The sequence below is a fragment of the Stenotrophomonas sp. CFBP 13725 genome, assembly GCF_014841935.1.
Lineage (GTDB): Bacteria > Pseudomonadota > Gammaproteobacteria > Xanthomonadales > Xanthomonadaceae > Stenotrophomonas.
This window is the reverse complement of record NZ_JACYUV010000001.1, coordinates 286,852-402,194: the sequence shown is the minus strand read 5'-3', so window position 1 is coordinate 402,194 and position 115,343 is coordinate 286,852. Positions and strand designations below refer to the sequence as shown.

The following is a 115,343-nucleotide window of genomic DNA, read 5'->3' as shown; positions in this document are numbered from 1 at the left end:
AGCTGCCGTCGGTGAAACTCAACGCGGTGCTGCTGCGCGGCCTCAACGATGACGAGCTGCCGCAGTGGATGGACTTCCTGCGCGAGCGCCCGGTCAGCATCCGCTTCATCGAGCTGATGCGCACCGGCGACAACGAAGCCTATTTCGAACGCCATCACCTGCGCGCCGATGTGATCATCGCGCAGCTGCTGGCGGCAGGCTGGAGCGAACGGCCGCGTGGAGCCGATGCCGGCCCGGCGCGCGAATTCGGCCATCCTGGACATCGCGGAACGGTCGGCATCATCGCCCCGTACGCACGTGATTTCTGCGCCGGCTGCAATCGCCTGCGGGTCACCGCGCGTGGCGACCTGCGGCTGTGCCTGTTCGGCGAGTTCGGTGTGCCGCTACGCCCGCTGCTGCAGTCCGACGACGATTTCGATGCCCTGCTGGCCCGCATCACCACCCAGCTCGGGTTGAAGGCGGCCGGGCACGGATTGCACCAGGGCCAGACGGGTCTGATCCCGCACCTGGCCTCCATTGGAGGATGAGAAAGACAATGAGTGAGGACATGAGCGCGGCCTTCCACATGGCGGACGTGCGCGACAAGCGCGTCACCCGTCGTCGCGCGGTTGCCGTGGGTGAACTGCTTGCCGGGCCGGTGGCGTATCCGCTGATCGTCGAGCGCCGCCTGCCCAAGGGCGATGCGCTGGTGATGGCCGAGATAGCCGGTCTGCAGGGCGCGAAGATGGCCTCGGCGTTGATGCCGCTGTGCCACCCGCTGCCGCTGGAACTGGTACGTGTGCACTGCGCCGCCGTGCCCGAGCGCAACGCGATCCGGGTCTGGTGTGAGTGTGCCAGCGAGGCGCGTACCGGCGTCGAGATGGAAGCGTTGGCGGGCGTCAACGCAGCGCTGCTGACCCTGTATGACCTGAGCAAGCCGGTCGAGCCTGCGCTGGAGATCAGCGGCATCCGCCTGTTGTTCAAGGAAGGCGGCAAACGCGGCCTGTGGGTCCACCCGCAGGGCATGGATGAGCGGGAAACCCAGCGCTATGCGCCGCGTGCGGCGTACCGGCTGGACGGTGCGCGCAGTGCGGTGCTGACCCTCAGCGACCGCGCCAGCGAGGGTCAGTACGAAGACCGGTCCGGCCCGATCCTGGTGGCGGGCCTGCAGGCGCTGGGCGCCGACGTGGTGGCCAGTGAGGTGCTGCCGGATGGGATCGAACCGCTTGCCGCGCAGGTGAGGGCGCTGGCCGACGCCGGTGTGCAGTTGTGTCTGTGCACGGGCGGTACCGGGCTGGGTCCGCGCGATCTTTCGCCCGAAGCGCTGCAGTCGCTCGGCGGACGGCCGGTTACCGGCTTGGCGCAGATGCTGCGCGCACTCAGTGCGCAGCACACGCCGACCGCGTGGCTGAGCCGTGCCGAGGTGGTGCAGGTGGGCGGCATGCTGGTCTTCGCCTTGCCCGGAAGCCCGCGCGCCGCGGCGCAATGCCTGGACATACTGGCGCCGTTGCTCGGCCACGCGCTGGCGATGGTGCAGGGCGGGCAGCACCGATGATCCCCTATGACCACGCCGTGCGGCTGGTACGCGACGCCGCCGGGCTGCAGCCGGCCGAAACGGTGTCGGTGGCAGCGTCCACCGGCCGGGTGCTGGCAGACGCCGTCCGCAGTGGGCAATGTCTGCCCCCGTTCGACAACTCGGCCATGGACGGTTTCGCGCTTCGATTGGCCGGCGAAGCCGCCGATCAGGGCGCCGAGTTCGATATCCGAGGCTGGCAGGCGGCGGGCGATGACGGTGCGGTCGCCGACGCGGGGGCCTGGGAGATCATGACCGGTGCCCGGCTGCCGGAGGGGCTGGACAGCGTGGTGCCGATCGAAGACGTAGAGGTACTGCAGACAGCGGACGGTCGCCCCACGCGGATCCGCCTGCGCGCGGTCGTGACGCCCGGCCAGTTCGTGCGCCGCCGTGGCCAGGACGTGGCGACCGGCGAGCAGATACTGGCGGGCGGCACACTGCTCGATACCAACGCCGTGACGCTGCTGCACGCGATCGGCATCGGTACGGTGAGCGTGCGGGCACGGCCCCGTGTGGCCATCATCGCCACCGGTAAAGAGCTGGTCAGCGATGCCACACAGGCCCTCCAGTCCGGCCAGATCCGCGACAGCAACCGGCCGTATCTGGTTGCCCGGCTCGCTGCGGCGGGTGCCGAGGTGGTTGCCGACGTCGTGGTGGGTGATGAGGTGGAACGCTTCAACCGAGCCTTGGACGAAGCGCTGGCCGCGGGGGCGCAGATCGTGTTGAGCACCGGTGCGGTATCGGCCGGCCGCTACGATTTCATCCCCGATGCCCTGCGTGCGCGCGGCGCCCGGATCGTGTTCCACAAGGTGGCGATCAGGCCCGGCAAACCGCTGCTGTTCGCCGTGCTGGCGGACGGCACGGCGTACTTCGGCCTGCCCGGCAATCCGGCGTCGACCGCCGTCGGCCAGCGCTTCTTCGTCGAGCCGATGCTGCGCCGCATGCTGGGCCTGGTGGATGAGCAGGGCGTGCAGGTGGCACTGGCCACCGACACGGCCACGCCGCCCGGGCTGCGCTTCCACACGCGTGCGGTCATCCAGGCAGATGCCAGTGGGCGGCTGACGGCGCGGCCGTTGGCAGGCCAGGAATCGTTCCGGCTGCAGGCGACGGTACAGGCAACGGGCTGGGCAGTGCTGGACGGGGCGGGCGAGCAGGCCGCGGCGGGCAGCGCGGTGCAGGTATTCAGTTGGGGGCATGCCGACGCGCTGCGGTTTGCAGCGCACGTGCCCGCCCCGCAGGAGATCACATGAGAGAAATGACCGTGCAGTTGTTTGGCGCATTTTCGGAACTGGATGCGGCGCGGGAGATCCGGCTGCAGGTCAGCGGGGACCGTGTGGCGGACCTGCGCAGCGCGCTGCGCGATCTGTTGCCCACGCGCTGGCCAGCGTTCCGTGCGGGGCTGCTGGAGTATTCGGCCTTCGCCGATCAGCAGCGCGTGCTGCGTGACCAGGATGCGCTGCCCGAGGATGGCCGCGTGGCGATCCTGCCACCGGTCAGTGGAGGCTGAGCATGCAGCGACAGGACACCTGGAAGATCGTCGAGCGCGAACGCGACGCCATTGATCCGGCAGAGGGTATCGGCTTCGTCTCCGATCCCGGTTTTGGTGGCATCGATGTCTTCATCGGCAAGGTGCGCGATCTGAATCAGGGGCGCGCGGTGCTGGGCATCAGCTATGACCTGTTCGATCCGCTGGTGCTGGCGGAGTTCGAGCGCCTGGTGGCCGAGGTGCGCGCTGCCCACGGGCCGCTGCTGAAGCTGTATGTCGCCCATGCCAAGGGCCGCCTTGCGGTGGGTGACGTCGCGGTCGTGGTGGCCGCAGGAAGCCCACATCGCGACGAGGCCTTCAAGGCATGCCGTGCGCTGATCGAAGCGGTGAAGCACCGCAGCCCGATCTGGAAACAGGAGCACTACGAGGGAGGCGACAGCGTCTGGAGCGAAGGCTGCTCGCTGTGCGAACTTGGTCATGGACCGGCGACGCCCGGTGCCCTCACCGCAGACGCCGCCGCAGCAACCGCTGCGCGCGGGCCTTGATACCCGCATGCTGCAGGAGCCCCGTATGAAAACCTTGATCGCAACGTTGCTGCTGATGGCCAGTGCGCCGTTGGCGGCGGCCGACCTCACTGTATCGGCTGCCTCCAGCCTGACCGAAAGCTTCCGCGAGATCGCCGGCGCGTATGAGAAGACGCATCCCGGCAGCAAGGTGGACCTGAACTTCGCCGCGTCCGGCGTGCTGCTGCAGCAGATCGTGCGCGGGGCGCCGGTGGATGTATTCGCCTCCGCCGATGAAGCCACGATGGACAAGGCCGTGCGGGGGGGCGAGGTGGACGCCGATACGCGCCAGGTGTTCGCGCGCAACGCCTTGTGGGTGATCGTGCCGACCCGCAGCACGGCGCGCCTGACCGGCCTGCCATCGCTGGCGCAGCCCGCGGTGAAGCGTATCGCGGTCGGCAATCCGGACAGCGTGCCGGTAGGCAGCTATGCGCGGGGCGCGCTGCAGGCAGCGGGGCTGTGGACCGCGGTGCAGGCCAAGGCGATCACCACGCAGAACGTGCGGCAGTCTCTGGATTACGTGTCGCGCGGCGAAGTGGATGCCGGGTTCGTCTATGCCACCGATGCGCAGGCCATGCCCGACCGGGTGAAACGCGCCTTCGAGGTGCCGGTCAAGGGCGGGATCACCTATCCGCTGGCGGTGGTGAAGGCCAGTGGCAAGCGTGACGAGGCACTGCGGTTCATTGCCTTCGTGCGTTCGCCCCAGGGCGTGGATATCCTGCGCCGGCACGGCTTCAGCACGCCCTGAATGATCGACCTGGACTGGAGTGCGCTGGGCCTGTCGCTGAAGGTGGCAGGCTGGGCAACCGCGATCAACCTCTTCCTCGGCGTGGGCCTGGGGTGGCTGCTGGCGCGCCGCCGTTTCTTTGGCCGCGAACTGCTGGACACCGTGCTCACCCTGCCCATGGTGCTGCCACCCACCGTGCTCGGCTATTACCTGCTGGTGCTGATCGGCCGCAACGGGCCGCTGGGTGGCTGGCTGCAATCGAGCTTCGGCATCAACCTCGTGTTCACCTGGCAGGCGGCAGTGATCGCCGCGGCCGTTGCCGCGCTGCCGCTGGTGTTCAAGCCAGCGCGGGCGGCCTTTGAGGGGGTCGACGGGCAGCTGGAGCAGGCCGCACGCACGCTGGGCGCAAGCGAGGCAGCCGTGTTCTTCCGGATCACCCTGCCACTGGCGTGGCGCGGCATCCTCGCCGGGTTGCTGCTGGCGTTCGCCCGTGCGATGGGGGAATTCGGCGCCACCATCATGATCGCCGGCAGCATTCCGGGTCGCACCCAGACCCTGTCCATTTCTATCTACGAAGCCGTGCAGGCCGGACAGGATGGCCGTGCGAACGCACTGGTGCTGTTGACGTCGGTGGTGTGCATTGTCGTGCTGCTGCTGGCAGCGCGACTGGTGGGCAGCCGCCGGCAGGAGATGCGTGATGTGGCTTGAGGCGGACATCCAGCGCCACCTGCAGTCGGCCGGGCAGCATTTCCACCTGCAGGTGCAGGTGCAGGCCAGCGAGCGGCAGCTGGTGCTGTTCGGACCGTCCGGTGCGGGCAAGAGCCTGACGCTGAAGGCGATCGCCGGCCTGCTGCGGCCCGACACCGGACGCATCGTGCTCGATGGGCAGGTGGTGTTCGATGCGGCCGCATCGATCTGCCTGCCGGCCCGCGAGCGCCGCCTGGGCTACGTGTTCCAGGACTATGCGCTGTTTCCCCATCTCACCGTGCGCCAGAACGTCGCCTTCGGGCTCCAGCGTGGCTGGTTGAACCCGCGCCGCCATACCCGCGATGCCGACGTTGCGCATTGGTTGCGCCTGCTGCGGATAGATCGCCTGGGGGATCTGTATCCGGCGCAGGTGTCCGGCGGGCAGCGGCAGCGGATCGCGCTGGCGCGCGCACTGGTCACCCGGCCACGCGCCTTGTTGCTGGACGAACCGTTCGCGGCCCTGGACCACGACCTGAGAGACCACCTGCGCAGTGAGCTGAAGAGCGTACTGGCACAGACGGGCATTCCGCTCCTGCTGATCAGCCACGATCCCCAGGATGTGGCGATGTTCGGGCAGCAGGTCGTGCACCTGGCAGACGGCTCGGTCACCGCTGACTGAGCCCGGCGCGTGCACGGCGCACGCACATCGGTTGCTCTAGAACACCTGCATCACCAAGGTGCGGGAGCGATACACGTGGACGATCTGTGGCACCTGACGATGCCCTGGTGGGAGTTCATCCTGCGTGCCGTGGCGGTCTACGTGGTGGTGCTGCTGATGACCCGGTTCAGCGGCAAACGCTCGCTCGGCCAGTCGACCGCGTTCGATGTACTGGTGATCGTGCTGCTCGGCAACGCCGTGCAGAACTCGCTGATCGGCGAAGACAGCTCACTGCTGGGGGGATTGATCCTCGCGGCCACGTTGTTGTCGCTGAACTGGCTGGTCGGCTTCGCGACCGCACGCAGCCGCGGGCTGGACCGGCTGGTCGAGGGCGCCCCCGTGGTGCTGGTACGCAACGGCCAGGTGTTCTGGAATCAGCTCAAGCACAGCAACCTGTCACCGGCCGACCTGGATGTGGCGATGCGCGCGCAGGGGTGTCGCGCGCATGCCGACATCGAACTGGCGATGTTGGAAACATCGGGCAAGATCAGCATCACCACCTATCGCGACGAACCGTGACCGGCGCCTCCGCATGAACGGTTAAGTGATCCGCGCCACGGCACGGCGGAGGGTCGCGATCGCACGGAATCCACTTGAAAAGCGCGCTGTGACAGCGCGCCATTCAGGGCGGTGTGGCGTGCTCATGCGTCCCGCTTCGGCGCACATCACACAATGTCACAAAGACAACTCTTTGTTTTCACGGAGGGTTGATTGATAGGGGGTATAGATTCAACCCACGAGCTTCGCCAGCGTCCCCCACGCCCGCGCCGATTCCGATAACCACCACGCAGCTCCCCCGGGCTGCAGGGTGCACCCACCTGCACGCCCCATCGAGCACGCCCCATGAGCAGCATTCCCCCGTTCAAACGCCCGCAATCCCTCTCCAGCGCGCGCAAGGCGAGCCAGCGCTCGCGCCAGCGCGACCTGCGTGGACGCTTCACCCCGGCCATGACGGTCGTGGAATGCGGTGAGCCGGTCCTGTTCGTTGTCTCGGAGATGGCCGATTTCATCAAGGCCGGCGGATTGGGCGATGTCGCCGCCTCGCTGCCGCGCGCGTTGCGGGGTGCGTGTGATGTGCGCGTCCTGATTCCGGGCTACCCGGACGTGCTGGCGCGGCTGCCGACGATCGAGGTGGTCGGCAGTGTGGCACCGCGTGGCCATCTGCCGGCCAGTCGGATTGGTCGTGCCCTGCAGTCCGATGGGCTGCCGATCTACGTGCTGCTGAACGGGCCGCTGTTCGATCGCAAAGGCTCGCCTTACGTGGATGAAGCCGGCAAGGAGTGGAAAGACAATGCGATCCGCTTCGCGACCCTGTCGCACGCCGCCGCGGAGATCGCGGCCGGCCGCACCGGCATGGACTGGACGCCGGGCCTGCTGCATCTCAACGATTGGCCGACGGCGCTTGCAGCGGCGTATGTGCGCTGGGATGCCACGCCGGTGGCAACCCTGCTGACCATCCACAATCTCGCTTACCAGGGACTGTTCCCGTATGCGCTGGCCGAGGCCATCGGCGTGCCGGCGGAACATCTGGAAGAAATGCATTTCTTCGGCCACATGTCCTACCTGCAAGCGGGCATCGTCAATGCCACGCGCCTGAACACCGTCAGCCTGCGCTACGCCGAGCAGATCACCGCGCCGGCCGATGGCTGCGGGCTGGACGAACTTCTGGCACGCCGCGCGGCAGGCGGGCACCTCAGTGGCATCGTCAACGGCATCGACGCCAGCTGGGATCCGCGCTCGGATCGGCACCTGTCCGCGCATTTCAGCGTGCAGGCCTGCGACGGCCGGGCGGAGAACGCGGCCAGCGTGCGTCGGGCCTTCGGCCTGCGTGACAGTGACGGTCCGCTGTTCGCGGTGGTCAGTCGCCTCGTGCATCAGAAGGGCCTGGACATCACTTGCGACGTCGCACCGCAGATCGTCGCGGCCGGTGGCCAGTTGGTCGTCATCGGCGGCGGCGAGCCGCAGGTCGAGGACGAAGTGCGCGCGCTGGCCCAGCGTTTTCCCGGCCAGGTCGGCGCCTGGATCGGCTTCGATGAACAACTGGCGCGGCAGATGTTCGCGGGCGCGGACTTCCTGTTGATGCCTTCCCGCTTCGAGCCCTGCGGCCTCAGCCAGATGTACGCCCAGCGCTTCGGCTGCCTGCCGATCGCCCACGCTACCGGCGGCCTGGTGGATACCGTCGATGACGGGGTGACCGGCTTCCTGTTCCACGAGCCGACGGCCAACGTGATGCGCCGCTGCGTCGAGCGCGCACTGCGTACGTTCCGCATGCCCGCTTTGCTGCAGTCCATGCAGCGCGCCGCGATGCTGCGGCCCAGCGGCTGGGACATCGCCGGGCGCCAATACCTGGATCTGTACCGTCAGGCCCGGCAGGTGGCTGCATGATGGCGCTGGACGCGACTCTGCATCCTGCCAACCCGCAGCCCGATGAACCGAACGAGCCCGCGGCGCACCTGCCGGCCGAGCTGACCGCGCTGTTGCGGGGCGAGCCGGCGGACCCGTTTGCCTGGCTCGGCGTGCATGGTGACGGGCGCGGCGGCCATGTACTGCGCGTGCTGCTGCCGGGCGCACGCGCTGTGCATGCGCGCATCGCCGGCCAGGCGAACGAGGTCCGCCTGTCCGCGGTGCAGGGCGACGGCTTGTTCCAGGCAGAGGTGCCCAATGCGGGGTTGGCCCTGCTGCGCATCCAGTGGCCCGATGGCGAGCAGATCGTGCATGACCCGTATGGCTTCTGGCCGCTGCTCAGTGATGCCGCGCTGCGCGGCGTCGCGGCCGGTGACGGCGAGGCGATGCGCGCGCTCGGTGCGCTGCCGCAGCAGGTCGATGCCATCGATGGCGTGCGGTTCGCGGTGTGGGCCCCGAATGCGCGGCGTGTCGCCGTGGTCGGGGAATTCAACAGTTGGGACGGACGTCGCCATCCCATGCGCCTGCGCCATGAGGCCGGCGTCTGGGAGATCTTCATCCCGGGTGTGCAGGTCGGCGCGCGCTACAAATTCCGCATCACCGGCGCGGACGGCCATGTGCTGGCGGACAAGGCGGACCCGATGGCGCGCTGGGCCGAACTGCCACCCGCGACAGCCTCACGCGTCGCCCCGATGGAGCCGCACGGCTGGCACGACGATGCGTGGATGCAGCAGCGCAGCCGCAACGAACATCGCCCGTTGTCCATCTATGAAGTGCATGCAGCCTCCTGGCAGCACGACACCGACGGCGGTTCGTACGACTGGAATGCGCTGGGCGACCGCCTGATTCCGCACGTACACGATCTCGGCTTCACCCATATCGAGCTGTTGCCGGTCAGCGAGCATCCCTTCGGTGGCTCGTGGGGCTACCAGCCATTGGGCATCTATGCGCCGACCGCGCGCCATGGCAGCCCCGCCGACTTCGCCCGCTTCGTCGACCGCTGCCACCAGGCCGGGATCGGCGTGATCGTGGACTGGGTGAGTGCCCACTTCCCGACTGATGCGCACGGACTGGAACGCTTCGACGGTACGGCGCTGTACGAGCACGCCGACCCGCGCGAAGGCTTCCATCAGGACTGGCACACGCTGATCTACAACTACGGCCGCAATGAAGTGGCCGGCTACCTGCTGGGCAGTGCCCTGGAGTGGATCGAACGTTTCCACATCGATGGCCTGCGCGTGGATGCAGTGGCCTCGATGCTGTACCGCGATTACAGCCGCAACGAGGGCGAGTGGGTCGCCAACGAGTACGGCGGGCGCGAGAACCTGCAGGCGAAGGCCTTCCTGCAGCGGATGAATGCCACGCTGCTGGAGCGCCATCCGCAGGTGATGGTGATCGCCGAAGAATCCACTGCGTGGCCAGGCGTGACCGCGCCGGTAGCGCAGGACGGATTGGGCTTCAGCCACAAGTGGAACATGGGCTGGATGCACGATTCGCTGAACTACATGCAGCACGATCCGATCCACCGGTGCCATCACCACAGTGAAATGACCTTCGGCCTGGTCTATGCGTTTTCCGAGCGCTATGTGCTGCCGTTGTCGCATGATGAAGTGGTGCACGGCAAAGGCTCGTTGCTGCTGCGGATGCCAGGCGACGAATGGCAGCGCTTCGCCAACCTGCGTGCGTATTACGCGCTCATGTGGGCGCACCCCGGCAGCAAACTGCTGTTCATGGGGGGCGAGTTCGGCCAGAGCCACGAGTGGAACCACGACGCATCGCTGGACTGGGAACAGGCCGGCAGGCCGCTGAACCAAGGCGTCGCGCGCCTGGTCGGCGATCTCAACCGGGTGCTGCAGTCGCAGGCCGCGCTGCACCGCGACGAGCAGGACGAGCGCGGCTTCGCGTGGAGCGTGGGGGATGATCACCGCAACAGCGTGCTGGCCTTCATCCGTCATGATCCACACGGTCTGGCACCGCCCTTGCTGGTGGTCAGCAACATGACCCCGGTGCCGCGCCACGGGTATCGGGTCGGCGTGCCGCAGGGCGGTCGCTGGCGCGAGATCCTCAACAGCGACAGCATGTTCTACGGCGGCAGCAATCTCGGCAACAGCGGGGTGCTGCAGTCGCAGGCCCAGCCGATGCACGGCCAACCCCACTCGCTGCAGTTGACACTGCCGCCCCTGTCCACGCTGTATCTGCAGGTCGACGCATGAGCGTAGCGGTCGCGGGGCGCCTCGGCGCATGGCCGATCGGCGACGGGTGTTATCAGTTCCGCGTGTGGGCACCGGATGCACGCGAGGTCGCGCTGGTGCTGGACGGCGATCTGCTGCAGATGCACGGGGAGGGGGACGGGTGCTTCAGCGTGGACGCCGCCGGCAGCGCCGGTGCGCCGTACCGGTACCGGATCGATGGCGACGAGCAGGTGCCCGACCCAGCGTCGCGCTGGCAGCCGCACGGGGTAGAGGGCGCCAGTGCGCTGCTGCCCGTCGACGGGCATGCGTGGAAAAACGAGTGGACAGGTCGCGCGTGGCACGAGCTGGTGATCTACGAGGTGCATCTCGGCTGCAGTGGGGGCATCGAGGGACTGCGCGCCCAACTGCCTGCGCTGGCCGCGATGGGCATCACGGCGCTGGAGCTGATGCCCGTCGCGCAGTTCCCGGGACGCCGCAACTGGGGCTACGACGGGGTGTTCCCGTACGCTCCGGCCGAAGTGTACGGCCATCCCGATGCGCTCAAGGCGCTGGTCGATGAGGCGCACGCGCAGGGAATGGCCGTGCTGCTGGATGTGGTCTACAACCACTTCGGTCCGCAAGGCAATCTGCTGTCGCGCTACGCGTCCGCTTTTTTCCGCACCGATGCGCCCACGCCCTGGGGCGAAGCGATCGACTTCCGGCAACCGCAGGTGCGCCGTTTCTTCATCGACAATGCGCTGATGTGGCTGCAGGAGTATCGCTTCGATGGCCTGCGCCTGGATGCGGTGCACACCATCGTACCCAACGATTTCCTTGCCGATCTGCAGCACAGCGTGCGCACGCACTGCGGCGCGGACCGGCCGATCCACCTGGTGCTGGAGAACGAGCGCAACCAGGCGCACTGGCTGCGCGCGGGCTTCCAGGCGCAGTGGAATGACGATTATCACAACGCCCTGCATGTGATGGTGACCGGGGAACGCGAGGGGTATTACGCGGACTATGCGGATCGCGCGGCCGAGCTGCTGACACGCTCGCTCGCCGAAGGGTTTGGCTGGCAGGGTGAGCGCAATCACAAGGGCGAGATGCGTGGCGAGCCGAGTGCGGATGTGTCGGCCGATCATTTCGTGATCTTCGCGCAGAACCACGACCAGATCGGCAACCGTGCTTTCGGTGATCGCCTGTGCACGCAGGTGACGCCGGCGGTCGCCTCCGCTGTCCAGGCGCTGACCCTCCTGACCCCGATGGTGCCGCTGGTCTTCATGGGGGAGCCGTGGCACGCGCGGCAGCCGTTCCAGTTCTTCACCGACTTCGCGCCGCCGCTGGACGAGGCCGTGCGCGAGGGCAGGCGTCGCGAGTTCGCCGGATTCGCGGCATTTTCTTCGCAGTCCGAGCGGGACCGCATACCGGATCCCAACGCGATCGCCACGTTTGAACGCTCGCGGGTCGCGCTGCCGCCGGCGGACGATGCCCTGGCCGCTGCGCATATCGAAGATTTCGCGGCGCTGCTGGCCGTGCGCAGGCGCTACCTGCAACCCGCGCTGGCGCATGCGCGCTCGCTGGGCGCCAGGGTACTGGGCCCGCAGGCCGTCCAGGCCGGCTGGCAGCTGCCCGAAGGACAGTGGTGGGTCGCATTCAATGCCGGCCCAGCCGACGTTGCGCATAGCCTGCCCGACGGCCAGGTGGTGCGTGCGCAGGGTGATTCGCAGGCGGCGCACCTCGCGGCCGGCGGCGGCATCCGCGTGCACTGGGTGGCGTCATGAGCCGCCCGGCACCCGGCGACGCTGACCTCCAGCGCCGCGCGGTGGACGCTGGCCTGCATCCGCACTGGACCGACGTCAGTGGCATCGAACGGACCGTCTCGCCGGAGGTGCTGGGCGCTGTGCTGGCCACCTTGCGAGGGGGAGCCGAGCAGTGCGCAGCGGACGCACCGCTGCTGACCACCGTATGCGGTCAGCCGCTCATCATTCCGGGTGCAGGCGACGCTGCGGCCCTCTGGCGCGCCGAGAGCGGTGAAGAGCAGCCGGCGCTGCGTGACAGCAGGGGCCGCTGGGGTGCGCCGCTGCAGCCCGGCTACTACGCGTGGCTGCAGGGCGGACGGCAGCAACGCGTTGCCGTATCGCCGGCACAGGCGTGGTTCCCGCACGCCGGTGCGTCCGTGCGACCGTGGGGCGCTGCGCTGCAGGTGCAGGGTCTGCGTGGCCAGGACGATGGCGGGATAGGCGACAGCACCGGTGCGCTTGCGTGGGGCAGGGCGCTGCGCCTGCACGGCGCTACGTCCATGGCACTGTCGCCGATCCACGCCAGCATGCCGATCACCGATGCCTACAGCCCATATTCGCCCAGTGACCGCCGCTGGCTCGAGCCCGTGCACGCCTCACCGGTCCAGGTGCTTGCCGAGGCCGCCGCCGCAGTCCGGCATGCCGACCCCGTTCTCGATCAGACGCTGGCACGACATGAAGCGGCGACGCTGATCGACTGGCCAGCCGCCGCTGCAGCCAAATGGCAGTGGATCGGCCGGTTGCCTGCGTGGCTGCAGACGCAGCAGCCCGCGCAATGGCAGTCCATCGCAGCCGGAATGCAGGCGCTCGGTGACGATCTGCTGCACTGGAGCCAGCAGACGGCAGCGTTGTCGCGCACGCCGGCTTCGCTGCTCGCTTTCGGGCAATGGCTGGCGCAGGCAAGCTGGCGCCAGGCGCAGCAGCAGGTACGCAGCGAGGGCATGCAGATCGGCCTGATCGCAGACCTCGCCGTGGGATTCGACCCGTCCGGCATCGAGGCACTGGCCAATGCCGATGCGGTGCTGCGGGGCCTGGAACTGGGTGCACCACCTGACGCCTTCAATCCGCACGGACAGGCGTGGGGCATCACCGGCTATTCGCCGCTGGCCCTGCGCGCGCAGGGCTACGCGCCGTTCATCAGCCTGCTGCGCGCCGTCATGGCGGAGCGGGGCGGGGTCCGCATCGACCACATCCTGGGACTGCGACGCTTGTGGGTCGTGCCGCGGGGGGCGGGCGCCGGCCAAGGCGTCTACCTCGATCAGCCGTTCGACGACCTGCTCAACCTGCTGGTGCTTGAATCCTGGCGTCACCGTTGCCTGGTGATCGGCGAAGACCTGGGCGTGGTGCCGCCTGGCATCCGCGACGCACTCGCATCGCGGGGCGTGCTGGGTCTGGACGTGCTGGCCTTCAGCCGTGACGAGAAGGGCGTGTGGCCGCCAGCGCGCTGGCGCGAAACGGCCGTGGCGATGACCTCGACCCATGATCTGCCACCGCTCTCCGGCTGGTTGCGCGGTACCGACCTGGCGTGGCGACAGCGGCTTGGCTGGAACGACGAATCCGCCACCCGCACGGCACGGCAGCAACGCCAACGCGACGTGCAGCAGCTGGCCGAGCGGGTCGCTGACGAAGGTCTGGACAGCGGCGACCTGCAACGCGACGCCCTTGCGCTGACGGCGCGCTCGCCGGCGCGCCTCGCCCTGTTGCCGCTGGAAGATGCGCTGGGGCTGGAAGAACAACCGAACCTGCCGGGCACCACCAGCGAACACCCGAACTGGCGCCGACGGGTTCCCTTGCACCTTGATGAAAGCGCGGTCAGCGCGCGCCTCGCCGCCTTTGCGGGCCAGCGGGGTAAAGAGAGCACCCCATGAACACCTTACGCGCTACGGTCCGCCTGCAACTGCATGCGGGTTTCGACTTCGACGCGGCAGCGGCACAGGTCGACTATTACGCCCGTCTTGGCATCAGTCATCTGTATCTTTCGCCGGTGGCGCAGGCTGCCGCCGGCTCGACCCACGGCTATGACAACACGGACCCCACCCGCATCAGCGCCGAGCTGGGCGGGGAAGCGGGGTTCGCCCGTTTGTCCCAGGCCGCGCAGGCGCACGGCATGGGCATCGTGCTCGACATCGTGCCCAACCACATGGCGGCCAGCCCGGCGAATCCGTGGTGGCACGAGGTGCTTCGGCACGGTCGTCGCAGCGCGTACGCCGACTGGTTCGACATCGAGTGGGACGCGCCCGGCTGCGAAGGCAAGGTGTGGTTGCCGGTGCTGGACCGTCCGCTGGAGGCCGCTCTGGCAGAAGGTGCGGTGACCCTGGAGGTGGGCAGCGAAGGCCCCGAACTGCGGCACCATGACCTGCGGTTGCCGCTGTCGCCGCTCAGCCATCCCGCACCGGCGGACAGCTGGGAGACGTGGACCGAACGCTGCAGGCGATCGCCGGCGCGGCTGCATGACCTGCTGCAGCGACAGGCGTATCGGCTGGCGTGGTGGCGCACGGGCGCGGACGTGGTGAACTATCGCCGCTTCTTTGATATCAGCGGGCTGGTAGCGCTGCGCGTGGAGCGCGATGAGGTCTTCGATGCAGTGCATGCCTTGCCGCTCCGGCTGGTGCGCGAGGGCCGCGTGCAGGGCCTGCGCATCGACCATGTCGATGGCTTGGCCGACCCCGCCGGCTACCTGCGCCGGCTGCGCTTCGCACTGGACGCTGCAGGCGCGGCCGCAGGCCAGGCGCCGGGCACCTTGACCCTGCACGTGGAAAAGATCCTCGCCGATGGTGAGGCCCTGCCGGAAGACTGGTGCTGTGACGGCAGCACCGGTTATGACTTCATGGACCAGGTGGGTGCGGTGCTGCATGCCGAGGGCAGTGAACCCGCCCTGCAGGCGCTGTGGCAGTCCGCCAGCCAGGATGCGCGCCACTTCGATGCGGTGCAGCGGCAGGCACGCCAGCAGGTCCTGGACGGCTCGTTGCGGCCTGACCTGGATCGGTTCCTGCGCCAACTACAGGCCCTGACAGGGGACGATGCAGCCACTGCCGACCTCACCCCCGGCATGTTCGCCCGGGCAACATCCGCGCTGCTCGTGCACTTCCCGGTTTACCGCACACACGGCTTGCGCTCGCAGGCCGACCACGGGTGGATGCAACGCGCCCGCGAGGCAGCAGCGGGCAGCCTGGATGAAGCCGAGCGCAGTGCGCTGCACCGCATCGTCAGCCTGCTCGCGGCGGACACGCCGGAGAGTGCCGCCCTGCGGACCCGCTTCGAACAGGTGGCCGCACCGCTCAACGCAAAGGCCGTGGAGGACACGGCCTTCTATCGACATGCGCGCATGCTGTCACGCAATGAGGTGGGCAGCGATCCCGCGCGCATCGCGCTGCCGCCCGCCGCCTTCGTAGCCCTGGCGCAGGAACGCGGCACGCACTGGCCGCAGGCCCTGCTGGCCGTCGCCACGCACGATCACAAACGGGGCCCGGATGCGCGCTGTCGGCTGGCCGCGCTCAGCTGGAATGTGGCGGTGTGGCAGGAACAGGTGGCGCACTGGAACACGCTCGCCGAACAGGCGGGACACCCGTGTCCCTTGCCAGGCGCCGAGACGCTGATGCTGTGGCAGACGCTGCTGGGCAGCTGGCCGCTGCGGGCCGAGGCCGTACAGTCCGCTTACTTCGAGCGGGTCGGTGACTGGCTGCGCAAGGCGTTACGGGAGGGCAAACGGGTCAGTCGTTGGTCTGCGCCGGACGAAGTGGCCGAACAGGCCGCGCTGCAGTGGATCGAGTGGCTGGGCAGCCACCCCGCGGCGGGCGAACTGCGTTCGGCGATGGACGCCTTCGTGCGCAGTATCGCGCCGATGGGCGCGCGGCTGGGTCTGGCGCAGCTCGCCCTGCAGCTGGGCTGCCCCGGCGTGCCCGATCTGTATCAGGGCAACGAAGGATGGGATTTCAGCCTGGTCGATCCAGACAACCGACGCGCCGTGGACCACGAGCAGCGCAGGGAGTGGCTGACCGACACGACACCGTGGGCCGCTGGCCTGCAGGAATGGACTGACGGGGCGCCCAAGGCGCTGATGCTGGCGGCGATGCTGCAGCATCGCGCGCGCCATCCCGACCTTTACCGCCATGCACCGCTTCGCCAGCTGGCAGTGAAGGGCGATGACGCGGTCATGGCGCTGCTCCGGGAGCACGACGGCGAGGCCGTGCTGCTGCTGGTGGACCGATGCGGTGCGCTGGAGCGCGCGGAGGGAATGGACGGCCTGCGCTGCGCCCGACCGTCCCACGCGGTACTGCAGGACATGGACGACCGGTTGCGCGCACGGCCGTGGCGCAATCTGCTGGATGGGCGACGCCTGGCGTCGACGGACATTGACCGACCGGGTGCACTGCTGGATGGCGGCCCGGTCGCGGTATGGGTAACTGAAACGGGAGAAGAACGTGGACGATAAGGAACGGGACGAACGCACGGCGGCGCTGGCCCACCAGATATGGGAAGCCGAAGGGCGTCCTGATGGGCAGCAGCTGCGCCACTGGCACATGGCCCAGCGCCTGGTCCAGGCCGACATGACCGTCATGAAGGGTGTCCGCGACAGCGAGCCCGATCCGGCTGCGTCGCCCGCCGATGTCACGGCGGAGGCGGGAGATGGCCACGCGTAAGTGGACGCAGACATCGCGTGTACGCGAAGGCCGACCCTACCCGCTGGGCGCGACGTGGGACGGACTCGGTGTCAATTTCGCCCTGTATTCGCGGCATGCCACCCGGGTCGAGCTGTGCCTGTTCGATGCGCGCGGCCGCGAGCGCGAACGCATCGCGCTGCCCGAGTACACCGACGAGATCTGGCACGGCTACCTGCCCGATGCGCGGCCGGGGCAACGCTACGGGTACCGGGTGCACGGCCCGTATGCGCCGGAAGCGGGGCACCGCTTCAACCCCAACAAATTGCTGCTGGACCCCTATGCCAAGCAGATCGTCGGCGAGCTGAAGTGGGCACCCCATCTGTTCGGCTACACGATCGGCCACCGCGACCGTGACCTCAGCTTCGACCGGCGCGACAGCGCCGCCTACATGCCGCGCTGCGCGGTGGTCGACCCGGCCTTCAGCTGGGGCAATGAACGCGCGCCTGCCACCGCGTGGGACCACACGGTGATCTACGAGGCCCACGTGCGCGGGCTGACCATGCGTCATCCTGCGATCCCCGTTGAAGACCGCGGCACGTTCTCCGCCCTGCGCCACGACGCGATGGTCGATCACCTGAAACACCTGGGTGTCACTGCCATCGAGCTGCTGCCGGTCCATGCCTTCATCGATGACCAGCATCTGCTTGAGCAGGGGCTGCGCAATTACTGGGGCTACAACTCCATCGGCTTCTTTGCCCCACACCCGCGCTATCTGTCGCTGGGTACGGTGGCCGAGTTCAAGCAGATGGTCGCCCGCATGCACCACGCCGGGCTGGAAGTCATCCTGGACGTGGTCTACAACCACACCGCCGAAGGCAACGAGCTCGGGCCCACGCTGTCGTTCAAGGGCATCGACAACGCCAGCTACTACCGGCTGGCCGACGACCGACGGTTCTACATCAACGATACCGGTACCGGCAACACGTTCGATCTGACCAATGCCGGCGCCTTGCGGATGGTGATGGATTCCCTGCGCTACTGGGTCACCGAAATGCGGGTGGACGGATTCCGCTTCGACCTGGCGACCATCCTCGGCCGGGAAAAGCACGGCTTCGATCCGTCATGCAGCTTCCTCGACGCCGTGCGACAGGACCCGCTGCTCAGCCAGGTCAAACTGATCGCCGAACCCTGGGACATCGGCCCGGGGGGTTACCAGCTGGGGGCGTTCGCGCCCGGCTGGGCAGAGTGGAACGACCGCTTCCGTGATACGGCGCGTGCCCTGTGGCGTGGCGACGGCGGACAGCTGCCCGGCTTCGCCGCGCGCTTCACCGGCTCGGCCGATCTGTTCGACCACCACGGCCGACGACCGTCGGCCAGCATCAACTTCATCACCGCGCATGACGGGTTCACGCTGCATGACCTGGTCAGCTATGCGCACAAGCACAACGATGCCAACGGTGAGCAGGGCCGTGATGGCCACGGCCACAACCTGTCCAGCAACCACGGCGTGGAAGGCGAAACCGACGACCCGGTGATCCGCAGCGTGCGTGCACGGCAGATGCGCAACCTGCTGGCCACCCTGCTGCTTTCGCAGGGCACGCCGATGCTGTTGGCAGGCGATGAGTTCGGTCACTCGCAACGCGGCAACAACAATGTCTATTGCCAGGACAACGAACTGGCGTGGATAGACTGGGAACGCGCAGGCCAGCCACCGGCACAGGCACAGGCAGCGTTCGTGCGTCGCCTGCTTGCCCTGCGTCGTCGCTATGGCCTGCTGCGCAGGAATCGCTTCCTGCGCGAAGGCGACCTTGCGGGTGATATCCACTGGCTGCGCCCCGACGGCGCGCCCATGCAGCCGGCTGACTGGCACGACAGCGAGGGCAGGGGGCTGGTGATCGTGCTCGACGGGCGCAGCGTGGACAACGCTGCGAGCGATACCGGTCGCCATCTCAGCCTGGCCCTGCTGATCAATGCAGAGGCCGAGCCGCAGCCGTTCCGCGCAACCCTGCACGACGCCGAATTCCGCAAGGTGCTGCTGCAGACGCCGGAGGTGGCGCTGCAGCCGGACGAATCCGGTGTGTGGTTGATGCCCGCATACAGCCTCTGCCTGCTCGCAGCCAGCAGCAGCTGAACCAGCGACATCGGCACGCCGGCCGATCACTGCGCTTGCCCGCGGGTCGTGATCGGCTCGGCGGCCGCTCAGCGATGGCGGAGCGGGCGGCGCAGGTGGGCGAGGTGGGCGACCAGTTCAGCGTGCACAGCACCATAGCGGTCGTCGGTGAGGGCCGCAGCCAGCGGCGAGGTCGCCAGCTGGCGGGCTTCGTCGGCACGTGCTGCGTCCAGTGCGCTGCTGCGTGAAGCGAGGTCGGCCAGCACGATGACCTGGTCAGGCTGCACCTCCAGGTAGCCGCCGGTCACATGGATGTCCACGGGCGTTTCGCCTTGCTCGGGAAACAGGCGGACCAGACCTTCGCGCAACGGCACCAGCAGGGGCAGGTGGCCTGCCATGATCCCCAACCGCCCCTCTGCACCGGGGACGCTGGCTTCGCGCACCCGCCCTTCCCAGCATGCGCCCGTCAGGCTGATGACCTGCAAGGGGAAGCTTGTCGTTGACTGGGCGACGGCGGCGGGCACGAGCGGAGCGGCGGCAGTCATGGATATCGCCTTTCGACAGAGGTGACGTACAGCGTCCTCGTTTCGAGCCCACGGCGCTGTGATCTGACGCAAATCGCGCAATCACCGCTGCCGAACCCATCCCTCACGTTGCGTTGCCCTGCATCTGCAGCATCATCCACCCCATACCCATGGCAGCACCGCGCAGCGCATTCAACGAGCGCGCGCACAAGCAGGAGGAACGCGTGACGGGAACGATGAAGGACACAGGCGGGCTGGACGGCAAGCGGGTGCTGGTTGCCGAGGACGAGTACAACATCGCCATGTTCCTCGTGGAATACCTGCAGATGCAGGGTGTGGAAGTAGTAGGCCCGGCTGGAAACCTGAAAAAACTGGGCGAGCTGGTGGACGAGCAGGAGATCGACGGTGCCCTGCTGGACATCAACCTGGGCGGTGAGTTGGTGTACCCGCTCGCGGACCGGCTTGCTGAACGCAATATTCCTTTCGTGCTCACGTCCGGCTACGACGACAACGTGCCGGAGCGCTTCTCCGACACCCCGCGCTGCGGCAAGCCCTACCGGCTGGAAGCGCTGACGCGCATCCTGCAGACCGCGATGGGTCCGCCGACTGCGATCCCGGGTGGGTGACACCCCCATGGCGAGCCAGACGGACCCCTCCCTGTACCGCACCGACGGCCAGCGACGAGCGCCCGGCACGCGGGTGAAGGACCGCAGCGGTATTGGCATGGCCGACCGCATCAGACAGCACGATTGGACCGCCTGCCCATTGGGTCCTCAGGCCGTATGGCCGCCCCACCTGCAGGCCACGGTGGATCTCATGGCGGCCCATGGCTTCCCGATGATCGTGCTGTGGGGCACTGATCTGCTGCAGATCTACAACGACGGGTATGCCGAGATCATGGCGGAAAAGCATCCGGCCGGCCTGGGGCAGCCTACCGCCGAGTGCTGGCCCGAGGTGTGGCACATCAACGGGCCGATCTACGACCGGGTGTGGCAGGGCGAAACCCTCGTATTCTCCGACAAATGCTATCCGTTGCACCGGCGTGGCGCGCTGCAGGATGTCTGGTTCACCATCACCTACAGCCCGCTGCGCGACGGTCACGGTGACATCGAGGGCGTGCTGGTCACCATGTTCGACACCACCGCCGAGCATGTCGCGCGCGTGGAGCGCGAACGGTCAGAGGCCGAGCTGCGTCTGAGCAACGAGCGCCTGCGTCTCAATGAAGAGCGCTTCCGGCAGTTTGCTGCGGCCTCGTCCGATGTGCTGTGGATACGCGACGCCGATACGCTGGCTGCCGAGCTGCAGAGCACCGCCTTCGATGCGGTGTACGGCATCGCCGCTGACGAGGCGGCCTGCGAGCTGCGGGAGTGGGCGGCACGCGTGGTGCCCGACGACCGGGACGCCGCGATCGGCACGCTGCGCGACGTCCGCGACGGCACCCGGCGCGTACATGAATTCCGCGTGTTACGGCCGTCCGATGGCCAGTTCCGTTGGATCCGCGACACCGTTTTTCCGCTGTTCGATGCGCAGGGGCGGGTGACCCGCATCGCGGGAATATCCAGTGACGTGACCGACGAACGCCGCTGGACCGAGCACCAGAGCGTGCTGGTGGCCGAACTGCAGCACCGTGTCCGCAACATCATGGCCACCATCGGATCGATCACGCTGCGGACGCGCGAGTCGGCGACCAGCGTGGAGGACTATGCGCAGCGGTTGTCGGGCCGGGTGATGTCCCTTGCGCGCACGCAGGCGCTGCTGACGCGTGCAGCGAACGTGGGCATCGATCTGCGCACCTTGCTGACCGACGAACTGGGCTCGCACGCGGCGACCGGGTCGCGGGTGGTGCTGCGTGGGCCATCGACCGTGGTGCCACCGAAGGCCGCCGAAGTGCTGTCGCTGGCGATCCATGAGTTGGCCAGCAATGCGGTACGCCACGGTGCATTGCGCGAGCCGAGCGGGCGGGTCGACGTGACCTGGTCGCTGCGCGAAGGGGGGCCGGAACGGTGGCTGGACGTGCGCTGGCGGGAGACCCATGCGCCGCGCGACGACTGGCAGCAGCCACGTCGCCGTGGTTTCGGGACGGCGCTGGTGGAAGAGCGCATTCCGTACGAGCTGGACGGAGAGGGCCACCTGCGCATGAGCCCGGACGGCACCGAGGCGCATATTTCGTTCCCCCTGCGCCAGCGTGACAGCATCCTGCAGACCGACGCGCCGAGCAGTGCCGGCGTGGGCGGTGGATCGGTCGACCTGGGCGATGCGGCGCTGCTGGCCGGCTGCCGGGTGCTGGTGGTCGAGGACGATTTCTATCTGGCGCACGACACCGCCGCGGCCCTGCGCAGCGCCGGTGCCGAGGTTGATGGCCCCCATTCGTCGGCCGCCACCGCGCTGCATGCATTGTGCACGGGCCACGTGGATGCTGCGGTGGTCGATCTCAACCTCGGACGGGGAGCAGAGGCGTCCTTGGTGAAGGCGCTGCAGGCGGCGGGTCTGCCTTATGTGGTGGTCACCGGCTATGACGACACCGTCGAAAGCGGGATGCAGGCCGCCTGCGTGCGCCTGCAGAAGCCGGCCGCTGCGGCGAGCACCGCCCGCGCCCTGGCCGGGTTGGTCCGGCAGCGGCGCCACTGAGCCCCATGCGCGATTCCTGAAAGCTGCGTGCGTCCGCGCCTGTTTCAATAGCCCTGCGTCGCCGGTATCGGGACGCACCCTCACGCAGTCGTTGGCAACGGGGTTATGGCTGTATGAAGCAAAGAGGAGGCGTTGCGGACGCGGGTTCGAGTCCCGCCAGCTCCACCACGTGAGTATTGGGGGGCCAATGCTCAGCTGAAGGGGCTGTATTGGTTTCGACGTGGCGAGTAATCAGCGTGGACAGCTCGGGAGGCGACCGACGTTACCGGCGCAAAAACCATAATCGCCAGTAACGACGATTATCGTCAGGTCCTTAAAGCGGCCTGATCCACGCAAGCGCACGTGGTCATCGAACGCGCAGGCACCCCGTCGGCAACGACGGGGTGTTTTTTTTGTCCAATCAGATGCAGCTGCGTCAGCCCTCGCGGAGCGGTTCTCGTCCAGCAAGGGGCAAATCTGACAGCGTCGGCGGCATCCCGGTGGTAGGTGTTGCCCTGTGCACCCCACGCATCGGGGTGCTAGCCTGCAGCTCCCACGACCCACGCTGCACCGCATGAAATACCGCCTGTTCCTGCTCGATCTGGATGACACGCTGCTGGATTTCAGGGCCTCGGAGCGGCTTTCTTTCAAGCGCATGCTCGCCAGTCTTGGGGTGCCCGATACGGCAGAGGCGGTGTTCGCGGACTACCAGGGGATAAACCGGGGTCTGTGGACCGCGCTGGAACAAGGTGAGATCAGCAAGGATGTGCTGAAGGTCGAGCGCTTCCGCCGGCTGTTTGCGTTGCATGGCATCGATGCCGATCCGCGCAGGGCAAGTAATTCCTATCTGGACTGGCTGCCGCAGACGGTGGTCCTGATCGACGGCGCACGTGCGCTGTGCGATGCCTTGGCCGCGCAGGGCGAGATCGGCATCATCACCAACGGCATCGAGCACGTGCAGTCACGGCGCATCGCCGTATCCGGCCTCGCAGATCGCATCAGCTTCGTTGCCACGTCCGAGGCCTGTGGACATGCGAAGCCGGATGAACGCTTCTTCGCTTTCAGCACCGCGATGGCGCGCCGGTTCGTCAAGTCGCAGACGGTCATCATCGGTGACCGCCTGGAGGCGGATGTGCTGGGCGCGAACCGTTACGGGATCGACAGCTGCTGGTTCAATCCCGCACGGCTGCCGAACGACGGCAGTGCGACGCCCACGCTTGAAGTGCACGCGCTGCGCGACATCCCGACACGTTTCGCCGCCTGCTGAGGTTGGGAAATGCACGGTACGCACACACCGGGCACGCAGGATGCTTACATCCGTGTCACTACGGTGGTAACTACTTTCCTGATCACCTCAAGCGGAGCACACGCCATGACCGAGCACACCCCCATTCCCGAAGGTACCCTGATTGTCGTGGCTGACGGCGGTTCTGCGCGCGTGTTCACCAACGTCGGCAGCAAGACGGAGTTGAAGCTCAAGCAGCAGGATGAGCTGGTGCTGCGTGATGTCAGTGATGCCGGTGTGTCCGGGCAAGGCCCGTCGGGCGCGGTGCCGAAAGACATGACCATTTCACAGCTCAACGAAGCGACCTTTGCCAAGCAGTTGGCCGAGCAGCTCAACGATGATGCGTTGAACAACCGCTATGCGCACCTGGTGCTGATCGCCGACCCGCAGACGCTGGGACGTATCCGTCCGCAACTGCACAAAGAAGTGCAGTCGCGACTCGTACGCGACCTGGCGAAGGACTTCACCAACGCACCGCTGGAAGACATCCAGCGCGCACTGAGCTGACAGCATGCAGACCGCACCTGACACCGCGATGGCCAGCGAACCGACCCGCGCGCAGATTGATGCGGGCAGCGGCTGGCTGCTGCTGGAGTTTGGCGCGACCTGGTGCGGGCACTGCCAACTGGCCAAGCCGCTGGTCGCAGCGTTTGTGCAGCAGCGCGGCGTGCCGCATCAGTGGGTTGAAGATGGGAAGGGGCGGCCACTGGGTCGCTCCTTCAGCGTAAAACTGTGGCCGACGTTGATCCTGCTGCGCGACGGGCAGGAGGTAGGCCGGGTAGTGCGTCCCGCTGTCGCAGACGATCTCGACGCCTTGGCGGCAACGTTGGGGCGTTGAGGTTGGCATGTCGCGCGCAGGCGCGGCAGTGCAACATGCTGGCGTGCTTTCGTGATGCTAGGATCGACTCTCCTGAATCGATCTAAATGCCGACCATGGGAATCAGCGTGACGCGTCACTGGGTGGCCTGGGCTGCGGGCATCTGCCTGGCCACCGGCTCAAGCCTCACCAGCGCAGCCACGATCGGGGAGCGCGCGTTCGCCTCGGTGGACCCGTTCATCGGCACGGCCGGTGAGGGTCACACCTACCCCGGCGCCACGGTGCCGTTCGGCATGGTGCAATTGAGTCCGGATACCCGCATCCAGCCCCGCGAGAAAGCCTATGACTGGGCTGCTGGCTACCGCCATGACGACACCAGCATCGTCGGCTTCTCGCACACGCATTTCTCGGGCTCCGGGCATTCCGATCTGGGCGACGTGCTGTTGATGCCGTACACCGGCGATCCGGGCCTGGAGCGGGGCGATCCGGAGAAACCGCGTAGTGGCTATGCCTCCCGCTTCACGCACGACGACGAAAAAGCCGAGCCCGGCTACTACGCGGTCACCCTGGACGACTATCGCGTACGCGCCGAACTGACCACCAGCGAGCGCGTCGGTGTGCACCGGTATGCGTTCGCCAAGGGCGATGAAGCGAAGGTGCTGTTGGACCTTCGCACCAGCCTGTACGACTACCCCGGCAAGATCCTGTGGTCGCGCCTGCGGGTACGCGACGACGGCACCGTGACCGGATTCCGCGAAACGCGGGGCTGGGCGCCGGGTCGGCAGCTGTACTTCGCCCTGCGTTTCTCGCGGCCCCTGCAGGCGCATGCGCTGCACAATACGGAAACGGACATCGCCTACAAGGGGTTTCCGCCGCCGGGCCACGGGTCGCCGTTGCAGCGGGCGCAGATCGAAGGACGGCAGCTGGTGGCCACCTTCGACTTCGGCACGCTTCAGGGCCCGCTGGTGGTGAAGGTCGCGATTTCTTCGGTCAGTGAGGCCGGCGCGATCGCCAACCTGGATGCGGAGGTACCGGATTACGACTTCGACCGCGTGCGCGCCGAGGCCAAAAAGAAGTGGACCGACGCGCTGGGCGTCCTGGACATCGACGCACCGCGCGCCGACCAGCGCAGTGCCTACACGGCGCTGTACCACTCGCTGCTGGGCCCGACATTGTCGATGGATGTGGATGGGCAGTACCGCGGCCCCGACAATGCCGTGCATCGCGCGGAAGGCTTCCGCCACCATTCGACGTTCTCGTTGTGGGATACCTACCGCGCCCTGCATCCGCTGCTGACCCTGGTGCAGCCGGAGCAGCGCAACAGCGACTTCATCAATTCGCTGCTGGCCCACCAGCAGCACAGCCCCTACAGCATGCTGCCGGTGTGGTCGTTCCATGGCCAGGAAACGTGGTGCATGATCGGCTACCACGCGGTACCGGTAATCGCCGACGCGTACCTCAAGGGCATCCGCGGCTTCGATGCGGACAAGGCGCTGGATGCGATGGTCGCGACCGCGAACCACGGTCCCTACGATGGCATCGCGCAGTATCGTGAGCTGGGGTGGGTGCCGATCGACGAAGAAGGCGAGGCGGCCAGCAAGACGCTGGAATATGCCTACGACGACTGGACCATCGCCCGCATGGCCGAGGCGATGGGCCGCAGCGACGTGGCCGCGACCTTCAACAAGCGCGCCGGCAACTGGAAACATGCGTTCGATGCGGAGACGGGTTTCATGCGGGCGCGCAAGCGCGACGGCAGCTTCCGTACGCCGTTTGATCCATCGGCGAGCGGTTACGGCACCGACTACACGGAGGGCAATGCATGGCAGTACTCCTGGTATGTGCCGCAGGACGTGCGGGGTCTGGCCGACGCACACGGCGGGGCCGACGCCCTGCTGGCCCGGCTGGACCAGGTGTTCGAGGCGAAGGTGGATCCGTCGGTGTTCGAGCACATGGAGGACATCACCGGTCTCATCGGCTGGTATGCACACGGCAACGAACCCAGCCATCACGTGGCTTATCTGTACGCCCACGCGGGGCAGCCCTGGCGCACGCAGGCACGCCTGAAGCAGATCATGGACACGCAGTACGCCGACCGTCCTGACGGGCTGGCCGGCAACGATGACCTGGGACAGATGTCGGCGTGGTACCTGTTCACGGCGTTGGGGTTCTATCCGGTGGCACCGGGCAGTGGCGAGTACACCATCGGCCGGCCGTTCCTGCCGAAGGCGGCGTTGCATCTGCCGAACGGCAAGACGTTCCGCATCGTCGCCGATGGGCTGAAGGCCGGACACGCCTACGTCGGGTCCGTCACGCTCAACGGCACGCCGCTGCAGCGAGCGTTCCTGCGCCACGATGAGATCCTGGCAGGCGGCGAGCTGCATTTCGTGATGCAGGCCGAGCCCAACACCGCATGGCCAGGACAGGGCGCCGACGCCCCGTATTCGATGACCCGGGCAGAGTAAGGTCCCGGACGAAGGCGCCGCTGCGCTCGCCGAGCGTGGCTCGGCGCTACCGTTCTCATAACGCCCCGCGGCCCCGGCAACGCCGACCACCGGCGGAATCGATCACCGTGCGACACCGGGTAGCGCCGAGCCGTGCTCGGCGGAATGCCGGCCAGGTGCGGGAGGACGAAAGGCGCCGCTGCGCTCGCCGAGCGTGGCTCGGCGCCACCGTTCCCACAACGCCCCGCGGCCCCGGCAACGCCGGCCATCGGCGGAATCCATCACCGTGCGACACCGGGTAGCGCCGAGCCGTGCTCGGCGGAATGCCGGCCACGTGCGGGGTGACGAAAGGCGCCGCTGCGCTCGCCGAGCGCGGCTCGGCGCTACCGTTCCCATAACGCCCCGCAGCCCCGGCTACGCCGGCCACCGATGGATCCATCACCGTGCGACACCGGGTAGCGCCGAGCCATGCTCGGCGGAATGCCGGCTACGTGCGGGGTGACGAAAGGCGCCGCTGCGCTCGCCGAGCGTGGCTCGGCGCCACCGTTCCCACAACGCCCCGCGGCCCCGGCAACGCCGGCCACCGGCGGAATCCATCACCGTGCGACACCGGGTAGCGCCGAGCCATGCTCGGCGGAATGCCGGCTACGTGCGGGAGGACGGAAGGCGCCGCTGCGCTCGCCGAGCGTGGCTCGGCGCTACCGAATCGGTGTCGTGCGTGATGCCGGGTACGCCTCAACCTTCGGCGTCGATCAGCCCTTGCTGGCGCGCGGCGCGCAGGTCGTCCGGTGTGTCGATATCCAGCTCCAGTTCCGTGCTGGGCAGCAGAAACACCGTCTCGCGCGGGAGCGCACGCAGCCGCTGGCGGAACCCGCCGCCGACCGTGCCCGGAGACACCGCGTCGAACCAGTGTCCCGGCACCACGGCGGGGACGGCCGCCAGTCCGTGCAGCAACGTCGCAGCGCAGCCAGAGGCGGACCCGCGCGCACCGTCCAGCAATGCCCGCAGGTGTCCCCGCGTCAGCGCCGGCTGATCGCAGAGCATCACCAGCACCTGCGGAACTGCCCGCACCGCATCCGCTGCCCTACGCAGGCTGTCGGCCATGTCCGCAGTGGGACTCGTGTTGACCAGTTGCGTGCAGCGGAGATCCGCCAGCGCCTGCGATGTGGCCTCGTTCGCCTCGGCGACCACGACCCACACCGCCTCCGGCGCCGTCTCAGTCGCGAGGCGCACCGCGCGGTGCAACAGGGTTTCTCCATCGCGGCACAGCCACTGCTTGGGCTGGCCGAGACGCGTGCTGCCGCCGGCCGCCAACACCACGACCGCGTGCGCAGGTGCACCCGTCGTCATGAAACGGGCAACGCGGACGCGTGGCGCCATGCCTGGAGCTGGGCGGCAATACTCAACGCGATCGCATGGGGTCCGCGACCGCCCAGATCCAGACCAATCGGCGAACGCAGGCGGTCCGCCAAGGCCTCGAGGGCAGCTGGCGGAAGCAGCGTGAACAGGTCATCGCGACGCCGTGCAGGACCCAGCAGACCGACGAAGGGTACCTGCGTTGCAGCAAGGGCGTTCAAGGCCTGCAGGTCCAGTTCGAAGTTGTGGTGCATGACCAGCACCGCATCGAACGGACCGCCTTCGGCCAGCGCCGCCTCGACTCCGTCCGAGGCCACCGCCAGCGCGCAGCGCTCACGCCATGCGATACGTGGGTCGTTGACGGTTACCCGCCATCCTAGACCGCGCAGTGCAGGAACCAGAGGCGTTGCCTCGGGCCCTGCACCCAGCAGCAGAACACGCGGCGGGGGCGCCCACTGCAGACTCCAACGGGTCTGCTCGGCACGCCACGGCACCGCCTGCACTGGCAGACGTGCCTCGCTGCACTGCGTGTCGCAGGCCAGCCTGACACCCCCAGACGCATCGAGTGCCAGCCGCAGGGCGCCGGCCCCGTCCAACCAGGCCTGGAGCACGGGCGTGCACCCCGGCAACGCACCCAGCGGGATCAGCGCGATGCGCTGGCAGCCCCGGCAACCGACGGCGTTGCCGCTGAACAGCGCAGCGTCATCGCGGGTATCGATCTCCATCCAGTCGATGCACCCCTGGGACGCGGCCTGCAGCGCGCAGCGTTCGATCTCCGGCTCCAGGCAGCCACCGCTCAACCAACCCACGTGCTGATCCTGGGCGAACAACACGACCGTGCCGGCACGCGCGTAAGTCGAGCCCAGCGTTTCCAGCACCACCGCGATGGCCGCCGGTTCGCCGGTACCGAGCGCGCCGATGCACGCCTCCAGTACCTGCGGCAGCCCGGCGTCGTGCACCTCCATCACCGTTTCATTGAAGGGCAGGGTCACGCGATATCCGGCAGGCCCGGCAGCAGCTTGTCCAAGGTGACCGGGTAGTCACGGACACGCACCCCTGTCGCGTTGTAGATCGCATTGGCGACCGCCGCGCTCACCCCGCACAGGCCCAGCTCGCCCACGCCCTTTGCTTTCATCGGCGAGGACACGGCGTCTGCCTCGTCCAGGAACACGACCTCCTGGTGTGGCACGTCGGCGTGCACCGGCACTTCGTAGCCGGCCAGGTCGTGGTTGACGAAGAAGCCCAGGCGCGTATCCACGGCAAGCTCCTCTGAGAGCGCCGCGCCGATGCCCATCGTCATCGCACCGATGACCTGGCTGCGCGCCGTTTTCGGGTTGAGGATGCGGCCGGCCGCGCACACGGCCAGCATGCGACGGATGCGACTTTCACCGGTGGCCATGTCAACGCCCACCTCGACGAAGTGGGCGGCGAACGTCGACTGCTGGTACTGCTCCTGCAGCTTGTCGAACTCGATGAAGTCCTCCACCACCAGTTCACCGTCGGCTGCGGCCTTGCCCAGCGGTGCCGAACGCGTGCCATCGCGTACCGTGCCATCGGCGAAGGTGGCGGTATCGGCGGAGAAGCCCAATCGCGCCGCCACGGTTTCGCGCAGCTTGGTGCAGGCGGCGAATACGCCTGCCGTCGCACTGTTCGCACCCCACTGGCCACCCGACCCGGCGGAGGCAGGGAAGCTGGAGTCGCCGAGTTTCACCGTCACCTGATCGAGCGACACGCCGAGCATTTCAGCGGCCGTCTGGCCCAGGATCGTATAGCTGCCGGTACCGATATCCGTCATGTCCGTTTCGACGGTGACGTGGCCTTTGCCATCCAGGCGGATGCGGGCACCGGATTTCATCACCAGATTGTTGCGGAAGCCCGCAGCGACCCCCATGCCGACCAGCCAGCGCCCATCGCGCTGCTGCGCGGGAACGGCGGACCGCTTGTCCCAGCCGAAGCGCTGAGCACCATCACGCAGGCACTGCACCAGTTGGCGCTGGGAGAACGGACGCTTCGGATCGGAGGGATCCACCTGCGTATCGTTGCGGATGCGGAACTCCACCGGGTCCAGCTTGAGCTTCTCCGCCATCTCATCCATGGCGATTTCCAGCGCCATCAGGCCAGGCGTTTCGCCGGGCGCGCGCATCGCGTTGCCTTCCGGCAAGTCAATCGTGTGCAATCGCAGGCCGGCCAAGCGGTTCGCACCGGCGTACAGGAACTTGGTCTGCTGGATCGCCTCTTCCGGCGAGCCACCCGGCAGGTTACCCGACCAGGATTCATGCCCGATCGCGGTGAGCGTGCCCTCTGCCGTAGCCCCCAGGCGGATGCGCTGGATGGTGGCGGGGCGGTGGGTCGTGTTGTTGGCGATCAGCGGCCGCGACAGCGCCAGTTTCACCGGTCGCTTGGCCGCCCGTGCACCCAGCGCGGCGAGCACCACGTCGGAGCGGATGAACAGCTTTCCGCCGAAGCCGCCGCCGATGTACGGCGAAATCAACCGGACCTTGTCCTCGGGCACGCCGAGCGTCTTGGCCAGGTCCTTCTTGCCCCACTCGATCATCTGGTTGGACGTCCACACCGTCAGCTGGTCACCCTCCCACGCGGCCAGCGATGCATGCGGCTCCATCATGGCGTGGGACTGATCCGGCGTGTGGTACGTGGCATCCAACGTCACCGGCGCCTCGCCGAAGGCTTTTTCGAAACTGCCCACGCGCGCATCCGGATCGGTGTCCTGCAGCGGTCCACCGGCCGCCTTCGCGGCATCGAGGTCGAACACGCCCTTCGCGGGTGCGTAGCGGATACGCACCAGGTCAGCGGCCGCGCGTGCCTGCTCGAAGGTTTCCGCCACGACCAGCGCCAGCGCCTGATGGTAGTGCGCCACCTCAGGGCCGCCGAGCAGCGCAGCCGCATTGCGTCCCGCCTTGTGCAGGGTGCCGGCATTGTCGGCGGTGACGATGGCCAGCACGCCCGGCGAGCGACGCGCCGCGTCAAGCTCCATCGAGGTCACGCGGCCTTTGGCGATGCCAGCACCGACCACGTAGCCGTAAGCGGGCGAGGGCACGGCGTCATGCCACTCGTAGGCATATTTCGCGTGACCGGTGGTCTTCAGCGGACCGTCGATACGGTCCAGCGGCTTGCCGACCACCTTCATCTGGTCGATGGGATTGCGTCCCGCAGGGGTGTCGAATTTCATGGATCAGCTCCTCGCCTGCATCAATACCGACGCCAGCGTGCGCTGCGCCAACTGGACCTTGAACTGGTTCTCCGGTGTCGGCGCCGCACCCTGGAGCAGCGCACCGATCACGGCCTGCGCGCCCTGCGGCAGCAGGGCGTCGGCTGCATCACTGCGCCACGGCTTGTAGGCGACACCGCCCAGCGCGACACGGCCACTCCCGTCGGCCTGGATCACCGCCGCGACCGACACCAGTGCGAAGGCATACGACGCGCGGTCGCGTACCTTGCGATACAGATGCGTGCCGCCCAGCGGCGCAGGCAGCCTGACGGCGGCAATCAGTTCGCCCTTCTCAAGCAGGGTTTCGATATGCGGGGTACTGCCCGGTGCGCGATAGAACGTGTCCAAGGCAATCTGCCGCGTGCTGCCGTCCGGCCGCACGGTCTCCACCACGGCCGCCAGCAGCATCATCGCCACCGCCATGTCACTGGGATGGGTGGCGATGCAGGCCGTGCTGGTGCCGATGACCGCCAACTGCCGACTGACACCGCCGATGGCCGCACAGCCGCTGCCGGGAAGGCGCTTGTTGCAGGGCTGGGCGGTGTCATAGAAATACGGGCAACGGGTCCGTTGCAGCAGGTTGCCTGCGGTCGTTGCCTTGTTGCGCAGCTGGCCGGACGCACCGGCAACGAGTGCGCGTGTCAACAGCGCATAGTCACGACGGATGCGCGCATCGGCCGCCAGGTCGGTATTGCGGACAAGGGCGCCGATGCGTACGCCGCCGTCGTCGGTTGCCTCGATGGTGTCCAGCTTCAGGCCATTTACATCGATCAGATGGGTCGGGATCTCGATTTCGAGCTTCATGAGATCCAGCAGGTTGGTGCCACCGGCGATGAAGCGCGCGCCGTGGGTACGTGCAGCGGCCGCCGCCGCTTCGGCCGGCGTGCGGGCGCGTTCGTAGGTAAAGGCTCTCATGCGCGCTTGCCTCCCACGTCTTCGATCGCGTCCACGATGTTGGAATAGGCGCCACAGCGGCAGATGTTGCCGCTCATGCGTTCGCGGATTTCTTCGGCGCTGAGCGTTGCGCCCGCCTGCAGGTCGCCGGTCACGTGGCTGGGAATGCCGTCCTTGATTTCCTGCAGCACCGACACGGCCGAACAGATCTGGCCGGGGGTGCAATAGCCGCACTGGTAGCCATCATGCTTGACGAAGGCCGCCTGCATGGGGTGCAGGTCATCCGGTGACCCCAGCCCTTCGATGGTGGTGATCTCGGCCCCTTCGTGCATCACGGCCAGCGTCAGGCAGGCGTTGATCCGGCGGCCATCCACGATGACGGTGCAGGCACCGCATTGTCCGTGGTCGCAGCCCTTCTTGGTGCCGGTCAGCTGAAGGTGCTCGCGTAGCGCGTCAAGCAGGGTCACGCGCGTGTCCAGCTGCAGCGACTGCTTCTTGCCATTGACGCGAAAGTTCACTTTTTCGACGACCGGAGCGCGGGCCGGCTCACGTGCACCGGGGACGTCAGCCATGGCCGTGGGTATCGCGATCACGGACGCCGAGCCCGCGCCCAGTTTCAGCAGGTCGCGCCGGCTGAGCGCGAATTCGGAAGGGGTATTCATGCAGGACAGTTCCTCTTTGGCTGATGCAGACTTGGCTCAGGGGAGCAGGGTCGGACACCGCCGACGCCCCCAGCATGGCGCGCACGGGGTGGTCATCGGGTGAACCGGCCGCGCGATTCACGAGCGCGGCTCGTGAATGGGGCAGCGGTTGAACTCACTGCGGAAGCGCCGTGAGCCGGCCATCACCACGCGCCGCGCACGGTTGATGCTGCCCAGTGGCTTGTGCGCGGCGAGGGCATGCCACGGCGCGAAGGCGAGCGCATCCTCTGCGGCCTGTGATTCGCCCTCCTGCCAGGCGGCCTGGCGCGGCATGATGAGGTGCGCGACCTCCTGCCAGGGACTTTCTTCTTCCGGCCACGCCACTGACGCGTCCTCTACGGGCATGCGTTCCAGATCGCGGCACAGCTGGACCCGCAGTGCCCACACCGCGGGCTCCTGCAGGGTGGCGAAGAACGCCACGACGGCGTCGCGCTGTGCATCTTCACTGCCCGTGAGCGACTGATCCTTCAACGCAAGCAGCGAGTCCGACAGCGGCGCCAGTGAGAATTTGGCAATGTAGGCGCCGTAGCGATACGGCACCTGGCTGAAGAAGGTTTCGCCCAACGGATGATGCTGGGGTTCGCCGCCCATCGACTTGAGGGTGGCACTCTCCGTGCCGACGGCTTCCAACGCCGCCTCCGCCGCGCGCAGCGTCGCCGAGATCACCCGTTTGGTGCGCGGCATGCGCTCTGTGGTCGACGCCAGCAGACGCGCCGCACGCAGGAAGCCGGCAACGCCCGGCGTGCTGAATGCAGGCCCGTTGACCATCAGGAAATCCTGGGTGTGCTGCTCTTCGTCGCCCGGTAGACGCTCGCCTGCGACCTCCAGCACCTTCACCGCGACGGCACGCGGGGTGGAGACGGTATCCGGAAGCTGTTCGGCGGGAGGGGACGAGAGGCGCATCAGCGCGCGATGCCGCCCAGGGGAAGCGAACAGGCCCTGCGCGAGCTCGGGAGGCAAGCCCTCGAAGACCTGCAGTTCACCTTTCAACAGGCCCTGACCCTTGGCATGCACGGCCCGGTGGGCGTGGCCCTCTTCATCGGCGACGGTGCGCGCCATGCCGGAGAACACCTCGGACAGCGCGGCGATATGCTCGGCTTCGTCCTTCTCAGGCTGTTCAACGGATGGATCGAAGGCAACAGGGGGCGCAATGGAATTCATGGGGTGTCCTGCATCAGCATGGAAGGAGCTGTCGGTGGATGGCGTTCCAGCCGACACCTTCCCGCACCGCCGGTGGAGGCCGCGTGCCCGCACCCCGACCTCCGCTTCACATCATCCCTGTCGGTAGCATCCACTGGACGTACCTGGACAACGCGCGTGGAAACAACGCTTGGTAACCCCCGTGGTAAACCCGCGTGGCAACAACGCTTGGTAGAGCCGACTTCAGTCGGCTGCCGCTGAACCCGCCGTGGTCCCTCCAACCACGCCTGGTAGAGCCGACTTCAGTCGGCTGCCGTTGAACCCCCCGCGGTCCCCTCCGCACCGGCGCGCAGCAACGGCAACGGATCGTAAGCGCCGTCGGCCCCGTAGATACCCCAGTGCAGATGAGGAGGCGTCCCCTTGGCGTTGCCGGTATCGCCCACGTAGCCCAGGACCGTACCCGGCTCGATCACCTCGCCCCGCGCCAGCCCATCGCGCCAGCCCTCCAGATGGGCGTAGTAATACCGTTCGCGCGCCGGCCCCTGCACCCAGACCTGGCGTCCGCCCAGGCCGCTTTCGCGCACATCGGTAACGATCCCGCGCGTGGCACTGCGCACGGCCGTGCCGCGCGACGCAAAAATATCGATGCCTGCATGGGTGCGGTCCGCGCCGCGCGGTGCACCGAAGGTGTCGGCTATGCGCCGCGCGGCGACACCTTCCACGGGTACCGGAAGTGCCGTGGGCGGCGGCATCCGTGATATCTCCCACATCGCACGTGGCACCTCGGCCCAGCGGCTGTTCCAGAACATCCCACCCAGCACGACCAGCGCGATGAGCCAGAACAGGCGCAGCAGCCACCGGCGAAGTGTGCGGGCGGCCGTGCGCTGCACGGGAGGAGCGGAATCGGGAGCCAAGCGGTGTGCCTGTCAGGAGGAAAGGGGCTTCAGCATGGCAGGCGTTGCATCAACGGCACGTTGTCGTCGGCCCCGTGCAGGGGGCGAAGAGGGCGGCGACGGGTGGGTAAACGCGGAGCGTCGGCGGGTTTGATCGTCGACGCGTCCGTCAGCCGATGCGTCCGTCAGCCGATGCGTCCGTCAGCCGATGCGTCTGCAGCCGACTGAAGTCGGCTCTACCGGGGGCGGGCATCGTCCGGGGCAGGTGCCATCCGGGGGGCGGGCACCGTCCGAGAGGCAGGTGCCGTCGGGGTCAGGTGCCGTCCGACGGGCAGCGGCACGACCCGTCAGCGGGGCGCGTGCTCGTCCAGGGTGCCGCGGACCGCGCGGGCCAGATCAATGCGGGTGAACGGCTTGGGCAGGATGGCGATGGGCCGCCCGAGCTGGTTGTTGGCTTGATGGTCGCGCGGATAGCCAGAGGTAAACAGGATGCGCAGCTCCGGCTTTCGCTCGCGCGACTCCCTGGCCAGCTCCCAACCGGTCATGCCGGGCATCACGATGTCTGAAAACAGCAGGTCGATTTCCACGTCCGGCCGCTCCAACAGACGAATCGCGGACGGCCCATCGTGCGCTTCCAGTACGCGGTAGCCCAGTTGACGCAGTGCATCCACGGTGTAGGCACGCACATCATCGTTGTCTTCGGCGACCAGGATCGTCTCATCCTGCGATTCGTATTCGGCGTAGCCACTGTCTTCCGCTGGACGGGGGCCCGGGAGCGGCAGGCTGGAACGCGGGAACAGCAGGGTGATCACCGTCCCCTCGCCAGGCACCGACTCCAACTGCACATGCCCGCCGGACTGCTTGACGAAGCCGTACACCATCGACAGCCCCAAGCCCGTGCCGCGACCGACTTCCTTGGTGGTGAAGAACGGCTCGAACACACGCGCCATGGTGTCCGGCCCCATGCCGTGTCCACTGTCACGCACCCGCAGCACCGCATATTGTCCGGGCGGTACGTCCGGGTTCTGTTCGACGAAATCGTCGTCCAGCACGCCGGTACCGGTCTCCAGCACCAGGGTGCCCCCGTCGGGCATCGCATCACGCGCATTCACCGCCAGATTGAGGATCGATGCTTCCAACTGGCTCGGATCCACTTCGACGCACCACATGTCCGGGGCGGCGTCGATCTGCAGGCGGACCAGTTCGCCCAAGGCGCGCTGCAGCATGTCCTGCATGCCGAGCACCTGCTCGTTGAGGTTGACTGCCTGGTTCATCAGCGGCTGCCGGCGTGCGAACGCGAGCAGACGCTGGGTCAGGCTGGCCGCACGCATCACGCCCTTTAGCGCATTGTCGAGTGGACGCGCTACCGGGCTGCTGGCCTCGGACTGACGGTCCACCAGCAGCTTGGCGTGTTCCACGTTGCCGGCGATCACCGTCAGGATGTTGTTGAAGTCGTGCGCGATGCCACCGGTCAGCTGGCCTACCGCTTCGATCTTCTGGCTCTGGCGCAGGGCTTCTTCAGCCTGGCGGCGTGCCGTGGTTTCCACCGCTTCGGACACCACGGCGGTGATCCGCCCCTGATGGTCCAGCAGCGGCCGGAACGAAAAATCAAACGACCGCCTGCCGGTCGGCAACTGCAGGTCGAGCTCATGCCGCGATTCATTGCCGCTCGCCGCTGCAACCACCGCAGCGCAGACCACGTCGCCGGCTCCCGGGGATGCCGCGAACCACGCCGAATCGCAGAACAGCTCGCCGCTCACCGCGTCCTTGCTGGACAGGATGGCGGCCAGCGAGGCGCGGTTCGCGTCCACCACACGTCCGTCGGTGTCGAGCAGGTTCTGCAGCTGGAAACTTGATTCGAACAAGGCCTGCAGCCTGCTTTCACTCTGCTGCAGGTCGGCGGTACGCTGCTGCACCTGCTGTTCCAGCGATTCGTTCGCGTCGCGCAGCAGCAGCTCGGCCTGCTTCAGGTCGCTGATGTCGCGACCCAGCGTGTAGTACCCCGCAACGTGGCCATCCGCGCTGATCTCCGGCACGCCGTCCAGCAACACGTGCCGTGGTGTCCCGTCGGCGCGCGGCACTTCGAGCTCAAACCGGACCCGCTGGCCTTCCAGCACCTGTTGCAGGTGGGGCAGGGCGGCATCGAACAGCGCCGAGCCGACCACTTCCTTCACCTGCAGGCCAATCAATTCGGCTGGCGGACGTCCGTGCCAGGCTTCGTACGCGGTATTGGCGAACTGGTAGCGATGGTCCGGATCCAGGTGCGCGATCAGCGCCGGCATGGAGTCCGTGATCAGCTGCAGCCGGTCGCGGCTCTGCTTGAGCTCATGCTCTGCGCTGAGCAGCTTGAAGCGCGCATGGCCCTCTTCGATGGCGCGGATGATGGCGTCGGGCAGCCGCTGCAGGCGCTGCTTGACCACGTAGTCGCGCGCACCGCGGGTCAATGCCTGCACCGCCAGCTCTTCGGTCAACGTACCCGAGACGAAGATGAAGGGAATGCGCGGCATCAGCTCCTGGGTAAGCTGCAGTGCGCTGTCCCCGTCGAAGCCGGGCAGCACATGATCGGCAAGGATGATGTCGTAGCGCTGGTCATCCAGCTCCGCCAGGAACGCGGCGCGGGTCCAGACACGCTGCACCGTGAAGTTCAGGCGCGCGCGCGAAAGCTGCGCCGTGATCAGTTCGGCATCGAGCGCGCTGTCTTCCAGCATGAGGATGCGGATCGGCGCATCCCGGCGGGGTTCAGTCATTCGTTCGGCCTTGCCCGGATGCGGTCAGCGGATGCGGCGGGGGATTGTTGGTGATGCCCCAGAACATGCCCAGTCCCTGGATGGCATCGAAGAACTCCTTGAAGTCGACCGGCTTCACCACGAAGGCGTTGACGCCCAACTCGTAGCTTCGCACCAGGTCCTGCTCCTCGCGCGACGAGGTCAGCATGACGATCGGCGTGCGGCTCAGGTGCGGGTCACCGCGGACGGCGGCCAGCACTTCCAGTCCGTCCACCTTCGGCAGCTTCAGGTCCAGCAGTACCACCACCGGGCCGCCATGGTTGGCATCCTGGTAATCACCTTCGCGGCGCAGGTAATCCAGCGCCTCCGCCCCGTCACGCACATGCGTGACCTGGTTCAGCAGCTGGCAGCGCTCCAGCGCGTTCAAGGTCAGCTCGGCGTCCTTCGCGTTGTCTTCCACGAGCAGGATCGGTCGCAGGTCCCTCATGCTTGGCCTCTTTGGGAATGGGGAATGGAGAAATAGAACGTTGCGCCCTTGTCGAGCTCGCCTTCGGCCCAGACACGCCCGCCATGGCGAGTGATGATGCGGTTCACGTTGGCCAGCCCGATGCCCGTGCCTTCGTATTCATCGGCGTGGTGCAGGCGCTGGAACACGCCGAACAGTTTGTCCACGTAGCGCATGTCGAAACCGCAGCCGTTGTCACGCACGAAGAAGACATCTTCCCCACTACCGCGCTCACTGCCGACCTGGATGACGGCGGTCTCGCGGTCGCGGGTGAATTTGATCGCATTGCCCAGCAGGTTCTGCCACACCAGGCGCAGCATGGTTGAATCGGCCTTGACCCGGGGCAGCGTGCCGATCTCCCAGTCCAGGCTGCGGCCTTCGTAGTCCATGGCCAAGCTGCGGCGCACGTCGTTCACCAGCGAGGCCACGTCCACATCGACCAAGCCCATGCTGGAGCGGCCCATCTGCGAGAAGCTGAGCAGGTCATCCACCAGGGTGCCGGCGGATTTGGCCGACTCGATGATGGTGTCCAGGTAACGCCGCTCGGTGTCGTCGAGCTTGTCCGTCGCCGAACTGCCGAGCAGCTCGGAATACCCCACGATATGCCGGAACGGCGCGCGCAGGTCGTGGCTGACCGAATAGGAGAAGGCTTCGAGTTCCTTGTTGCTGCGGACCAGCTGCTCGTTGAGCTCGGCCATTTCTTCCGCTTTGCGGAGCACGATGTCGACGATGGCGGTGCGCAGCTCCAGCGCCGCATCGCGATCGACATCCTGCCAAGGCAACGACTGCTCGCGCACGGTTTCCTTCCACGCCTCGAAGGACAGGCGGGGCGTCAACGAGTCACCGACCTGCTGCTTCTTCGGCTCACCGCCCCAGCGCACGGTGCGCACGACTTCCGGGCGGAACCACAGCACGAAGCTGTCATGCAGCTGCGAGATGGAGATGGCCATGACGCCGCTGGCGACGGCAGCGAACCCGCGCGCCGGCTCCCACAGGGCCGGCAGCATATCCGTCTGGAAGACATCGTCGCCCGCGTGTTCGGCGGTGAGCCACGCCACCAGTGCGGTGACGTGCTCCTCTGCCGGGCAGTCGCCCAGCCGCACGCACTGCCCCCGGTGGATGATGGCCGCACCCTGCGCGTGGGTCAGCGCAAGCAGGCTGTGTTCGTCGCGGCCAAGCGCCGCCATGAAGTCTTCATCGCCGGCCATGCGGCCCAGCAGACGCATCTGGATCGCCCGACGCGCGATGCGCTCTTCCACCACCGCACCACGCTCTTTCAGTGCGATCTGCATCGACAGGATCTGGCCGATGAACTCGCACGCCGTACGCACGTGGTACGGCACGCGCTTGGCGACGTGGTTGTGGCACGACACCAGGCCCCACAGGGTGCCTTCGCTCAACAGCGACACCGACATCGACGCGCCGGTGCCCATGTTGCGCATGTACTGCAGGTGCACCGGTGACACACTGCGCAGCATCGCCAGGCTGAGGTCGGTCGGTGCCGCATCGGCATGCGCGGGGCTGCGCAGCAGCGGCACCGGCTGATAGTCACTGTCGGCGATCAGTCGCACGCGGTTGCGACGGTACAGCTCGCGGGCCTGCGCGGGGATATCCGATTCGGGGAAGCGCAGGTCCAGGTAGGACGGCAGCTGTTCGTTGCGGTCCTCGGCCACTACCGCACCGTTCCAGTCCGTGTCGAACTGGTAGATCAAGGTGCGATCGAAGCGGGTGAGTTCCCGCACGTGTCGCGCGCCGATCCCGCACAGCTCGACGACGCTGGCCGCAGTCTCGATTTCGCTCATGAAGCGGCTGATCTGCGGGTAGAGGTCTTCCAGCGACCCCGGCTCGCCGGCCACCGGCTCTTCAAGTTCGATGATGAAATGCGTATCACTGCGGTGCGCCAGTGCATGGTGGCGACCAAAGCGGCCCAGCTGGATGGAGCCCAGGAACACCGATCCACCCGGCGCCATATGTTCAAGATGGCGTCGATACGGCGCCAGCGCGCCGCCCAGCACGGCATCGACCGGCTGGTCCAGCGGATCGCCGAAAAATTCCAGCACCGCCGGCTGGGTCATCGCGCGCTCGACCACGTGCATCGACACCGGGTCAACGATCAGCAGCAGACCATACGGCTGGATCGCACCGGGGGTATGGATCGGCTCGCGGGCGCAGCTCGACAGGTCCAGTGCAGCAGGGGGTACGTCGTTCATGCAAATTCCTCTGCAACGGCGAACTCGTGGAGGACAAATCCCGTGACCGCGGCGAACGCGGTGATGGCTCCGTCTTCCACGCACTGCTCTTCTTCGGCCGTCAGGCGGATGGCGTTCAGGGCCAGCGTGAAGTGCCGCCACTGCGCGGCGACGCCCTCTGCGGCAGGTGCCAGATGGCGGGCGCCGAAGTCGGAATCCAGGCCCAGGCGCGCGGCCATCTTGTACAGCACCGCGCCACCCAGTGCAGAGCCCTCCACCACGTACAGCCACCCCAGTGCTGCAGCGAACGGCACATCGCGCAACGGCGGATGCAGCGGGGCGGGGGCGGGCACGCCGAGATCGGCCAGATCCTGCTCGATGGCAGCAAGGCGTTGGCGCGCAGGCAGGTCAGGCAGCACCGCGTGCAGGGACGCGTGCGCATAGATCCCGGCGACATGCCGGTGCAGGCGATGCTGGACCCGCAGGAACGCAGCAAACCGCTCGCGGCTGTCGAAGATCCGTTCCGCCATGATGCGCTGGTCCAGCCGCTCGTGCGTTTGATGGGTAGCGCGTTTGAGGCGCTCGGCACGGGAGGGCGGCAGGGCCGGGTCAGGTACTGGCATCGACGACGACGGGCAGGAGCGTTTGGGCGGGACGGAGCAGAATACCAGAGAGGTTGAACGCGTCATGTCAACGGAATTTCATGCAGAAACAGCCCCGTGGATCGGCTGGATCTGGGTGGTAGAGCCGGCTTCAGCCGGCTGCTTCGGCTCTTTGCGGTACGTCAGCCGGCCCGTTGCGTTACGTCCAGCCGGCCCGGTAGAGCCGGCTTCAGCCGGCTGCGTCGATCCGTTGCGATACGTCCAGCCGACTGAAGTCGGCTCTACAATGGCGTGCTCAGCCTCATCCGGAAAGGACACCCGATGCACGACTCTGCCGCCCGATTCGCCGCTGCCTCCTTGTTCCTGCTTGGCCTGCTGGCATCGCCCCTGCATGCCGATGAAGGGACGCGCAGGGTGCAATCCTTCGACCTGCCCGTGTCGCCGTATCTCAGCGAACCCGCGCAAGCGGCCGTCCGCGGCTCGGTCACGCATCCGGACCCCACGGCGAAAATGGACAATGCGGCGGTCCTTGCCGGTCTGGCCAGCCTGCGCAAGGGCGCCGACGAGTGGGCGCGCGGTGAGATCATCGGCCTGCGCCAGCGCTATCCGGTGGATCTCTTCGAGGAGACCTGGAACGGCGTGCCGGTGGTGCGGGTACAGCCGCGCAACGCGCCGAGGGATCCGGCACGGCAGCGTCTGCTGATCGAACTGCATGGCGGCGCCTTCGTGTTCGGCCGGGCGGACACCCTGGGGCTGCTGGAAGCCATCCCGCTTGCGGCGATGACCGGGGCTACCGTCGTCGCCGTCGAGTACCGCAAAGGACCGGAGCATCGCTTTCCCGCCGCCAGCGAAGATGTCGCCGCGGTCTACCGCGCTGCACTGGAACGTCATTCACCCGCACACATCGGCGTGTTCGGCTGTTCGGCCGGCGGCGTGTTGACCGGCGAGTCGCTGGCCTGGTTCGCGAAGGAAGGCCTGCCGATGCCGAGCGCGGCGGGCCTGTTCTGTGCGGCCGGAGATGCGCGCTACGGCGGCGACTCCCGGTATGTCGCCGCCGCACTGAACGATGCGCTGTTGCCGCATGCCGACGGCAGCCTGCCGATCATGGAAGACCTCTACTACGGTGACGTCGATTTCCGTGATCCGCTGGTGTCACCGGTCTTCTCCGATGCGGTGCTGGCGCAGTTTCCGCCGACCCTGTTCATCACCGCGACCCGCGCAGCCGAGCTGAGCGCGGCCTCCTACACCCACTCCCGCCTGATCGACCTGGGTCGCGAGTCGGACCTGCACGTGTGGGACGGACTGGGACATGCCTTCCATCTGGATGCGCGCCTGCCAGAGAGCCAGCAGGCGTACCGCGTGATGGCGCGATTTTTCGCCCGCCACCTGGACATGACCGCGCCAACGCCGTGACCGTTCGCCAGCTGCGATGCGGCGCTACATCAGTCCGAGCGTTACCAGCGCGAGCACCGTGTAGCGGCCGCCCTTGGCCAGGATCACCAGCGGCAGGAACACCCGCAGGGGCTCGCGCATCATCCCGGCCACCAGAGTGATGGGGTCTCCGATCACCGGCGCCCACGCGAGCAGCAGCGACCAGCGACCGTAACGGCGATACCACGCCTGTGCACGTTCCCGCTTAGCCCCCGAAAGCGGGTACCACCGACGGTTCTCCAGACGCTGTGCCTGCCGGCCAAGCCACCAGTTGACCAGCGCACCGAGCACATTGCCGACGGTCGCCACGAACACCAGCAGCAGCGCCGGGTGGCTGCGATCCAGCAGCAACGCCACCAGCACGGCCTCGGATTGGGCGGGGATCAGGGTGGCGGCGACCAGCGCCGCAAGGAACAGGCCAAGGAGAGCAAGCATCCGCACATTCTAAGCGCGTGGGTCATCGCGTGACCTTCAGGCGGATTGGGTCAGGCTGCCATCGCCGCTTACCGCACAGGCCCGCCATGCCACGCTCGCGCACACTCAAAATCGCCACCTTCAACGTAAACGGCATCACGACGCGGCTGCCGCATCTGCTGGCATGGCTGGAGAAGGAACAGCCCGATATCGTCGCATTGCAGGAACTGAAGGCGACCGATGCCGCCTTTCCGCGCGCCGCCATCGAAAGCGCGGGATACGGGGCGATCTGGCAGGGCCAGGCCGCATGGAATGGCGTCGCCCTGCTGGGCCGCGACACGCAGCCCATCGAAAGCCGGCGCGGCCTGCCGGGAGATCCATCCGACACCCAGAGCCGCTACATCGAAGCGGCGATCCACGGGGTGATCGTCGCAGGAATCTATCTGCCGAACGGCAACCCACAGCCGGGCCCGAAGTTCGATTACAAGCTGGCATGGATGCAGCGGCTGGCCCGCCATGCCCGCACGCTGGTGGCGCTCGAGTATCCGGTGGCCATCATCGGCGACTTCAACGTGATCCCCACGGACGACGATGTGTACGACGTAACGTCATGGAAAAAGGATGCCCTGATCCAACCGGCCGTGCGCGATGCCTACGCCGACCTGCTGGCGCAGGGCTGGACCGATGCGCTGCGACAGATCGTCGGCGAGGAGCGGATCTACACGTTCTGGGACTATTTCCGCCAGCATGCCGAACGTGATCGCGGCCTGCGCATCGACCACCTGCTGCTCAACCCGGTGTTGGCCAGCCGACTGAAAGCGGCGGGCGTGGACCGCTGGGTGCGGCTGCAGGAGAAAGCCAGCGACCACGCGCCCACGTGGATCACCGTCAAGGCGCCGACGCGTCCTTGACCTTGCGCAGATCCTCCAGCAGCACCTGATAGGCGGCCTCACGCGCCGGCGCGTCACCTTGCCGCAGTATCCAGGAGGGATGCACCGTCACCAGCGCCCGTGTGCCATCGTGCAGGGCATGCCACTGCCCACGCCCCTGGCTGAAGCGGAAGGCCGAGCCCAGCAGCGCCGATGCCGCCGTCGCACCCAGACAGACGATGACATCCGGACGCACGTGTTCGACCTCGGCGGCTACCCATGAACGGCACGCTTGGACGTGCTCGCGGTCCGGCCGCTGGTGCACGCGCACCTTGCCGCGCCGCTGGAAACGGAAATGCTTCACCGCGTTGGTCAGGTACAGCGCCGAGCGCTCGATGCCGGCCTCGACCAGCAGCTGGTCCAGCAACTGGCCGGCCGGTCCGACGAAGGGGCGGCCGCTCAGATCCTCGCGGTCGCCGGGCTGTTCACCCACGAGCATGATCCGCGCACTGGCAGGACCCTCGCCGAACACCGTCTGCGTAGCCGGCTCCCACAGCGGGCACTGGCGGCAGGCCGCGGCGCGTGCGCGCAGCGTATCCAGCGACCCGGCTTCGGCAGGCGTTGGCGGCAGGGGAACCGGTGCCTGGGGGATCCGACGCTGCGGTTCCTGCGCCTGGCGCGCATGCATCTCTTCCACGCGCGTGCTGGCGTCGCGCACCAACGTGGGCAGCAGCGAGACCTCCGGCAGGTGCTTCCAGTACTTGACCGGCATTTCCTGCCGCATCATCCGTTCGTTCAAGCGCGCGGGGTTGAAGATGCTGGCGTAATACGTCCGCCAGAGGTCTTCCCGCGAGTCATCCGCCGGTGCGTCGCTGCGCTTCGCGCCGCCACCGAAGTGCAGGGCGGTGCCGTCCCAGTGCACGCTGCGCGAAGGGGTCAGGATCGCCCAGCGCATGCCGGCAAAACGCCGCGCGAAGAACGGTGCGACCCGATCCACGATGTGGTGATCGGGCTCGAACCAGGCGATGAAGGCATCGTCCTCGCCCGGGACCTCGCGGAAACGCACGAAGGCTTTCATCTTGTGCGAGTCACGGCGCACGGCCTGGGTCAGGGCATTGGCCCGCAGCACGTCGGCGTCGGTCGGATTGGACAGCACCTCGCGCTGGCCGTGGCCGATGCGCCACAGGATGCGGTACAGCAGGGGCAGCCGTTGCGCATCCCGGTGGCACAGCACCGTGGCGGCGAGCTCCAGGAACACTTTCGAGACGCGCAGCACCGGGGCGGCGGCCGGGTCATGCGACGGCAGCGCCCCCGCAAGATCAGGGGCATCCAGCAACGAGGCATCGCGGCCTTCCAGCCAGTCGATCTGCTCCGGTGCCACCCCTGCCGTCAGCCCGATGCGGGCCGCCGCACGCCATGCATCCAGCGACCACGGCGGATCGATGCGCGCGGTCCAGCGTTGCACGTTCAACTGGCCGGATGCTCGCCGAACAGCGAACCCTGCCGAGGCGGCGGGGCCAGGCTCGCGCGCAGGCTGGCCGGATCGTCCAGTCGCCGGTGCGGGTGGTGGTCCAGCAGCTGCACGAAAGGCAGCAGCTTGCGCATCGGCGCGCGCAGCCGGGCCACGTCGGCCACGCGGAGGCGGCCATGGCGGCGGGCCATCAGCACCCGCTTCACATTGCGCACGCCCAGGCCGGGCACGCGCAGCAGCAGTTCCTTCGGGGCGATGTTCAGATCCACTGGAAACCGATCCGGATGCCGCAGCGCCCAAGCCATCTTCGGATCGATGTCCAGGTCGAGCATCCCGTCCTGCGTGGTATCGGTGATCTCTTCGATGCCATACCCGTAGAACCGCAGCAGCCAGTCGGCCTGGTACAGCCGGTGCTCGCGCTGCATCGGCGGCGGCTGCAGCGGCAGCGCCTTGCTGGCATCGGGGATGGGGCTGAAGGCGGAGTAGTAGACCCGGCGCATGCGGTAGTTGCCGTACAGCTGGTCGGACGTGGTCAGGATGTCGCGATCACTGGCACCATCCGCGCCGACGATCATCTGCGTGCTTTGCCCGGCCGGCGCGAACCGCGGCGCACTCTTCTGCACGCTGCGCGTCGCCGCCGCAAGGGCAGGGCGTGCGCGCTCTTCCTTGGACTCCTCGATCCGCCAGCGCAGTTCACCCATCGCACCGCGGATGGACGGCATGGTTTTCTCCGGCGCGAAAGCGGCCAGGCCGGTTTCGGTGGGCAATTCGATGTTGATCGACAGGCGGTCGGCATATTTACCTGCAGCCGCCAGCAGCTCCGGTGATGCTTCGGGAATGGTCTTCAGGTGGATATAGCCGGCGAAACGGTGCTCTTCGCGCAGCTGCCGCGCCACCTCCACCATATGTTCCATCGTGTAGTCCGCGCTGCGGATGATGCCGCTGGAAAGGAACAGCCCCTCGATGTAATTGCGTTTATAGAAATCCAGGGTGAGCGCCACCACTTCGGCCACCCGGAAACGCGCACGCGGCACATTGCTGGACACGCGGTTGACGCAGTACGCGCAGTCGTAGATGCAGAAATTGGTCAGCAGGATCTTCAGCAGCGACACACAGCGGCCATCGGGCGTATAGCTGTGGCAGATACCGGACCCTTCCGTGCTGCCGATGCCGCCGGAGCTGCGCGAATCCCGCTTGCCCGCGCCACTGGAGGCGCAGGACGCATCGTATTTCGCGGCGTCGGCGAGAATCTCGAGTTTGCGGAGGGTTTCCATGACACCACGCTAGTAATGGCCGGTCTCATCAGATGAGACGGGTGAACCAATGAACCTGAATATTTCAGCTGACCAACCGCCATATCGACGTCTCGACGCTCCGGTCGGCAAACCCCCGTTAGTGCCGACTTCAGTCGGCACGCGTTTTGATCGGAACACGGATACTCTGCAGGTGTTAGTATTCCTACTAAATCACCGCAATACAATATGCCGACCTCCGCTTCCACCGCCCGCCGCGCCTCCCGCGCCGCCACCTATCTCTACCCCGAGCACCTGCGCGACGTCGTGCAGCAACTGCCGCGGACCCCGGGGGTATACGTTTTCCACGGACAGGACGGCGGCCTGCCGCTGTACATCGGCAAGAGCATCAATATCCGTGGGCGGGTGATGGACCATCTGCGCACGACCGAAGAGGCCGATCTGCTGCGGCAGACCCGGCACGTCACCGCGCTGCCCACGGCCGGCGACTTCGGCGCGCGGTTGCTGGAGGCCCATCTGATCAAGCGCGACCTTCCGCTGTACAACCGCCTGCTGCGTCGGCTGCGACGGCAGTTCAGCCTGCGCTTGTACCGGGGAACGGTGAGCGTGGTGCACTCCGGTGATCACGACCTGGCCACGGCGCCGATGCTGCATGGCCTGTATTCCAGCGAACGGGCCGCCAAGGAATCCCTGCGCCGGCTCGCCGACGATCACCGCCTCTGCTATGCACTGCTGGGCCTGGAACGATTGCCGGCCGGCCGCGCCTGTTTCCGGTCAATGCTGGGGCAGTGCCTGGGCGCGTGCAGTGGACGCGAGCCGCTGGACGCGCACGAACAGCGGCTGCGGGGCGCACTGGAGCGGCTGGAGGTATCGGCGTGGCCGTATGGCGGGAAGGTGGCCGTGGAAGAAAGGGGGGAGACCATGACCCAGTTCCACGTCGTCGAGGGGTGGCGCTACCACGGCAGTGCACCCAGCCTGGCCAAGGCCAAGCGACTTCGCGCGGAGCCCGGCGAGTTTGATCGGGACACCTACCGCATCATCAAGCAGGGGTTGGAGGGTGCCACGATGGCGGTCCATCCGCTGGTGTGACACCGGACGCCGCACGATGCGCCCTCTGGACAAGCGGGCGCTCGCACGGATCCGCGGTGCTCAGGGCACCATCGCAGCGGAATTGACCAGTCCCACCGCGATGGCAACGCCAGCGGAGAACCAGCCGGCACTCTCGTTGCCGGCATCGATCTGATCCGGGCCACGGCGGGTGATGATCGCGCGGGAGATGCCGAAGGCCAACATCTGCATCACGACGGCGATCGCACACCAGATGGCGGCATCCACCAACGACACCGAATTGCTGATCACCGAGTTGATCGGCAGCGCCAGCCCGATCAGCGCGCCGGCCAGGCCGATGCCTGCCGCCTTGTTGCCTTGGCGGATCAAGGTGATTTCCTTGTGCGGGGTGATCAGCGCAACCAGCGCGATGGCCAGCAGCAGGATCAACAGCCCCATGCCCATGAAGGCGGCGAACGCGAGGAAAGACTGGCCGGTGATGACGTAGGGCATGGATATCCTTGGGAGGTGATGAAAAGGCAGGCACCCAACCTACCGTATTTCAACGCAGCACGTGATCGGCGCGCCATCGACCGATGACGCAGCCTGCACGCGCGACAGCAGAATCTTGCGCCTCCCAGGCCGCACTTCCGCCGCCTGCCCAGCGAGCAGCCCATGCGCGATACCGTCCACGCCCGTTACGCCACCCCATCACGCGTCCGTGAGGGCCGGCCCTTTCCACAGGGCGCCACCTTCGATGGCAAGGGCACCAATTTCGCGCTGTTCAGTGCCCATGCAACCCGTGTCGAGCTCTGCCTGTTCGACGAATCCGGCAACGAAGAACGCATCGAGCTTCCCGAGTTCACCAACGAAACCTGGCACGGCTACCTGCCCGACGTGAAGCCGGGGCAGCGCTACGGCTACCGTGTGCACGGACCCTATGCGCCTGCTGAGGGGCATCGTTTCAACCACCACAAGCTGTTGTTGGATCCGTACGCACGCGAGATCGACGGCGACCTGACATGGGCCGATGAACTGTACGGCTACACCATTGGACACCCCGACAAGGACCTGAGCTTCGACGAGCGTGACAGCGCGCCGTTCATGCCCAAGGCGGTCGTGGTGCACGACGACTACGACTGGGAAGACGACCAAAGGCTGCTGACGGCGTGGAACCGGACGCTGGTGTACGAGACCCACGTGCGCGGTTTCACCAAACGCCATCCCGCCGTGTCTGCCGAGCTGCAGGGCACGTGTGCCGGGCTCGCATCGGAGGCGGTGCTCGATTACATCAAGGGCCTGGGCGTCACCGCGGTGGAACTGCTGCCGGTGCAGGCTTACCTCGATGACCAGCATCTGCTGGACAAAGGGCTGCGCAATTACTGGGGCTACAACACACTGGCATTCTTCGCCCTGAAGAGCCGGTATCTCGCCAGCGGCCATCGCGATGAGTTCCGTGACATGGTCAAGGCGATGCACCGGAAGGGCCTGGAAGTGGTGCTGGACGTGGTCTACAACCACACCGCGGAAGGCAACGAACTGGGCCCCACGCTGTCGTTCAAGGGCATCGACAACGCAACGTACTACCGCCTTGCCGATGACAAGCGTTTCTACATCAACGACACCGGCACCGGCAACACGTTCAACCTGAGCAACATGCAGGCCATGCGCTTCGTCAACGACTCGCTGCGGTACTGGGCAGAAGACATGCACGTGGACGGCTTCCGTTTCGACCTCGCCACCATCCTTGGACGGGAACCCAGCGGATTCGACCAGCGCGGCGGTTTCCTCGATGCCTGCGGGCAGGATCCGGTGCTGTCGCAGGTCAAGCTGATCGCCGAGCCGTGGGATTGCGGGCCGGGCGGTTACCAGGTCGGCCGCTTCCCACCGGGCTGGGCGGAGTGGAACGACAAGTTCCGCGACAATGCACGCAGCTTCTGGAAGGGCGACGAGGGCATGCTGGCCGAGTTCGCCACGCGCTTCACCGGCTCGGCGGATCTGTTCGACCGACGCGGTCGCCGACCGTGGTCCTCGGTCAACTTCATCACCGCCCACGATGGCTTCACCCTGCGCGACCTGGTCAGCTACAACGAAAAGCACAACATCGCCAACGGTGAGGACAACAACGACGGCTCGAATAACGATGCGTCCTGCAACTACGGCGCGGAAGGCGAGACCGACGATGCGGGCATCAATGCGGTGCGCGAGCGGCAGATGAAGAATCTGCTCGCCACCCTGTTGCTGGCGCAGGGCACGCCGATGCTGCTCGCCGGCGACGAGCGCGCGCAGACGCAGGGCGGCAACAACAACACGTACTGCCAGGACAACGAGACGGCGTGGATCGACTGGGAGCGGGACGCCAGCGACGGACGCCTGGCTGACTTCGTACGTGAACTGACCGCACTGCGCAGGCGCTATCCGATCCTGACCCGCGGTCGATTCCTAAACGGTCAGTACAGCGAGCAGGCAGGGGTCAAGGACCTGACGTGGCTCAATCCGAGCGGCGAAGAGATGCAGCCGGGCAACTGGGAAGAGGCGGGTGCGCGTTCGGTCGGGCTTGTTCTCGAAGGCAAGGCGCAGCATTCCGGCGTACGGGAGCATGCCCACGACGCCACCCTGCTGATCCTGATCAACGCTTGGCACGAAGGGGTCACCTTCAAGCTGCCGGACGACGAAGCCACGCCCCTGCATTGGAAACTCGAGCTGTCCACCGACGATGCGCTGGACCGGTCGTCAGTGCCGAAGGGATCGACCGAATTCCTCGCCCCGCCGCGCAGCGTCACCGTGTTCGAGTGCCGCAGCTGAAACAACATCGCGGACCAGGTAGCGCCGAGCCACGCTCGGCGAGCACAGCGGAACCGGCAACCCCATCACCGCCGAGCCCCGCTCGGCGGACATCCATCAGACCAGCTGCGCCCGCGGCTTGTGCGTCGCCAGCCATACCGTCTGCCACAGCCCGGACAGGCCGATCAGCGCATACACCGCGCGTGGCCATGCACTTTCTGCACCGCACACCATCCCGACCAGATCCACCTGGAACTGGCCCTGCAGGCCGAGGCAGATGGCGCCGAACAGCACCATGATCAAGGTCGCGATGTTGAACGCTCGCACGGCAGGGTCCCCGGTTATGTCAGTGTGATGGGGCCATCGTGGTGGTCAGGATGTCTCAGCGTCGTGAGCCGGGCTTCACGTGCCGCCAACGCAGGCTGTCAGGGCGCGGCCGCTGAACTCTGCGCCGGTAGCGCCGAGGCACGCTCGGCGGCCTTTCGATCCAGGCAACGCGCACACCTCATTCAGACCGCCCAGGGCACTCGCCGAGCGTGGCTCGGCGCTACCCTCTGCTCAGCCCAGCAGGCCCGGATTGGCGCGCCAGACCGCCCAGTTCAAAGCCGAGGCAAACGAAATCCACGCCAGGTAAGGCACCAGCAGCAGGGCGGCCAACCGGCTTGCCCGCCAGAAGCCCGCCATGGTCGCCAGCAGCACCAGGATCAGCAGCACGATGTCGGCGAAGGCGGGACCGCCCATCCGCCAGCCAAAGAACAACCAGCTCCACAACCCATTCAGTGCCAACTGCACGACGAACAACTGCAGGGCGCCACGCTGGGCACTCCAGCCCCCTCGGCGCCACACCAGCCATGCCGAAAGGCCCATCAGCAGGTAGAGCACCGACCACACCGGTCCGAACACACCGGCAGGCGGGGCCCACGACGGCTTGGCCAGCGCCGCATAGAACTCACTGGCCGACACCGAGGCGGCCGCGCCCACGGCGGCGACAAGGAAGCACAGCAGGAGCCAGCCGAGCAGGGCCAGCACTGGACGTTTCGGCGGTCGACGCATGGTGCACCGGATATCAGGAGGGCAGGGCAGCGCAGCATCGCACGTGCGCCAGCGCGGCGCCTCCACCCCGCCTGCACGCCTGTGTCCACCTGCACTACACAGCACGCTGCCTATGCTCTGTCCACACCCACCGCAGCGGCCGACCGACCATGATCCCCACCTCCTACTGGCGCAAGAGCTGGGGCACGTTCGTCAGGCCCAATTCCGGAACATTCGATATCCTCGACATCTCCTGCCTGCAGGAGCCGGCATCGCAGCGCATCGTGCATCTGTACGCGCTGCAGGTGCAGTGCATGGAGTGCCAGCACGGCTTCGATGCCCGTGACGGCCACGGCATCAGCACCGTCACCGGGGCGCGCGTCCTTCGTTGCCCGCAGTGTGCCGCCAGCCAGGCCGTTGCGAACACCGAGCTGGTGCGCTTCGCGAGCAGCACGACCGCGTCAGCGCGCCCACGCAGCGCTGCGTCGACCCAGCCCGCGCTGGCCATGGCAGGCTGAAGGGACTACGTCTACGTCGCGGCGGCGACGTATCTGCGAAATAATAGGACCTTCGTAACGCGACGCAGCGAAGGACCCGACGCCCATGCTTGATCTGATCGCGCAGCTCGGCCTCACCCACCCCATCATCCAGGCCCCCATGGCGGGCGTGTCGACGCCGCAGCTTGCCGCCGCCGTCAGCAACGCGGGCGGCCTGGGCTCACTGGGGATCGGCGCAAGCACCGTGGCGCAGGCCCGCGAGGCCATCGAGGCTACCCGTCAACTGACCTCGCGCCCCTTCAACGTCAATGTGTTCTGTCATGCGCCGGCCACGCCGGGCTCGGCACGCGATGCGGCGTGGATTGCCGCGCTGGCGCCCTTGTTCAAGCAGCAGTCGAGCGAGCCGCCCACGCAGTTGCGCGAGATCTACCGATCGTTCCTGGGCGACGAGGAGAGCTTCCAGCTGCTGCTGGACCTCAAGCCGGCCGTGGTGAGTTTCCATTTCAGTGTACCCCCGCCCGCACAGATCGGCGCGCTGCGCGCTGCAGGCATCATTACCTTTGCGTCGGTGACATGTGTCGAGGAAGCAGCGCAGGCGACCGCTGCGGGTGTGGATGTGCTGGTGGCCCAGGGCCACGAAGCCGGCGGTCATCGCGGCATGTTCGATCCTGACGCCTTGGATGAAGAGCTCAGCATGCCGGTGCTGGTCCGCAGGCTGGTGCGCGACGCGACACGGCCGGTCATCGCGGCCGGGGGCATCATGGACGGGCAGGGCATCCGCGCGGCGCTCGACCTTGGCGCGGTGGCGGCGCAGCTCGGCACCGCGTTCGTACTGTGCCCGGAAAGTGCGGCTGCGGAAGGCTATCGGGCGGCGATGAAGGGTCCGGGCAACGCGCACACGCGGATGACGCGGGCGTTGTCAGGGCGCCCGGCGCGCGGCATCGTCAACCCGCTCATCGACTACGCCGGCACCCTCATCGATGCCGACCCGGCGGACTACCCGCTGGCCTACGACATCGCAAAACAGCTGTTTGCTGCTTACGCCGCCCAAGGACGGACGGACGTCGGCGCGTTCTGGGCCGGGCAGGGGGCTCCATTGGCGCGCGAACTGCCTGCGCAGGCCCTGGTCAGCCTGCTGGCCGAGGAAATGACACGCTGACTCAGCGCTGCCAGTACACCGCAGGCAACAGCGCCTGCAGCTTCTGCTGCGCCTCCTCGGTGGTGAACGTTGGCGTGCGGGGCGGATCGTACACCTCCGGACGGGTCCCCTTGACCAGCAGGTCGATGGCAACACACTGTCCGCCGTGCACGGCACGGTAGCTGTCAGCGGACACGTAGTGGCTCATCGCCGCATCACCGGCGCGGAAGTGGGTGAACGGGACGCCGCCGATCTCGACCTGCCCAGCGGCAAGGCCGGTGGATTCGGCGGGCAGCTGCAGGCAGGCCGCCATCGATGATGGATCGGCACTGACGCCGATGCGCATGGCAGCGGTGGTGACCTCGTTGGACCCATCCAGTACGACCGCGACCACGCGGCGGCCTTCGCTTCCCGGTTCGGCGAACAGCTTCCAGCTGCCAGGTGTGAGCGCGCCGGACTCCACGTCGGCCCCGACGCGGGCGCCAGGCACCGGGCGCAGCGCGAGCCCGGACGCCTCATCGACGAACGCAGGCTGCACGACAGCCGGACGTACCGCCGGAACCGGCGCAGCGGGGGTTGAGGCGTTTGCCGCTGCAGCCTGCTCAGCCGGCTCATCGACAACGTGGTCCGGCGCTGGGTTGCAGCCGGTAAGCGCCGCTGCCGTGGCGATCAACAGGCCGGCCGCCACCGTGTGCGAATGTCCCATCATCAGAAGCGTCCACCTTGATTTTAATGCAGAGCCACATCCTACGCAGGGCAGGCGTGCTCGCAGGGAGAAAGCGCCGATGGCGGCTTCCGCGCGTGGGTGGAGCCGAGGGTAGAACCTCTGGGTAGAGCCTCTGGGTAGAGCCGACTTCAGTCGGCTGCTCTGGCCCTGGTACGTCCGACGTCTGTCACGTCGCGGTGGTAGAGCCGACTTCAGTCGGCTGCGTGCAAAAACAGCCGACTGAAGTCGGCTCTACCAGACCGCAAAAACAGCCGACTGAAGTCGGCTCTACCAGAGCGCGCCAGACCGCGAACGAGCGCGGAAACAGGCCGCGAAAGCATCCGAGCGGAAGCAAACGCACCCGATGCACGTCGGTGCAACCGCCGAGCCCGGCGACAACGAGGCGTGAAGACCCGCCCGCACGCCATCACGCCATGACCCACCGCAATGCGGGACACTCGCCCGCATGGACACACATGTTTCGCTAAGCCCCGATGCGCCGCGCATCCTGGTGGTCGAGGACGAAATCGAGCTCTCGATCTTGATGCAGACCATCCTCACTGGTGAGGGTTACGGTGTAGAGCAGGCCTACTCGCTCTCAGACGCGTTGCATTCCATCGATGATGAAGCCTTCGATGCGGCGATCCTTGACGTTGAACTGCGCGATGGCGTCGTGTTTTCGGTAGCTGATGCATTGAAAGCGCGCGGAATCCCCTACTTTTTCCTGTCGGCTGTCTACAAAGGCCTTGTGCCGCGCGCACATCGCGATGCGCGGTTCCTCAGCAAGCCGTATGAGATCGAAGAGCTGAAGCGCTACGTCGCCGAAAGCCTCAGCGGCGTGAACTGAAAGCACCCGCACACGCAGCAGACATGCGCTCGGGCACGATGCAGTCCATCTCCCTGGAACGTGCCCCCATGCCTGCAACCCACACTCCGCTTGCCCAGCACGTGGCCATCGTCACCGGCGCCAGTTCCGGTATCGGACTTGCTGTGGCCGAGGCCATGGCAGCAGCCGGTGCCGCCGTGGTGATCAACTACCACTCGCAGGAAGCGCCGGCAGACGACCTGGCCGAGCGCATCATCGCTGCGGGCGGACGAGCCACGGTGATCCAGGCCGACGTCGCCGATGAAGCCGATGTGGCACGGCTGTTCAATGAGACCGTGGACGTGTACGGACGCGTGGATATCGTGGTGTGCAATTCGGGCGTGCAGAAAGACGCGGCGATCGCGGACATGACGCTTGAGGACTGGAACACGGTCATCGACGTCAACCTGACGGGGCAATTCCTCTGTGCGCGCGAAGCCGTCCGCCACTTCCGTCGGCAGCCCCGCAGCGGCAGGCCGGCGCGCAGTGCGGGCACGGTCATCGCCATGAGTTCAGTGCATGAAATCATCCCGTGGGCAGGGCATATCAACTACGCCTCCGCCAAGGGCGGCAGCCGGATGCTGACCCGTTCGCTGGCACAGGAGGTGGCCGCGGATGGCATCCGCATCAATGCCATCGCGCCGGGCGCGATCCGCACCCCGATCAACAAAGAGGCGTGGGAAACCGAAGCCGCGCTGGAGAAACTGCTGCGGCTGGTGCCTTACGGTCGCATCGGCGAGCCGGAAGACGTCGCCCGTGCGGCGGTCTGGCTGGCGTCGGACGACGCCGACTATGTCACCGGCACCACGCTGTTCGTCGACGGTGGCATGTCGCTGTATCCAGAGTTCCGCGACAACGGCTGAGACCGACGGAGCGGGGGCGACGCTAGCGATGGACGTCGGCGCGGAAGAGGGCATTGCCGTCACAACTGCAGTGGCAGCATGGGGCACCTTCCCAGACCCTCTCCCCAAGGAGCCTGCCATGGAATCAACCGTCGTCGTGACCCGAACCCGGGTCATCCATCCTGTCCACGCTGCCGTGCTCGGCGGGGTCTTTCCGCTGTTCCTCGGCGCCTTGCTGGCCGACTACGCCTATTGGAGCACCTACGAGATCCAGTGGAGCAACTTCGCGGCGTGGCTGCTGGTGGGCGCGATGGTGATGACCACCCTGGCACTGCTGGCCGGCATCGTCGGCCTGGTTCGCGGCAGCCGCCAGCTGCCTTATGTGATCGTGCTGGTGGTGACCTGGCTGGTGGGCTTCTTCGATTCGCTGCACCATGCGCGCGATGCGTGGGCGATCATGCCCGGCGCTCTGGTGATGACCGTCATCGCCACCCTGCTGGCCTTCGTGGCCACCTGGATCGGCTTGTCCACCCTGCGCGCGGGAGGTGTCCGATGAGCCGCCAGATCGTGAAGATTCTCAGCGTGTCCGTGCTTGCCGCTTCAGTGGCCGCCTGCAGTGGCAAAGCCCCGCAGATGGACCAGTACGGCCAGAATCCTGAGCTGCCCAAGCCCAACCGCACGTTGATGCCGGACATGACCATTGCCAAGCCGGCACAATGGGGGGATCGCGTGCCGACCGTGCCGGCGGGATATCGCATCGCCGCCATCGCGACCGATCTGAATATTCCGCGGCAGACGCTGGTGCTACCCAACGGTGACATCCTGGTGGCCGAAGGGCGCGGCGGCAGTGCGCCCAACCTGAAACCGAAGGACGTGATCGCCGGTAAGATCAAGGCGAAGGGCAACACCCAGGTCAAGAGCGGAAACCGCCTGACGCTGCTGCGCGATGCCGATGGCGATGGCGTCTACGAAACCAAGACCGTTTACGCCGACAAGCTCAATGCGCCGTATGGCCTGGCGCTGATCGGCAACGCGTTGTACGTGGCCAACCAGGATGCCCTGGTGCGGTTCGAGTACAGCGAAGGCCAGACCCAGGCCAGCGGAGCGCCGACCAAGGTCACCGACCTGCCGTCAGCGATCAACCACCATTGGACCAAATCACTCACCGCCAGCGCGGATGGCCGGTATCTGTACGTGGGCATCGGCTCCAACAGCAACATCACCGAACGCGGCATGGCCGCCGAAGTGGACCGGGCGGTGGTGTGGCAGATCGATGCGCAGAGCGGCGCGCGCAAGACCTACGCGACCGGCATCCGCAACCCCACGGCGCTGGCCGTGCAGCCCGGCACCGGCACGGTGTGGGCGGTGGTCAACGAGCGCGATGAGATCGGACCGAACCTGGTGCCTGATTACCTGACGTCCGTGCGCGAAGGCGGTTTCTACGGCTGGCCCTACAGCTACTGGGGCAAGAACGTGGACACCCGGGTGATGCCGCAGAATCCAGAGAAGGTCGCGTCTGCGCTTACACCGGATTACGCACTGGGCTCGCATGTCGCGGCGCTGGGCGTCTCGTTCTCCACTGCCACGATGGGCGCGAAGTTTGCGGACGGTGTGTTCGTGGGTGAGCACGGCAGCTGGAACCGCAACCCGCCGGTTGGCTACAAGGTGGTGTTCGTTCCGTTCCGTGATGGTCGCCCGGCCGGTGAGCCGATCGACTTTGTATCCGGGTTCCTCGGCGAAGACGGCAAGACCCGCGGTCGCCCGGTAGGCGTGACGGTGGATCCGCGCGGCGCACTGATCGTCGCCGATGATCTGGCCAACACCATCTGGCGCATCACCCCGACCCAGTAAAGCGTAGCGCCGAGCCATGCTCGGCGACGCGGAAACCGGAAACCGCCGAGCACGCCTCGGCGCCACTCCCTGGCCAGCCCGTCCGCTCAGTGCGGGCTGTCCAGCACGGTCTGCAGTCGGGTGGCCAGTTCGTCCAGCGTGAACGGCTTGCCGATCAGGTGCACCCCCGAATCCAACACGCCGTCATGCACCAGTGCGTTGCGGCTGTAGCCGGTGGTAAACAGGACTTTCAACGCCGGCCGCCGCCGGCGCGCTTCATCGGCCAACTGCCGTCCGTTGATTTCCGGCATCAGCACATCGGTGAACAGCAACGCGATGTCCGGGTGCGCGTCCAGATGCTTCAACGCCGCGCTCGCGCCGTCAGCGGCCAGCACCTGATAACCGAGCTCGGTCAGCGCGTCGATGGAAAACTGGCGCACGCCGGGCTCGTCATCGACCACCAGCACCCGCTGCTGCTGCCCAGCGGCCAGCGGCGGCTTCACCAGCGCAGGCGAAGCCGGCGCTGCATCGACGACCGCCGAAAGCCGAGGCAGGTACACCCGCACCGTCGTACCTTCACCCAGCGCCGAGATGATGCGCACGTGTCCAGCCGATTGCTTGACGAAGCCGTACACCTGGGACAGCCCGAGCCCTGTGCCCTGGCCGACCTTCTTGGTGGTGAAGAACGGATCGAATGCCTTGCCGATGACCTCCGGCGACATGCCGCTGCCGTTGTCCGCCACGCTGATCAGTACGTAGTCGCCTGCAGGTATGCCGGCATGCACCTGCGACGAATCGTCCGGCAATGTGCAGTTGGACGTCTCCACGGTCAGTCGGCCACCGCCTGGCATCGCATCGCGCGCATTGACGGCCAGGTTCAGGACGACGTTCTCCAACTGGTTGACGTCGGCGAAGGTGCTCCACAGCTCGGCGGCAAGCACGGTCTGCAGGCGGATGCTGCTGCCCAGCGAATGCACCAGCAGGTCCGACATGCCCGCCAGCAGTCGATTGGCGTCCACCGGCACCGGCTGCAGCGGCTGCTGGCGTGAGAAGGCCAGCAACCGTTGGGTCAGCAGCGCCGCGCGGCGCGCCCCTTCGATCGCCATGTCGATGTAGCGCTTGGAGCGCTCATCCTCATCGCCCAACCGCATCGCCAGCAGGTCCAGGGGGCCGATCACGGTGGCCAGCATGTTGTTGAAATCGTGCGCGATGCCGCCGGTCAACTGGCCCACGGCTTCCATCTTCTGGCTCTGCCGTAGCGCATCCTCCACCCGTGTGCGCTCGGCCACTTCCGCCAGCACACGGCTTTCCAGTTCTTCGTTCAGTTCTTTCAGCTGTGCGTCGGCATGCTTGCGCGCGGTGACTTCGATGGCCACGCCCAGCACCCGCACGCAGCGGTTGTCCTCAAACATGCCGCGTCCCTTGGCGGCCACCCAGCGGACGACGCCGTCTTCCTTGCCAACCGTCCGGTACTCCACGTCGTACAGGGCGCGTCTGTCGGGATCAGCGGCAGCGTGGAACGCCGCGGTTGTCGCTTCACGGTCCTGCGGGTGGATGCCCTCGTAGAAATCACGCAGGGTGACCTCGACGTGGGCGGAAATGCCGAACATCGCCTTGGTCCGTCGTGGCCAGATCAGTTGATCGTGCACCAGGTCCACGTCCCAGAAGCCCATGTCGCCGGCCTCGGTGGCGAAGCGCAGACGTTCCTCGCTCTCGGCCAGCGCGGCCTCTGCCGCCTTGCGGCTGGTCAGATCGAGCATCGCGCCAATCATGCGCTGCGGCGTGCCAGCGGCATCACGCAGCACCGTGCCCCGGTCCAGCACGGAGGCATACGTGCCATCGGCTCGCTGGAAACGGTACTCGCCGGACCATGCGGAGCGATCGCTGTCGATCACCGCATGGATGTCCGCATCGACGCGCGCCCGGTCATCGGGGTGGATGTGGTCGATCCACCACTGCGCCGTGGTCTCGCTCAGTACATGGCCAAACAGCGTCACCAGCGCCTCGTTCCAGATCACCTGGCCATCGCGCATGCGCCAGTCCCAGATCGCATCGTTGGTCGCCCGCGCGGCAAGCCGGTACCGTTCCTCGACTTCCAGGTGGCGTTCCTCTGCCGCCTTGCGGTCGGTGATATCCAGGGAAGTGCCGATGAGTCCCACCACGGCGCCGTCCGCGTCGCGCAGGGGTGCCTTGGTCGACAGCCAGAAAGCATGCCGACCGTCGGGGAAACTGACCGCCTCTTCCAGTTGCTCGGAGTGGCCACTGCGCATGACGCGCTCGTCGGTCGCCATCAGCGCGGCCGCCTGCGTCGGGTCGCTCAACAGCTCGGCGTCGGTGCGGCCGATGTACTGCTCCGGGGGCAGGCCGATCAACTCGGTCGTGCCGCGGTTGCCGATCAGCAGCCGCCCCTGGCGGTCCTTTGCGTACACCACGCCCGGCGCCGCTTCGACGAACGAGCGCAGCAGGGTCTGTGCCTGGTCACGCTCGATTTCCATCCGGCGGCGGTCCTCAATGTCGATCAGCACGCCGGGGAATCCCACGGGCCGGCCGTCGGCGTCCGTCTCCACACGGCCCGCCGCTTCGATCCAGCGGTACGTGCCGTCCACGCCGCGCGTGCGGTACTGGTGGATGTAACGTCCGCCGCGCTCGAGCGCATCGGCGACTGCAGCTTCCAGACCGGCCTGATCGTCGGGATGCACGCGCTCCACCATCTGCTGCAGCGGCAACTCGCTGCCGGCCAACGAAGCATCCAGGCCAAAGGCCTGCGCAAGCGCGGCGTCGACGGTCAACCGGTCACGCTGCACATCCCAGAACCAGGTGCCGATGATGGCGCCGGCGGCCAGTGCCAACCTCACATGCTCGGCGTCGCGCTCGCTTCGGCGCTGGGGGGAGTCGGAAGGATTCAAGAAGGTCTCGCGCTGGCAGCTGTCGTCAGGGACCCGCGCACCCACCTGCGGCCAGACCGGCCGGGGTGTCGCAATCAGGCCGCCTAGATTAGCGCCGCCGCCCCCCGCGATGGAACTGTTTTCGGTAACCAGGCGGGGGATCGGCGCGGCGACCTTGCTGGCTGTCCAGCCAGGTCGCTGCGCTTTGCCGGGAGGGCGTTATCTGCCGAGCTGCTTGATCAGCACCGCTGCGGTTTCCGCGGACGATGCCGGATTCTGGCCGGTGATCAGCAGCCCATCACGCACCACGTAGGAGCCCCAGTCCGGACCCTTGGAGTAGTCCCCACCGGCTTGTTTGAGCATGTCTTCGACCAGGAACGGCACCACATCGGTCAGACCGACGCCGTCCTCTTCGGTATTGGTGAAGCCGGTGACCTTCTTGCCCTTGACCAGCGGCTGGCCGTCCGCCGCCTTGACGTCGCGCAGGACGCCCGGCGCATGGCAGACCAGGGCAACCGGCTTGTTCGCTGCGATGAAGGATTCGATCAAAGCGATGGAGTGGGTATCTTCGGCCAGATCCCACAGCGGGCCATGGCCACCCGGGTAGAACACTGCATCGAAATCGGCCGCAGACACGCTGTCCAGCCGCACCGTCGCGGCCAAGTGCGCCTTGGCGTCTGCGTCGGCGTGGAAGCGGCGGGTGTCATCGGTCTGGGAATCCGGCTCGTCGCTCTTCGGATCCAGGGGCGGCTGCCCCCCCTTCGGTGAGGCGAGCACGATCGTTGCCCCGGCGTCCTTGAAGGTGTAGTAGGGGGCGGCCAGTTCTTCCAGCCAGAAGCCGGTCTTCTTGCCGGTATCGCCGAGCTGGTCATGTGAGGTGAGAACCATCAGAACGTTCATGCGTATCTCCTGCTGTAGGTGTTCGAAGTAGACCAGTCGTCTTGTACGCTGGCGTGAAAAAAACGCTGCACCGTGCAGCGCCAAAGAAGTCCATCGCCGGACTCAGGAAGCGGGGCGATGTATCAGCTGATCCGTCAGCGCCTGTGCCTCGTCGAATGGGCGGTCCGTGCGCACGATTTTCACCATGATGCTGGCGCCGAGCCATAGCTGATAGAGGCCCTGCGCGACCGAGTGCGGACGTCCATCGATGGTGAGCGAGCCGTCCGCAACACCCGCTTCAAGCGCCGCAGCAAGCCTTTCGATGATGCCCGCGGTGCCACGCAAAAGAGCGGACCGCATGCTTTCGGACAGATCCGCGACTTCGGCGCCAAGCTTCACCGCCAGGCATCGGCCCTGGCAGTCATCGGACGCCTGGCTGGCCCGCCACGCCTGGAAATAGGACGCCAGTTGCTGCGCCTTGCTCTGGCCCGGCTGACGAAAGATCAGATCCATCTCGCCCAGATAGGCGCTGAAATAATCCTCCAGCATCGCTTCGCCGAAGGCTTCCTTGGATCCAAAATAATGATAGAACGAGCCCTTGGGCACGCCGGCAGCAACTAATACCTCATTCAGTCCGACGGCAGAAAATCCTTTCCCGCCCATGATCCGCCTGCCTGTGGCCAGGATCTTTTCACGGACATCGACACTGGCAGGGGAGGGCGCGGAGTTCATGGGACCTACCTTACGCCACATTAGACCGGTCGTCTAGCGCGCTCTCTGTGCCCCATGGTAGCGCCGAGCCACGCTCGGCGGACACCGTCAGCACCCACGATGCCGATGACATTGCACACCGAAGCAGTGGCAGGCTAGGCTCCGGGCACTCCGCATTCATGCCTGCCTGCGGCGGCGAGACGCGTGCAGGCGCCAGAATGGGGGATTCACGATGTATCAAACGCTGCTCGCGCTGGTGCTGCTTGAAGGTGTACTGCTGGTGCTCTGGTGCCGCCCGTGGTGGCCATGGGGCGTGACCCTGTTCAGTCGACGCATACCGGTGCCGGCCTCGCTGCTGCTCGATTTCCCCGACACGCGGCTGCAGGCCGACCTGCAGTCTGACCAATGGCCAGACCTGCTGGTGCGCCGGCTGGACCGACGGTCCTTTGCGTTCCGCGAAAGCTTCGGCTTCCATTTTGGCTGGCGCTATCCGCCGATGATGCGCGGGCTGATTCTCGTCGACGTGCAGCGGCGTGAACTGCGGATCGTGGGGCGCTCCAGCTGGACGGTCCTGTTCGTGGTCGCCAGCTTCATTCCTGCGCTGGCGGTGGCCCCCGGCAGCGTCGTGGTGGTTGCGCTGATTTTCGCTGCAAGCTATCTGGTGCAACGGCACCGGTTCCTTGCGGTGGAGGCAGCCATCCGCGGCTATCTGGATCCTCGCGCATAGCCCTGCGTGTCGGTCAGCAGCAGGCGGGCCTGCGTACCCCAGCCACCGATCAGCACATCGGTTCGCCCATCGCCATCCAGATCGCCTTGTCCCATGCTCCAGCTGCGGCCCACGGTGATGCCTGGCACCACGTCCAGCGTGACATCGGTGAAGGTGCCTTTGCCGTCGTTCTGCCACGCACGCAACTGCAGCGGCACGAAGCCCGGAACCTGGATGGCGCCGACCAGCAGATCCGGATGGCCATCGCCGTTGAAATCCACGACCGTGCCGGCCCAGCTGGAGAACGTATGCGTGGGCAACCGCGCAGCCGTTTCATCCACGAACTGCCCCTTGCCGTCGTTGATCAGCAAGCGGGTCTGCGGATCTTTCTCCCACGCCGCATTGTTGCTGGTGATGTTGAAGAAGACGATGTCCGGGCGCCCGTCGCCGTTGACATCCGCCACGTGGACCTCGCGCGTCTCCATCGGGACCCGTAGATCCAGGCGCTGCGACTGATCGCTGAAACGCCCCTTGCCATCGTTGATAAGCAGGCGGTTCGGGTGGGCGGGGCTTGCGAGCACGATGTCGAGGTCGCCGTCGCCATCCATGTCGGCGAACGCCACGCCTTCTGTTTGGTCTTCGCGCTGCGGCAGGTGGCTTTTGCTGGCATCGATGAAATGTCCGGGACGCTTGGCATCGTTGAGCAGCAGCACGTTGCGCGAACGCGCAGCCTCGGCACGGGAGCCGCCTTCGGCGGTGCTGCCGATGAAGATGTCCGGCAGGCCATCGCCGTTGAGGTCCCCCACGGCCAGGCCGTTGCCCTGGCGGCCGGTGGGCAAGCGATCACTGGCTTCGGTGAAGCCGCCTTTGCCATCGCCGAAGAACAGTTGATGCCGTGCTTCGTCTTCGGCAACGAAGACCACGTCGACCTGGCCATCGCCGTTGAAATCAGCGGCGCGCACATGCTCGTTGTCCGCCCTGCGCGTGCCGAACACATCGGGCACGTAGCGCAGCCGGCCGCCCCCGTCATTGAGGTACAGGCGGTTGACCCCGTGCTCCACAGACACGACCGCATCCAGGTCGCCGTCGTTGTCAACGTCCACCAAGACCGAGTCGGTGGAATGCAGCGCGGGTGCCAGCGGTACGTGGGTCGCGGTGGCGTCGACGAAGACCGACGAGGGCGCCTCATGGATCAGGCTGAAGGCGTGGGTGGCCGGCACGTGGTCTGGGTGATCCTGCGCCACAGCGGTCGTGGTGAAGAGAAGGGTGGCGACGCACGGCGCGAGATGGAACGGGGATGCGATCCGGAGCAACGCAGCTCTCCAGTAGCGGAATCAGGGTTCACCGTAACGTGTCACGGAAGCAGGCGAAAGGCCGCGGGTGAGGGCTGACACGTACCGGTAGCGCCGAGCCGTGCTCGGCGGCTTCTTGCGGAAAACCCCGCTGCGCTCGCCGAGCACGGCTCGGCGCTACCAAGCGGAAAGCACCGCTGCGCTCGCCGAGCGTGGCTCGGCGCTACCATGGGGCACGGACCGGGAGCACGCATGATGAGCAGCACGGGATGGACGTGGGTGGTAGTGCTGGTGGTGATCCCGAAGGTGATCGTGGTGACCTGTGCCGTGCTGCGTGCGCGGCGGCAGGCCAAGCGACCCGCAGCCCGTGACGCGTCACATAAATAACCCAATCACGGGCGACGCGCGATTTCGATTTCCTGCCCGTCCCAGGCTTCCCGACGCGCACGGTCAGGATCCTGCTCCACGCGATCGGTCCGGTCCATGATCAGGGTAGGGCGCTGAGGCAGCACGTAGGTTGGCCACTCGCTGCCAGGATCCCCTTCGCGGACGAACCCAATCCAGCGCGAACGCATGCGCTCGGCGAGCGCACGCCGTCGGCCTGTCAGCGGGCCACCCCGCAGCGCACCGAACACCACGCCGTCCAACGGCCACAGGAACGTCAGGTCCACCGCATGCGCGGCCCCCAGGAACAGCCCGCCATAGTCGAAGCGATACACCCATGCGCGGCGTCCGCGGGCGACGTGCCGCTCGGCGAAATGCCGCGTGGGCATCTGGAAGTTGGCGTCGGTGCCCAGGTCACGGTTGCCGGCCCGCGTGTCCGGATAGGTCGCCGCGATGCGGCCAGCAGCGGTTTTCCCCAGCAGCCAGCCCACTTGGGCCAGCAGCTCACCGCGCTCGCGCAGCAACATGGTGCGTGCACCCGGAATCTCGAAGAAACGTATTTCATCCCGCATCGCGCCGACCAGTAGCGGGATGTCGGGCGTCTCAGCCAGCAGGGCCGCTTCAAACGAAGCGGGCAGCAGGTCGCCGTCATAGATCGGCGCGGCCGGGATCATGCCGGGGAACGCGTCGGCGACCTGCGCCTGCGCGTCGAGCAGGCGGGCGACCGGCACGGCCTCCAACGCCGCACGACTGTCGGCCGCATTGCCCAGCAGTTCGCGGTAGCGCACTGCCAGGCGTGCTGCTATCTGCTGGTCGTGAAGCAGGTTGAGCGATCCGCTCTGCATGATGGCAGCGCGGAACAACGGCTCGATCCCCCGGGCCACCATCAGCAAGGCAACCGACGTCGACCCCGCCGACTCACCGACCACGGTCACCTGCGCCGGGTCACCACCAAACAGCGCGATATGGGCCTGGACCCAACGCAAGGCGGCGATCTGATCGTGCAGCCCCCGGTTATTGGGGATGCCCAGTGCCGAAAAATCAGCGAATCCGATCGCCCCCAGCCGGTAGTTGAGCGTGACCACCACGATATCGCCGCTGGCGGCCAGCTCGTGGCCCGGATACATCGACCCTGCCCCCGTACGGAACCCGCCGCCGTGGATCCACACCATCACCGGACGTTGCGTGCCGTCCGCTGCGGGTGACCAGACGTTGAGGAAGAACGGGTCATCGGATTCACTGCGCGCACCGCCCGCGCCTTTCTCCTGCGCGGCCGTCGCGCCGAACGTGGTGCAAGCGACGGGGGCGGCCGGCAGCGGTTCCACGACGGGCAAGCCGAAGCGCGTGGCGCGTGCGTAGCGGATACCCCGCCACGCCGCCACGCCATTGTCGCGGTGACCGGTAAAGGGGCCGGCCTGCAGGCCCGCGGCGGTCAGCGACCTGCGCGTTTCGTCGGGTGGCGTCACGCTGCTGGAGGCGCGCCCACCCAGCCGTGTCGAACAGGCCAGCAACGGCGCAGCGGCCATCGTCATCGCACCCGCTCGCAGAAAGCGGCGGCGTGTCTCCAGGTCGGTCTGCGGCACAGGCGGCACTCATCAAGGCAGTCCGCGCCACGATAGGCCGCGCGTGCGCACAGCCATGTGAGGCGCCACACCGCCACGCGCGGCGCTCAGCCCATGTCGCGCTTTACCCGATTGCGATACGCGGATACGTTGTCGCCGCGTATCTGCCGCTCCCGCGTGCCGGTCACCGTATCCACCTTGCGGTCCGACCCGGTCACCGGCTTCGCATCGACTGCCGTTTCGCGCTCGAACGCATGGGATTTGTCCGTGTTGCGGTAGTAGCGGTACAGCCCCCAATACAGCGCCGTCGCCGCAGCAGGGCCAGCCGCCAACAACCAGAGTCCACTGTCTTCGCTCATGATCCGGCCACCAGTATCCAGAGTGCGATGGCTTCAACGACGCTGCCGGTGGTGAGCGCGGCCAGCAGCAGCTTCCACTGCTGTACCGGCACGCTGCCCATGGTTTCACCGGTGCGCCCGTTCACCGCGATGTAATGCAGCATGCCGCCCTTCTTGCCCGGTTGGTGGTACGAGTACAACCACACCGGCAGGTACATCGATACCCAGCGGGTGCCATGCACGTCCAGGCGTTCCTGTTCCCAGCGGACGCCGCGGTCATAGCGACGCACCGAGCTTTCCACTTTTGCCCGTGCGATCGACAGGAGCTGATCCTCCAGGCGCGGCAGCATCTTGTCCACGTCCAGGTTGCGCTTCTCCGACGTGAATCCGGTCAGGAAGGAGGCATTCCACTGCAGCGCGTTCTTGGTGTCGAACGGCAGGATCGTGTTGATGATGTTGTTGGTGTTGGCCTGCGTATCCAGGTTGCCGCGCTCCACGGAAGACTCCAGCGGCAGGTCGTCCACGGTGAACGATACGTGGCGGTCCACGGCGTAGACATCCGCGTCGTAGTAGGTCTGCTTGTTCTTCTCGGTGCCCCGCGTGTACTCGCGGGTCTTGATTTCGCCGCGTCCCGATACCGTCGCACTGACATTGCTGTCCACGATCATGTAGGGCAGGTACACGCCGATGACATTCTCCGGCGTGAACTCGTCCTTGAACGCCTTCAGGGCGAACAGGCGACGCTTGTCGACGAACTGGCGGATGCGCGCTACCGCGTCGTCCTTGGTGATCCGGAACGGCAGCACGGCATCGGGCACGGCGCCGTTGGCCACCTGCTCATTGACCCCGAACACATGACGGCACCAGTGGCAGCGTGCGGTCATCGTGCTTTCGGTGTTGATGGTCACCTCGGCGCCGCAGCCGGTGCACTTGAAGCTCATCAGGCTGGCACTGTCGGCGGCGATGTCACGGGCGCCGGAGGCGATGACATGACCACGCAGCTGGTCGATGCCGGCGCCCAGGCCGAAGGCTTCTTCGACCCGCGTGCCGTGCCATTCGTTGCGGCAGTACTGGCACACCAGCACGTCCGTGCCCAGCTTGAGCCGGACGTCGGTCGACCCACACTTGGGGCAGCGGTTGAGGCCATCCTTCAGTTCGGCGGCAGCCGTATCCAGCGCCACCGGATCCGGTGCCAGCAATTCGTCACGGATCGGCGGGGGCAGGGTGGTCGCGTCCACAGGCAGGCTGCCGGCAAGGGGCGGCACGTCCCGCGGCGATCCCGGACCGTTCAGCGGAGGCGTCGGGGCCGCCGCTGCGGGCGGCAGCGGCGGCAGCGGCGGGGGTGTTCTGGAGTCGGACATGAGGTCGGCGCGTCCCTGGTCTTACAGACCCAACGCCTTGGCCTTGAGCTTGTCGTAGTCGTCCTGGGTGATCAGGCCCAGGTCAAGCATCTCCTTGGCCTTCGTCAGCTTGGCGATCGGATCGTCGGCGGCCGGGCTCGCCGGCGCGACCGGCTGTTGCATGCTGCCCACGCCACCGAACATGCCCGAAGCCATACCCACGCCGACCAGGCCTGCTGCGCCGCCGGTTTCGCCTGCCGACTGGATGCCCTGGGCCATGCTGGCCTGCAGGTTGGAATTGCCGCGCGCACCGGACAGGGCATCCGCTCGCTGCACCGTCTTCAGCAGTTCACGGGTATTGGCGTCGTACTCGATCGACACGATGGCCGTCTTGACGATGGCAAGCCCGCGATCGGAGTTCCACTGGTACGCCTGTTCCACTGCGTCGGACAGGCTCTTGGCGAAGCCCAGCGAGTCCTGCTGCAGCTTGGTGATGCGATTGCCCTTGCCGGGATCGTTGGTATACAGGCTGAAGGCGGGCGCCAGCGAACCCACGACTTCGTTGAACAACTGGCTGGCGGCCGCATTGTCCAGGTCGGTGAAATCAAAAACCTCGCCCGGCTGCAGATAGCGGGCCGGCACGAAGTTCTTGACGAACAGGATCGGGTCCACGATTTTCAGCGTATAGGAACCCCGCGTCACCGCGCCCACCTGCGTGCCGAGGAAGCCGTCGTCCCAGTAGATTTCCGACTGGGTGCCGAAGCGGTTGTCCGGCAGTTCCTTCAGCGATACGAAGAACGCAGCCTGCTGCGAGCCGGGCTGGCCGCCGAACTTGAACCGTTCCCAGGTCTGGCGGATCAACGGGGTCACCAGGCCGTCGCCGGCGAAGATCGACTGCGAGTTGGCATCGTCGGAGCGCCATTCGTAGCCGCCGGGCTCGGCGACGAACGCGGTGACTGCACCGTCCTGCATCAGCAGCAGGCCGTAGCCTTCCGGCACCACGATCTTCGAACCGTTGGTGATGATGTTGGACGACGCGCTGGTGTTGGAGCCGCGCCCGGCGTTGGTACCGCGTGGGACCGCCGCGAACAGGGCAGCCGTGGCAGGCAGTCCAACCGGAACGGTGTAGAAATCCTTCCACTGATCGGCCAGCACACCGCCCACCGCACCTGCCACCGCCTGACGAAGACCCATGACGCACTCCCTGTGATTTCGTGGACAGGCACTGTGCCTGCCATGCCCGGCCGACTATAGCAGCCGGGTGAGGCCGGCCGCGGTGCCGCGGATCAGGCGCCGGGCAGCTCGCATTGCATTTTCCCGTCCACGTAATACGGCTTGGGCACATCCGGATTCGCGCTGGTCTTTTCGAACACGACTTCGAACGAATCGGTGTCTGCGGTGCCTTGGCGATCCGTGCAGGCTTGCTGCAGCTTCTTCTTCACCGCCGCGATGCCCGCGTCGCGATCTGCGCCGTCGGCGCTGTTGGTCAGGTTGACGGTCTCGGCGAATGCCAGCGGACTCAGGCCCAGCAGGCAGACGGTGAATACCATGGCGTGCAGCTTCTTCATGTGCGACATCCTGTTCCCTCTGGAAGAAACCACAGGATAAGAACGCAGGGTTAAGACGCCGTGCGGGTGTCGGCCGGGTGGCTGCCTGGTGACGGTGATCGGGAGGCAGCGCATGGGGAGCGCCGAGCCGTGCTCGGCGGAACGTAAAAGGCACCGCGCTGCGGGCTCGCCGAGCGTGGCTCGGCGCTACCGGGTCCGCTGCGGGCTCACCAGTCGGTGGGCGCGTAGTCCTTCAGGAACTGGCCCCAGACGTGCTCGCCGGTGTTGATCCCATGGATGATCGGGTCGACGATGCGCGCGGCGCCATCGATGATGTCCAGCGGCGGGTGGAACCGCTCCTGCTCCACCTTCTTCGCCGCCAGGTCGGCCGGATCCTCATCGGTCACCCAGCCGGTGTCCACGCTGTTCATGTGGATGCCGTCGTTCTGATAATCCGCCGCGGAGGTACGCGTCATCATGTTCAACGCGGCCTTGGCCATGTTGGTATGCGGGTGACGGGTGGTCTTGAAGTTGCGGTAGAACTGACCTTCCATCGCCGATACGTTGACGATGTGCTTGTCACGCTCCGGCGTACGCAGCATCAACGGCTTCAAGCGCGCATTGAGAATGAACGGGGCGATGGCATTGACCAGCTGGGTCTCCAGCAGCTCCACCGACGGCACCTCGGCCATCTGCATGCGCCAGGAGTTGCGGTCGCGCAGGTCGATCTGCTGCAGGTCCTGGTCCAGGCGGCCATCCGGGAACAGATGCTGCTGGCCCACCAGTTCGTCGGCCAGCAGCGGCACCTGCGAAAGCTCGGCGGCACGCACCAGGCCGTTGGCCCCCTTGAAGCCTTGTTCCTGTGTCACCTGCAGCACCGTGGCCGGGGTCGCACCCAGCAGTTCGGCGCTGCGCAGGCCCTCGTAGTCACCGATCAGGTTGCGCAGGGTTTCCGGCACGTCGTGCAGCGCAGCGGTCTCGCCGGCCATCATGTGCGCGTAGAACTGCGGCGGACGCCGCACGGTCTGGCAGGCATTGTTGATGATGAAATCCAGCCGCGTGCGCGTGGCGAGCAGCTCGGTGCAGAAGGCTTCCACGCTGGGCGTGTGGCGCAGGTCCAGGCCATATACCTGCAGGCGATGGCCCCATACGGCAAAATCGGGCTCTTCGGCATAGCGGGCAGCCGAATCGCGCGGGAACCGCGTGGTCACGATCAATTCGGCACCCGCGCGCAGCAGCTTCAACCCGGCCTGATAACCGATCTTGACCCGGCCGCCCGTCAGCAGCGCGACGCGCCCGCGCAGGTCGGCCGTCTCCGTGCGCTTGGTGAAGTTCAGCGCGGCGCAGTCCGGGCACATCTGGTCGTAGAAGTGATGCAGCTGGGTGAACTTCTGCTTGCACACGTAACAGTGGCGCAGCTCGGGTGAGTGCACCGGCTCCGGGCCGGCATCAGCGCCTTCGCCGTTGCGGGCGTCATGCAGGCCGGCCGCGTGCGGCGGGAAGTAGTTCGGCGTACTGAACACCGGCTTGCGGCGCAGGGCACGGATGCCGGTCTGTTCCAGCAACGCTTCGGCCTTGCGGACCTTCTCCTGGTGGCGGACCTTGGCCTGCTGCTTGAGCATCTGCCGGCGCGCCTTGGGCTCGGGATGGTAGACCTTGGCCACGACCTGATGCAGCCGCACGCGGTCGGCCTCGGGCAGGGTGTCCAGCACGCTGCGGTCCGCTTCGATGGATTCCAGCAGGTCCAGCGCGGCGCGCAGGCGGTCGGTCAGGGGCGCATCGTCGGCCACGGCGACAGAGGAGGGGGCAGTGGTAGTCACATCAGATCCGGAAGAAACGGCATGAAGCCTGGAGTGGACAGCAGAGCGATGACCGGCTCGATGCGGGTCCATGCTGTAACGGGCCGGGCAGGACCCGGACGAGCCGCCATTGTCCCTGATCCAGCCGGGCCTGTGCTAGATGGGCGGCACGCGGTGGCCTGGGACCCGTTCACCCCCGTCGCGCACGCGCTGGCCCTCGCCCTGCCACGGGAAGCGGCGGAGCCCCATCAGGCAATGGTTTTTCAGCGGCCAGCCAGGGCGCTGCGCGTGATCAGGGCCGCACTGCCCACCGCGATCGCGTCTTCCGCCAAGCCGGTGGGTGTCTGCCCGTAACGCCGCAGGGCCCGCATGCGCAGGTTGAAGGCCAGGTAAGACGCTGCCACGGCGGTGCCGGCGCCCAGCGCTGCCCCTAGACCGCGCTGCGAACGCGGCGCCAACGCGGCGCCGACAATCAGCCCGGTTGCTACACGGGCCACCATGCCCGCCGGTACGATGCGGTCCGGCGCCGTTTTCATCTTGTCGCCCATCAGCTCGCCGCCCGCCAATGCCAGCATGCCTGCCGCCGCGGCGCGATTGGCCAGCAGGCGCGTCGCCGCGGTGCCCGCGGGCAACCTGCCGCTGCGCGCCGCGTTGGTGACGGCAGCCAGCGGGGTCATGGCGCGCAAGCCCGCGACGGCGCCCATCAGAAAGGAATGGATCAGTGCCATGCGAGCGTCCTTGAGCGGGGAAGTGATGCCCCCACGCTAGACACGCGCCCGTAGGCAGCATGGCAAGAAATTGCGAAGGTCGGGCAAAGGTGCAGTCACTCGGCCAAAGCGGACGTCGCATGGACGTCCGCCCGGTTTTTCCAGCTTACTTAGGCATCAACACCGAATCGACGACGTGCACCACGCCGTTGGACTGCATCACATCAGCGGTAGTGACCGATGCCTTGCCGCCCTTGGCATCCACGATCCACAACTTGCCGTCCTGCAGCTTGAAGGTAAGCGGCTCGCCTTCCACGGTCTTCATCGTGGCGGTGCCGCCCTGCTTGGTGGCCGCAGCGGTCAGCTGGGCAGCCGTATGCACGCCCGGCACCACGTGATAGGTCAGGATCTTGGTCAGCGCGGCCTTGTTCTCCGGCTTGACCAAGGTATCGACCGTGCCCGCCGGGAGCTTGTTGAAGGCGGCATTGGTGGGGGCGAACACGGTGAACGGACCTGCGCTGTTGAGCGTGTCCACCAGCCCGGCCGCCTTGACTGCCGCGACCAGCGTGGTGTGGTCCTTGGACGCACTGGCATTCTCAACGATGGTCTTGGCCGGATACATCGGCGCGCCACCCACCATCGGCGGGTTGGCGGCAAAGCTGGGGGCCGCGACGGCACCCAGAACGGCGAGGCTGGTAGCGAGGGCAATCTTCTTGAAAGTAGCTTGCACGGTGCATCTCCTGTTCGTCCCTCGGATGAGGGTACTGAAGGTACGGAGCCGGCAGCGGGCTGGATGCAGGGCAATGCACTTATTTTTCTGCATGAGGGTGGCGTGAACAAACGGCGCGCCGCGGTCGTCGGTGCGCGACCGCGGCGCGACGCGTAAGCGAGAATAGGCGCCGCTTGTGAGATCGAAGGTGTTGTTCGCTGTATGCGCCGGACTGTTGTGATGTGTGTAGCACTGGTTGTGTCGCCGTTGAGCATGGCGGCCCCCCTTGAGATCGTCGGCCGTGCCACCGTGGTGGACGGTGACACGCTGGCGGTGAACCAGAGACGGGTACGGCTGTGGGGGATGGATGCGCCTGAGAGCGCGCAGCACTGCAGCACCGCGCAGGGCACGCGATGGCCCTGCGGACGCCGTGCTGCCAATGCGCTGGATGCACATCTGCAGGGCAGGACCGTGCGCTGCGTGCAACGCGACGTAGATCGCTACGGCAGGTCGGTCGGTGAGTGTTTCGTGCAGAACGAATCGGTGAACGCCTGGATGGTCCGGTCCGGCTGGGCAGTGGCCTACCGTGAGTACGCCACCCGGTATGTCGAGGATGAGCAGCGGGCCAAGGCGCAGAAGCGGAACATCTGGCAAGGGGCCTTCCAGATACCGGCAGATTATCGTCGTGCGCAGCGTGCCGCCCATGCACGTCCCACTCAAGCCGAATCGGCGCCTGCCACGGGCTGCCGTATCAAGGGAAACATTTCAAGCGGCGGCGCGAAGATCTTCCATCAGCCGGGCCAGCGCGACTACGCGCAGACGCGGATCGAGTTGGAAGACGGCGAGCGTTACTTCTGTTCGCCGGAAGAAGCGAGGGCAGCCGGCTGGCGCGCCGCAAAGCGGTAGCGCCGCTTTCGTGCTGCGCCGCAACGCGTATCGGGCGAATTCCCCAACGGCGTCCCCGTAGCGCAAGCCTTTTCGCACCTGGTGGCGTGACGGCATTGACAGCGCTGTCAAACCCGGCTTAGAAACGGTTCAGCATCGCTGCTGCACGCGACGCATTCGTCTAGCCTGCATCCAAGCGACCCGTTCTGATCCGACCAGGAATCCGATGCGCATGACTACCCGTTTCGTCCCACCCGCTGCCGGTCGTTTGACGCCTATGCTGTTGTCCGTTGCGCTGGCGTTGGCCTGCATGTCCAGCGCCGCCGCGGCGCCGGGGGAGGGTCGGATCCACCCCGCGCAGTGGCCGCAGCCGAACTGGCCGTTGCCCACCGACGCCGCCATGGAACAGCGGATCCGCGCGTTGATGGCATCGATGAGTGTGGAAGAGAAAGTCGGGCAGATCGTGCAGGGCGACATCGGCAGCATCACGCCCGCGGAAGTCAAAAAGTACCGGCTGGGCTCGGTGCTGGCCGGCGGCGGTTCCGATCCTGGCGGACGCTACAACGCCAAGCCCGCCGAATGGCTGGCCTTGGCCGATGCCTACTGGGAAGCCTCGATGGATACCAGCGCGGGCGGCCATGCGATTCCCATCATCTGGGGCATCGACGCGATGCACGGTCAGAGCAACGTGGTCGGCGCCACGTTGTTCCCCCACAACATCGGGCTGGGCGCTACGCGCAACCCGGAACTGCTGCGCGAGATCGCCCGTATCACTGCGGCAGAAACCCGCACCACCGGCATGGAGTGGACCTTCGCGCCGACCGTCGCAGTGCCGCAGGACGATCGCTGGGGCCGCGCCTACGAAGGCTATTCGGAAGATCCGGCACTGGTGGCCAGCTATGCCGGCGTGTTCGTCGAAGGGCTGCAGGGCAAGGCCGGGGCGGCGGACTTCCTCGACGACCACCATGTCATGACGACGGTCAAGCACTTCCTCGGCGACGGTGGCACCACCCATGGCAAGGACCAGGGCGACACCACGGTGACCGAAGCACAGCTGCGTGACATCCACGCCGCGGGCTACATCCCGGCGATCGCGGCGGGCGCGCAATCGGTCATGGCCTCGTTCAACAGTTTCCACGGTGAAAAGATGCACGGCCACAAGCCGCTGCTCACCGACGTACTGAAAGAGCGGATGAATTTCGGGGGCTTCGTGGTGGGCGACTGGAACGGCCACGGCCAGGTCAAGGGCTGCACCAATACCGATTGCGCGCAGACCTTCATCGCGGGCATGGACATGGCGATGGCCCCCGATACCTGGAAGGGCCTGTATGAGTCCACCGTCAAGCATGTGAAGGACGGCACGCTGCCCATGGCGCGGCTGGACGATGCGGTGCATCGGATCCTGCTGGCGAAGATGCGCATGGGGCTGTTTGAAAAGCCCAAGCCGTCGGCGCGCGCATTGGGCGGAAAGTTCGAACTGCTGGGATCGCCCGAGCATCGTGCGGTAGCGCGGCAGGCCGTGCGTGAGTCGCTGGTCCTGCTGAAAAACCAGAACGCGGTGCTGCCCCTGTCCCCGAAGCAGACCATCCTGGTGGCCGGGGATGGCGCGGACAACATGACCAAGCAGACCGGCGGATGGACGCTGACCTGGCAGGGCGACGGCACGAAGCGCGACGACTTCCCGCATGCCGATACCGTGTGGGATGGCATCAGGACGCAGGTGACGGCGGCCGGCGGCAAGGCACACCTCTCGGTGGACGGGTCGTATGAAACCAAGCCGGACGCTGCCGTGGTCGTGTTCGGCGAAGAGCCGTATGCCGAATTCCAGGGCGACCTGCCGGACCTGATGTTCAAGGGCGGCCGTTCCGGCGACCTGGAGTTGATCAAGAAGCTGAAGGCCGATGGCATCCCCGTGGTTGCCGTGTTCATCAGCGGCCGGCCGTTGTGGATGAACCGCGAAATCAACGCCGCCGATGCGTTCGTGGCGGCCTGGCTGCCGGGCTCGGAAGGCGAGGGCGTTGCCGATGTGCTGCTGCGCGGGCGTGACGAAAAGCCTCAGCATGACTTCCGCGGCAAGCTCAGCTTCTCGTGGCCCCGTCGTGCGGATCAGTACGTCAACAATGTGGGGCAGCCCGGCTATGACCCGCAGTTCGCGTTCGGCCATGGGCTCACCTACGCCGACAACGGCGACCTGAAGGCGCTGTCCGAAGAGCCCGGCATCGACCCGACCAAGACCCGCACCAGCACCTGGTTCGACCGCGGCGCTGCCAGCACCGGGCTGACCTTGCGCCTGACCGGCACCAATGGCGAGCCGGTGGACATCGTGCACCCCAACGCGGCGACACCGGACGGGTCGATCACCATGACGGCGATCAACACCGATGTGCAGGAGGGAGCGCGCCAGTTTGATTTCAGCGGGCAGGGCCTGGTTGAACTGCGCTCCAACACGCCGCTGGACCTGGTGCGGGAAACCAACGGTGACGTGCTGGTCATCGCCACGCTTCGCGTTGACGCGCTGCCGGCCAACGCTTCGGTCAGCTACGTTGCGGCAAGCGGCAAGGCGTCGCGCGGTGAGGTGCCGATCGCCACGGCGCTGGCACGGGCGACCCCCGGTGAGTGGACCCGCATGGGCGTGCCACTGCGCTGCCTGGCGAAGGCCGGCGTGGACATGAAAGGACTGGATGTGCCGATGGGCCTGCGTGCCAGCAAGGGCGTGAAGCTGTCATTGGCCAAAGTGGCCGTGGGTACGGAGTACGACCAGAAGGTCGACTGCGCCGGTTGAGCGGGTGCTGCGTCGACCTGGTGGTCCGGGTCGACGCAGCGCGCTGCTTAGAACAGCCCTTCGAAGGGGTTCCAGCTTTCCTTGCCCTTAACGCGCTCCATGAAGAAGCTGTAGTTGGTGCTCATGCCGACGGCGATGTTGAGCGCGGCCCACAGCGCACGGGCGACGATGTCCGGCATCACGAACGACAGCACGACCAGAATCACGTTGAGGCCGAGCACCACGAGGGCTTTGCGCCACATGCCCAGGATGGCCAGGTAGATCCAGCCGAAGAACAGGGCGAACAGGTTGACGTTGACCTTGAGCTTGTCACCGAAGGGCAGGGCCTTGAGGGCCTCGCGGTATTCCTTGGTCTTCGGCGCGCCGTGCTGCTGGAAGAAGTCGAAGCGGAACTGCCACTTCGGGCTGACGGGGGAGGTAGTACGTGTTTCCATTGACTCTCAGGCTCCATGTAATCGTTTACATGTTAGCGATAGTCTGCGCCAATGGGTAGCGCTGAGGTGCGCCGCGCGGTGCGCTCGCCGAGCGTGGCTCGGCGCTACCTGACCGTGCACACTGCCGTTGTAGCGCCGACCCATGGTCGGCGGGAGAGCGAAGGCACCGCGCGGTGCGTTCGCCGGGCGTGGCTCGGCGCTACCCGACCGCGCACGCTGCCGTTGTAGCGCCGACCCATGGTCGGCGGGAGAGCAAAGGCGCGGCGCTGCGCGCTCGCCGAGCGCGGCTCGGCGCTACCTGACCGTGCGCACTGCCGTTGTAGCGCCGACCCATGGTCGGCGGGAGAGCGAAGGCGCGGCGCTGCGCGCTCGCCGAGCGCGGCTCGGCGCTACCCGACCGTGCACACTGCCGTTGTAGCGCCGACCCATGGTCGGCGGGAGGGCAAAGGCGCAGCGCGGTGCGCTCGCCGAGCGTGGCTCGGCGCTACCATGGGCCCGTCAAGCACGGTGCTGCTATTTGCCGTCCACGGCGAAGGCGGCGTGGATAAGAGCCAAGTGACTCAATCCTTGGGGGGTGTTGCCCAGGCCCTGCTCGGTCGCCGGGTCCCACATTTCCGGCATCAGCCCGACATCGTTGCGGACCCGTGACAGAAGGGATTCGAACAACCGCTTGGCCTCTTCCGGCTCGCCCAGCAGCCCGTACGCCTCCACCATCCAGAACGCGCAGCTGATGAACGCGCCTTCGCACTCCTGCATCCCGCTGTAACGCCACAGCAGGTCACCGCTGGCATCGCACAACTCGCGCCGCATCGCATCGCGCGTGGAAATGAAACGCTCCCTTCGAACCTCTGCCAACCCGAACCGGCACGCCAGCATCAAGCTCGCATCCAACCGATCACTGCCGGCATGCATCACATACGACTGGCGCGCTTCATCCCAGCAATGCGCATCGATCCATTCCAGAATGCGCTCTTTTTCCCGCTGCCATCGCGGCAAGCGCGCGGTGGTGATATGGCCTTTTTCGGCCAGTTCGCAGGCACGTCGCAACGCCATCCAGCACTCGACCTTGGACATTGTGTAGTGCTGCATGTCTTCAAGCTCCCAGAATCCGCTGTCCTTGCGCATCCAGCCGTCGGCACACTCTTCGGCCAGCTCGAACAGCAGACGCGCGGTGGAAGGGTCGAAGATATGGCCAGCATCGATCATGCGGCTGGCCATCTCCATGACGTCACCGTAGCCACAGGTCTGCAACTGGTCGGTTGCGGTATTGCCCACGCGCACCGGCTGGCTGTTGCGATAACCGGGCACCTCCACGTAACGCTCCTCTTCCACCCGCTCGCCGCGCAGCGTGAAACAGGGTGCCAAGCCAGGCCGGTGGCGGCCGATGGTGGTCATCAGCCAACTGAAACCCGCCTTCGCATCTGGCGTTGCGCCCACGCGCAGGAAAGCTTTGATCACATAGGCCGCATCGCGTACCCAGGCATAGCGGTAATCCCAGTTCTTGTCACCGCCGATGCGCTCCGGCAAGGACGCGCTGACCGCCGCGGCGATGGCACCGGTGGGCGCGAACCACAGGAACTTCAGCGCGAGCGCGGAACAGATCACTTCTTCCCGGTAGGTGCTCGTGCACTTCAGGTCCGCCACCCACTGTCGCCACTCCCGGTCGGAGCGGTCGATGCGCGTGTCGATCTCCTGCAGCGGCGGCACCGGCAAGACTTCATCCTGCGAGGCGAGCAGGGCGACGATGTCCTGCTCGCCCGCATCGAGGACCAGAACGCCGCGCACCTGCCGGTCATCGCAGGTCTCCACCTGCAGTCGTGGAGAATAATGAAGCATGGTCATCACCGGGCCGACGTGGTGCACGCAGCCGTTCGGCGTTTCGCTCATCCACGGCGTGCAGGTGCCGCCCCGGTTACCGGGTTGGTACAAGAGATCGAACGTGACGCTGCCGTCCAGTACGTCGACACGGCGGGCGAGTTCCGACCACGGCAGCCTACCTGCCGGGCCGCTGTTCAACGATTCGGTGATACGCGCCGTTCCACTGGCCGTCCGCACCTCGGTTTCCAGCACGTTGCTGTTATGCCGGTAACGGCGCAGTACGTGCTCGCTGTCGCGTGGCTGCAGGACGAAGCGCCCGCCCTCCGGTGCATCCAGCAGCCGGTCCAGCAGCGGCGGGGCATCCATGCACGGTGCACACCACCAGTCGATGCTGCCGTCGGGTGCGATCAGCGCACTGGAGCGGCCATCCCCGATCGCGGCGTACCCGTTGATCGGTGCATAGCCGTCCGCATCGCGCCGGGTGTCGATCCCCGCAGCGTCGGCAGACGTCACGGCAGCAGCATCCCGCCCGTTGCACCGATCACTTCGCCGGTGATGTAGCTCGATTCCTGCGTCGCCAGCAGCACGTACGCCGATGCCATCTCGACCGGCTGGCCCGCACGCTTCAGCGGGGTCTGTGAACCAAACTCCGGGATCGCGTCCGGTGGCTGTCCGCCAGCAGGCTGCAGCGGCGTCCAGACCGGACCCGGCGCCACCGCGTTGACCCGGATGCCGCGCTCCGCGACCTGCTGCGCCAGCGCCTTGGTGAAGTTGACGATGGCCGCTTTCGTCGGCGCGTAGTCCAGCAGGTTGGGGGAGGGCTGGTACGCCTGGATCGAGGCAGTGTTGATGATGGTGGCGCCCGCCGGCAGATGCGGCAGCGCGGCCTTGCACACCCAGAACAGCGCATGGACGTTGGTGCGGAAGGTCGCGTCGAACTGTTCTGTGCTCAGGTCTTCGATTTTTTCCACCGCGACCTGTTTGCCGGCAATGTTGGCCACGACGTCCAGACCGCCAAGCGCGTCCACCGCCTTGGCCACCAGCGCGCTGCAGAACTGCTCGTCCTGCAGGTCACCGGGCACCGCAACGGCCTTGCGCCCCTCGGCCTTTATCAACGCCACGACCTCGGCGGCGTCCTGCTCTTCTTCCGGCAGGTAGTTCAGCACGATATCGGCGCCCTCGCGTGCGAACGCGATTGCAACGGCGCGTCCGATGCCCGAGTCGGCGCCCGTGACCAAGGCCTTTCGTCCCTTCATGCGGCCAAGTCCGACGTACGACGTTTCGCCATGATCGGCTGAGGGGGAAAGTGCATGCACGGTGCCCGGCGCCGTCTGCACCTGCGCGGGATAGGTCGGCTGCGGGAACTGGGTAAGCGGATTCTGCATGTCGTACTGATTGCGGGTGGTCATTGCGGTTCCTTGGGGGGAGGGAGTGAGCCGAAGCGTTACAGCGTTGCGGCACCGCCGGAGATCGTCAGCAGTGCGCCCGAGGTGTAGCTCGAGCTGTCAGCCGCCAACATCACATACGCCGAGGCGAGTTCCGCCGGCTGGCCCGGTCGACCAAACGGCGTCTGGCTGCCGAACTGCGCCACTTCTTCGGCGGCCATGCCAGCAGGAATGAAGGGGGTCCAGATCGGGCCCGGCAGCACCGCGTTCACGCGGATGCCTTTTTCGGCCAGCAGTCCTGCCAGCCCGATGGTGAGGTTGGCCAACGCGCCCTTGGTGCTGGAGTAGGGGAGGATGTTCGGAGTGGGCTTTTTCGAGTTCACCGACGCGGTATTGATGACCGAACCGCCGTCCTTCAGGTACGGCACCGACAGACGCGTGAGGTTGAATACCGCGTGCACGTTGGTTTCAAACGTCTTGCGCCAGTCTTCGAGCGTGATCTCGTCGAAGGATTCGTAGTAGCGCTGGTAGGCGGCGTTGTTGACCAGGATGTCCAGCCCACCCAGCTCGTCGGTCACGCGCTTGATCAGCGCTTCGGCCTGCGCGTCATCGCTCACGTCACAAGGGCAGAGAACGGCCTTCTGGCCGGCCTTTTCGATCAGCGCGGCGATGCTCTCCGCATCTTTTTCCTCACCCTTGAGGAAAGCGATCGCCACATCGGCCCCTTCCCGTGCGTAGGCAATGGCGACGGCAGCGCCGATGCCGCTGTCGCCGCCGGTGATCAGGGCTTTCTTGCCTTTCAGCAGCCCGTGGCCGACGTAGCTGTCCTCACCGTGGTCGGGGCGCGGCTCCATCTTGTCCGTCTTGCCGGGGAAGGACTGCTGAGGGGTGTTGAACGGGGGCTTGGGGTAGTTGGGGACTGACATCAGCATTTACTCCGGGGGCAGCAGGGAAGCCGGAGTGTGGCGGGGCGACGGTAAAGCGCGTGGCCCCGGGATGTCTGCGTGATGTGGAGAGGGCACGGGAAGAAGCGCCGCGCTGCGCGCTCGCCGAGCGTGGCTCGGCGCTACCAGACCATGCACGCCGCCGTTGTAGCGCCGAGCCGTGCTCGGCGGGAAAGCAAAGGCGCCGCGCTGCGCGCTCGCCGAGCGTGGCTCGGCGCTACCAGGCCGTGCACGCCGCCGTTGTAGCGCCGAGCCGTGCTCGGCGGGAAAGCAAAGGCGCCGCGCTGCGCGCTCGCCGAGCGTGGCTCGGCGCTACCAGACCATGCATGCAGCCGTTGTAGCGGCGAGCCGTGCTCGGCAGGGCGACTTCACGCGGAACATCCTGTTGAGGGTGTAAACAGATCGTTCTGCGTTTCACTCCACGCTCACCTTGCGGTGCAATCCGCAATCAAGTTGTTGAATGCGATGAATTAAAGCGTCGGTATCGTTATTAGTTGCAGATTTGAATTAATAGCTCCGCCAATTGATGGTGTCTCCGCAGCCTGCAATCATGCGCAGCTTCCCCCTCACATGCCGCATTGGAACGCTTCCGTGGACGATAGCAACGGTGATGCGGGCTCTGAACAACCCCATGCCTGGTCACGTCGGAGATTTCTCCTGGCGTCGGCCTCGATGGCGCTGTTCGCAGCCTGCCGTCGCAGCGATACCGCTGCTGCCGGCACCCAGCCAAGCGCCAACCAGCAAGCCGACTCCGTCCCGTCAGACGCTGATGCGGCCGCAGATGCCAGGTTCCTGGCGTTGTCCAGTGCCTTGACCGGCAAGCACGATCTGGATCCCTACGTGTCCGGGCGCATCCGCGCTGCGATGGCCGTCCATGAGCCGGCCACCACGTCCACGCTGGATGCGCTCCAGCGCTTGGCCGGCACAGTGGACTCACCGGAGGAGTTCATTGCCATCCCGGCTGTCCGCGACGCTGCGTTGGTGATCGTCGCGGCCTGGTACACCGGCACGGTAGGCAAGGGCACCGACGCAGTCACCGTGGCCTACCGCGATGCGCTCATGCAGCATCCGGTCGCCGACGGCATCTTCCCGGCAACCTACGCCAGGGGTGGCCCTGCGTGGTGGGTTGCTGCGCCTCCGCCGGCCGTCGCCGCACGCTGAAAACATCCTGATCCTGTCGATAGCCGCGCGGCGCTGATGCACCGCGCCTCCGGAGTGCTGTTCCGTGAAGAAACCTACATTCAACAACGGTGACGTCGAGGCAGACGTCATCGTGGTCGGTTCCGGCGTCGTTGGCGCGCTGGTGGCCAACCAGCTCGTCGCCGCCGGTCACAGCGTGGTGATGCTGGAGGCCGGCCCGCGCCTGAAACGGGCCGAGGTCGTACAGAACTGGCGTAACGCGAGCTTCGAACGCCGCTTGGGCAGTGACTTCCAGGGCCCGTACCCGCAGTCGCCGCACGCCACCGCACCGCTGTATTTTCCAGCCAACGACTACGTCGCCCTGAGCGGCCCCGATGCCAGCAGTTTCCGCCAAGGCTTCATCAAGGCGGTCGGCGGCACTACCTGGCACTGGGCGGCGTCGTGCTGGCGCCACCTGCCGGTGGATTTCAAGATGAAATCGGCCTATGGGGTTGGCCGCGACTGGCCCATCGCCTACGCGGACATCGAGGACTACTACTGCCGGGCAGAAGAAGCGCTAGGCGTATCGGGGCCCAATGATCCGACGCGGCAGAGCCCGCGCGAACGATCCCGGCCCTATGTGGCAGACATGATTCCCTGGGGGCACGGTGATTCCACCTTCGCCGAGGTCGTCAACCCGCACGGCTACAACCTGGTGCCGATCCCGCAGGGCCGCACCATTCAGCCCTGGAACGAGCGGCCCGCCTGTTGTGGCAACAACAACTGCCAACCCATCTGCCCGATCGGCGCCATGTACAACGGCATCCACACCGTCGACGCGGCCGAGAAGAAAGGCGCGGTCGTGCTGGAAGAGGCCGTGGTCTACCGCATCGACACCGATGCGCAGAACACCGTCACCGCCGTGCACTGGTACGACCGTGACCGGGTCAGCCACAAGGCCACCGGGCGACAGTTCGTCATCGCCTGCAACGCACTGGAAACGCCGCGTCTGCTGCTGCTGGCGGCCAACGAACAGAACCCGACCGGCATCGCCAATGGATCTGATCAGGTCGGACGCAACATGATGGATCACTCCGGTTTCCACTGCTCCTTCATTGCCGACCGCCCGATCTGGCTCGGCCGCGGGCCCGCGCAGTCCAGCTGCATGGTCGGCCCGCGTGACGGCAGTTTCCGGGCGGACTACTCGGCCAACAAGATCATCCTCAACAACATCAGTCGCGTGCCTGTCGCGACCCAACAAGCGCTTGCGATGGGGCTGGTCGGTGATGCCCTCGACGCGGAAATCCGCAGACGGGCCGTGTATGGCGTGGATCTGTCCATCAGCCTGGAACCCTTGCCGGACCCGACCAACCGCCTCACCCTGTCCACATCCCGGGTGGATGGGCTGGGCCTTGCCTGCCCGGACATCCACTATTCGCTCGGTGACTACGCTCGCAAGGGGTATGACAAGGCATGCGAGCAGCTGCGGCACATCGGCTCGCTGTTCAACGCCGAAGAATTCAACATCACCACCGCGCTCAATGCGAACAACCACATCATGGGGTCCACCATCATGGGCAGCGACCCGCGCGATTCGGTGGTGGATGAGAACTGCCGCGCGCATGACCACGCCAACCTGTGGCTGCCCGGCGGCAGTGCGATGGTGTCGGCAAGCGTGGTCAACAGCACCCTGACCATGGCCGCGCTGGGCCTGAAGACGGCCGATGCCATCGAGCGTGCGCTGTGAGGGCGGCTGCGCTGGTCCTGTTGGCGGCGGCGTGGGCGCTGTGCGTGCCCGCGGCCCATGCAGACGATGCGGTGGAGCGGGGACGTTACCTGGCCACGGCCGGTGATTGCATGGCCTGCCACACCAAGCCGACCAACGGCAAAGCCTACGCCGGCGGCTACGCCATCGCCTCGCCGATGGGGCAGATATGGGCCAGCAACATCACCCCTTCCGTGAAGTTCGGCATCGGCCGCTATAGCGAAGCCGACTTCGAGCGCGCCGTACGCCAGGGCATCCGCAAGGATGGCGCCCGTCTGTATCCGGCGATGCCGTACACCGCGTATGCCAAGCTGAGCGAGCAGGACATCCACGATCTGTATGCCTACTTCATGGCCGAGGTGAAACCGGTCGATGAGGTGTCCCCGTCCACCGACCTGCCGTTCCCGTTCAACATGCGCTTTTCGATGGCGGGCTGGAACCTGCTGTTCCTGGATGACGCGCCGTTCGTCGCCGAACCCTCCAAGGGTGCCCAGTGGAATCGTGGCGCTTATCTGGTCGAAGGCCTGGAGCACTGCGGCAGCTGTCATACGCCGCGCGGGCTGCTGATGCAGGAAAAGTCCAGCCAGCCGTTGGCAGGAGGCTCGCTGGGGCTGTGGTACGCCCCCAACATCACCTCTGACCCGGTGAGCGGTATCGGGGCGTGGACCGATCAGGAGATCACCCAGTACTTGAAAACCGGCAAGGTGAGCGGCAAGGCGCAGGCCGGCGGCGGCATGGCAGAGGCCATCACCCACAGCCTGTCCCACCTCACCGATGACGACATCGCATCGATCGTCACCTACCTGCGCACGGTGCCCCCGGTGGCGGACGCGGGCATGACCCGCAGCGCCTCTTCCTGGTCGCTGCGGGAGGGCGGCGCCACGACTGCCGGCGAGGCCCGCCTGCGCGGCACCTCGCTGCCGCTGGACAACGGCCAGGTGGTCTACGACGGCTCCTGCGCCAGCTGCCATGGCAGTCGCGGCGAGGGCAGCGCGGATCAGTACTATCCGTCCCTGACCCACAACAGCACGGTGGGCGCAGCGACCCCGCAGAACCTGCTGGCGACCATCCTGAGCGGCGTAGACCGCGAGGTGGCGGGTGAGCACGTGCTGATGCCGCACTTCTCCACGGGCTCGTACGTGCAACCGCTGACCGACACGGAAATCGCCAACGTCGCGACCTACGTACGACAGCAGTTCGGTCCCGGTGACAGCGTATCGTTGGACGACGTCAAGCGCGCACGCGCAGGCGGTCCGGCGCCGCTGCTGATGACGCTCACCACCTACGGCCTGCCGGCAGCCGCACTGCTGTTCATCGGGCTGGTGTACTGGCTGTGGCGTCGTCGCGCCGCGCGCAGGAAGAGGGGTCTGTGATGCGCGCCTTGTCTGGGGTGCTATCGCTGGCTGCGCTGCTCGCCGCGCAGCAGACCGCTGCCGCCGAGGCGCGCCTTGAGCCCGCCGCCAAGCCGGTCGACACGGTAAAGCAGGTGCCGCTCAGCACGGGATTACCGCTGCGCAACTGGTTGCAGGATGCCGGCATCACTCCCACTGCCCGCGCCGTGGTGTCATCGGCGTATGCGGATGGCGGCTACCGTGGTTCGGGCAGCGCCACGGCCACGCATCTTGATCTTGGCGCCATCATCGACACCGGCAAGGCCCTGGGCGTCGACGGTACGGTCAGGATCGTGCTGTCCGACCGCTTCGGCCAGGCAGTGCATGACCGCTACACCGGCAGCTACATCCAGAACCAGGCGTTCTGGGGACAGGGCCAGAATTTCCGCCTCAACGAGGTGTCCTACGAACGCTCGCTGCTGGACAAGCGGCTCAGCCTGAAGGGTGGCTTCTTCTCGATGGGCAACGATTTCGGTGGCCTGCCGTACACCTGCAATTTCAACAACAACGGACAGTGTGGCCACCCACTGGGGCCGATCTACAGCTCGGGCTGGCTGGATAATCCCACCGGCCAATGGGGGCTGCGTGCCAAATGGACCGACCCCTCCGGCTGGTACGCACAGACCGGTGTGTTCGATGTAAACCCCTCGCGCAAGCAGGCCGACAATGGGTTCAAGCTCGCGCTGGATGGAAACACGGGCCTGTTCTTCCCGGTGGAACTGGGCTTCGTCCATGATCCCGGCCAGCGCGGTTACGGCGGCACTTATAAGGTCGGCTATTACCGGGACACGTCCAACGCCGTGCAGCTGGGCGACCCTGCGGCACGCGAGGCTTCGCACCGCAGCGGCGAGTACATCCAGCTTGCGCAGCGCATCTGGAAGCCGGAAGCAGAGACGGTGCGTGGCGTGTCCGCGTTCGCCATCGCCACCCAGGCCGATGTGCGGACGGGGTCGCTGCGGCGTTCGTGGGAGCTCGGCGTAAGCTGGCGCGGCCCGTTCCGCGCACGCGAGGACGATATCGTCAGTGTCGGGTGGACCCGGCTGGATTTCTCCGACCGGCTGCAGGCGCAGCAACGCAGCAGCGGTGACCCCGTGCAGACCCGTGAGCAGATGCTGGAGGTGAACTACGGCGTGCAGGTTGCGCCTTGGCTGATCCTGCGGCCGGCGGCGCAATATGTGACCCGGCCTTCCGGCCTGTCCGAACGGCCCGATGCCTGGGTGTTCACCCTGCAGGCGCAGGCCACGCTGTAGTCGTTGTCGCCACGGATGGCGTGACACCGCGTTGCGGCGGTTTGTCGCAGGGCCGGCTGGCGGTGCCCCGGTAAACTACCGCCTTGGGTCGCTCGCGGTACGGGTCCGACGTCCACCCGGTCACGCACGGATGAGCATGGGTAACGCACTGATTGTCTACGCATCCACCCATGGACATACCGCGCGCATCGCCGGCGTGCTGTCGCAGCGACTGCGCCGGGCAGGTCACGGAATCGACCTTGTCACAGCGTTCGATGCGTCTGGCCTGGATCTGACACGCTTCGATGCCATCGTGGTCGGCGGCAGCATCCGTCACGGTCGCCATCACGCGCGGCTGGCCGCGTTTGTCCGCGCCAACGGTGCGCAGATCAGCGCCGCGCGCGGCTTTTTTTTCTCCGTCAGCGCGATAGCCCGCAAGGCCACGAAGCGTACGCCGCAGGGCAACCCTTACGTGGCGCCATTCCTCGCCCGCACCGGATGGACGCCGGACGGCATCGCGGTGTTCGCCGGTAAAATCGACTACCCGCAGTATGGGTTCTTCGATGCGACGGTGATCCGCCTGATCATGAAACTCACCGGCGGCCCCACCGATCCTGCCACGGCCACCGAGTTCACCGACTGGGCCGCGGTGGATGCGTTCGCCAGCGTGATTGCCAACGCGCTGGCCCCGGAAACGGTGACCCCCGTGGCGCAGCCCACCCCGCGTCTCAGCGCGGATCGCCCCCTGCAGCACGTTGGCTGACGCACTGCGCGCAGCGGCCGGAAATCTCCACCGCGTGTGTGGCCGGAACAAAGCCGAGGTGGCGCGATGCCGCAACCCATCCCGGTTCCAGCGGAGCGGACCGCAGCATTGCGACGCTGGTGCACGTGTCGCAGACCAGGAACGTGCAATTGCCCGGCGTGCCGGGCGGCAGGAACAGATAGGCATTGATCGAGTTCAATTTCACCGCCCAGCCGTGGAACTGCAGGAACTCCATCGCACGATAGACCGCGGTGGGTCCGGTTCCGGGCAAGGTCCGCCGGATCTCATCCAATACGGCGTAGGCCTTCAGCGGGCCATCGGCCCCCGCCAGGATGTGCAGCACCCTGAGCCGGGCCGAGGTCAGCCGCTGGCCCCGTTGCTGCACCAGCCGATGGATCGTGCGGATGCGCTCATTGTCCAGCGCCGCGACAGCGGGGCGGTGGGGCGGCGATGTGGGGGGCAGGGCAAGCGGCATGGAATCTCCTGTCGGGGCGACGGCAGGTGCGACGAGGGAAGGAACTCCGATGGACCGGCCGATGGGTCATGCGGGCTCGGCCACCACCACGTAATCATGGCCATGTGCCAGCCCACCACGCTGCCGGGCCAGCGCCAGTGCGCGCGCCTGCAGGTCGGCGACATGACGCAGCAATGCGACGGCCAAGGTGCGGTCTGGCAGCTTGCCTGCCGCCTGCGAACACATGGCCAACTGGCTCTCGATGAATCGGCTGCCGTAAGTGATGGCCACGAGCTGTGCATCGATGATGCGGAAACCGGCGGCCTCCAGGCTGCGCAAGGCCCAGTCCAGCGGGTACTCGCGATACGGGCTGTCACCGGCCATCAACAGGCAGGCATCGCGCAGGCGCCCGATGTCGTTGACCATGCGCCCGGCCTCGGTATCGGGCTGACCATGCACGTAAGGCTGCAGCCCGATCATGTACAGGCGCTTGCCCACCAAGGGCCGCAGGCGCGGGAACAAGCGATCCTGCCAGTAAGGCGCAAAACCTTCGACCGCTCCCAGCAGATAGTCGGCGAGCACCACGTCGTAGTGCTCGCCGGCCAACAGCTGCGGATCCATCCAGTTGCCCACCACCAGGCGATCGTCAGCGCGGGGGGACAGATGCAGGGCCTGCGTGGTCTTCTGCAGCATCTGCTCCGAGCCGGTCACCGCCGTCCAGCGCTGGGTGTCCAGCGACTCCAGCCAGCGGATCGAGGCGGGACCGGTGCCGGCGTCTAGGACCGCGCCCCACGGCCGGTGGCCGTGGAGCGTGGCGACCCGGTCATACAGGGTCTGAGCCATCGTCAGAAGCGGTAGCTGAAGCCGACGCTGACGTTGCGTCCCGGCTGCGGCACCGTGTTGGCGAGGAACGAGGCATGGTTCCAGACCTGCTCGTCCATCAGATTGCTGCCGCGCAGGAAGACCTGGCTGTTGTGGTGGGGCAGGGTATAGGCAATGGTCAGGTTGACCATGTCGTACGACGGAGTTTCCATTTCGAAGTCGTCGATGTGGGTCTGTCGGTTGACCCGGTACAGTTCCAGTTCGCCGTCGAACTGGCCCACTACCAGGTTGGCGCGTCCACCGAAGCGCGCCGCCGGGATGCGCGGCACGTTGCCGCCATCGGCAAAGCGCGCCCGGGTGCGGTCACCGAACAGGCTGGCCGAGAAGGCGTCGGTGAACTGATAGCCGACCTCCGCCTCCACCCCGCGGAACTCCACGTCGGCCTGGGTGTATTTGATCAGCCGGAAGGCTTCGTACTGGTCGAGGGTGCGGGCGTAGATGTAGTTGTCCACGTTGTTGGCGAAGGCGCCTACGCTGAAGGTCAGCGGTCCTTCGGTCTTGCGCAGGGTGAGCTCGGCATTGCGCGAGGTCTCCTTGTCCAGGCCGGCATCATTGGCTGCGCCACCGCAGGTCAGCGCGCTGCGCAGCAAGCCGCACTCGTAGGTATTGGTGGCCATGTGGATGCCGCGCGCGTACAGCTCCTGCGCGTGCGGCAGGCGCTGTGACCGCGATAATGCGAAGGTCAGCGATACATCCGGACGGAACGACCAGATCGCCGCACCCGAGTACGAAGTGGCGGTGTCATCGAAGGTCGGGCGGTTGCGGACATCGGCCTGCGGCTGGTGCTGCAACCACTCATGCCGCGCGCCGAGCTCGAAATGCCAGTGTTCGTTCAATTCGACGTGCTCCACCAGAAACAGACCGGTGGTGCGCGTGTCGACGGTCGGCAGGAACGCTTCGATCCCTTGTGCACTGAAGGTGGTGTCGGCGTGCTGGATGCCGAACACCCCGGTCCACGGCCCCAATGGCACGTGCTCCAGCTCGATGCGGCTGTCGTAGCCCTTGTTGGCGAAGGTGGTGGTTACTTCCTCGCCATCGATCTCGTCATGCTGGTAGTCGGTGTGGTTGGCACGGAAACGGATGCGGCTGATGCCGGGGAACGGGTCGCTGTACTCGCCGCGCAGGTCGATCCGCTTGCTGGTCAGGTCGATGGCCGCGACGTGCTCGTGATCGTGTTCGTGCGCATGGTCGTGGTCGTCTTCCGCGCCGTGTTCGTGCGAACCACAATGCAGCGCGCTGCCGTGGGGGTGGCAGCCTTCGTACTCATGGCTGTGGCCGGGCAGGCCATATTTGTCCTCGCGATACGAATAGGAAAGACCGACGTAGCCGTTGTCGGTCACCCAGCTGGCACCGACGCTGCCGTTGCTGGAGCGACTGAAGGTGGCATCCACCCGTGACTCGGCAAGATCCGGCGCACGGTAATCATCTGCGTCCTTGTAGGAGCCTTCGGCGTGCAGCACCAGGTTGGAACTGCCGATCTGACCGGTTACCGAGGCCGCCCCCACACGCTCATTGGCTACCGTGTTGCCGCGGACCAGCAGGCGGCCTTCCAGGCCGTTGTCCGGCAGGCGGCTGGGGATCTTGTTGTCCAGTACGTTGACCACACCGCCAATGGCACCGCCGCCATACAACAGGGTGGCCGGACCACGCAGCACTTCAATGCGCTCGCCCATCAGCGGATCAACGGTGACGGCATGGTCAGGGGAGATGTCAGATGCATCCAGCACGGACGAACTGTCGGAGAGCACTTTCACCCGCGGTGCGGTCTGCCCGCGGATGACCGGCCGTCCGGCACCGGCGCCGAAGGAATCCACGCGGACGCCCGGCAGGCCGTCGAGCACTTCGCCCAGGTTGCCACCGGCCTGCTGGATCTTCTCGGCACGGATCACGCTGACCGGCGAGGCGATCTTGCTGGCGTCTTCGATCATGCCGGTTACATGGACGGCATCGAGCGTGGCGGCGGACGGGCGGAGCGCAGCATCGGCGCGGGCCTGCGGTGCGATGACACCGCTGGCGAACAGGGCGAGCGCGATATGCGCAGCGAGCGTGGTACGGGTAGACGTCATGCGGTTTCCATTGCCCGTTCTGGGCATGCAGTGGCGAAAGAGTTGGGCGGCGCAGTGCGATAGCCGGTACTGGAAGATCCGGCACATCGCGACGTGAACCATCCAGCAACGGATGTTATAACATTACATGCGCCTAACACCACTGGCATCGTCATGCTGCATCGGGCTGCGGTGCTCAGCCCTGCAGATTCCGGCAGATGGATGGCGCGTGACCGACCACGCGGCGGAAGGCGGCGGAGAACTTGCTCGCATTTGCGTAGCCCGCCGACTGCGCGACCGCCGTGACACTGCAGCCTCGCAGCAGTTCGGTGCGGGCCCACTGCATGCGGTGATGGGTGAGGAAGGTGTACGGCGAGAGCCCGGTCGCCGCCCGCAACGCCCGACCGAAACGCGACGTGGGCATACCCAGTGCAGTGGCCATCGCTGTCACCGTCGGGCGGCCATCGCGTGATGCATCGATATAAGCAAGCAGGGCCTGCACCTGCAGCGCACTCAGCGGACGCACCACCTTCAAGGAGCGCTGGGTCTGCTGCGCGAGCTGGGCCAACCGCTGCAGCACGGCCATTGCGCCCGCGTGCAGCAGCGCATCGGACAGCACGCCGCCTTCAGCCGCCGCCCACAGCGCGTGCAGCAGGGCGCTGACGGTGGCGTCACGGTGCAGCGTCATTGCCAAGGGATCCAACTCTGCCGCAGCAAAAGGGGGCTGACACAGCGCCGCCCAGTCAACCGCCAGACCCACCACCTCCAGAGCAGGGCTCACGTAACTGCCGGCCTGTCCCGGCAGCACCACGTTGAACTGGCCTACCGACCAGCGGGCATCCAGTGCCTGACGTCCAGAGGCGCGCTGCAGCAGGCGTCCACCACCGCCGACGGCAAGCGCCAGGCGAAGCTGGGCCGGCCGACCCATCGCACCTTCGCTTGCCTCGAACCGATGGCGTATCAGTGCGATCGCTCCATCGGCGCTGGAGGTCACCGCCAGCGGCGCTGCGAGGGCCTCCCGCTGCAGTACCTCGGCCAATGACATCAGCGTGCCGCGAATGGAGTCCTGCGCGTGCAGATGGAGTAGCGGCCCCGGTGAATTGTTACATCATAACAGTCTGTTTTCGACGTCTGTCCATTCTCCTGTGAGGCCTCCTTTGAACGCCCCCGCTTCCTTGGCTGCTGCGATCGCCGCCAGCCTGATCCTGCTTGCACACTCCGCCGCCGCCCAGGACGCCACCACACTGGATGGCGTGCGTGTGACCGGATCCAAGCGCGATACGCCGTACCTGAAAAGCGATTTATCCGTGACCGTGCTTGACCGGCAAGCGCTGAAAGAGGCTGGCGTGGTCGACTTCCGCGACCTGGACAAGCTGGCACCCAACGTGAAGTTCAACGCCATGGGCCAGTTGAGCGACATGTTCATCTCGATCCGCGGGATCGAATCCAATCCCTTCCTGGTCAACCGCGCATCGGTCTACATCGACGGGATTCCGTTCCGTGAACTCAGCAATGCCGTGCTCAACCAAGTCGAATCGGTGGAAGTACTGCGCGGCCCACAGGGCACGCTGTACGGTGCCAACAGCGAATCGGGGCTGGTTCTGGTGCGCACGCGCGGGCCCTCTGATACGCCAGAGGGTGAGCTCACCCTGCGCAGCACGTGGTTCGGCAATGGCAACGGTAACAGCCTGGACGGCTTTCTCGCCGGACCGTTGCGACCCGGCGGCGACCTGTCCGGCTCGGTGGCCTTCATGGCATCGGACGACGACAGCTATCTGCGCAACCTGACCCCCTTCGGCGGTACCCGCGGCCAGGTCGGTGAGGGTTACCTGCAGGGAAAGCTGCGCTGGCGACCCAGCGATTATGTGATCGTCAATGCGCTGGCCTACCATCTGCGCACGCGGGCACCGGGCATGTTCGAGTACGAGTACCTGCCCTTGGACGTGGGCCTGTACAACCGCACGTATGGGGAAGCGCTCAACGGCGGTCGCCGCGCGGGCGACTTCACCTACATCAACGACGCCCCCAAGCGCACGGAGAACGACGAGAGCGTGGCCGGTGCCAGCGCGCAGTGGCAGTTGGCGACCGGCACGGTGGACCTTGCCACTTCTTACCGTACCCAGGAAGACACCTCGGCCGGCTATGACTTCGACATGACGCAAAGCGCTGCACTCGCCGGGCGCATCCATGACGAGCAGACAGCCTGGAACGCCGAGGCACGCTTCAGCTCGCTCGATGACCGGCCCTTTACCTGGATGGCCGGCGTATCGACCTACCGCACCCACAAGGACTCGGTACTGGGCACCTTCGTCGGCCCCATCACCCGCGGACTGGACAGCTACCACCTTGCCCCGCGGCAGACCGCCAAGGGTGAGGACTACAGCGCCTTCGCCACTGCCAGCTACCGCCTGCCGACGCTGCCCGAACTGACCGCCAGCGTGGGTCTGCGCCACGAACAGGCACGGCGCTCCACCGAGCAGCGCGCCGGTTCACTCGACCTGGCAGCCGGCGGGGTGGTGCGCTACCGCGACGCCGCACTCGCCCACACCTTCAGTGCGACGCTGCCGCGCGTATCGCTGCGGTATGACGCCAGTGAGGATCTGGCGTTCTACGCAGCCTCTGCCAAGGGCTACATACCGGGTGGCTTCAACCTGGCGGCGGCACAGAGCGATGTCATCAACGCGAAAGTGCTGCGCTACGAATCGGAAATGATGTGGAGCCACGAACTGGGCTTCAAGATGAACATCGGCGCAGGGCGTGGTCATGTGGGCGGCGCGGTGTTCCACATCACCTCCGACAACTGGCAGGAAATCCAGCTGGCCGTGGATGCCGATGGCCGGCCGATCTCTTCGGACTACGTAGGGTCCGATGCGTCGATCCGCTCACGGGGCGCAGAACTGGAGGGCGCCTACGCGATCACCCCCGCGCTGACCCTTACCGCCAACGCCGGTTACGTGGATGCGAAATACACCGCCCTGCAGGCGTCGGCCAACGAGAACCTCGCAGGCAACCGGGTCAAGCTCACCCCGCATTACACCGGCTACGTGGCAGCCCGTTATCAACATCCGTCCGGCCTGTTTGCACGGGTGGAATCGGCGTTCACCGGTTCGAGTGCGCTCGACGAGCGTAATCGCGCGTTTCAGCCCGCCGTGGCCATCCTGGGCGTGCAGGTAGGCTATGTGCACGGCCCCTGGAGCACACGCGTCTTCGTGCAGAACCTGACCGACAAGCGCCGCATCAACGGCTTGATCTTCGACAACCTGGCCTTCGGTCGCGACGGCAATTACTACGGCCCGATCGACAATCCACGCATCATCGGCGCCGAGATCAGCTACACGCTGTAACGGCGACGCGCTGGGGGGGCAACCCCTCCGGATCGGAAAGACAAAGACAACCAACAGCGTGCGCTGCCGTCGGTAGTGACGGCCGCTGGCCGTCAGGCCGTTGCCGCCGTAGCGCCGAGCCGTGCTCGGCGGAAAGGCAAAGGCGCCGCGCTGCGCGCTCGCCGAGCGTGGCTCGGCGCTACCCACCGCGTGCACGCCCCGATCCCGGTCAGAACCGCGCTGTTGCACCCACGAAGAATGTCCGTGCGCCACCGTCGTAGTTATTGCCTTCTTCGATGGTCGATACGTCGCCGACGTTCAGTACGCCGGCGCGCAGGGTCAGGCTCTCATTGACGTCGAACCCGGTCACCAAATCCACCGTGGTATAGGCCTTGGCGAAGGTCGCACTGGTGGCCGACACCAGCTGCTCGCCGATGTGCTGCGCGCTCAGGTTCAACGACCACGCATCGGTGACCTGCCAGTCCAACGAGGTGTTGCCGGTGATCTTGGGCACCACCAGCAGGCTGGCGCCGGTGCTGCGGTTCTTCGATTCCAGCATGCGCGTGGCGTTGGTGGTCCAGCTCAGGCGCTCATGCAGGGGCACGGTGACGCTGGCTTCTACGCCACGGGTGCGTGCCTTCTGCACGTTCTGCGCCACCGTCCACCAGAATCCGTTGACGAAGCTGGTGGACTGACCGGGAATCTCGCGCAGCGGTACCTGCTGGATCTTGTCGTCAAAATCGGTCAGGAAGTAGGTTGCCGATGCGGACCAGCCGCCCTGGTCGAAGCCCACGCCGATCTCGTAATTGGTGCTGGTTTCCGGTTCCAGGTCCGGGTTGCCCGCCATATAGCAGCCGGTAGTGCCATCGGCACTGACCGAGCGGTTGGTCCAGCCTTCGGCGGTCAGCGCGGTGCAGCCATTGCCGCCGCTCTGGGTCGCCGCACCGGCCGTGCCCTGCTTCAAGGTGGGCGCGCGGAAGCCTTCCGAGACACCACCACGGATCGTCCACGCATCCGCCGGATGCCACACGCCGTAGATGCGCGGGCTCAGGTTGTCGTCGTAGTTGTCGGTGTTGTCCCAGCGCAGCCCCACCGTCAGGATGAAGCGCTCGTGCAGGGTGATGTGGTCTTCGGCGAACAACGCCCACGAATCGGCTTCTGCGGTGGGACTGATCCGTCCCGTGCCGGTCCAGGTCACCGGCACGGTGCCGATGGTGTTGTTGTTCTCGAGCTGCTCGCGCTTCCACTGGCCCCCGACGTTGATGTTCTGTTCGAAGCCCCAGTCAAAGCTGCGGGTGAAGGCGGTATCGAACACGGTCTCCTTGGCATGGTTGCCGACGGTGCTGCCCTTGTCTTCGTAGTCGTTCTGCACCAGCGTGGTCTTGGACGTGGACGCATCGCCGTAACGACCGTCGTGCATCACCACGTAGCCGGTCTGCACCAGCTTGGACAAGCCCCATGCGCCGACGGCACCGGCCCCGTTGTTGCGCTGCTCGCCACGCGATGCCTCGACGCCCACCGTGTGGTCATCGTTGATGCGCCAGTTGAGCAGGGCGTTGTAGTTCTGCGCCTTGTTGCCGGGTGTCTGCCGCGCGCCGGTGTCGGATTCGCGGTTGGTCACATTGGCGCCCACGCGCAGACCGAGGTTCGGCGTCAGCGGACCACTGAACAGCGCGCCCATCTGGGTCGTGTTGCCGCGCGTGTCCGAGTCGGGCTTGCTGTAGTTGTAGGTGACCGAGCCGCCCCATTCGTTGGCGATCTTGCGGGTGATGATGTTGATCACCCCACCCATGGCATCGGAGCCGTACAACGAGGACATCGGCCCGCGTACCACTTCGATGCGCTCGATCATGTCCGGCGAGAGCCAGTTGAGATCCTGCGGTCCGAGGTCGTCACGATAGTTCACGCCCGACGAATTGCCTTGGCGGCGGCCGTCGATGAGGATCAGGGTGTACTGCTCGGGCAGGCCGCGCAGTTTGATCTTCGATTGCGCACCCGACAGCGCGTAGCCACCGGTGACCCCGGGGACGGTGCTGAGCAGTTGGCCGATGCTGCTGACCGGCTTGCGTTCGATCTCCTCGCGGGTGATCACGCTGATGCTGGCGGGCGCATCGCGGATCCACTGCTGGGCGCCCGTAGCGGTGACCACCACGGTGTCCATCTGCTTGGCCGACGCGGCGTCGGCGCTGGCCTCGGCGTGGGCCTGAGCGGTGATGACGAGACCGACGGCCGCCGACAGGGCGGCCACCGTGAGGCGGGAAAGGGGGGAGGGGGACAACATCGACGCAGTACTCCTGAAAGAGAGGGGTCCGCTGGCGATGGCTGGGACATCCGTGTGGGGTATTTCAAGCTTCCTTAACAATCGTATCACGAACCATTCGCATTTGACACGTGGCGTTACGTTGTCATGTTCGGGAATGCGGTGGTGGAGCCAACGGTAGAGCCGGCTTCAGCCGGCTGCTCTTCGCGAACGGCCCGCTGCGCTCGCCGAGCATGGCTCGGCGCTACCGGACGATACCTTCGCCCCGGCGGCACCGGCGGCATCATCGGTGGCGCTCACGGTAGAGCCGGCTTCAGCCGGCGCTCTTGGCATTCGGCTGTTCTCCGCGGACTGCCCGCTTCGCTCGCCGAGCACGGCTCGGCGCTACCCGCCAACGGCCCGTTCGCTCGTCGAGCCTGGCTCGGCGCTACCCGGAACCAACCCGGCTGGTCTCTGGCATCGCAAGGGCCAGCACGCACGCCAATGCTGCAATCGCGGCCAGGCTGAGGAAGGCGGCATCGTAGCCGGCGAACTGCACGATCACGCCCGCCAGGGCGGGGCTGAAGGCCGCACCCACGCCGAACGCGGTGGAGACAGCGCCGAGGGTGACGTTGAAGCGGCCGGTTCCTTGGGTCAGGTCGCTGACGATCACCGGTAGCAGTGCGCCGAAGATCCCGGCGCCAATGCCATCAAGCAGCTGCACGCCCAGCAGCCAGTACGGTGCATCGGACAGGGGATACAACACGCCGCGGATCGGCAGGATGAAGAAGGCGATCAGCAGCAGAGGGCGGCGGCCCCAGCGGTCGGCGCGGGCGCCGACCAGCAGGGCAGCCGGCACCATCACCAGCTGCGCCGCCACGATGCAGGCAGCGGTGAGGGTGGTGGCCAGGTGCGGGCTGGACTGCGACAACTTCTGCCCGACCAGCGGCAGCATCGCCGCGTTGGCCAGATGGAACAGCGCACAGCACGCTGCAAGAATCACCAGCGTACGGTTGTGCAGCAGATGCATGATTCCAGCGGGCGCGGCCGGCTCGGACGTCGCGGCTGACAGGCCGCGCGCCTGCTGATGGTCGATGGCGGCGGCCGGAATCATCAGCACGGCGCCGACACTGGCCAGTGTCATCACCGCCATCAGATAGAACACCACCACCGGCCCACCGACATACGCCAGGCCACCGGCCAGCACGGCCGCGACCGCGTTACCAGCGTGGTTGAAGGTTTCGTTCCGGCCCATGCGGCGGGCAAACGCGCGTTGGCCGCCAATGCCCAGCGACAGCGCGGCAATGGCCGGTGCGAAGATCGTCCCGGCCACCGCGCTGATTGCCTGGGTAAGCGCGACCAGCGTGAACGAGGTGATCCACGGCAAGACCACGCAGCTGACCGTCACCACCAAGGCGGCGATCACTACCGCCGCGCGCTTGCCGTTGATCCGGTCCATCAACGCCCCGGCGGGCGTCTGCGTCAGCAACGCAGCAAGCCCTGCAACGGTCATCACCACGCCGATGCTGGCCGGCTCCCACTTGTGCACCGCCAGCAGATAGATGGCCAGATACGGCCCTAGTCCGTCGCGGACATCGGCAAGGAAAAAATTCAGCCCATCGAGACCCCGTGCGGGCGTTTGCGAAGCAGAGGGAGCAGAGGGCGTTGGGGTCACGGGGGACTCGCGGGGAGGGGCAGGGTGCCCGGCTGCAACGGCATTGGCACGTTATGCGCGTGCGCCTGTGACGGCTGCGTGGCGTGTTCGGCAAGCGCTCCCCGCATCTGCTTACGCCTCGCCCGCAGGCACCGGTTCTACTTTCGCACGGCCGTGGACGAGCACCCGTGAAGCGTGATGCGGTTGCTCGATTCCGGCAGGGTGGCGAGCCGCTGTGCATGCAACGCGTACACGCTTTTCTGCACGCAAAGCAGACGCGATGCCACGCATGCTCCGGAACCGGATATGGCGGATTTTTCATGCAGCGGCCCACTCTTTTTTTTCTGCACGCATTGGGCGCAAGCCGAGACGAATGGCGGGATGTGATCGCCACCCTGGAGCCACAGTTCGAGTGCGTGGCCCTGGACGTACCCGGCTTTGGAACCACGCCAAGCGCAGGACGCCTGGATGTGATTGCGCTGACGGACTGGTTCTGTGCGGAAGTGGCAGACCGTGCGCCGCCCTGCTGGTTCGCCATCGGTCACAGCATGGGCGGAAAGATCGCCACGCTTGCGGCGGCGAGGTCACGCGATGGGCTGCTGGGATTGGCCGGACTGGGGGGTGTGATCCTGGTCGCAGCCTCCCCGCCGTCGCCTGAGCCGATGGATCCGGCGCGGCGCGCGGAGATGCTGGCCTGGTTTGGCCGCGGTGCGCCCCAGCGTCAGCATGCGGAGACGTTCGTGGACAACAACGCGGCATCCATGCTGCCGCCCGCGTTGCGCGAACGTGCCATCGCCGACGTGCTGCGGTCGCAGCCGGAGGCGTGGGCGGCGTGGCTGCTGCGTGGCAGCCGCCAGGATGTCGCCGATGCGGCAGGAACGCTTCACGTACCCGCACTGATCATGGCCGGCGCTGAGGACGGTGACCTGGGTGCGGACGCGCAACGTCGGCTCAACCTACCGCACTACCCAGTGGCCACGTTGGAGTGCATCCCCGGTGCGGCGCACCTGTTGCCCTATGAAGCTCCGCACGACGTGGCGCGGCTGATCACGCTGCAGGTAGAACGCAGCCAGGCACGGCGCCTGCCCGATGACTTCATGCGCCTGCTCAACAGCAACCGGGTGGTCCCGCGCATGCGCAGTCGGCTGTTGCAGCGTCATGCCGGGCCAGCGCCGGATGCCCGCGGAGTACTCTCCGACGGGCAGCGTGCCGTGCTTGGCGCATTGGCGGCGGCCGTCCTGGATGGGCAGGCCGATGGCCTGGATCTGGCGCGCCGGATCGACATCGCCCTGGCCAACGAGGAAGGCGACGGCTGGCGTTTCGCCGACCTGCCCGCCGACGTGGCCGCATGGAAAACCGGGCTGGACATGCTGCAGCAGATGGATTTCGGCGACCTGCCGACCAGCGACCAGGCCGCGCTGCTGACGGCGATAGCACGGGGTGAGCATCCTCTTGCGCCGGACAGCGCGTTCAGCACGGCGCAGCTTGCGCACTGGTTCGAAGACGCGCGCGCCACCGTGGTGCGCACCTGGACCAGCCTGCCATCCACCTTTGCGCTGATGGGTTACGACGGCTTTGCGGTGGGCGGCGACGGCCGGCACAGCCTGGGCTACACGCATACCGAGGCCGACCACGGCGAGGACTGGCAACTGCGGGGAGCACGCCCATGATGCAGGCCACGCCGTTGCACCCGGTCGATGCAGTGGTCATCGGCAGTGGGGCAGGGGGCGCGCCGCTGGCCGCACGGTTGGCGGAAGCCGGGCTGTCGGTCGTCGTGCTGGAAGCCGGCGCCGCATTCGACTCTGAAGATCATCTGGCCGATGAACTCACCTCCGGCATCTACTGGATGGAAGAACGGCTGAGCGGCGGCAGTACGCCCACCGCGTTCGGCCCCAACAATTCCGGCACCGGACTGGGCGGTTCGACGCTGCATTGGGGCGCGTTCTGTCCGCGACCCGATGCCCGCGACATGCAGCTGAAGACGTTGACCGGACAGGGCGAAGACTGGCCCATCGCCCACGCGGACCTCAGCGCTTACATCCAGCGCGTGGAATCGTTCATCGGCGTGGCCGGACCTGCCTACTATCCGTGGGACAGCACGCGTCACTATGCCTATCCGCCGCCCTTGCGCAATGCCTCGGCGCAGGCGATGCAGCGCGGTTGCGCGGCACTGGGTATTCAGGCCACGGACGCACCTGCGGCTTTGGTGACGCGTTCGCGTGAGCAGCCCGGCTTCGGCACGCGCAGTGCCTGCAACAACTGCGGTGCCTGCCACCAGGGCTGCAGCAACGGCGCCAAGACCAGCATGGACAGCACGTGGCTGCCACGCGCCCGCGCGTTCGGCGCGCAGCTGCGCAGCAGTTGCCGCGTCACGGATATCGAACGCGACGCACGTAGCCGCGTCACTGGCGTGGTCTACCACCAGAACGGCGTCGAGCAGCGTCAGCGCTGTGCCGCCGTGTTCCTGTGTGCCGGCGGCATTGAAACCCCGCGCCTGCTGCTCAACCTTGGCCTGGCCAACGGCAGCGGACAGGTCGGGCGTAATTTCATGGCCCACGTGGCGACCCAGGTCTGGGGCGAGTTCGGCGCCGACATGTGCATGAACCGCGGCTACCCGTCGTCCTTGATCAGCGAAGATCAGCTGCGCCCGGACGCCGCCGCGTTCGTCGGTGGCTATCTGGTACAGAGTCTGGGCGTGCAGCCGGTGACCCTGGCCACCACGCTCGCCCGGGGTGCGGGACTGTGGGGCGCGGCGTTGGTTCGCACACTACAGCGTTATCGACGCCTGGCAGGCATCGGCATCAACGGCGACTGCCTGCCGCAGGCAGCAAATCGGCTCTACCTGTCCGACGAAACCGACGCGTTCGGTCAGCGCAAGGCGCGCATCGATTTCAGCTACGGCACCAATGAAACGGCGTTGAACGTGCATGCCACGCGCACGCTCACCTCGATCTGGCAGGCCGCCGGTGCCAGCGGGATCTTCAGTGCCGAACGCTCGGCCCATACCTTGGGCACCTGCCGGATGGGTACGTCCCGGGAGCACGCGGTGGTGGACCCGGACGGCCGCAGTTTCGACATCGCCAATCTCTATATCTGCGACAACTCGACCTTCCCCAGCGCACTGGCAGCCAATCCAGCACTCACCCAGATGGCGCTTGGGCTTCGTACCGCTGAAAGGTTCCTGGCCACGCACGGCCTGGGACGCACAACCACAGCCTGAGGAGGCGACATGGATCTGGGTATCACAGGGCGCATCGCACTGATCAGCGGCGCCGATTCGGGAATGGGCAAAGAGACCGCCCGGCAGCTGCTGCAGGCCGGCGTGCGCGTTGCCATCACCGATGTAGCCGACGGCACGCTGGATGAAGCGCTGGCCGAGCTCAGTCCGCTGGGCGAGGTGATCGCCATCACCGGCGATGTCACCCGCGCCGCGGACGTCGATACGATCTGGGCCAAGGTGCGCGCCGATCTGGGCGAGCCGGACATTTTCGTCAACGCCGCCGGTGTGACGGGCGCTACCGGTGATTTCCTCGATGTGGATGACGAGGGCTGGCTGCGTACGCTGGACATCAACCTGATGGGCGCGGTGCGGATGTGTCGCCACGCCGTGCCGGCGATGCGCGCGCGGGGCTGGGGCCGCATCGTGCTGTTCGCGTCCGAGGATGCGGTGCAGCCCTATGTGGATGAGCTGCCGTACTGCGCATCCAAGGCCGGCATCCTCACCTTGGCCAAGGGGCTGTCGAAGGCGTACGGGCCAGACAACGTGCTGGTAAACACCGTGTCGCCGGCCTTCATCCACACCCCGATGACCGACGCGATGATGGAGAAACGCGCAAAGGAAAAGGGCATCTCCTTTGACGAAGCCGTTGCCACCTTCCTGGACGAAGAACGCCCCGGGATGGTGCTCAAGCGGCGCGGGCGGCCGGAAGAGGTGGCGTCTGCCGTGGCGTTCCTGTGTTCCGAACGCGCCAGCTTCATCAACGGCGCAGGCATCCGCGTGGATTCGGGCTCGGTCTACACGCTGGCCGGCTGACCCACGGCGGTGGCGCCGATGGTGGCGCCCGCGGTGGCGCCGATGGTAGAGCCGGCTTCAGCCGGCTGCTCTTCACATTCGGCTGGATCCCCGCGAACGGCCCGCTTCGCTCGCCGAGCATGGCCCGGCGCTACCAGCCGGTGCCCTCGCGCCGGCCGAGCCGACGCGTCTCGGGCGATGCCTTCGCGCATGCGGAACCCATGGGGCGGGGCGCCGTATGATGGCTGGGCTCTCTTCCTCGCTCCGGAATCCAAGGTACGCCTCTCGCCATGCACGAACTGATCGCCCGAACGTCCCGCCCGCCCGCCTTCCGTATTGCCGCCTGGTTGCTGATGCTGCTCGGCATGTGGCTGGCGCTGCGCCTGGGGTTGGTGGTGACGCTGCTGTCGGGCCTGCTGGTGTTCCACCTGACCCACCTGCTTGCTGGCTCGGTGGAAGGCAAGCTGCCGCCGGGACGGGCCCGCGCCATGTCGGTCATCGTGCTGGCTGTGCTGATCATCGGCGGGTTGAGCTTGGCAGGCGTCGGCATCGCGGCGGTGTTCCGCAACCAGACCGGTGGCCCCGACGTACTGCTCGCCCATCTGATGGACATTCTCAACAGCTCCCGCCATCAGGTGCCGGCCGTGCTGCGCGCCTACATTCCCGAGGACATGGACACGCTGCGCACCGCACTGAACGAATGGGCCGCCGAACACCAGCGTCAGCTCGGTGTGGCCGGCACGTCGGTCGTGCAGGTGGGCGTGCGGGTATTGATCGGCATGGTGCTGGGCGCGATGGTCGCGCTGTATGACGAAATGCCGTTGTCGCGGATGGGTCCGCTGGCCCAGGAAATGGTCGGCCGCATCAGCCGAATGGCCGTGGCGTTCCGCCAGGTGGTCTTCGCCCAGGTCAAGATCTCGCTGTTGAACACGCTGTTCACCGGGATCTTCGTGCTGATCGTGTTGCCGCTGTTCGGCGTGCAGTTGCCGCTGGCCAAGACGCTGGTGCTGATCACGTTCGTCGCCGGGCTGCTGCCGGTGGTCGGCAATGTCATCTCCAATACCATCATCACCATCGTCGCGCTGTCCGTTTCGTTCTACGTCGCGGTGGGCGCGCTGCTGTACCTGGTGGTCATCCACAAGCTGGAGTACTTCCTCAACGCGCGCATCGTGGGCGGCGAGATCCGCGCACGGGCCTGGGAGCTGCTGCTGGCGATGCTGCTGATGGAGGCGGCGTTCGGACTGGCCGGCCTGGTCGCCGCGCCGGTGTTCTATGCCTACATCAAACGCGAGCTGCTCGACCAGGGCTGGATCTGAGCAGCGCACGCCGCAGAACGCCGACCGTGTGACCGGTCGGCGGTTGCAATCACGGCTGGCTGCTGGGCGCCACGTGCCGATCCAGGAAGGAGCGGATGACCGGAATGATCTCCTGCGCATGGGTTTCCAACGCAAAGTGGCCGGTGTCGTAGAAATGGATCTCCGCATCGGGAATGTCCCGCGTCCACGCCTGCGCGCCAGCCGGCAGGAAATACGGATCGTTGCGGCCCCATACCGCCAGCAGCGGGGGCCGCTGCGTACGGAAGTACGTCTGGAAGGTGGGGTACAGCTGCACGTTGGAGGCATAGTCCAGCAGGAGATCCAGCTGCACGTCGGCGTTGCCGGGCTGTGACACCCGCAGCCCTTCCAGGATATAGCCATCCGGTGGCACCCGGGTGGGGTCGCTGACGCCTTCCAGATACTGCCATTTGATCGACGCGGCGGTGGGGAAGTCGGCCAGCGCGGCGCGGTTCTTTGCCGTGGGTTCTGTCCAGTAAGTGCGGATCGGATCCCAGCCCTTGGCCAGCCCTTCTTCGTAGGCATTGCCGTTCTGCGAGATCAGCGCCGTGATCCGTTCCGGATGGGCGGTCGCCAAGCGCCAGCCGATCGGTGCGCCGTAGTCGTGCACCATCAAGGCATAGCGGTCGAGCTTGAGCTGTTCGGTGAAGCGTTCCATCGTCCTGCTCAGGTTGTCGAAGGTGTACGCATAGACATCGCCGGCAGGCGACTCGGTGTGGCCGAACGACGGCAGGTCCGGTGCGATCACATGGTAGGTGTCGGCCAACGCGGCGATGACATCGCGATACATGTACGACGAGGCTGCGAACCCATGCAGAAGCAGCACGGTGGGCGCGTTTCGGGGGCCGGCTTCCCTGTAGAAGATCCTGACATCACCCACCTGCTCGTAGCGGTAGTGGACAGGGTTGGCGGAGGGTGTGGCCAGCGCGCTGCCTGCAGTGAGGGCGGCAGCCACGCCGAGCGGAGCAAGGAGGTGATTGATCTTCATAAGTCTCGCCATGTAACCGTGGTGGAGTGTTTTTGCAGGTTACGCAGCAAGATGGTAACCTGTCAATCTAATTTACGGAGGTTACATATGCCGCCTTCAGACGCGACCGCCCCCCTGTTCGTCGCCAACGACCTGGCGTTGGACTTCATCAACTCGGCCTACGGGCCGCCCACCGCACCGGTGGACGTGCTGGTGGACGACGCGGCGGTGGTGCTGTGGCTGACGGAGGCCGGCGTCGTCGCGGCAGGCAGCGTGCGTGCGCCGAAGGGGCTGCTCGCACTGGCGATCGCCCTGCGTGACGAAGCGCGTGGCCTGCTGGCTGCTGGGAGGGCAGGGCAGCCGTTGCGTGCGGACCGGGTCAACGCGGTGCTTGAAAGAGGCAGGCCCGTGCTGGAATTGAGCTCAATGCCCAGCGACGCGACGCCCGTGCTGGTGGAGCGTCGTCGCGATGACAGCCCCGAGGCCTTGCTGCAGCCGGTCGCGCTTGCGCTGGGGCAGCTGTTGGCGGGCGGCGATCTGCAGCACGTCGGCCAGTGTGAGGCGCATGACTGTTCGCTGCTGTTCCATGACACCACCAAATCCAGGAAGCGGCGGTGGTGCAGCATGGCGCTGTGCGGCAACCGGATGAAGGTTGCCGCGTTTCGTTCGCGCCGGCAGTTCGTGCCGACTCAGGGATAGATTCCAGCAGTGCGGGTGATCTGCGCGGCCCCTCCCTGGAAGCGTACGGGGAGTGCGCATAGCGAATATGGGAATGTCCAACGATCATTTAGATGTGGCGACGCGACATGAAACAGTGGGCCTCCGTTCACGATCCCCACGGAGTTCCGCCGCCCATGTCCACCGCCCGTTCTGCGTCGCCGTTCAAGGTTTTCGGCGCGTCAACTTTGTCGGCCATGCTGCTGCTGGCCGCGCCGCTCATTTCCTCAGCGGCGGACAACGGCTCACCCCTGCGCACGTATCTCGCCGCCAAACGTGAGGCCATCAAGGCGCAGTCGGCGCAGCCTGCCGCACCCATCGCGATCCACGCAAAGGTCACGGCCGAAAGCCGCTCCGGCGTACGTCGCCTGCGCATCGGGCCCACGGGCGAGTTCCAGTACATCAGCGATAGTGGCCGCAACTACGCGGGCTACAACCTCGGCGCCGGTTCCTGGGACTCGCTGGTCGGCACCTTGGCCAGCGCCGTAGCCGATGAGTACATCGTGCAGGCAGCCGAGCAGAATGTCCCGCTTGATGCGCTGGACGTGGTGTTCACCAGCATCCCCGAGCGCAAGAGCGAGAGCCTGGCGTACCCGAACAATCTCTCCTATGTGGCCTACATCGACTCGCCTGCCACCGACGCGCAGCTGCAGACGCTGAAGCGCGCGGTGCACGAAAATTCCTCGGCCATCGATCTGGTAACGCGACCGCAGCAGGTCAGCCATGCCGAGGTCGAATACCTCCATAGCGATGCGGTGCGCGACCCAGCGTTGCCGCCCGGTCTGCGCGATTTCATCACCGAGGAGAAGCGTCCCGCGGTGCTGGCCAGGCAGGGTAAGCCCGCCTCGGGCAAGGGCAAGCCCGCCGATCCGGAAACCCTCGTCGCGCGCGCCCATATCGAGCCGCGCACCGGCCTGCGCCGCGTCTTCCTGGGCAAGGACGGTTATCACCAGCAACTGCACGACAGCGCGCCCGGCCTGCTCGGCTATGGGCTGGCGCCGACGGTGGAGGAACACCTGCTCGGCGTGACCGGCACCTGCCTGACCCACATCTTCGAGGTGCAGGCCGCCGCACGGAACGTGCTGTTGGATTCGTTGGAGCTGACGGTTGATGGTCAGCTGAGCCCGCGCTTCGGCAGCAACATCCAATCGCCCGCACGCTACAGCGGTATCCGTTACAAGGTGCGGATTGAATCGCCTGCATCGGAACAGGAGATCGACGCGCTGCGCCAGTCGGTCGAGGCCACGTGCCCGCTCTACAACCTGGTCAAGGACGAGCAGAAGCTCGAAGGCAGCATCGTCCGCGGCGCCTACGCCGAAGCGACGAACCACGCGCGATAACGCACGCCGCGATCCAACCGGCCGTGCCCTGCAGCCATCACCTGGGGATATTCAATGAGTCGCACCCACCGTTCGCAGCTGATCGCGAAAAGCCCGTGCCATGCCCTGCACGGCCGCCGTCCTCATCGCGGTCGGCTGGCCTTTGCCCTGTGCACGCTGCTTGCGCCGGCAGCGTATGCCGCCGAAGAAACGGGCGTAGGGGCTGCGCCGTCGCAGGGCTCGAATGCCCGGTTGCTGGACAAGGTGTCGGTGCTGGGCTCGCAGATCGCCGGGGGTGGCGCGCAGGCCGCGCTGCCGGTGGTCGCGGTGGACCGGGAACAGATCGACGCCACGGGAGCGACCAACGGCAACGAGTTGTTCCGCAGCCTGCCGCAGTTCGGTGATGTCGCCGTCACCGAGAAGGGCACGACCAACGCAGGACGAAACTCCAATGTCGCGCGTGGTGACGTGGGTTCCATCAACCTGCGCAACCTGGGCTCCAAGTACACACTGCTGCTGATCAACGGCCGGCGCACGGTGCAGCACCCGATCAGCAACAGCGGCGACGACACGACCTACAACGCCAATGCCATTCCCACCTTCGGCCTGGAGCGGGTCAACCTGCTGCTGGATGGCGCGGCGTCCATCTACGGATCCGATGCCGTGGCAGGCGTGGTCGACCTGGTGACGCCGAGCAACCTGCAGAATGGCGGTGGCATCAAGGTGAACTACGGCAAGGTGGCTGATGGCCATCGCGAAGACATCTCGCTGGACGGCTACTTCGGCAGTGATTTCGCGGAGGGGCGCGGCAACATCTCGGTCCTGTATGGCGTCTCCAAGCGGACGGCGCAGCGCAATTCGGACGCATGGTTCACTGCCACCGATGGCCGCCGTCCCCTGGGCGATGGCACCAGCGTGCCGGATCCGAACGGTACCTCGGGCTTCAGCACACGAACCCCATGGGGTCATTTCGACACCTATGCCGGCAGCCGGCGCACAGGCAGCTGGCACGTCGATCCCGCCAGCGGTTCGCTGGTGTCCGGCGCGGTACCGACGCGCTATCACTATGATTCCGCGGCCGAGCCGGGCATCACTTCGGCACCGTCCATCAACAAGGGAAATGTCTTCGCCAGCGGTCGCTTCGATGCCACCGACAGCCTGCAGCTGTTCGGGGAACTGGGTTACTACCGGGCCACCTCCGAATCCTGGGTGAGCAGCGAGTCGGGCTTCGGCGGTGACGGCTTCCTGCTGCATATCCGCCCGGACGCCTATTGGGTGCCGGACGCCTTGCGCGGCGCCGACGCGATCCGGCTGCTCAACTACCAGTTTGCGGATTCTGGGATCCGCCGGGTCAAGGTGGATAACGATCAGTCGCGTGTGCTGCTGGGCGTGCGCGGCTGGACCGACGGCGGCTGGAACTGGGAAACCGCTCTGCTGTATTCGCGTGCACGCAGTACCGACACGCAGCAGGGCGGGCTGACCGATGCTTTCATCGCCGCGGTGAACCGTACCGATGCCGGTGCCTACAACTCCTTCAGTGGCGGCGATCCGGCCAGCATCCGGCTGGGCGATGCCACGCCCTACGACACCTCAGCGTTCATTGGCGAGGCCACCCGCGAAGGCACTACGGAGCTGGCGCTCTGGGATTTCAAGATCAACCGTTCGGACCTGTTGACCTGGTACGCCGGTGACATCGGCTTGGCGGCAGGCGTTGAGTACCGGTATGAAAGCCGTGAAGATGATCGCGACGAAAACATCGATGGCAGCCGTCCCTATACGGACTGGTATACCGGTACGGTGGCGGCCAGCAACTTCTTCACCCACAGCCCCCGGCCCGATGTGCGCGGCAGCCGCAACGTAACGTCAGCGCTGATCGAACTCGCCGTGCCGCTGATTTCCCCCGCGCAGGGCATACCGCTGGTGCAGTCCCTGGATCTGCAGATTGCGGGCCGCTGGGAGGACTACAGCGATGCCGGCAAGGTGGCCAAGCCGAAGCTGGCCGCCGCGTGGAAGGTAAATGACAGCCTGTTGCTGCGTGGCTCGGTCAGCGGCGGCTTCCGCGCGCCGGGACTGGAACTGGTGAACTCCCCGCCGACCTACGGCTTCGGCTTCAACAACGATGCCATCCGCTGCCACGCGCTGATCACCAAGGGCGCCCAGCCCGACTACAGCGCCTGCTTGAATGCTTACAGCAGTGGCTCGTCGGTCAAGCCCTCGGTGAGCGCCGTGACCTCATACGGTGACGACGTGAAGCCGGAAACCACCCGGCAGTCGTCATGGGGCGCGGTGTTCGAGCCGCAGTTCCTGCCGGACTCCCTGGGCGCGATCAGCCTGAGCGTGGATGCCTGGCGGGTGCAGGTAGAGAATCCGATCAATACCCTGGGTGAGGAGCTGTTGTACGACGCCTATCTGCGCGTGGTGGAGGGCAGCAGCAACCCGAACGTGGTGCGTGCGGCCGTCACAGCGGAGGACACCGCGCTGTTTGCAGGCTCGGGTCTTGCGCCTGCGGGCGTGGTGACGCACGTGTACAACCGATATCAGAATCGTCGGCCACTCACCGCGTCGGGCGTGGACTACAACGTTACCTGGCGCCTGAGTGAGACGGCCTGGGGCAACTTCGCCTTCCTGCTCAGTGTCAGCCAGCTCAAGGAATACACCCAGCAGAAACCTGCCGAGGTGCAGCAGGTCGCGGCCGCCATTGCCAATGGTCAGTTGAACATCATCGCGCCAGACCTGGGCGCGGCCAACGAGGTCGGCATCAATGGGGCCAAGCCGGAATGGCGGGCCAGCGCGACGTTGATCTGGAACCTGCAGGACTGGACGGTCCGCTTGCGCGATGACTACATCGACAGCGTGACGGCCGGCGCCTATGCCGATCGCACGCCGTTCGTGGTGGGCTCCACCCAGCGCTGGGCGTTGTCGGTCAAAAAGGAGTTCAACAGAGGACGCCTGAAGGGGACGGCGGTGGAAGTGGGGGCGCGCAACCTGTTCAACGAAGAGCCGCCGCTGAATGCCACCGGCAGCTACCTGAGCGCGTTGCACGAAACCTACGGACGCTACGTCCACCTCGGCATTTCCAAGAACTGGTGACCTGCATGAAGACGCACACGCTAGCCTCTGTCCTTGTCATCACCCTGCTGGCGGGGGCATGCAGCCCGCACGACACGCCTGCGCCGGAGACGTCCGCAGCCGCGACGGCAGCGCCGGATTTCAAGAGCGAACACGCCGAGTGGGTGCAGGAACGTACCGCGGATCTGGGCAAGCCCGATGGGTGGACCAGCCTGATTGGCCTGCACTGGATCGAGGCCGGAACGCAGAGTGTGGGCGGTGCTGAAGGCAATGCCATCCGCCTGGCGATCGCACCGGACCGCTTGGCCCAGCTGGAGCCGCGGGCCGATGGCCTGTACTTCACGCCGGTGGACGGGGCGCAGGTCACCGCCGATGGCAAGCCGGTGCAGGGAGAGATACGGCTGGATCCAGAAGGGAAGGGCGGTGGCACCACGTTGTCCTATGACGAAGGCAAGGGACAGATCACCGCGATCAAGCGCGGACAACGGCTGGCACTACGGGTGCGCCATGCCGATGCGCCGGCCCGCCTGCACTTCGGTGGCCTGGACTTCTTCCCGGCCGAGGAAAGCTGGCGTGTGCAGGCGCGTTTCGTGCCACATCCGCCCGGCAGGACGCTGCCGATCGTGAACGTGCTCGGCGAGGTCGCGGATAATCCGAATCCCGGCTACGTCGTGTTCGAGAAAGAAGGGCGGGAGTGGAAACTGGAAGCCTTGGGAGATCCGACGAAGAGCTTGAACCTGATGTTCCAGGACCAGACCACCAGCCGGCAGACCTACGGGGTGGGTCGCTACCTGCGCACCGATGCGGTCGCGGCAGACGGCACGGTCACGCTGGATTTCAATCGCGCGTACAACCCGCCGTGTGCCTACACGGACTTCGCAACCTGCCCGTTGCCACCGCCTGAGAACCGTTTGGCGCAGCAGGACGACAACCGGCAGCTCGTGCGACTGGCGGTCGTGGCAGGCGAGAAGAAATACGCCTTGGCGCTGCACTGACGTTCGTCGCGATCCGGTAGCGCCGAGCCGCGCTCGGCGGAATGCATCCGGCACCGCGATGCCGGACGCAGGCCGCGCTCCGCGCTCGCCGACCATGGGTCGGCGCTACCACGCCGGATCCCCGGTCGGCGCGCGACCCGGTAGCGCCGAGCCACGCTCGGCGGATTCCTTCCGGCGCTGCGATGCCGGCAGGCCGCGCTGCGCGCTCGCCGACCATGGGTCGGCGCTACCACGGCGGATCCCTGCTCGGCGCGCGACCCGGTAGCGCCGAGCCACGCTCGGCGGAATGCATCCGGCACCGCTATGCCGGACGCAGGCCGCGCTTTGCGCTCGCCGACCATGGGTCGGCGCTACCACGCCGGCTCCCCGGTCGGCGCGCGACCCGGTAGCGCCGAGCCACGCTCGGCGGATTCCTCCCGGCGCTGCGATGCCGGACGCAGGCCGCGCTTCGCGCTCGCCGACTATGGGTCGGCGCTACCACGCCGGCTCCCGGTTGCGCCGCGCCATTACGCCGCCGGGGCGCTCCACACGCACATCAGCCGGCTGATGGCGGCATCCATGACCTTGAGACTCACCCCATCACGGGCGAGGGGAGAGAGGCCCTGCAGGAAACTGTCGAAGACGCAGGTCAGCGACGCAGCATCGGCGTCCGCTCCGAACTCACCCGCCGCGATCGCGCGCTCCACGCACGCACGGATGCCAGCCCGCGTGTGGGCGCGTGACCGGGTCAGCGGCGCGGTCACCGACGCAAGCTCGGGCGTGGGCGCGCTCATGACAGCCAGCGTCACCATGCAGCCCTTCGGGTGGCCGCGTTCGCACTGCATCCTGGCCGACTGGCGCAACGCACGCTCCACCGCCTGTTTTGGTGCAAGCGTGGTGTCCCATAGACAGTGGGTCACCTGTGCATAGGTCGACAGATAACGCTCAGCGCATTCCTGAAACAGCGCCTCCTTGGATCCAAACGCCGCGTAGAAACTCGGCGCACTGATCCCGCCGCCGATGGCTGCCTTGAGTTGGGACAGTGAGGTGGATTCGTAGCCCTGCTGCCAGAACAGGTGCAGCGCCTGATCCACCGCGGCGTCACGGTCGAAACTGCGTGGTCGGCCCATCTGTGCCATGGCGTCCTCCGATGCTTACATAAATACTATTCGATACATATCTCGTTGACAAGCCGCGATGCCACGCCTATATCTATATCGGTCGATACACATCTGCCAGACCTTCCACCCCTCGGGTTGACCCCTATACGCGAGCCGGTGCGGCAGGATTCCCAACCCAAAGGACACTGCGTGACTTCCCCCACCTCCACCACACCTGCTGCGGGCCCTGCGCCGCTGCCCATCGCTGCGCTGTTGGCGCTGGCCATGACCGGCTTCATCTGTATCGTCACCGAAACCCTGCCGGCGGGGCTGCTGCCGCTGATGTCCGATGGGCTGGGCATTACGCCCGCCTTGGCAGGACAGACGGTCACCGCCTACGCACTGGGCTCGGTGATTGCCGCCATTCCGCTGACCATCGCGACCCAGCAGTGGCGGCGACGCAACGTCCTGCTGCTCACCATCGTCGGCTTCCTTGTATTCAATTCGATCACCGCAGTGTCCAACGACTATGCACTGACCCTGGTGGCCCGCTTCTTTGCTGGCGCCGCAGCGGGCCTGGCGTGGAGCCTGCTGGCCGGCTATGCCCGACGCATGGTGCAGCCCGACCAACAGGGCAGGGCGATGGCCATCGCCATGGTAGGCACACCGATTGCCCTGTCGCTCGGCGTGCCGCTGGGCACGTGGATGGGCGGCCTGCTGGGTTGGCGCACTGCGTTCGCTGCCATGTCGGCGCTGACCGTCGTGTTGATCGTCTGGGTGCTGGTCAAGGTGCCGGACTACCCGGGCCAGTCAGCCGCCCAGCGCGTCCCGCTGCGCAAGGTGCTCACCACGCCGGGCGTGCGTCCGGTGCTGGCGACCGTCATGGCATGGATGCTGGCGCACAACATCCTTTACACCTATGTGGCTCCGTTCGCGGCCAACGCCGGGCTCGCCGAACGCGTGGACGTGCTGCTGCTGGTCTTCGGTGTTTCGGCACTGATCGGCATCGGCGTGGCAGCCAAGCGGGTCGAGCGACACCTCCGCAGCACCGTGCTGGTGTCGTTGGCCACGTTCTTCGTGATCTGCGTGACCCTGGCGTTCCTGCAGCAGCTGCAACCGGTGGTGTATGTCTGCGTGGCGATCTGGGGCCTGACGTTCGGCGGTGCCGCCACACTGCTGCAGACGGCGTTGGCCGACAGTGCGGGCGAGGGCGCCGACGTGGCGCTGTCACTCAACGTCGTCGCCTGGAACCTGGTCATCGCCGGTGGCGGTGTCATGGGTGGGGTGCTGCTGGACCAGTGGGGGGCGCAGACCTTCCCGGCGGCGATGGCGTTCCTGCTGGCCGTTGGCTTCTGCATCGTCTGGCGCGCGCGACATCACGGATTTGCGGCTGGCGCACGCGCGGCGGTTGCCGGGCACTAGGCCGTCATCGGGTCAGGAGGGACGGCCGCATCACAGCGGCCGCCCCTGCGGGTGGTGTCATAAACCGTTGATGGGAAAGACCTTCATTATTCTTCAGACAGTCATCAGGCCCTTCATTTGATGGCATGGTCCGCTGCGGACTCCTCTGCTGGAGTGTGCCCATGTCGATCCTGCTTCGCCTGTTTCCTGTCGCCGTCCTGCTGCTCGCCGCCACCGCCGCGTGCGCTGCTCCTCCCATGGCCGTGGCGGAGGATTGGCCCGCCGGCGACCCGGCAGGTCACGGCTTCGATCCTGCGCGACTCGCCGCGCTCGATGCGGCGATCAACAGCGGCCAAGCGCCTGACACCACCAGCGTGCTGGTGCTCCATCAGGGCGCATTGATCCACGAGGCGTACTTCAATGGCGCTGACCGGGAGACGCTGCACAACACCCGCTCGTTGACCAAGAGCGTCACCGCACTGCTGGTGGGGGCGGCCATCGACCGCGGCCAGATCGACGGGGTGAGCGCACCGGTGCTGGGCTACTTCCCGGACAGGACGCCCGCGCACCCTGGCCCCTTCAAGGACGCCATCACCCTCGAAGACCTGCTGACGATGAGTGCGGCGTGGGAGTGCGATGACAACAACAGCTTCTCGGCCGGCAACGAAGAACGCATGTACGTCAGTGCCGACTGGACCGGGTTCACCCTGGACCTGCCCGAGCGCGGCTACGCGCCGTGGAATCTGCGCCCGGCCGAAAGCCCGCACGGTCGCGCCTTCGCTTACTGCACGGCCAACTCTTTCCTGTTGGGCGCGATCGTCGAACGCGCTACCCACATGCCATTGGCGCAGTTCGCGGCCGACGCGCTGGAACGGCCCTTGGGCATCCGGACGTCGGTGTGGCAGCGTGCTTCAGAAGGCGTCGGCATGGGCGGCGGCGGCACCCAGTACCGCAGCCGCGACCTCGCCAAGCTGGGGCAGTTGATGCTGGACGGCGGTCGCTGGAAGGGTAGGCAGGTGATCTCTGCCGATTGGATCGAGGCCATGACCCAGGTGCGTGCGCAGACTCCGTTCGACGCAGAGTACGGTTACCAGATGTGGCGCTTCACCTTCAAGGACGGCGCACGGCTGCTGCACGCGTGGACGATGTCCGGCAATGGCGGTAACGCGGTATTCGTGGTGCCCGAGAAAGCGCTGGTGATGGTGGTGACGCGCACCCGCTACAACCAGCGCGGCATGCATGAGCAGACCCGGGCGCTGCTGCAGGATTTCATCCTCACCGCGCCGCAGTAGCCTGCCGTGCGTCTTCGGGGAGGATGCCCGATGCGATGACGCGCGCCCGTTCGGTCGCCACGTGGGCCTGCACTGACTGCAGCACCGCGGCGAATCCGGGATCGGTACGCAACGCGCTGAACAGCGGTGACACCCGTAGATACGCGGCATCACGGTAACCGCTGGCAACAGCAGCGTTCAGCGCTTGCAGGGCGGTCTGCCGGTCGCCCGCCAGCTCGGCGAGCAGGGCCGCTTCCACCCCGTCCAAGGGGTCGGCACCCTGCGCAAGCCCGGCCTGCAACGCGGCGGACTGCTGACGCAGCACGGTCGCAGCGGGCACAGGGGTTGCGCCGGTGATCCAGGCGACGGTGCCGGGCAGGCTGGCGTGGGACTTCAACGCCCGTGCCTGCAGGGCAGCACTGCGGGCACCGGGCTGGTCACCGCGCTGCAACGCCAGCTCCGTCGCCAGCAGATACAGCGCGGCGTGCTCGGTCCCGCGTGCCATGGCCTCGTCCAGCGCCGCCTGCGCCTCCGCGGTGCGGCCTTGTCCATACAGAAAGACGGGCCAGGCACTGTTGGAAAACACATTGTCCGGATACAGCTGGAAGCTGCGCCGGTAACGCGCCTCGGCCGCCGCGGTGTAGCCCAGCAGCTCCAGGTTCGAGGCCACCTGCACCGGCCAGAAGCGCACACGTTCCGGATGACGCACGGCGAGGTTTGAAGCCAGCGCATCATGCAGGCGCCCCTTGCGGGCATACAGATACGCGGCCGAGGCGCGGCTTGCGTCGTCGTCGGGGTCCAGCTGCACCGCGTGCTCATACGCGGCCAGCGCGGCGTCGACCTCGCCCAGGCAATCATGCGCATAGCCCAACGTCGCATAGGCCGCGGACCGCTCCGGGCTGCGCACCACCACGGCCTGCGCCAGCGTCAACGCCTGCTGCACATCGTTGCGGTTGCCATTGTACAGGCACGCACGCGCGGCGAGCGCGCGGGAAATCCCGAGCTGGGCCGGCATATCATCCGGCACCTCCTGCAAGCGCTGGCGGTACAGCGCCAGGGCGCGTTCGTTGTTGTCGCGCTGGCCGATGGCCGCGTAATAGTCCGCACGCTCCAGCAGCGGCGATGCGCCATCGCCCACGGCGGCCGGCCATTGCCACCACGCAAGTCCAGACAGCGTGAGGACCAGCAGTGCGGCGGCTCCGATGATCATCGGCGTACGGCGCGGCGGAGGCGTGAGCTGCGTGTCCGCCGATGCATCCGGCACCGGCTCGCTGCACAACTGATAGCCCTGGCCGCGCACGGAGCGCAGATAACGCGCCTGACGCCCGTCGTCGCCCAGTGCCTGGCGCAGCAGGCGGACGCGCTGGGTCACCGTCTCTTCGTTGACATGCGCGGGCGCCCACACGTTGGCGATCAGGTCATCGAAACCGACGACCCGGGTGCCTTGGGTGATCAGGTAATGCAGTAGCCGAAAGCTGAGCCCGGCCACGTCCACGACCTGGCCGCCCTCACGGACCACGCGCTGCCGCGCCACATCGATGCGCAGGTCATCAAGGCGGTAGTGCAGGGGCAGGGTGCCGGCGGCCTCAGCCATGGAGGAACACAGCGCTACAACGGGTCAACGGGGTCACCTGGCGGCTGCGGGTCGTGGTTGCCGAGGGTAGCAGGCAGTTGCGGTCATCGGTGCTTGCCGATGCGGCAGGGGTAGAATGCAGGTCAGGGCGGGGGGCCCGGACGGGAAAAGGAAGAACCGGCAATGGACATGCACGCAGGCGCGACGGACGTGCCGAATCAAGAACCCGACAGCGGCGAATCGCTGACCTTCGACTGGCTGTATCAGCAGGTCCAGCGTTATGCCAAGCACAGCGTATATCCGCAGGCATCGAGAATCGAGCGCTGGTCTTTCCGCATCGGCTTGTTGGCTGCCGCAATCGGGATCATCGCTGGCGTGACGCCGGCTCGCTGGCTCGACCCTACCGTGGCTCTCCCCGTCACGCTGGTATGCGTGTGCGTTGAGATTGGCGGCTTCCTGCTGGGGTTCGTCCTGCAGGCGCGCAGGGATCTGCACCAGTACACCCAGCCGCGGCTCTCCCATGCAAAGGAGATGGACGCCGAGTTCGGCTATTGGCAGACCGTGGTGCAGCGTCTGCGCACGTTCCCACGGCAACAGCGCGAAGAGCGCCTGCGCTTCGTCAGCACCCTGCGGACCGGAATGACCGATCGCATGGGAATGATGTACGGCGGTCTGCAGCGGCTTGGGCCGTTCCCCCTGCTGATCGCGCTCTACCTGCAGTTCCGCCACT

The 115,343-nt window shown here is 66.6% G+C and carries 97 protein-coding genes (2 of these 97 only partly in view); 53 read left to right on the top strand and 44 right to left on the bottom strand.

Annotation, left to right across the window (positions count from 1 at the left end; all coding sequences use genetic code 11):
- The 16 genes from moaA to glgX (IFT65_RS01635) form a co-directional block, all read left to right on the top strand.
- On the top strand, window positions 1-527 hold the 3' portion of the coding sequence (gene moaA / locus IFT65_RS01710) for a GTP 3',8-cyclase MoaA (protein ID WP_188327119.1). 493 nt of this gene lie to the left of the window's left edge; the window shows 527 of its 1,020 coding nt (coding positions 494-1,020); its start codon lies beyond the left edge, outside the window; it ends in the stop codon at window positions 525-527.
- Window positions 528-535: 8 nt separating this feature from the next.
- On the top strand, window positions 536-1,534 hold the full coding sequence (gene moaCB / locus IFT65_RS01705; protein WP_192079645.1) for a bifunctional molybdenum cofactor biosynthesis protein MoaC/MoaB: 999 nt from the start codon (window positions 536-538) through the stop codon (window positions 1,532-1,534).
- Window positions 1,531-2,802 (top strand): gephyrin-like molybdotransferase Glp, encoded by a 1,272-nt coding sequence (gene glp, locus IFT65_RS01700; RefSeq protein WP_192079643.1) that lies wholly within the window; start codon window positions 1,531-1,533, stop codon window positions 2,800-2,802. The genes moaCB and glp overlap by 4 nt, the downstream gene beginning before the upstream one ends.
- A complete protein-coding gene (locus tag IFT65_RS01695; protein WP_188327122.1) occupies window positions 2,799-3,059 on the top strand; it encodes a MoaD/ThiS family protein in 261 nt (86 codons plus the stop codon). The genes glp and IFT65_RS01695 overlap by 4 nt, the downstream gene beginning before the upstream one ends.
- Window positions 3,060-3,061: 2 nt before the next feature.
- Entirely contained in the window at window positions 3,062-3,583 is a 522-nt protein-coding gene (locus IFT65_RS01690; protein WP_192079641.1) for a molybdenum cofactor biosynthesis protein MoaE, read from the top strand.
- Window positions 3,584-3,608: 25 nt separating this feature from the next.
- A complete protein-coding gene (gene modA / locus IFT65_RS01685) occupies window positions 3,609-4,349 on the top strand; it encodes a molybdate ABC transporter substrate-binding protein (RefSeq protein ID WP_192079639.1) in 741 nt (246 codons plus the stop codon).
- A 3-nt stretch (window positions 4,350-4,352) separates the two neighbouring features.
- Window positions 4,353-5,036 carry a molybdate ABC transporter permease subunit gene (modB, locus tag IFT65_RS01680; protein ID WP_192080111.1) on the top strand — a complete coding sequence of 228 codons (684 nt, stop codon included), beginning with the start codon at window positions 4,353-4,355 and terminating at the stop codon, window positions 5,034-5,036.
- On the top strand, window positions 5,026-5,694 hold the full coding sequence (locus IFT65_RS01675; RefSeq protein WP_192079637.1) for an ATP-binding cassette domain-containing protein: 669 nt from the start codon (window positions 5,026-5,028) through the stop codon (window positions 5,692-5,694). Before modB ends, IFT65_RS01675 begins: the two co-directional genes overlap by 11 nt.
- A gap of 75 nt (window positions 5,695-5,769) precedes the next feature.
- The gene (locus IFT65_RS01670; RefSeq protein WP_192079634.1) at window positions 5,770-6,252 is read left to right on the top strand and encodes a YetF domain-containing protein; all 483 of its coding nucleotides are present in this window, start codon (window positions 5,770-5,772) and stop codon (window positions 6,250-6,252) included.
- Window positions 6,253-6,576: 324 nt separating this feature from the next.
- Window positions 6,577-8,118, top strand: coding sequence for a glycogen synthase GlgA (glgA, locus tag IFT65_RS01665; RefSeq protein ID WP_274602774.1), 1,542 nt, complete (start codon window positions 6,577-6,579; stop codon window positions 8,116-8,118).
- Window positions 8,115-10,349 carry a 1,4-alpha-glucan branching protein GlgB gene (glgB, locus tag IFT65_RS01660; RefSeq protein WP_192079632.1) on the top strand — a complete coding sequence of 745 codons (2,235 nt, stop codon included), beginning with the start codon at window positions 8,115-8,117 and terminating at the stop codon, window positions 10,347-10,349. The genes glgA and glgB overlap by 4 nt, the downstream gene beginning before the upstream one ends.
- Window positions 10,346-12,088 (top strand): malto-oligosyltrehalose trehalohydrolase, encoded by a 1,743-nt coding sequence (gene treZ, locus IFT65_RS01655; protein WP_192079630.1) that lies wholly within the window; start codon window positions 10,346-10,348, stop codon window positions 12,086-12,088. Before glgB ends, treZ begins: the two co-directional genes overlap by 4 nt.
- Window positions 12,085-13,974 carry a 4-alpha-glucanotransferase gene (gene malQ, locus IFT65_RS01650; protein ID WP_192079628.1) on the top strand — a complete coding sequence of 630 codons (1,890 nt, stop codon included), beginning with the start codon at window positions 12,085-12,087 and terminating at the stop codon, window positions 13,972-13,974. The genes treZ and malQ overlap by 4 nt, the downstream gene beginning before the upstream one ends.
- The gene (treY, locus tag IFT65_RS01645; protein WP_192079626.1) at window positions 13,971-16,538 is read left to right on the top strand and encodes a malto-oligosyltrehalose synthase; all 2,568 of its coding nucleotides are present in this window, start codon (window positions 13,971-13,973) and stop codon (window positions 16,536-16,538) included. The genes malQ and treY overlap by 4 nt, the downstream gene beginning before the upstream one ends.
- Window positions 16,528-16,746: a DUF2934 domain-containing protein gene (locus IFT65_RS01640; RefSeq protein ID WP_192079624.1), complete on the top strand. Its 219-nt coding sequence runs from the start codon at window positions 16,528-16,530 to the stop codon at window positions 16,744-16,746. Before treY ends, IFT65_RS01640 begins: the two co-directional genes overlap by 11 nt.
- Entirely contained in the window at window positions 16,712-18,838 is a 2,127-nt protein-coding gene (glgX, locus tag IFT65_RS01635) for a glycogen debranching protein GlgX (protein WP_342365827.1), read from the top strand. The genes IFT65_RS01640 and glgX (IFT65_RS01635) overlap by 35 nt, the downstream gene beginning before the upstream one ends.
- 68 nt (window positions 18,839-18,906) lie before the next feature.
- Here the strand turns inward: glgX (IFT65_RS01635) and atpC are convergent, their stop codons facing one another.
- On the bottom strand, window positions 18,907-19,362 hold the full coding sequence (gene atpC, locus IFT65_RS01630) for an ATP synthase F1 subunit epsilon (protein ID WP_192079620.1): 456 nt from the start codon (window positions 19,360-19,362) through the stop codon (window positions 18,907-18,909).
- A 149-nt stretch (window positions 19,363-19,511) separates the two neighbouring features.
- Here atpC and IFT65_RS01625 point away from each other — a divergent pair, with 149 nt between their 5' ends.
- The 6 genes from IFT65_RS01625 to IFT65_RS01600 all read left to right on the top strand — a co-directional run bounded on the left by IFT65_RS01625 (window position 19,512) and on the right by IFT65_RS01600 (window position 26,515).
- The gene (locus tag IFT65_RS01625) at window positions 19,512-19,967 is read left to right on the top strand and encodes a response regulator (protein WP_249404986.1); all 456 of its coding nucleotides are present in this window, start codon (window positions 19,512-19,514) and stop codon (window positions 19,965-19,967) included.
- A gap of 7 nt (window positions 19,968-19,974) precedes the next feature.
- Entirely contained in the window at window positions 19,975-21,969 is a 1,995-nt protein-coding gene (locus IFT65_RS01620; RefSeq protein ID WP_192079618.1) for an HWE histidine kinase domain-containing protein, read from the top strand.
- 553 nt (window positions 21,970-22,522) lie between these two features.
- Window positions 22,523-23,215 carry a YjjG family noncanonical pyrimidine nucleotidase gene (locus tag IFT65_RS01615; protein WP_192079615.1) on the top strand — a complete coding sequence of 231 codons (693 nt, stop codon included), beginning with the start codon at window positions 22,523-22,525 and terminating at the stop codon, window positions 23,213-23,215.
- Between the two features lie 105 nt (window positions 23,216-23,320).
- Window positions 23,321-23,740 carry a host attachment family protein gene (locus IFT65_RS01610; protein ID WP_192079614.1) on the top strand — a complete coding sequence of 140 codons (420 nt, stop codon included), beginning with the start codon at window positions 23,321-23,323 and terminating at the stop codon, window positions 23,738-23,740.
- A gap of 4 nt (window positions 23,741-23,744) precedes the next feature.
- Window positions 23,745-24,071, top strand: coding sequence for a thioredoxin family protein (locus IFT65_RS01605; RefSeq protein WP_192079611.1), 327 nt, complete (start codon window positions 23,745-23,747; stop codon window positions 24,069-24,071).
- A gap of 86 nt (window positions 24,072-24,157) precedes the next feature.
- The gene (locus IFT65_RS01600) at window positions 24,158-26,515 is read left to right on the top strand and encodes a GH92 family glycosyl hydrolase (RefSeq protein ID WP_192079610.1); all 2,358 of its coding nucleotides are present in this window, start codon (window positions 24,158-24,160) and stop codon (window positions 26,513-26,515) included.
- A 714-nt stretch (window positions 26,516-27,229) separates the two neighbouring features.
- Here the strand turns inward: IFT65_RS01600 and IFT65_RS01595 are convergent.
- The 11 genes from IFT65_RS01595 to IFT65_RS01545 form a co-directional block, all read right to left on the bottom strand.
- On the bottom strand, window positions 27,230-27,874 hold the full coding sequence (locus IFT65_RS01595) for a nucleotidyltransferase family protein (protein WP_249404985.1): 645 nt from the start codon (window positions 27,872-27,874) through the stop codon (window positions 27,230-27,232).
- Window positions 27,841-28,842, bottom strand: coding sequence for an XdhC family protein (locus IFT65_RS01590; RefSeq protein WP_342365825.1), 1,002 nt, complete (start codon window positions 28,840-28,842; stop codon window positions 27,841-27,843). The genes IFT65_RS01595 and IFT65_RS01590 overlap by 34 nt, the downstream gene beginning before the upstream one ends.
- Window positions 28,839-31,037 (bottom strand): aldehyde oxidoreductase molybdenum-binding subunit PaoC, encoded by a 2,199-nt coding sequence (gene paoC, locus IFT65_RS01585; RefSeq protein WP_192079608.1) that lies wholly within the window; start codon window positions 31,035-31,037, stop codon window positions 28,839-28,841. The genes IFT65_RS01590 and paoC overlap by 4 nt, the downstream gene beginning before the upstream one ends.
- 3 nt (window positions 31,038-31,040) lie before the next feature.
- The gene (locus tag IFT65_RS01580; RefSeq protein ID WP_192079606.1) at window positions 31,041-31,991 is read right to left on the bottom strand and encodes a xanthine dehydrogenase family protein subunit M; all 951 of its coding nucleotides are present in this window, start codon (window positions 31,989-31,991) and stop codon (window positions 31,041-31,043) included.
- Entirely contained in the window at window positions 31,988-32,632 is a 645-nt protein-coding gene (paoA, locus tag IFT65_RS01575) for an aldehyde dehydrogenase iron-sulfur subunit PaoA (protein ID WP_188323960.1), read from the bottom strand. The genes IFT65_RS01580 and paoA overlap by 4 nt, the downstream gene beginning before the upstream one ends.
- Window positions 32,633-32,749: 117 nt before the next feature.
- Window positions 32,750-33,832, bottom strand: a complete 1,083-nt coding sequence (locus tag IFT65_RS01570) for a catalase family protein (protein ID WP_192079604.1) — start codon at window positions 33,830-33,832, stop codon at window positions 32,750-32,752.
- A 281-nt stretch (window positions 33,833-34,113) separates the two neighbouring features.
- Window positions 34,114-34,620 carry a M23 family metallopeptidase gene (locus tag IFT65_RS01565; protein WP_192080100.1) on the bottom strand — a complete coding sequence of 169 codons (507 nt, stop codon included), beginning with the start codon at window positions 34,618-34,620 and terminating at the stop codon, window positions 34,114-34,116.
- A gap of 431 nt (window positions 34,621-35,051) precedes the next feature.
- The gene (locus tag IFT65_RS01560; protein WP_192079602.1) at window positions 35,052-37,451 is read right to left on the bottom strand and encodes a PAS domain-containing protein; all 2,400 of its coding nucleotides are present in this window, start codon (window positions 37,449-37,451) and stop codon (window positions 35,052-35,054) included.
- The gene (locus IFT65_RS01555) at window positions 37,444-37,917 is read right to left on the bottom strand and encodes a response regulator (RefSeq protein ID WP_192079600.1); all 474 of its coding nucleotides are present in this window, start codon (window positions 37,915-37,917) and stop codon (window positions 37,444-37,446) included. The genes IFT65_RS01560 and IFT65_RS01555 overlap by 8 nt, the downstream gene beginning before the upstream one ends.
- Window positions 37,914-40,145, bottom strand: a complete 2,232-nt coding sequence (locus IFT65_RS01550; RefSeq protein ID WP_192079598.1) for an ATP-binding protein — start codon at window positions 40,143-40,145, stop codon at window positions 37,914-37,916. Before IFT65_RS01550 ends, IFT65_RS01555 begins: the two co-directional genes overlap by 4 nt.
- Window positions 40,142-40,747, bottom strand: coding sequence for a biliverdin-producing heme oxygenase (locus IFT65_RS01545; protein ID WP_192079595.1), 606 nt, complete (start codon window positions 40,745-40,747; stop codon window positions 40,142-40,144). Before IFT65_RS01545 ends, IFT65_RS01550 begins: the two co-directional genes overlap by 4 nt.
- Before the next feature lie 300 nt (window positions 40,748-41,047).
- Between IFT65_RS01545 and IFT65_RS01540 the strand changes: the two genes are divergently transcribed.
- Entirely contained in the window at window positions 41,048-42,139 is a 1,092-nt protein-coding gene (locus IFT65_RS01540; RefSeq protein WP_192079593.1) for an alpha/beta hydrolase, read from the top strand.
- Window positions 42,140-42,163: 24 nt separating this feature from the next.
- On the opposite strand, the gene IFT65_RS01535 is transcribed toward IFT65_RS01540, so the two are convergent.
- Window positions 42,164-42,592: a YqaA family protein gene (locus IFT65_RS01535; RefSeq protein ID WP_192079591.1), complete on the bottom strand. Its 429-nt coding sequence runs from the start codon at window positions 42,590-42,592 to the stop codon at window positions 42,164-42,166.
- A gap of 86 nt (window positions 42,593-42,678) precedes the next feature.
- On the opposite strand from IFT65_RS01535, the gene xth reads away from it, so the two are divergent.
- Entirely contained in the window at window positions 42,679-43,482 is an 804-nt protein-coding gene (gene xth / locus IFT65_RS01530; RefSeq protein WP_192079589.1) for an exodeoxyribonuclease III, read from the top strand.
- Here xth and IFT65_RS01525 read toward each other — a convergent pair.
- Together IFT65_RS01525 and IFT65_RS01520 are read right to left on the bottom strand one after the other, a co-directional pair.
- Window positions 43,460-44,905, bottom strand: coding sequence for a UdgX family uracil-DNA binding protein (locus tag IFT65_RS01525; RefSeq protein WP_342365836.1), 1,446 nt, complete (start codon window positions 44,903-44,905; stop codon window positions 43,460-43,462). The two genes, xth and IFT65_RS01525, sit on opposite strands and share 23 nt — an antisense overlap.
- A 2-nt stretch (window positions 44,906-44,907) precedes the next feature.
- The gene (locus IFT65_RS01520) at window positions 44,908-46,185 is read right to left on the bottom strand and encodes a putative DNA modification/repair radical SAM protein (RefSeq protein WP_192079587.1); all 1,278 of its coding nucleotides are present in this window, start codon (window positions 46,183-46,185) and stop codon (window positions 44,908-44,910) included.
- Between the two features lie 207 nt (window positions 46,186-46,392).
- Between IFT65_RS01520 and cho the strand changes: the two genes are divergently transcribed.
- Window positions 46,393-47,253 (top strand): excinuclease Cho, encoded by an 861-nt coding sequence (gene cho, locus IFT65_RS01515; protein WP_192079585.1) that lies wholly within the window; start codon window positions 46,393-46,395, stop codon window positions 47,251-47,253.
- 60 nt (window positions 47,254-47,313) lie between these two features.
- Here the strand turns inward: cho and IFT65_RS01510 are convergent, their stop codons facing one another.
- On the bottom strand, window positions 47,314-47,724 hold the full coding sequence (locus IFT65_RS01510; RefSeq protein ID WP_188323968.1) for a DUF350 domain-containing protein: 411 nt from the start codon (window positions 47,722-47,724) through the stop codon (window positions 47,314-47,316).
- Between the two features lie 162 nt (window positions 47,725-47,886).
- On the opposite strand from IFT65_RS01510, the gene glgX (IFT65_RS01505) reads away from it, so the two are divergent.
- The gene (gene glgX, locus IFT65_RS01505) at window positions 47,887-50,016 is read left to right on the top strand and encodes a glycogen debranching protein GlgX (RefSeq protein ID WP_192079583.1); all 2,130 of its coding nucleotides are present in this window, start codon (window positions 47,887-47,889) and stop codon (window positions 50,014-50,016) included.
- A gap of 96 nt (window positions 50,017-50,112) precedes the next feature.
- On the opposite strand, the gene IFT65_RS01500 is transcribed toward glgX (IFT65_RS01505), so the two are convergent.
- Both IFT65_RS01500 and IFT65_RS01495 read right to left on the bottom strand, forming a co-directional pair.
- Window positions 50,113-50,322, bottom strand: a complete 210-nt coding sequence (locus tag IFT65_RS01500; protein ID WP_197973945.1) for a DUF378 domain-containing protein — start codon at window positions 50,320-50,322, stop codon at window positions 50,113-50,115.
- Window positions 50,323-50,553: 231 nt separating this feature from the next.
- Window positions 50,554-51,048 carry a TspO/MBR family protein gene (locus IFT65_RS01495; RefSeq protein ID WP_192079581.1) on the bottom strand — a complete coding sequence of 165 codons (495 nt, stop codon included), beginning with the start codon at window positions 51,046-51,048 and terminating at the stop codon, window positions 50,554-50,556.
- Between the two features lie 149 nt (window positions 51,049-51,197).
- On the opposite strand from IFT65_RS01495, the gene IFT65_RS01490 reads away from it, so the two are divergent.
- Together IFT65_RS01490 and IFT65_RS01485 are read left to right on the top strand one after the other, a co-directional pair.
- Window positions 51,198-51,545 carry a hypothetical protein gene (locus IFT65_RS01490; RefSeq protein ID WP_192079579.1) on the top strand — a complete coding sequence of 116 codons (348 nt, stop codon included), beginning with the start codon at window positions 51,198-51,200 and terminating at the stop codon, window positions 51,543-51,545.
- 85 nt (window positions 51,546-51,630) lie between these two features.
- Window positions 51,631-52,683: a nitronate monooxygenase gene (locus IFT65_RS01485; protein WP_192079577.1), complete on the top strand. Its 1,053-nt coding sequence runs from the start codon at window positions 51,631-51,633 to the stop codon at window positions 52,681-52,683.
- Window position 52,684: 1 nt separating this feature from the next.
- On the opposite strand, the gene IFT65_RS01480 is transcribed toward IFT65_RS01485, so the two are convergent.
- Window positions 52,685-53,371: a hypothetical protein gene (locus IFT65_RS01480; protein WP_192079575.1), complete on the bottom strand. Its 687-nt coding sequence runs from the start codon at window positions 53,369-53,371 to the stop codon at window positions 52,685-52,687.
- A 463-nt stretch (window positions 53,372-53,834) separates the two neighbouring features.
- Between IFT65_RS01480 and IFT65_RS01475 the strand changes: the two genes are divergently transcribed.
- The 4 genes from IFT65_RS01475 (at window position 53,835) to IFT65_RS01460 (ending at window position 56,926) form a co-directional block, all read left to right on the top strand.
- Window positions 53,835-54,215, top strand: coding sequence for a response regulator (locus IFT65_RS01475; RefSeq protein ID WP_192079573.1), 381 nt, complete (start codon window positions 53,835-53,837; stop codon window positions 54,213-54,215).
- A gap of 68 nt (window positions 54,216-54,283) precedes the next feature.
- Entirely contained in the window at window positions 54,284-55,096 is an 813-nt protein-coding gene (locus IFT65_RS01470; protein ID WP_192079571.1) for a glucose 1-dehydrogenase, read from the top strand.
- Window positions 55,097-55,214: 118 nt separating this feature from the next.
- On the top strand, window positions 55,215-55,631 hold the full coding sequence (locus IFT65_RS01465; protein WP_192079569.1) for a DUF2231 domain-containing protein: 417 nt from the start codon (window positions 55,215-55,217) through the stop codon (window positions 55,629-55,631).
- Window positions 55,628-56,926 (top strand): sorbosone dehydrogenase family protein, encoded by a 1,299-nt coding sequence (locus IFT65_RS01460; RefSeq protein WP_192079567.1) that lies wholly within the window; start codon window positions 55,628-55,630, stop codon window positions 56,924-56,926. Before IFT65_RS01465 ends, IFT65_RS01460 begins: the two co-directional genes overlap by 4 nt.
- A gap of 86 nt (window positions 56,927-57,012) precedes the next feature.
- Here IFT65_RS01460 and IFT65_RS01455 read toward each other — a convergent pair whose 3' ends face one another.
- From IFT65_RS01455 to IFT65_RS01445, 3 genes are all read right to left on the bottom strand, one after another.
- A complete protein-coding gene (locus IFT65_RS01455; RefSeq protein ID WP_249404984.1) occupies window positions 57,013-59,811 on the bottom strand; it encodes a PAS domain-containing protein in 2,799 nt (932 codons plus the stop codon).
- Window positions 59,812-60,009: 198 nt separating this feature from the next.
- Window positions 60,010-60,690, bottom strand: a complete 681-nt coding sequence (locus IFT65_RS01450; protein WP_192079565.1) for a type 1 glutamine amidotransferase domain-containing protein — start codon at window positions 60,688-60,690, stop codon at window positions 60,010-60,012.
- Between the two features lie 102 nt (window positions 60,691-60,792).
- Window positions 60,793-61,401 carry a TetR/AcrR family transcriptional regulator gene (locus IFT65_RS01445; RefSeq protein ID WP_192079563.1) on the bottom strand — a complete coding sequence of 203 codons (609 nt, stop codon included), beginning with the start codon at window positions 61,399-61,401 and terminating at the stop codon, window positions 60,793-60,795.
- A 211-nt stretch (window positions 61,402-61,612) separates the two neighbouring features.
- Here IFT65_RS01445 and IFT65_RS01440 point away from each other — a divergent pair, with 211 nt between their 5' ends.
- Window positions 61,613-62,107 (top strand): hypothetical protein, encoded by a 495-nt coding sequence (locus IFT65_RS01440; protein WP_192079561.1) that lies wholly within the window; start codon window positions 61,613-61,615, stop codon window positions 62,105-62,107.
- Here IFT65_RS01440 and IFT65_RS01435 read toward each other — a convergent pair.
- The gene (locus tag IFT65_RS01435; RefSeq protein ID WP_197973944.1) at window positions 62,086-63,306 is read right to left on the bottom strand and encodes a VCBS repeat-containing protein; all 1,221 of its coding nucleotides are present in this window, start codon (window positions 63,304-63,306) and stop codon (window positions 62,086-62,088) included. The genes IFT65_RS01440 and IFT65_RS01435 overlap by 22 nt on opposite strands.
- 327 nt (window positions 63,307-63,633) lie before the next feature.
- Here IFT65_RS01435 and IFT65_RS18810 point away from each other — a divergent pair, with 327 nt between their 5' ends.
- Window positions 63,634-63,765 carry a hypothetical protein gene (locus IFT65_RS18810; RefSeq protein ID WP_274602773.1) on the top strand — a complete coding sequence of 44 codons (132 nt, stop codon included), beginning with the start codon at window positions 63,634-63,636 and terminating at the stop codon, window positions 63,763-63,765.
- Window positions 63,766-63,770: 5 nt separating this feature from the next.
- On the opposite strand, the gene IFT65_RS01430 is transcribed toward IFT65_RS18810, so the two are convergent.
- From IFT65_RS01430 to IFT65_RS01395, 8 genes are all read right to left on the bottom strand, one after another.
- Window positions 63,771-65,345 (bottom strand): carboxylesterase family protein, encoded by a 1,575-nt coding sequence (locus IFT65_RS01430; protein ID WP_192079557.1) that lies wholly within the window; start codon window positions 65,343-65,345, stop codon window positions 63,771-63,773.
- Between the two features lie 86 nt (window positions 65,346-65,431).
- Window positions 65,432-65,683, bottom strand: coding sequence for a hypothetical protein (locus IFT65_RS01425; RefSeq protein WP_188323982.1), 252 nt, complete (start codon window positions 65,681-65,683; stop codon window positions 65,432-65,434).
- Window positions 65,680-67,023 (bottom strand): TFIIB-type zinc ribbon-containing protein, encoded by a 1,344-nt coding sequence (locus tag IFT65_RS01420; protein ID WP_192079555.1) that lies wholly within the window; start codon window positions 67,021-67,023, stop codon window positions 65,680-65,682. The genes IFT65_RS01425 and IFT65_RS01420 overlap by 4 nt, the downstream gene beginning before the upstream one ends.
- Before the next feature lie 21 nt (window positions 67,024-67,044).
- Window positions 67,045-68,196, bottom strand: coding sequence for an SPFH domain-containing protein (locus tag IFT65_RS01415; RefSeq protein ID WP_192079553.1), 1,152 nt, complete (start codon window positions 68,194-68,196; stop codon window positions 67,045-67,047).
- A 92-nt stretch (window positions 68,197-68,288) separates the two neighbouring features.
- Window positions 68,289-68,570: a hypothetical protein gene (locus tag IFT65_RS01410; RefSeq protein WP_192079552.1), complete on the bottom strand. Its 282-nt coding sequence runs from the start codon at window positions 68,568-68,570 to the stop codon at window positions 68,289-68,291.
- Window positions 68,571-68,776: 206 nt separating this feature from the next.
- Window positions 68,777-70,339 (bottom strand): SDR family oxidoreductase, encoded by a 1,563-nt coding sequence (locus IFT65_RS01405; protein WP_223203059.1) that lies wholly within the window; start codon window positions 70,337-70,339, stop codon window positions 68,777-68,779.
- Between the two features lie 272 nt (window positions 70,340-70,611).
- Window positions 70,612-71,076 carry a DUF4126 domain-containing protein gene (locus tag IFT65_RS01400; protein WP_192079550.1) on the bottom strand — a complete coding sequence of 155 codons (465 nt, stop codon included), beginning with the start codon at window positions 71,074-71,076 and terminating at the stop codon, window positions 70,612-70,614.
- 145 nt (window positions 71,077-71,221) lie between these two features.
- Complete coding sequence (locus tag IFT65_RS01395; protein ID WP_188323987.1) at window positions 71,222-71,785, bottom strand: fasciclin domain-containing protein; 564 nt, start codon at window positions 71,783-71,785, stop codon at window positions 71,222-71,224.
- Window positions 71,786-72,004: 219 nt separating this feature from the next.
- Here IFT65_RS01395 and IFT65_RS01390 point away from each other — a divergent pair, with 219 nt between their 5' ends.
- Together IFT65_RS01390 and IFT65_RS01385 are read left to right on the top strand one after the other, a co-directional pair.
- The gene (locus IFT65_RS01390; RefSeq protein ID WP_249404983.1) at window positions 72,005-72,670 is read left to right on the top strand and encodes a thermonuclease family protein; all 666 of its coding nucleotides are present in this window, start codon (window positions 72,005-72,007) and stop codon (window positions 72,668-72,670) included.
- Between the two features lie 211 nt (window positions 72,671-72,881).
- Window positions 72,882-75,431, top strand: coding sequence for a glycoside hydrolase family 3 protein (locus IFT65_RS01385; protein ID WP_249404981.1), 2,550 nt, complete (start codon window positions 72,882-72,884; stop codon window positions 75,429-75,431).
- A gap of 47 nt (window positions 75,432-75,478) precedes the next feature.
- Here IFT65_RS01385 and IFT65_RS01380 read toward each other — a convergent pair whose 3' ends face one another.
- The 4 genes from IFT65_RS01380 to IFT65_RS01365 all read right to left on the bottom strand — a co-directional run bounded on the left by IFT65_RS01380 (window position 75,479) and on the right by IFT65_RS01365 (window position 79,994).
- The gene (locus IFT65_RS01380; RefSeq protein WP_192079546.1) at window positions 75,479-75,865 is read right to left on the bottom strand and encodes a DUF2628 domain-containing protein; all 387 of its coding nucleotides are present in this window, start codon (window positions 75,863-75,865) and stop codon (window positions 75,479-75,481) included.
- Between the two features lie 513 nt (window positions 75,866-76,378).
- Window positions 76,379-78,196, bottom strand: a complete 1,818-nt coding sequence (locus IFT65_RS01375) for a glycoside hydrolase family 15 protein (protein ID WP_192079545.1) — start codon at window positions 78,194-78,196, stop codon at window positions 76,379-76,381.
- Window positions 78,193-79,092: an SDR family oxidoreductase gene (locus tag IFT65_RS01370; protein WP_192079543.1), complete on the bottom strand. Its 900-nt coding sequence runs from the start codon at window positions 79,090-79,092 to the stop codon at window positions 78,193-78,195. Before IFT65_RS01370 ends, IFT65_RS01375 begins: the two co-directional genes overlap by 4 nt.
- A gap of 35 nt (window positions 79,093-79,127) precedes the next feature.
- Entirely contained in the window at window positions 79,128-79,994 is an 867-nt protein-coding gene (locus tag IFT65_RS01365; RefSeq protein ID WP_192079542.1) for an SDR family oxidoreductase, read from the bottom strand.
- A 588-nt stretch (window positions 79,995-80,582) separates the two neighbouring features.
- Between IFT65_RS01365 and IFT65_RS01360 the strand changes: the two genes are divergently transcribed.
- The 5 genes from IFT65_RS01360 to hemG all read left to right on the top strand — a co-directional run bounded on the left by IFT65_RS01360 (window position 80,583) and on the right by hemG (window position 86,279).
- Window positions 80,583-81,173: a sugar dehydrogenase complex small subunit gene (locus tag IFT65_RS01360; protein ID WP_192079538.1), complete on the top strand. Its 591-nt coding sequence runs from the start codon at window positions 80,583-80,585 to the stop codon at window positions 81,171-81,173.
- 64 nt (window positions 81,174-81,237) lie between these two features.
- Complete coding sequence (locus IFT65_RS01355; protein WP_192079531.1) at window positions 81,238-82,878, top strand: GMC oxidoreductase; 1,641 nt, start codon at window positions 81,238-81,240, stop codon at window positions 82,876-82,878.
- Complete coding sequence (locus IFT65_RS01350) at window positions 82,875-84,269, top strand: cytochrome c (RefSeq protein WP_342365824.1); 1,395 nt, start codon at window positions 82,875-82,877, stop codon at window positions 84,267-84,269. The genes IFT65_RS01355 and IFT65_RS01350 overlap by 4 nt, the downstream gene beginning before the upstream one ends.
- The gene (locus IFT65_RS01345) at window positions 84,269-85,537 is read left to right on the top strand and encodes a carbohydrate porin (protein ID WP_192079527.1); all 1,269 of its coding nucleotides are present in this window, start codon (window positions 84,269-84,271) and stop codon (window positions 85,535-85,537) included. Before IFT65_RS01350 ends, IFT65_RS01345 begins: the two co-directional genes overlap by 1 nt.
- Before the next feature lie 136 nt (window positions 85,538-85,673).
- Entirely contained in the window at window positions 85,674-86,279 is a 606-nt protein-coding gene (gene hemG / locus IFT65_RS01340; protein ID WP_192079524.1) for a menaquinone-dependent protoporphyrinogen IX dehydrogenase, read from the top strand.
- On the opposite strand, the gene IFT65_RS01335 is transcribed toward hemG, so the two are convergent.
- From IFT65_RS01335 to IFT65_RS01320, 4 genes are all read right to left on the bottom strand, one after another.
- Entirely contained in the window at window positions 86,245-86,754 is a 510-nt protein-coding gene (locus IFT65_RS01335; protein WP_192079522.1) for a transcriptional repressor, read from the bottom strand. The two genes, hemG and IFT65_RS01335, sit on opposite strands and share 35 nt — an antisense overlap.
- Window positions 86,755-86,820: 66 nt before the next feature.
- A complete protein-coding gene (locus IFT65_RS01330; RefSeq protein ID WP_192079520.1) occupies window positions 86,821-87,576 on the bottom strand; it encodes a class I SAM-dependent methyltransferase in 756 nt (251 codons plus the stop codon).
- 2 nt (window positions 87,577-87,578) lie between these two features.
- Window positions 87,579-89,681 carry a TonB-dependent receptor gene (locus tag IFT65_RS01325; protein WP_192079518.1) on the bottom strand — a complete coding sequence of 701 codons (2,103 nt, stop codon included), beginning with the start codon at window positions 89,679-89,681 and terminating at the stop codon, window positions 87,579-87,581.
- Window positions 89,682-89,856: 175 nt separating this feature from the next.
- Entirely contained in the window at window positions 89,857-90,705 is an 849-nt protein-coding gene (locus IFT65_RS01320; RefSeq protein WP_249404979.1) for an AraC family transcriptional regulator, read from the bottom strand.
- Between the two features lie 112 nt (window positions 90,706-90,817).
- Here IFT65_RS01320 and IFT65_RS01315 point away from each other — a divergent pair, with 112 nt between their 5' ends.
- Window positions 90,818-93,004, top strand: a complete 2,187-nt coding sequence (locus tag IFT65_RS01315; RefSeq protein ID WP_249404978.1) for a TonB-dependent receptor — start codon at window positions 90,818-90,820, stop codon at window positions 93,002-93,004.
- A gap of 208 nt (window positions 93,005-93,212) precedes the next feature.
- Here the strand turns inward: IFT65_RS01315 and IFT65_RS01310 are convergent, their stop codons facing one another.
- Together IFT65_RS01310 and IFT65_RS01305 are read right to left on the bottom strand one after the other, a co-directional pair.
- Window positions 93,213-95,264: a TonB-dependent receptor gene (locus IFT65_RS01310; RefSeq protein ID WP_192079516.1), complete on the bottom strand. Its 2,052-nt coding sequence runs from the start codon at window positions 95,262-95,264 to the stop codon at window positions 93,213-93,215.
- Window positions 95,265-95,670: 406 nt separating this feature from the next.
- A complete protein-coding gene (locus IFT65_RS01305; protein WP_192079511.1) occupies window positions 95,671-96,897 on the bottom strand; it encodes an MFS transporter in 1,227 nt (408 codons plus the stop codon).
- A 299-nt stretch (window positions 96,898-97,196) separates the two neighbouring features.
- Between IFT65_RS01305 and IFT65_RS01300 the strand changes: the two genes are divergently transcribed.
- The 4 genes from IFT65_RS01300 (at window position 97,197) to IFT65_RS01285 (ending at window position 102,204) form a co-directional block, all read left to right on the top strand.
- On the top strand, window positions 97,197-98,546 hold the full coding sequence (locus IFT65_RS01300; protein WP_192079510.1) for an alpha/beta hydrolase: 1,350 nt from the start codon (window positions 97,197-97,199) through the stop codon (window positions 98,544-98,546).
- Entirely contained in the window at window positions 98,543-100,096 is a 1,554-nt protein-coding gene (locus IFT65_RS01295) for a GMC family oxidoreductase (RefSeq protein ID WP_192079508.1), read from the top strand. Before IFT65_RS01300 ends, IFT65_RS01295 begins: the two co-directional genes overlap by 4 nt.
- A gap of 9 nt (window positions 100,097-100,105) precedes the next feature.
- Window positions 100,106-100,909, top strand: coding sequence for an SDR family oxidoreductase (locus IFT65_RS01290; RefSeq protein ID WP_192079506.1), 804 nt, complete (start codon window positions 100,106-100,108; stop codon window positions 100,907-100,909).
- A 269-nt stretch (window positions 100,910-101,178) separates the two neighbouring features.
- Window positions 101,179-102,204, top strand: a complete 1,026-nt coding sequence (locus IFT65_RS01285) for an AI-2E family transporter (protein WP_192079504.1) — start codon at window positions 101,179-101,181, stop codon at window positions 102,202-102,204.
- Between the two features lie 49 nt (window positions 102,205-102,253).
- On the opposite strand, the gene IFT65_RS01280 is transcribed toward IFT65_RS01285, so the two are convergent.
- Entirely contained in the window at window positions 102,254-103,210 is a 957-nt protein-coding gene (locus IFT65_RS01280; RefSeq protein ID WP_192079502.1) for an alpha/beta hydrolase, read from the bottom strand.
- Window positions 103,211-103,297: 87 nt separating this feature from the next.
- Here IFT65_RS01280 and IFT65_RS01275 point away from each other — a divergent pair, with 87 nt between their 5' ends.
- The 4 genes from IFT65_RS01275 to IFT65_RS01260 all read left to right on the top strand — a co-directional run bounded on the left by IFT65_RS01275 (window position 103,298) and on the right by IFT65_RS01260 (window position 109,289).
- Complete coding sequence (locus IFT65_RS01275; RefSeq protein WP_192079500.1) at window positions 103,298-103,888, top strand: CGNR zinc finger domain-containing protein; 591 nt, start codon at window positions 103,298-103,300, stop codon at window positions 103,886-103,888.
- A gap of 155 nt (window positions 103,889-104,043) precedes the next feature.
- Window positions 104,044-105,246 carry an OsmC family protein gene (locus tag IFT65_RS01270; protein WP_192079498.1) on the top strand — a complete coding sequence of 401 codons (1,203 nt, stop codon included), beginning with the start codon at window positions 104,044-104,046 and terminating at the stop codon, window positions 105,244-105,246.
- Between the two features lie 54 nt (window positions 105,247-105,300).
- A complete protein-coding gene (locus IFT65_RS01265; protein WP_192079496.1) occupies window positions 105,301-108,315 on the top strand; it encodes a TonB-dependent receptor in 3,015 nt (1,004 codons plus the stop codon).
- 5 nt (window positions 108,316-108,320) lie between these two features.
- Window positions 108,321-109,289: a DUF1684 domain-containing protein gene (locus IFT65_RS01260; protein WP_192079494.1), complete on the top strand. Its 969-nt coding sequence runs from the start codon at window positions 108,321-108,323 to the stop codon at window positions 109,287-109,289.
- 506 nt (window positions 109,290-109,795) lie between these two features.
- Here the strand turns inward: IFT65_RS01260 and IFT65_RS01255 are convergent.
- On the bottom strand, window positions 109,796-110,407 hold the full coding sequence (locus tag IFT65_RS01255) for a TetR/AcrR family transcriptional regulator (RefSeq protein ID WP_192079492.1): 612 nt from the start codon (window positions 110,405-110,407) through the stop codon (window positions 109,796-109,798).
- A gap of 171 nt (window positions 110,408-110,578) precedes the next feature.
- Between IFT65_RS01255 and IFT65_RS01250 the strand changes: the two genes are divergently transcribed.
- Both IFT65_RS01250 and IFT65_RS01245 read left to right on the top strand, forming a co-directional pair.
- The gene (locus tag IFT65_RS01250; RefSeq protein ID WP_342365823.1) at window positions 110,579-111,790 is read left to right on the top strand and encodes an MFS transporter; all 1,212 of its coding nucleotides are present in this window, start codon (window positions 110,579-110,581) and stop codon (window positions 111,788-111,790) included.
- Window positions 111,791-111,951: 161 nt separating this feature from the next.
- Complete coding sequence (locus IFT65_RS01245) at window positions 111,952-113,061, top strand: serine hydrolase (protein WP_249404977.1); 1,110 nt, start codon at window positions 111,952-111,954, stop codon at window positions 113,059-113,061.
- Here IFT65_RS01245 and IFT65_RS01240 read toward each other — a convergent pair.
- Window positions 113,045-114,634 (bottom strand): winged helix-turn-helix domain-containing protein, encoded by a 1,590-nt coding sequence (locus tag IFT65_RS01240; protein WP_249404976.1) that lies wholly within the window; start codon window positions 114,632-114,634, stop codon window positions 113,045-113,047. The two genes, IFT65_RS01245 and IFT65_RS01240, sit on opposite strands and share 17 nt — an antisense overlap.
- A 162-nt stretch (window positions 114,635-114,796) precedes the next feature.
- Here IFT65_RS01240 and IFT65_RS01235 point away from each other — a divergent pair, with 162 nt between their 5' ends.
- Window positions 114,797-115,343 carry the 5' portion of a hypothetical protein gene (locus tag IFT65_RS01235; RefSeq protein ID WP_249404975.1) on the top strand. The gene runs 287 nt beyond the window's last position, so 547 of the gene's 834 nt are visible here — the first part of the coding sequence; it begins with the start codon at window positions 114,797-114,799; its stop codon lies off the right edge, out of view.

What these genes read in the sequence shown, in the direction of transcription:
- moaCB (WP_192079645.1), top strand. Translation starts at nt 536, where the DNA reads ATGAGTGAGGACATGAGCGCGGCCTTCCACATGGCGGACGTGCGCGAC.
- glp (WP_192079643.1), top strand. Translation starts at nt 1,531, where the DNA reads ATGATCCCCTATGACCACGCCGTGCGGCTGGTACGCGACGCCGCCGGG.
- IFT65_RS01695 (WP_188327122.1), top strand. Translation starts at nt 2,799, where the DNA reads ATGAGAGAAATGACCGTGCAGTTGTTTGGCGCATTTTCGGAACTGGAT.
- IFT65_RS01690 (WP_192079641.1), top strand. Translation starts at nt 3,062, where the DNA reads ATGCAGCGACAGGACACCTGGAAGATCGTCGAGCGCGAACGCGACGCC.
- modA (WP_192079639.1), top strand. Translation starts at nt 3,609, where the DNA reads ATGAAAACCTTGATCGCAACGTTGCTGCTGATGGCCAGTGCGCCGTTG.
- IFT65_RS01675 (WP_192079637.1), top strand. Translation starts at nt 5,026, where the DNA reads ATGTGGCTTGAGGCGGACATCCAGCGCCACCTGCAGTCGGCCGGGCAG.
- glgA (WP_274602774.1), top strand. Translation starts at nt 6,577, where the DNA reads ATGAGCAGCATTCCCCCGTTCAAACGCCCGCAATCCCTCTCCAGCGCG.
- glgB (WP_192079632.1), top strand. Translation starts at nt 8,115, where the DNA reads ATGATGGCGCTGGACGCGACTCTGCATCCTGCCAACCCGCAGCCCGAT.
- treZ (WP_192079630.1), top strand. Translation starts at nt 10,346, where the DNA reads ATGAGCGTAGCGGTCGCGGGGCGCCTCGGCGCATGGCCGATCGGCGAC.
- malQ (WP_192079628.1), top strand. Translation starts at nt 12,085, where the DNA reads ATGAGCCGCCCGGCACCCGGCGACGCTGACCTCCAGCGCCGCGCGGTG.
- treY (WP_192079626.1), top strand. Translation starts at nt 13,971, where the DNA reads ATGAACACCTTACGCGCTACGGTCCGCCTGCAACTGCATGCGGGTTTC.
- glgX (WP_342365827.1), top strand. Translation starts at nt 16,712, where the DNA reads ATGTCACGGCGGAGGCGGGAGATGGCCACGCGTAAGTGGACGCAGACA.
- atpC (WP_192079620.1), bottom strand. Translation starts at nt 19,362, where the DNA reads ATGACTGCCGCCGCTCCGCTCGTGCCCGCCGCCGTCGCCCAGTCAACG.
- IFT65_RS01625 (WP_249404986.1), top strand. Translation starts at nt 19,512, where the DNA reads ATGGCAGCACCGCGCAGCGCATTCAACGAGCGCGCGCACAAGCAGGAG.
- IFT65_RS01620 (WP_192079618.1), top strand. Translation starts at nt 19,975, where the DNA reads ATGGCGAGCCAGACGGACCCCTCCCTGTACCGCACCGACGGCCAGCGA.
- IFT65_RS01615 (WP_192079615.1), top strand. Translation starts at nt 22,523, where the DNA reads ATGAAATACCGCCTGTTCCTGCTCGATCTGGATGACACGCTGCTGGAT.
- IFT65_RS01610 (WP_192079614.1), top strand. Translation starts at nt 23,321, where the DNA reads ATGACCGAGCACACCCCCATTCCCGAAGGTACCCTGATTGTCGTGGCT.
- IFT65_RS01605 (WP_192079611.1), top strand. Translation starts at nt 23,745, where the DNA reads ATGCAGACCGCACCTGACACCGCGATGGCCAGCGAACCGACCCGCGCG.
- IFT65_RS01600 (WP_192079610.1), top strand. Translation starts at nt 24,158, where the DNA reads ATGCCGACCATGGGAATCAGCGTGACGCGTCACTGGGTGGCCTGGGCT.
- IFT65_RS01595 (WP_249404985.1), bottom strand. Translation starts at nt 27,874, where the DNA reads ATGGCGCCACGCGTCCGCGTTGCCCGTTTCATGACGACGGGTGCACCT.
- paoC (WP_192079608.1), bottom strand. Translation starts at nt 31,037, where the DNA reads ATGAAATTCGACACCCCTGCGGGACGCAATCCCATCGACCAGATGAAG.
- IFT65_RS01580 (WP_192079606.1), bottom strand. Translation starts at nt 31,991, where the DNA reads ATGAGAGCCTTTACCTACGAACGCGCCCGCACGCCGGCCGAAGCGGCG.
- paoA (WP_188323960.1), bottom strand. Translation starts at nt 32,632, where the DNA reads ATGAATACCCCTTCCGAATTCGCGCTCAGCCGGCGCGACCTGCTGAAA.
- IFT65_RS01570 (WP_192079604.1), bottom strand. Translation starts at nt 33,832, where the DNA reads ATGAATTCCATTGCGCCCCCTGTTGCCTTCGATCCATCCGTTGAACAG.
- IFT65_RS01565 (WP_192080100.1), bottom strand. Translation starts at nt 34,620, where the DNA reads ATGTTCTGGAACAGCCGCTGGGCCGAGGTGCCACGTGCGATGTGGGAG.
- IFT65_RS01560 (WP_192079602.1), bottom strand. Translation starts at nt 37,451, where the DNA reads ATGACTGAACCCCGCCGGGATGCGCCGATCCGCATCCTCATGCTGGAA.
- IFT65_RS01555 (WP_192079600.1), bottom strand. Translation starts at nt 37,917, where the DNA reads ATGAGGGACCTGCGACCGATCCTGCTCGTGGAAGACAACGCGAAGGAC.
- IFT65_RS01550 (WP_192079598.1), bottom strand. Translation starts at nt 40,145, where the DNA reads ATGAACGACGTACCCCCTGCTGCACTGGACCTGTCGAGCTGCGCCCGC.
- IFT65_RS01545 (WP_192079595.1), bottom strand. Translation starts at nt 40,747, where the DNA reads ATGCCAGTACCTGACCCGGCCCTGCCGCCCTCCCGTGCCGAGCGCCTC.
- IFT65_RS01540 (WP_192079593.1), top strand. Translation starts at nt 41,048, where the DNA reads ATGCACGACTCTGCCGCCCGATTCGCCGCTGCCTCCTTGTTCCTGCTT.
- IFT65_RS01535 (WP_192079591.1), bottom strand. Translation starts at nt 42,592, where the DNA reads ATGCTTGCTCTCCTTGGCCTGTTCCTTGCGGCGCTGGTCGCCGCCACC.
- xth (WP_192079589.1), top strand. Translation starts at nt 42,679, where the DNA reads ATGCCACGCTCGCGCACACTCAAAATCGCCACCTTCAACGTAAACGGC.
- IFT65_RS01520 (WP_192079587.1), bottom strand. Translation starts at nt 46,185, where the DNA reads ATGGAAACCCTCCGCAAACTCGAGATTCTCGCCGACGCCGCGAAATAC.
- cho (WP_192079585.1), top strand. Translation starts at nt 46,393, where the DNA reads ATGCCGACCTCCGCTTCCACCGCCCGCCGCGCCTCCCGCGCCGCCACC.
- IFT65_RS01510 (WP_188323968.1), bottom strand. Translation starts at nt 47,724, where the DNA reads ATGCCCTACGTCATCACCGGCCAGTCTTTCCTCGCGTTCGCCGCCTTC.
- glgX (WP_192079583.1), top strand. Translation starts at nt 47,887, where the DNA reads ATGCGCGATACCGTCCACGCCCGTTACGCCACCCCATCACGCGTCCGT.
- IFT65_RS01495 (WP_192079581.1), bottom strand. Translation starts at nt 51,048, where the DNA reads ATGCGTCGACCGCCGAAACGTCCAGTGCTGGCCCTGCTCGGCTGGCTC.
- IFT65_RS01490 (WP_192079579.1), top strand. Translation starts at nt 51,198, where the DNA reads ATGATCCCCACCTCCTACTGGCGCAAGAGCTGGGGCACGTTCGTCAGG.
- IFT65_RS01485 (WP_192079577.1), top strand. Translation starts at nt 51,631, where the DNA reads ATGCTTGATCTGATCGCGCAGCTCGGCCTCACCCACCCCATCATCCAG.
- IFT65_RS01480 (WP_192079575.1), bottom strand. Translation starts at nt 53,371, where the DNA reads ATGATGGGACATTCGCACACGGTGGCGGCCGGCCTGTTGATCGCCACG.
- IFT65_RS01475 (WP_192079573.1), top strand. Translation starts at nt 53,835, where the DNA reads ATGGACACACATGTTTCGCTAAGCCCCGATGCGCCGCGCATCCTGGTG.
- IFT65_RS01470 (WP_192079571.1), top strand. Translation starts at nt 54,284, where the DNA reads ATGCCTGCAACCCACACTCCGCTTGCCCAGCACGTGGCCATCGTCACC.
- IFT65_RS01465 (WP_192079569.1), top strand. Translation starts at nt 55,215, where the DNA reads ATGGAATCAACCGTCGTCGTGACCCGAACCCGGGTCATCCATCCTGTC.
- IFT65_RS01460 (WP_192079567.1), top strand. Translation starts at nt 55,628, where the DNA reads ATGAGCCGCCAGATCGTGAAGATTCTCAGCGTGTCCGTGCTTGCCGCT.
- IFT65_RS01450 (WP_192079565.1), bottom strand. Translation starts at nt 60,690, where the DNA reads ATGAACGTTCTGATGGTTCTCACCTCACATGACCAGCTCGGCGATACC.
- IFT65_RS01445 (WP_192079563.1), bottom strand. Translation starts at nt 61,401, where the DNA reads ATGAACTCCGCGCCCTCCCCTGCCAGTGTCGATGTCCGTGAAAAGATC.
- IFT65_RS01440 (WP_192079561.1), top strand. Translation starts at nt 61,613, where the DNA reads ATGTATCAAACGCTGCTCGCGCTGGTGCTGCTTGAAGGTGTACTGCTG.
- IFT65_RS18810 (WP_274602773.1), top strand. Translation starts at nt 63,634, where the DNA reads ATGAGCAGCACGGGATGGACGTGGGTGGTAGTGCTGGTGGTGATCCCG.
- IFT65_RS01425 (WP_188323982.1), bottom strand. Translation starts at nt 65,683, where the DNA reads ATGAGCGAAGACAGTGGACTCTGGTTGTTGGCGGCTGGCCCTGCTGCG.
- IFT65_RS01420 (WP_192079555.1), bottom strand. Translation starts at nt 67,023, where the DNA reads ATGTCCGACTCCAGAACACCCCCGCCGCTGCCGCCGCTGCCGCCCGCA.
- IFT65_RS01415 (WP_192079553.1), bottom strand. Translation starts at nt 68,196, where the DNA reads ATGGGTCTTCGTCAGGCGGTGGCAGGTGCGGTGGGCGGTGTGCTGGCC.
- IFT65_RS01410 (WP_192079552.1), bottom strand. Translation starts at nt 68,570, where the DNA reads ATGAAGAAGCTGCACGCCATGGTATTCACCGTCTGCCTGCTGGGCCTG.
- IFT65_RS01400 (WP_192079550.1), bottom strand. Translation starts at nt 71,076, where the DNA reads ATGGCACTGATCCATTCCTTTCTGATGGGCGCCGTCGCGGGCTTGCGC.
- IFT65_RS01390 (WP_249404983.1), top strand. Translation starts at nt 72,005, where the DNA reads ATGTGTGTAGCACTGGTTGTGTCGCCGTTGAGCATGGCGGCCCCCCTT.
- IFT65_RS01385 (WP_249404981.1), top strand. Translation starts at nt 72,882, where the DNA reads ATGACTACCCGTTTCGTCCCACCCGCTGCCGGTCGTTTGACGCCTATG.
- IFT65_RS01380 (WP_192079546.1), bottom strand. Translation starts at nt 75,865, where the DNA reads ATGGAAACACGTACTACCTCCCCCGTCAGCCCGAAGTGGCAGTTCCGC.
- IFT65_RS01370 (WP_192079543.1), bottom strand. Translation starts at nt 79,092, where the DNA reads ATGACCACCCGCAATCAGTACGACATGCAGAATCCGCTTACCCAGTTC.
- IFT65_RS01365 (WP_192079542.1), bottom strand. Translation starts at nt 79,994, where the DNA reads ATGTCAGTCCCCAACTACCCCAAGCCCCCGTTCAACACCCCTCAGCAG.
- IFT65_RS01360 (WP_192079538.1), top strand. Translation starts at nt 80,583, where the DNA reads ATGCCGCATTGGAACGCTTCCGTGGACGATAGCAACGGTGATGCGGGC.
- IFT65_RS01345 (WP_192079527.1), top strand. Translation starts at nt 84,269, where the DNA reads ATGCGCGCCTTGTCTGGGGTGCTATCGCTGGCTGCGCTGCTCGCCGCG.
- hemG (WP_192079524.1), top strand. Translation starts at nt 85,674, where the DNA reads ATGGGTAACGCACTGATTGTCTACGCATCCACCCATGGACATACCGCG.
- IFT65_RS01335 (WP_192079522.1), bottom strand. Translation starts at nt 86,754, where the DNA reads ATGCCGCTTGCCCTGCCCCCCACATCGCCGCCCCACCGCCCCGCTGTC.
- IFT65_RS01330 (WP_192079520.1), bottom strand. Translation starts at nt 87,576, where the DNA reads ATGGCTCAGACCCTGTATGACCGGGTCGCCACGCTCCACGGCCACCGG.
- IFT65_RS01325 (WP_192079518.1), bottom strand. Translation starts at nt 89,681, where the DNA reads ATGACGTCTACCCGTACCACGCTCGCTGCGCATATCGCGCTCGCCCTG.
- IFT65_RS01320 (WP_249404979.1), bottom strand. Translation starts at nt 90,705, where the DNA reads ATGTCATTGGCCGAGGTACTGCAGCGGGAGGCCCTCGCAGCGCCGCTG.
- IFT65_RS01310 (WP_192079516.1), bottom strand. Translation starts at nt 95,264, where the DNA reads ATGTTGTCCCCCTCCCCCCTTTCCCGCCTCACGGTGGCCGCCCTGTCG.
- IFT65_RS01300 (WP_192079510.1), top strand. Translation starts at nt 97,197, where the DNA reads ATGCAGCGGCCCACTCTTTTTTTTCTGCACGCATTGGGCGCAAGCCGA.
- IFT65_RS01295 (WP_192079508.1), top strand. Translation starts at nt 98,543, where the DNA reads ATGATGCAGGCCACGCCGTTGCACCCGGTCGATGCAGTGGTCATCGGC.
- IFT65_RS01290 (WP_192079506.1), top strand. Translation starts at nt 100,106, where the DNA reads ATGGATCTGGGTATCACAGGGCGCATCGCACTGATCAGCGGCGCCGAT.
- IFT65_RS01285 (WP_192079504.1), top strand. Translation starts at nt 101,179, where the DNA reads ATGCACGAACTGATCGCCCGAACGTCCCGCCCGCCCGCCTTCCGTATT.
- IFT65_RS01280 (WP_192079502.1), bottom strand. Translation starts at nt 103,210, where the DNA reads ATGAAGATCAATCACCTCCTTGCTCCGCTCGGCGTGGCTGCCGCCCTC.
- IFT65_RS01275 (WP_192079500.1), top strand. Translation starts at nt 103,298, where the DNA reads ATGCCGCCTTCAGACGCGACCGCCCCCCTGTTCGTCGCCAACGACCTG.
- IFT65_RS01270 (WP_192079498.1), top strand. Translation starts at nt 104,044, where the DNA reads ATGTCCACCGCCCGTTCTGCGTCGCCGTTCAAGGTTTTCGGCGCGTCA.
- IFT65_RS01265 (WP_192079496.1), top strand. Translation starts at nt 105,301, where the DNA reads ATGAGTCGCACCCACCGTTCGCAGCTGATCGCGAAAAGCCCGTGCCAT.
- IFT65_RS01260 (WP_192079494.1), top strand. Translation starts at nt 108,321, where the DNA reads ATGAAGACGCACACGCTAGCCTCTGTCCTTGTCATCACCCTGCTGGCG.
- IFT65_RS01255 (WP_192079492.1), bottom strand. Translation starts at nt 110,407, where the DNA reads ATGGCACAGATGGGCCGACCACGCAGTTTCGACCGTGACGCCGCGGTG.
- IFT65_RS01245 (WP_249404977.1), top strand. Translation starts at nt 111,952, where the DNA reads ATGTCGATCCTGCTTCGCCTGTTTCCTGTCGCCGTCCTGCTGCTCGCC.
- IFT65_RS01240 (WP_249404976.1), bottom strand. Translation starts at nt 114,634, where the DNA reads ATGGCTGAGGCCGCCGGCACCCTGCCCCTGCACTACCGCCTTGATGAC.